The organism is Brachybacterium sp. P6-10-X1, from assembly GCF_001969445.1.
Lineage (GTDB): Bacteria > Actinomycetota > Actinomycetes > Actinomycetales > Dermabacteraceae > Brachybacterium.
Genome location: NZ_CP017297.1, coordinates 2,288,002 through 2,403,344, shown reverse-complemented (window position 1 = coordinate 2,403,344; position 115,343 = coordinate 2,288,002). Strand labels below are relative to the sequence as shown.

88 protein-coding genes (2 of these 88 only partly in view) are annotated in these 115,343 nt (G+C 69.1%); 51 read left to right on the top strand and 37 right to left on the bottom strand.

Features of this window, described 5'->3' with window-relative positions; genetic code table 11:
* The 4 genes from rfbB to BH708_RS10855 all read left to right on the top strand — a co-directional run.
* Positions 1-967 carry the 3' portion of a dTDP-glucose 4,6-dehydratase gene (gene rfbB / locus BH708_RS10870; protein ID WP_076808635.1) on the top strand. It extends 35 nt beyond the left edge of the window, so 967 of the gene's 1,002 nt are visible here — the last part of the coding sequence; the start codon falls outside the window, past its left edge; it ends in the stop codon at positions 965-967.
* 91 nt (positions 968-1,058) lie between these two features.
* The gene (locus BH708_RS10865) at positions 1,059-2,456 is read left to right on the top strand and encodes a bifunctional dTDP-4-dehydrorhamnose 3,5-epimerase family protein/NAD(P)-dependent oxidoreductase (RefSeq protein WP_076808633.1); all 1,398 of its coding nucleotides are present in this window, start codon (positions 1,059-1,061) and stop codon (positions 2,454-2,456) included.
* Positions 2,457-2,610: 154 nt separating this feature from the next.
* Complete coding sequence (locus BH708_RS10860; protein WP_076808631.1) at positions 2,611-3,885, top strand: Fic family protein; 1,275 nt, start codon at positions 2,611-2,613, stop codon at positions 3,883-3,885.
* 496 nt (positions 3,886-4,381) lie between these two features.
* Complete coding sequence (locus BH708_RS10855) at positions 4,382-5,893, top strand: sodium:solute symporter (protein ID WP_076808629.1); 1,512 nt, start codon at positions 4,382-4,384, stop codon at positions 5,891-5,893.
* Between the two features lie 39 nt (positions 5,894-5,932).
* On the opposite strand, the gene BH708_RS10850 is transcribed toward BH708_RS10855, so the two are convergent.
* From BH708_RS10850 to BH708_RS10825, 7 genes are all read right to left on the bottom strand, one after another.
* The gene (locus BH708_RS10850; RefSeq protein WP_172805755.1) at positions 5,933-6,964 is read right to left on the bottom strand and encodes a LacI family DNA-binding transcriptional regulator; all 1,032 of its coding nucleotides are present in this window, start codon (positions 6,962-6,964) and stop codon (positions 5,933-5,935) included.
* A 43-nt stretch (positions 6,965-7,007) separates the two neighbouring features.
* Positions 7,008-8,708 (bottom strand): arylsulfatase, encoded by a 1,701-nt coding sequence (locus tag BH708_RS10845; protein ID WP_076808625.1) that lies wholly within the window; start codon positions 8,706-8,708, stop codon positions 7,008-7,010.
* The gene (locus tag BH708_RS10840) at positions 8,705-10,336 is read right to left on the bottom strand and encodes an extracellular solute-binding protein (RefSeq protein WP_076808623.1); all 1,632 of its coding nucleotides are present in this window, start codon (positions 10,334-10,336) and stop codon (positions 8,705-8,707) included. Before BH708_RS10840 ends, BH708_RS10845 begins: the two co-directional genes overlap by 4 nt.
* Positions 10,337-10,427: 91 nt before the next feature.
* Positions 10,428-10,976, bottom strand: a complete 549-nt coding sequence (locus BH708_RS20360; protein ID WP_253705306.1) for a carbohydrate ABC transporter permease — start codon at positions 10,974-10,976, stop codon at positions 10,428-10,430.
* A 68-nt stretch (positions 10,977-11,044) separates the two neighbouring features.
* Positions 11,045-11,380 carry a hypothetical protein gene (locus BH708_RS20355; protein ID WP_253705305.1) on the bottom strand — a complete coding sequence of 112 codons (336 nt, stop codon included), beginning with the start codon at positions 11,378-11,380 and terminating at the stop codon, positions 11,045-11,047.
* Positions 11,377-12,390: a sugar ABC transporter permease gene (locus BH708_RS10830; RefSeq protein WP_216639463.1), complete on the bottom strand. Its 1,014-nt coding sequence runs from the start codon at positions 12,388-12,390 to the stop codon at positions 11,377-11,379. Before BH708_RS10830 ends, BH708_RS20355 begins: the two co-directional genes overlap by 4 nt.
* Positions 12,391-13,059: 669 nt before the next feature.
* Positions 13,060-14,499 (bottom strand): rhodanese-like domain-containing protein, encoded by a 1,440-nt coding sequence (locus tag BH708_RS10825; RefSeq protein WP_076808621.1) that lies wholly within the window; start codon positions 14,497-14,499, stop codon positions 13,060-13,062.
* Positions 14,500-14,639: 140 nt separating this feature from the next.
* Here BH708_RS10825 and BH708_RS10820 point away from each other — a divergent pair, with 140 nt between their 5' ends.
* Entirely contained in the window at positions 14,640-14,897 is a 258-nt protein-coding gene (locus BH708_RS10820) for a metal-sensitive transcriptional regulator (protein ID WP_076808618.1), read from the top strand.
* 113 nt (positions 14,898-15,010) lie between these two features.
* Here the strand turns inward: BH708_RS10820 and BH708_RS10815 are convergent, their stop codons facing one another.
* The gene (locus BH708_RS10815) at positions 15,011-15,526 is read right to left on the bottom strand and encodes a gamma carbonic anhydrase family protein (RefSeq protein WP_076808617.1); all 516 of its coding nucleotides are present in this window, start codon (positions 15,524-15,526) and stop codon (positions 15,011-15,013) included.
* Between the two features lie 33 nt (positions 15,527-15,559).
* Entirely contained in the window at positions 15,560-15,769 is a 210-nt protein-coding gene (locus BH708_RS10810) for an amidohydrolase family protein (protein WP_076808615.1), read from the bottom strand.
* 314 nt (positions 15,770-16,083) lie between these two features.
* On the opposite strand from BH708_RS10810, the gene BH708_RS10805 reads away from it, so the two are divergent.
* Together BH708_RS10805 and BH708_RS10800 are read left to right on the top strand one after the other, a co-directional pair.
* Positions 16,084-16,413: a nucleotidyltransferase family protein gene (locus tag BH708_RS10805; RefSeq protein ID WP_076808613.1), complete on the top strand. Its 330-nt coding sequence runs from the start codon at positions 16,084-16,086 to the stop codon at positions 16,411-16,413.
* The gene (locus BH708_RS10800) at positions 16,410-16,751 is read left to right on the top strand and encodes a DUF86 domain-containing protein (protein ID WP_076808612.1); all 342 of its coding nucleotides are present in this window, start codon (positions 16,410-16,412) and stop codon (positions 16,749-16,751) included. Before BH708_RS10805 ends, BH708_RS10800 begins: the two co-directional genes overlap by 4 nt.
* A 148-nt stretch (positions 16,752-16,899) precedes the next feature.
* On the opposite strand, the gene BH708_RS10795 is transcribed toward BH708_RS10800, so the two are convergent.
* The gene (locus BH708_RS10795) at positions 16,900-18,528 is read right to left on the bottom strand and encodes an amidohydrolase (protein ID WP_076808610.1); all 1,629 of its coding nucleotides are present in this window, start codon (positions 18,526-18,528) and stop codon (positions 16,900-16,902) included.
* 163 nt (positions 18,529-18,691) lie between these two features.
* Between BH708_RS10795 and BH708_RS10790 the strand changes: the two genes are divergently transcribed.
* Both BH708_RS10790 and BH708_RS10785 read left to right on the top strand, forming a co-directional pair.
* Positions 18,692-19,300 carry a TetR/AcrR family transcriptional regulator gene (locus tag BH708_RS10790; protein WP_076808607.1) on the top strand — a complete coding sequence of 203 codons (609 nt, stop codon included), beginning with the start codon at positions 18,692-18,694 and terminating at the stop codon, positions 19,298-19,300.
* Entirely contained in the window at positions 19,297-20,490 is a 1,194-nt protein-coding gene (locus tag BH708_RS10785) for an FAD-dependent monooxygenase (protein ID WP_076808605.1), read from the top strand. Before BH708_RS10790 ends, BH708_RS10785 begins: the two co-directional genes overlap by 4 nt.
* 112 nt (positions 20,491-20,602) lie before the next feature.
* Here the strand turns inward: BH708_RS10785 and BH708_RS10780 are convergent, their stop codons facing one another.
* Complete coding sequence (locus BH708_RS10780) at positions 20,603-21,247, bottom strand: TetR/AcrR family transcriptional regulator (protein WP_076808604.1); 645 nt, start codon at positions 21,245-21,247, stop codon at positions 20,603-20,605.
* 121 nt (positions 21,248-21,368) lie between these two features.
* On the opposite strand from BH708_RS10780, the gene BH708_RS10775 reads away from it, so the two are divergent.
* On the top strand, positions 21,369-22,652 hold the full coding sequence (locus tag BH708_RS10775) for an erythromycin esterase family protein (protein WP_076808602.1): 1,284 nt from the start codon (positions 21,369-21,371) through the stop codon (positions 22,650-22,652).
* A gap of 16 nt (positions 22,653-22,668) precedes the next feature.
* Here the strand turns inward: BH708_RS10775 and BH708_RS10770 are convergent, their stop codons facing one another.
* On the bottom strand, positions 22,669-24,093 hold the full coding sequence (locus BH708_RS10770; RefSeq protein ID WP_076808600.1) for a hypothetical protein: 1,425 nt from the start codon (positions 24,091-24,093) through the stop codon (positions 22,669-22,671).
* A gap of 286 nt (positions 24,094-24,379) precedes the next feature.
* On the opposite strand from BH708_RS10770, the gene BH708_RS10765 reads away from it, so the two are divergent.
* From BH708_RS10765 to BH708_RS10710, 12 genes are all read left to right on the top strand, one after another.
* Entirely contained in the window at positions 24,380-25,300 is a 921-nt protein-coding gene (locus BH708_RS10765) for an ABC transporter permease (protein ID WP_157235883.1), read from the top strand.
* Positions 25,301-25,305: 5 nt separating this feature from the next.
* Positions 25,306-26,400 (top strand): ABC transporter substrate-binding protein, encoded by a 1,095-nt coding sequence (locus BH708_RS10760; RefSeq protein ID WP_083713502.1) that lies wholly within the window; start codon positions 25,306-25,308, stop codon positions 26,398-26,400.
* A complete protein-coding gene (locus BH708_RS10755; RefSeq protein WP_083713501.1) occupies positions 26,397-27,284 on the top strand; it encodes an ABC transporter ATP-binding protein in 888 nt (295 codons plus the stop codon). Before BH708_RS10760 ends, BH708_RS10755 begins: the two co-directional genes overlap by 4 nt.
* A gap of 124 nt (positions 27,285-27,408) precedes the next feature.
* Positions 27,409-29,160 (top strand): hypothetical protein, encoded by a 1,752-nt coding sequence (locus BH708_RS10750; RefSeq protein ID WP_076808598.1) that lies wholly within the window; start codon positions 27,409-27,411, stop codon positions 29,158-29,160.
* Positions 29,161-29,290: 130 nt separating this feature from the next.
* Positions 29,291-31,159, top strand: a complete 1,869-nt coding sequence (locus tag BH708_RS10745; protein WP_157235880.1) for a glycosyltransferase family 4 protein — start codon at positions 29,291-29,293, stop codon at positions 31,157-31,159.
* Positions 31,149-32,042, top strand: a complete 894-nt coding sequence (locus BH708_RS10740) for an ABC transporter permease (protein ID WP_083713497.1) — start codon at positions 31,149-31,151, stop codon at positions 32,040-32,042. The genes BH708_RS10745 and BH708_RS10740 overlap by 11 nt, the downstream gene beginning before the upstream one ends.
* Positions 32,026-33,081: an ABC transporter ATP-binding protein gene (locus tag BH708_RS10735; protein WP_076808596.1), complete on the top strand. Its 1,056-nt coding sequence runs from the start codon at positions 32,026-32,028 to the stop codon at positions 33,079-33,081. The genes BH708_RS10740 and BH708_RS10735 overlap by 17 nt, the downstream gene beginning before the upstream one ends.
* A 31-nt stretch (positions 33,082-33,112) precedes the next feature.
* Positions 33,113-34,285, top strand: coding sequence for a non-hydrolyzing UDP-N-acetylglucosamine 2-epimerase (gene wecB / locus BH708_RS10730; RefSeq protein WP_076808594.1), 1,173 nt, complete (start codon positions 33,113-33,115; stop codon positions 34,283-34,285).
* A 59-nt stretch (positions 34,286-34,344) separates the two neighbouring features.
* On the top strand, positions 34,345-38,370 hold the full coding sequence (locus BH708_RS10725) for a glycosyltransferase (RefSeq protein WP_076808592.1): 4,026 nt from the start codon (positions 34,345-34,347) through the stop codon (positions 38,368-38,370).
* Between the two features lie 73 nt (positions 38,371-38,443).
* The gene (locus tag BH708_RS10720) at positions 38,444-40,177 is read left to right on the top strand and encodes a hypothetical protein (RefSeq protein ID WP_076808589.1); all 1,734 of its coding nucleotides are present in this window, start codon (positions 38,444-38,446) and stop codon (positions 40,175-40,177) included.
* On the top strand, positions 40,174-42,981 hold the full coding sequence (locus tag BH708_RS10715; RefSeq protein WP_076808587.1) for a hypothetical protein: 2,808 nt from the start codon (positions 40,174-40,176) through the stop codon (positions 42,979-42,981). Before BH708_RS10720 ends, BH708_RS10715 begins: the two co-directional genes overlap by 4 nt.
* Before the next feature lie 29 nt (positions 42,982-43,010).
* The gene (locus BH708_RS10710) at positions 43,011-43,859 is read left to right on the top strand and encodes a polysaccharide deacetylase family protein (RefSeq protein WP_076808586.1); all 849 of its coding nucleotides are present in this window, start codon (positions 43,011-43,013) and stop codon (positions 43,857-43,859) included.
* Positions 43,860-43,928: 69 nt separating this feature from the next.
* Here BH708_RS10710 and BH708_RS10705 read toward each other — a convergent pair whose 3' ends face one another.
* From BH708_RS10705 to BH708_RS10635, 15 genes are all read right to left on the bottom strand, one after another.
* Complete coding sequence (locus BH708_RS10705; protein ID WP_076808584.1) at positions 43,929-45,053, bottom strand: glycosyltransferase family 4 protein; 1,125 nt, start codon at positions 45,051-45,053, stop codon at positions 43,929-43,931.
* Between the two features lie 455 nt (positions 45,054-45,508).
* Positions 45,509-46,672, bottom strand: coding sequence for an ATP-grasp domain-containing protein (locus tag BH708_RS10700; protein WP_076808582.1), 1,164 nt, complete (start codon positions 46,670-46,672; stop codon positions 45,509-45,511).
* 170 nt (positions 46,673-46,842) lie between these two features.
* Positions 46,843-48,153 (bottom strand): ISL3 family transposase, encoded by a 1,311-nt coding sequence (locus BH708_RS10695; RefSeq protein ID WP_076806357.1) that lies wholly within the window; start codon positions 48,151-48,153, stop codon positions 46,843-46,845.
* A gap of 272 nt (positions 48,154-48,425) precedes the next feature.
* Positions 48,426-49,811 carry a hypothetical protein gene (locus BH708_RS10690; RefSeq protein WP_076808580.1) on the bottom strand — a complete coding sequence of 462 codons (1,386 nt, stop codon included), beginning with the start codon at positions 49,809-49,811 and terminating at the stop codon, positions 48,426-48,428.
* A gap of 777 nt (positions 49,812-50,588) precedes the next feature.
* The gene (locus BH708_RS10685) at positions 50,589-51,653 is read right to left on the bottom strand and encodes an ATP-grasp domain-containing protein (protein WP_157235877.1); all 1,065 of its coding nucleotides are present in this window, start codon (positions 51,651-51,653) and stop codon (positions 50,589-50,591) included.
* A gap of 283 nt (positions 51,654-51,936) precedes the next feature.
* A complete protein-coding gene (locus tag BH708_RS10680) occupies positions 51,937-53,505 on the bottom strand; it encodes a hypothetical protein (protein ID WP_157235875.1) in 1,569 nt (522 codons plus the stop codon).
* Between the two features lie 16 nt (positions 53,506-53,521).
* Positions 53,522-54,508, bottom strand: a complete 987-nt coding sequence (locus BH708_RS10675; protein ID WP_157235871.1) for a hypothetical protein — start codon at positions 54,506-54,508, stop codon at positions 53,522-53,524.
* Positions 54,509-54,619: 111 nt separating this feature from the next.
* A complete protein-coding gene (locus BH708_RS10670) occupies positions 54,620-56,746 on the bottom strand; it encodes a glycosyltransferase (protein WP_076808574.1) in 2,127 nt (708 codons plus the stop codon).
* Positions 56,743-57,996 (bottom strand): UDP-N-acetyl-D-mannosamine dehydrogenase, encoded by a 1,254-nt coding sequence (gene wecC / locus BH708_RS10665; protein ID WP_076808572.1) that lies wholly within the window; start codon positions 57,994-57,996, stop codon positions 56,743-56,745. The genes BH708_RS10670 and wecC overlap by 4 nt, the downstream gene beginning before the upstream one ends.
* A gap of 265 nt (positions 57,997-58,261) precedes the next feature.
* Complete coding sequence (locus BH708_RS10660) at positions 58,262-59,938, bottom strand: hypothetical protein (protein ID WP_253705304.1); 1,677 nt, start codon at positions 59,936-59,938, stop codon at positions 58,262-58,264.
* 129 nt (positions 59,939-60,067) lie between these two features.
* Complete coding sequence (locus tag BH708_RS10655) at positions 60,068-60,820, bottom strand: acyltransferase (RefSeq protein WP_076808567.1); 753 nt, start codon at positions 60,818-60,820, stop codon at positions 60,068-60,070.
* A 10-nt stretch (positions 60,821-60,830) separates the two neighbouring features.
* Positions 60,831-62,756 (bottom strand): hypothetical protein, encoded by a 1,926-nt coding sequence (locus tag BH708_RS10650; RefSeq protein WP_076808564.1) that lies wholly within the window; start codon positions 62,754-62,756, stop codon positions 60,831-60,833.
* Positions 62,753-64,768, bottom strand: coding sequence for a CDP-glycerol glycerophosphotransferase family protein (locus BH708_RS10645; RefSeq protein ID WP_076808562.1), 2,016 nt, complete (start codon positions 64,766-64,768; stop codon positions 62,753-62,755). The genes BH708_RS10650 and BH708_RS10645 overlap by 4 nt, the downstream gene beginning before the upstream one ends.
* Before the next feature lie 208 nt (positions 64,769-64,976).
* Positions 64,977-65,195: a hypothetical protein gene (locus tag BH708_RS10640; RefSeq protein WP_076808560.1), complete on the bottom strand. Its 219-nt coding sequence runs from the start codon at positions 65,193-65,195 to the stop codon at positions 64,977-64,979.
* A gap of 266 nt (positions 65,196-65,461) precedes the next feature.
* Positions 65,462-67,384, bottom strand: coding sequence for a glycosyltransferase (locus BH708_RS10635; RefSeq protein ID WP_076811133.1), 1,923 nt, complete (start codon positions 67,382-67,384; stop codon positions 65,462-65,464).
* Positions 67,385-67,615: 231 nt separating this feature from the next.
* Here BH708_RS10635 and BH708_RS10630 point away from each other — a divergent pair, with 231 nt between their 5' ends.
* The 3 genes from BH708_RS10630 to BH708_RS10620 all read left to right on the top strand — a co-directional run bounded on the left by BH708_RS10630 (position 67,616) and on the right by BH708_RS10620 (position 71,794).
* Positions 67,616-68,377, top strand: coding sequence for a DUF6270 domain-containing protein (locus BH708_RS10630; protein WP_076808558.1), 762 nt, complete (start codon positions 67,616-67,618; stop codon positions 68,375-68,377).
* 145 nt (positions 68,378-68,522) lie between these two features.
* The gene (locus BH708_RS10625; RefSeq protein WP_076808556.1) at positions 68,523-69,302 is read left to right on the top strand and encodes an ABC transporter ATP-binding protein; all 780 of its coding nucleotides are present in this window, start codon (positions 68,523-68,525) and stop codon (positions 69,300-69,302) included.
* Positions 69,303-69,313: 11 nt separating this feature from the next.
* Positions 69,314-71,794 (top strand): ABC transporter permease, encoded by a 2,481-nt coding sequence (locus BH708_RS10620; RefSeq protein WP_083713491.1) that lies wholly within the window; start codon positions 69,314-69,316, stop codon positions 71,792-71,794.
* A 15-nt stretch (positions 71,795-71,809) separates the two neighbouring features.
* Here BH708_RS10620 and BH708_RS10615 read toward each other — a convergent pair whose 3' ends face one another.
* On the bottom strand, positions 71,810-73,087 hold the full coding sequence (locus BH708_RS10615) for an ROK family transcriptional regulator (protein ID WP_076808551.1): 1,278 nt from the start codon (positions 73,085-73,087) through the stop codon (positions 71,810-71,812).
* Between the two features lie 91 nt (positions 73,088-73,178).
* On the opposite strand from BH708_RS10615, the gene BH708_RS10610 reads away from it, so the two are divergent.
* Genes BH708_RS10610 through BH708_RS10595 form a run of 4 tightly spaced genes read left to right on the top strand, consistent with a single transcriptional unit; the run spans position 73,179 to position 77,615 of the window.
* The gene (locus BH708_RS10610; protein WP_083713490.1) at positions 73,179-74,429 is read left to right on the top strand and encodes an ABC transporter substrate-binding protein; all 1,251 of its coding nucleotides are present in this window, start codon (positions 73,179-73,181) and stop codon (positions 74,427-74,429) included.
* A gap of 5 nt (positions 74,430-74,434) precedes the next feature.
* On the top strand, positions 74,435-75,337 hold the full coding sequence (locus BH708_RS10605; RefSeq protein ID WP_076808547.1) for a carbohydrate ABC transporter permease: 903 nt from the start codon (positions 74,435-74,437) through the stop codon (positions 75,335-75,337).
* The gene (locus BH708_RS10600) at positions 75,337-76,230 is read left to right on the top strand and encodes a carbohydrate ABC transporter permease (protein WP_083713488.1); all 894 of its coding nucleotides are present in this window, start codon (positions 75,337-75,339) and stop codon (positions 76,228-76,230) included. Before BH708_RS10605 ends, BH708_RS10600 begins: the two co-directional genes overlap by 1 nt.
* A 2-nt stretch (positions 76,231-76,232) precedes the next feature.
* The gene (locus BH708_RS10595; RefSeq protein ID WP_076808545.1) at positions 76,233-77,615 is read left to right on the top strand and encodes a sulfatase-like hydrolase/transferase; all 1,383 of its coding nucleotides are present in this window, start codon (positions 76,233-76,235) and stop codon (positions 77,613-77,615) included.
* Between the two features lie 67 nt (positions 77,616-77,682).
* Here the strand turns inward: BH708_RS10595 and BH708_RS10590 are convergent, their stop codons facing one another.
* Both BH708_RS10590 and BH708_RS10585 read right to left on the bottom strand, forming a co-directional pair.
* Positions 77,683-78,021 (bottom strand): hypothetical protein, encoded by a 339-nt coding sequence (locus BH708_RS10590; protein WP_076808543.1) that lies wholly within the window; start codon positions 78,019-78,021, stop codon positions 77,683-77,685.
* A complete protein-coding gene (locus BH708_RS10585; RefSeq protein WP_076808541.1) occupies positions 78,018-79,205 on the bottom strand; it encodes an ATP/GTP-binding protein in 1,188 nt (395 codons plus the stop codon). The genes BH708_RS10590 and BH708_RS10585 overlap by 4 nt, the downstream gene beginning before the upstream one ends.
* Positions 79,206-79,466: 261 nt before the next feature.
* Between BH708_RS10585 and BH708_RS10580 the strand changes: the two genes are divergently transcribed.
* Positions 79,467-79,904, top strand: a complete 438-nt coding sequence (locus BH708_RS10580; RefSeq protein ID WP_076808539.1) for a heme-binding protein — start codon at positions 79,467-79,469, stop codon at positions 79,902-79,904.
* A 54-nt stretch (positions 79,905-79,958) separates the two neighbouring features.
* Positions 79,959-81,098 (top strand): glutathione-independent formaldehyde dehydrogenase, encoded by a 1,140-nt coding sequence (locus tag BH708_RS10575; RefSeq protein WP_076808537.1) that lies wholly within the window; start codon positions 79,959-79,961, stop codon positions 81,096-81,098.
* Between the two features lie 374 nt (positions 81,099-81,472).
* On the opposite strand, the gene BH708_RS10565 is transcribed toward BH708_RS10575, so the two are convergent.
* From BH708_RS10565 to BH708_RS10555, 3 genes are all read right to left on the bottom strand, one after another.
* The gene (locus tag BH708_RS10565) at positions 81,473-82,750 is read right to left on the bottom strand and encodes a D-arabinono-1,4-lactone oxidase (RefSeq protein WP_076808536.1); all 1,278 of its coding nucleotides are present in this window, start codon (positions 82,748-82,750) and stop codon (positions 81,473-81,475) included.
* A gap of 38 nt (positions 82,751-82,788) precedes the next feature.
* Positions 82,789-84,150 (bottom strand): MFS transporter, encoded by a 1,362-nt coding sequence (locus tag BH708_RS10560; protein ID WP_076808534.1) that lies wholly within the window; start codon positions 84,148-84,150, stop codon positions 82,789-82,791.
* A gap of 174 nt (positions 84,151-84,324) precedes the next feature.
* The gene (locus BH708_RS10555; RefSeq protein WP_371329766.1) at positions 84,325-85,125 is read right to left on the bottom strand and encodes an SDR family NAD(P)-dependent oxidoreductase; all 801 of its coding nucleotides are present in this window, start codon (positions 85,123-85,125) and stop codon (positions 84,325-84,327) included.
* A gap of 153 nt (positions 85,126-85,278) precedes the next feature.
* Between BH708_RS10555 and BH708_RS10550 the strand changes: the two genes are divergently transcribed.
* Positions 85,279-86,007, top strand: coding sequence for an SDR family oxidoreductase (locus tag BH708_RS10550; protein WP_076808532.1), 729 nt, complete (start codon positions 85,279-85,281; stop codon positions 86,005-86,007).
* Positions 86,004-86,780: a FadR/GntR family transcriptional regulator gene (locus BH708_RS10545; RefSeq protein ID WP_076808530.1), complete on the top strand. Its 777-nt coding sequence runs from the start codon at positions 86,004-86,006 to the stop codon at positions 86,778-86,780. The genes BH708_RS10550 and BH708_RS10545 overlap by 4 nt, the downstream gene beginning before the upstream one ends.
* Here the strand turns inward: BH708_RS10545 and BH708_RS10540 are convergent, their stop codons facing one another.
* Entirely contained in the window at positions 86,781-87,776 is a 996-nt protein-coding gene (locus tag BH708_RS10540) for a sugar-binding transcriptional regulator (RefSeq protein WP_157235865.1), read from the bottom strand.
* 100 nt (positions 87,777-87,876) lie between these two features.
* Here BH708_RS10540 and BH708_RS10535 point away from each other — a divergent pair, with 100 nt between their 5' ends.
* From BH708_RS10535 to BH708_RS10510, 6 genes are all read left to right on the top strand, one after another.
* Complete coding sequence (locus tag BH708_RS10535) at positions 87,877-89,310, top strand: sulfatase (protein ID WP_076808526.1); 1,434 nt, start codon at positions 87,877-87,879, stop codon at positions 89,308-89,310.
* A 54-nt stretch (positions 89,311-89,364) separates the two neighbouring features.
* Complete coding sequence (locus BH708_RS10530; RefSeq protein WP_076808525.1) at positions 89,365-90,348, top strand: tripartite tricarboxylate transporter substrate binding protein; 984 nt, start codon at positions 89,365-89,367, stop codon at positions 90,346-90,348.
* A gap of 37 nt (positions 90,349-90,385) precedes the next feature.
* A complete protein-coding gene (locus tag BH708_RS10525) occupies positions 90,386-90,877 on the top strand; it encodes a tripartite tricarboxylate transporter TctB family protein (protein ID WP_076808524.1) in 492 nt (163 codons plus the stop codon).
* Between the two features lie 48 nt (positions 90,878-90,925).
* Positions 90,926-92,431, top strand: a complete 1,506-nt coding sequence (locus tag BH708_RS10520; protein ID WP_076808523.1) for a tripartite tricarboxylate transporter permease — start codon at positions 90,926-90,928, stop codon at positions 92,429-92,431.
* A gap of 200 nt (positions 92,432-92,631) precedes the next feature.
* Positions 92,632-94,527 carry a hypothetical protein gene (locus tag BH708_RS10515; RefSeq protein ID WP_076808522.1) on the top strand — a complete coding sequence of 632 codons (1,896 nt, stop codon included), beginning with the start codon at positions 92,632-92,634 and terminating at the stop codon, positions 94,525-94,527.
* 138 nt (positions 94,528-94,665) lie between these two features.
* Positions 94,666-95,499 carry a PEP/pyruvate-binding domain-containing protein gene (locus BH708_RS10510; protein ID WP_076808521.1) on the top strand — a complete coding sequence of 278 codons (834 nt, stop codon included), beginning with the start codon at positions 94,666-94,668 and terminating at the stop codon, positions 95,497-95,499.
* On the opposite strand, the gene BH708_RS10505 is transcribed toward BH708_RS10510, so the two are convergent.
* Complete coding sequence (locus BH708_RS10505) at positions 95,388-96,455, bottom strand: patatin-like phospholipase family protein (protein WP_083713484.1); 1,068 nt, start codon at positions 96,453-96,455, stop codon at positions 95,388-95,390. The two genes, BH708_RS10510 and BH708_RS10505, sit on opposite strands and share 112 nt — an antisense overlap.
* A gap of 834 nt (positions 96,456-97,289) precedes the next feature.
* On the opposite strand from BH708_RS10505, the gene BH708_RS10495 reads away from it, so the two are divergent.
* From BH708_RS10495 to BH708_RS10480, 4 genes are all read left to right on the top strand, one after another.
* Positions 97,290-101,447, top strand: coding sequence for a choice-of-anchor G family protein (locus BH708_RS10495; protein ID WP_076808519.1), 4,158 nt, complete (start codon positions 97,290-97,292; stop codon positions 101,445-101,447).
* Between the two features lie 135 nt (positions 101,448-101,582).
* A complete protein-coding gene (locus BH708_RS10490) occupies positions 101,583-102,335 on the top strand; it encodes a DUF5819 family protein (protein WP_076808518.1) in 753 nt (250 codons plus the stop codon).
* Positions 102,332-103,582: an HTTM domain-containing protein gene (locus BH708_RS10485; RefSeq protein WP_172805754.1), complete on the top strand. Its 1,251-nt coding sequence runs from the start codon at positions 102,332-102,334 to the stop codon at positions 103,580-103,582. The genes BH708_RS10490 and BH708_RS10485 overlap by 4 nt, the downstream gene beginning before the upstream one ends.
* A gap of 110 nt (positions 103,583-103,692) precedes the next feature.
* Positions 103,693-104,286, top strand: coding sequence for a hypothetical protein (locus BH708_RS10480; RefSeq protein WP_157235859.1), 594 nt, complete (start codon positions 103,693-103,695; stop codon positions 104,284-104,286).
* Between the two features lie 55 nt (positions 104,287-104,341).
* On the opposite strand, the gene BH708_RS10475 is transcribed toward BH708_RS10480, so the two are convergent.
* Positions 104,342-104,890 carry a YdeI/OmpD-associated family protein gene (locus BH708_RS10475; RefSeq protein ID WP_076808515.1) on the bottom strand — a complete coding sequence of 183 codons (549 nt, stop codon included), beginning with the start codon at positions 104,888-104,890 and terminating at the stop codon, positions 104,342-104,344.
* 201 nt (positions 104,891-105,091) lie between these two features.
* On the opposite strand from BH708_RS10475, the gene BH708_RS10470 reads away from it, so the two are divergent.
* The 5 genes from BH708_RS10470 to BH708_RS10450 all read left to right on the top strand — a co-directional run bounded on the left by BH708_RS10470 (position 105,092) and on the right by BH708_RS10450 (position 109,876).
* Positions 105,092-105,643, top strand: coding sequence for a SipW-dependent-type signal peptide-containing protein (locus BH708_RS10470; protein ID WP_083713481.1), 552 nt, complete (start codon positions 105,092-105,094; stop codon positions 105,641-105,643).
* Between the two features lie 159 nt (positions 105,644-105,802).
* Positions 105,803-106,423 carry a SipW-dependent-type signal peptide-containing protein gene (locus BH708_RS10465; protein WP_076808513.1) on the top strand — a complete coding sequence of 207 codons (621 nt, stop codon included), beginning with the start codon at positions 105,803-105,805 and terminating at the stop codon, positions 106,421-106,423.
* A gap of 15 nt (positions 106,424-106,438) precedes the next feature.
* A complete protein-coding gene (locus tag BH708_RS10460) occupies positions 106,439-107,086 on the top strand; it encodes a SipW-dependent-type signal peptide-containing protein (RefSeq protein WP_076808512.1) in 648 nt (215 codons plus the stop codon).
* A gap of 5 nt (positions 107,087-107,091) precedes the next feature.
* Entirely contained in the window at positions 107,092-108,447 is a 1,356-nt protein-coding gene (locus BH708_RS20135; RefSeq protein ID WP_253705303.1) for a signal peptidase I, read from the top strand.
* A gap of 178 nt (positions 108,448-108,625) precedes the next feature.
* Entirely contained in the window at positions 108,626-109,876 is a 1,251-nt protein-coding gene (locus BH708_RS10450) for an MFS transporter (protein ID WP_076808510.1), read from the top strand.
* 54 nt (positions 109,877-109,930) lie between these two features.
* On the opposite strand, the gene BH708_RS10445 is transcribed toward BH708_RS10450, so the two are convergent.
* Positions 109,931-111,325, bottom strand: coding sequence for a hypothetical protein (locus tag BH708_RS10445; RefSeq protein WP_076808509.1), 1,395 nt, complete (start codon positions 111,323-111,325; stop codon positions 109,931-109,933).
* A 138-nt stretch (positions 111,326-111,463) separates the two neighbouring features.
* Here BH708_RS10445 and BH708_RS10440 point away from each other — a divergent pair, with 138 nt between their 5' ends.
* The 3 genes in view from BH708_RS10440 to BH708_RS10430 are tightly spaced (each overlapping or abutting the next) and all read left to right on the top strand, a layout consistent with a single transcriptional unit that may run on beyond the window.
* On the top strand, positions 111,464-112,666 hold the full coding sequence (locus BH708_RS10440) for a MoxR family ATPase (protein ID WP_253705302.1): 1,203 nt from the start codon (positions 111,464-111,466) through the stop codon (positions 112,664-112,666).
* Positions 112,663-114,105 carry a DUF58 domain-containing protein gene (locus BH708_RS10435; protein ID WP_076808508.1) on the top strand — a complete coding sequence of 481 codons (1,443 nt, stop codon included), beginning with the start codon at positions 112,663-112,665 and terminating at the stop codon, positions 114,103-114,105. The genes BH708_RS10440 and BH708_RS10435 overlap by 4 nt, the downstream gene beginning before the upstream one ends.
* Positions 114,102-115,343: the 5' end (the start) of a DUF3488 and transglutaminase-like domain-containing protein gene (locus tag BH708_RS10430; RefSeq protein ID WP_076808507.1), read on the top strand. The gene runs 1,428 nt beyond the window's last position; the window shows 1,242 of its 2,670 coding nt (coding positions 1-1,242); the start codon lies at positions 114,102-114,104; the stop codon falls past the right edge of the window. Before BH708_RS10435 ends, BH708_RS10430 begins: the two co-directional genes overlap by 4 nt.

Below are 115,343 nucleotides of genomic sequence, written 5' to 3'. Positions count from 1 at the left end.
CTTCATCGGCTCCAACTTCGTCCACCACGTCCTGACCCATACCGACGACACCGTCACCGTGCTGGACAAGCTCACCTACGCCGGCAACGGCACCTCCCTGAAGGGCCTGCTCGAGGACCGCGTGCAGCTCGTGGTCGCGGACGTCGCCGATGCCGCCATGGTGGATCCGCTGGTCGCCGAGGCCGACGCGGTGATCCACTTCGCCGCCGAGTCCCACAACGACAACTCGCTGCACGACCCGACCCCGTTCCTGCAGGCCAACCTCGTCGGCACGTTCACGCTGCTGGAGGCCGCCCGCAAGCACGGCACGCGCTTCCACCACATCTCGACCGACGAGGTCTACGGCGACCTGCCGCTGGATGACCCGGTGCGCTTCACCGAGGCCACGCCGTACAACCCCTCCAGCCCGTACTCGGCGACCAAGGCGGGCTCGGATCTGCTGGTGCGCGCCTGGGTGCGCTCCTTCGGCGTGCAGGCCACGATCTCGAACTGCTCGAACAACTACGGGCCGCGCCAGCACGTGGAGAAGTTCATCCCCCGCCAGATCACCAACCTGATCGACGGGATCCGGCCCCGGCTGTACGGGGCGGGGCAGAACGTGCGCGACTGGATCCATGTCGATGACCACTCCAGCGCCGTGCTCGCGATCCTGGATCGCGGGACGATCGGGGAGACGTACCTGATCGGGGCCGACGGGGAGAGGTCCAATCAGCAGGTCGTCGAGCTGATCCTGACGATGATGGGCCGCGGGGCGACCGACTACGACCACGTCACCGATCGGGCCGGCCACGATCTGCGCTACGCGATCGATGCGACCCGTCTGCGCACCGAGCTGGGCTGGCAGCCCGTCTTTCGCGACTTCGGGGCGGGGCTGGGTGCGACGATCGACTGGTACCGCGATCATGAGTCCTGGTGGCGCCCGCAGAAGGCCGCCACGGAGGCGAAGTACGCCCGGGTCGGGCAGTGAGCGGCGCGCACCCCGGCATCGCAGGGAGCAGAGCGCACTCCGGACTCGCAAAGCGTCGGGCGGGGTCCGGCACCGCAGGGAGAGGACGGCCATGAACCAGCCCCTGGTCCACCCCACCGACATCCCGGGCCTGCTGGTCATCGACCTGCCCGTGCCCGGGGACGCCCGGGGATGGTTCAAGGAGAACTGGCAGCGGCAGAAGCTGCTCGCGGCCGGAGTGCCGGACTTCGCCCCGGTCCAGAACAACATCTCCTACAACCAGGCCGTCGGCGTCACCCGCGGCATCCACGCCGAGCCCTGGGACAAGTACATCTCGGTGGCCACCGGGCGCGTGTTCGGCGCCTGGGTGGACCTGCGCGAGGGCCCGACGTTCGGTGCCGCCTTCTGGCACGAGATCACGCCCGAGATCGCGATCTTCGTCCCCCGCGGCGTCGGCAACGCCTTCCAGACCCTGGAGGCGCCCGCCGCCTACACCTATCTGGTCAGCGACCACTGGTCCGAGGCCGCCCAGTCGCACTACACGTTCCTGAACCTGGCCGACGAGACCGCGGCCATCCCCTGGCCGATCCCGCTGGAGCAGGCGGAGCTGTCCGCCAAGGACCGGGCCCATCCTCGCCTGGCGGACGTCACCCCGGTGCCTCCGCGGCGCACCCTGGTCGTCGGCGGGGGCGGGCAGCTGGGCCGCGCGCTCGCGGCGCGCTGGTCCGAGCGGGCCGACGTCGACGTCGTCACCCGCGAGCGGCTCGACATCGCCGACCCCGGCTCCGTGGGAGCCTTCGACTTCTCGCCCTATGCCGTGATCGTCAACGCCGCCGCATACACGGCGGTCGATGCCGCCGAGACCGCGCCGGGCCGTCGTCAGGCGTGGGCCGCGAACGTCACCGGCGTCGGCCGCCTGGTCGAGGCCGCCCGCACCCACCGGGCCACGCTCGTGCACATCTCCAGCGACTACGTCTTCGACGGCACCCGCGCGCCGCACGACGAGGCCGAGCCGCCGAGCCCTCTGGGCGTGTACGGGCAGACCAAGGCGGCCGGCGACCAGCTGGTGGCCACCCTCGATGACCACTACATCCTGCGCACCTCCTGGGTGATCGGGGAGGGCGCGAACTTCGTGGCCACCATGGCCTCGCTCGCCGAGCGCGGCATCGACCCGAGAGTGGTCGACGACCAGATCGGTCGGCTCACCTTCACCGACGACCTCGCCGCCGCGATCGAGCACCTGCTCACCGTGCGGCCCGTCCCTGGCACCTACAACGTGACCAATGAGGGTGAGCCGGTCAGCTGGGCGCGCATCGCTGCCGAGGTGTTCGCCCGGGCCGGCCATGACCCGGCCCGGGTCGCCCCGGTCAGCACCGCGGCGTACTACGAGGGCAAGGACGGCATCGCCCCGCGCCCGGCCCGCTCGGCGCTGGACCTGGCGAAGCTGCACGGGACCGGCTTCGCCCCGCGCGAGCAGTTCGCGGCGCTGGGGGAGTGGCTGTCGGGGTGAGGTCCGTCTGAGCCGCGTCGACGGATAGCTGTTATCTGGCTTCAGCGCACCGTGATGTGTAAGGATAAGACTTATCCGAACGGGCACTTCTCTCGTCCGTTCGGGTATGGGCTGTCTGAACCAGAGAGGCCGTGCCGACGAGCGGAGCGATGGCATGAACGCCTGGGACGAGCAGGAGTGGCACAACGAGGCGCTGTCCGGTGTCCCGCGCCGCGACCGGCGATCCGGGACGTTCCGGTCGTACGTCACGGACCCACTTGTCGGACACCCGCTGGTGCTCGACATCGAGACCGAGAGACTCCTCGCCCAGGCAGAGCTCGCAGTGCGCGGGGCGGCGAACCTTGGTCGGGATCTGCCGGCCATCTCCCGCTTCCTGCTCCGGTCGGAGGCCATCGCATCGTCCCGCATCGAAGGGATCGCTCCGTCCGCCCGACAGGTCGCCCTGGCCGAACTGGGCCAGAGCGAGACCGTCCGCGGCATCAGCGCACCGGCGCAGCTCGTCGCCAACAACATGACGCTGGTGCGCGACGCCACCACGCGCCTCGCACGTGCCGAGTCGGTCAATGCCGAGGCCATCGTCGACCTCCATGCCGGTCTGCTTGCCGAGGAACCGCTGCATCACGGTCTCCGCACGGTGCAGAACTGGATCGGGGGCTCTGACCGGCACCCTCTGGACGCAGATTTCGTGCCCCCGGCACCGCAGCGCGTCCGTCCAGCCCTGCAGGATCTCGTCGGGTACATGAACGGCGCCTCGCACTCCGCCATCGTGCAGGCGGCGCTCGTCCATGCGCAGTTCGAGACCATCCACCCCTTCACCGACGGCAACGGTCGAGTGGGACGCGCGCTGATCCACACGGTTCTCACTCGCCGAGGGCTGACGCCGGATGCACTGCTCCCCATCAGCCTCGTCCTGTCGACCCTGCGCGAGAGCTACGTGGAGCATCTCCAGGGGTATCGCGAGCAGGCGGAGGACACCGCCGGACGCAACCGATGGGTCCGCTTCTTCGCCGACGTGGCGATACTGGCGAGCGAGCAGGCCGCGAAGCTCGCCGACGAGATCGCGGAGGTTCGTACCGCATGGGATGAGCGACTGACGGTGTCCCGTTCTCAGCGAGGCGCACAGCGCGCTCTGCGCAGCGACTCGGCGACGGCAGTGGTGCTCGCCGACCTCGTCGGCACGCCCGTGCTCACGACGGAGACGGTGCAGAGGATCCACGGGGTTTCGCGCATCGCGGCGCTTCGAGCACTTGAGGAGCTTCAGAGCGCGGACATCCTCTCCGTGCGCTCGATCGGCGCGGGCAAGCATGCCTTCGTCGCGGGAGATGTCCTGGATCTGATCACCTGGGCCGAGCGGCGGCTCGCCAGCACCAGGTTCGACACCAGGCAGTCCCCTCCTCGCGGTGGCTCACCGGCGAGACCGCAGAGCTGATAGGCCGCTGGCACCACCGCCACCGCCCGCGTTCGCGTCTGCACGCGCCCCTCTGGTCCCGTGACGCCGGGCGGCGTCCCCGCTTCGCGGCCGGCCTGCTTGATCCCACCCCGCTCCCGGCGCCGACGACGTCACAAACAAGGTTGAGCCGGCCGGGAGAAGTGGTCAGCCCCGGACGGGCGGCTTTCGTCGGCCACGCAGCGACGCGACGGCCGATGCTGCGTACAGCAGACCCGCGAGGGCGATCACTGCGCCGAACCAGGGGTTCTGCACAATGGTCACGGCACCGAACGGGGTCTCCGCGAGAGCGAGAGCCACGCCGGCAAGTCCGCCCGACGACGTCGGGCGACCGACCGCTGCGGATTGACCGGATCCGCCTTCTGTGAGCGAATGGGCGACTGCTCGCCGTCGTCGTGCACGCATCTCGCGCACCTCCCGGCGTACACACGGTACAGCGGCGCGCCAGAGCTGCCGATGACCTCGAAGGAGAGCGGACATGCAGACCATCGACCTGCTGGTGATCGCGGCCTACCTGGCCGCCACCGCCTGGCTGGGGCTGAAGCTCAGCGGCCGACAGACCGGGCTGAAGGGCTACTTCCTGGGCGGGCGCGACCTGCCGTGGTGGGCGGTGTGCCTGTCCGTGGTGGCCACCGAGACCAGCGCCCTGACCGTCATCGGCATCCCCGTGATGAGCTATCTGGGCAACATCGCCTATCTCCAGCTGGGGCTCGGGTACATCCTCGGCCGCATCGTCGTCGCCTTCTTGATGCTGCCGCGCTACTACGACGGCGAGATGGTCACCGCCTACGCCTACCTGGGCAAGCGCTTCGGCTCCAGCACCCAGACCACCGCGGGCGTCACCTTCCTCATCACCCGGCTGCTGGCCGACGGGATCCGCGTGCTCGCCGCCGCGATCCCGCTGAAGGTGATCCTCGAGGGCCTGGGTGTGGACCTCAGCTACTTCGCGATCACCGTGATCCTGTCCGTGGTGACGATCCTGTACACCTTCATCGGCGGCATCACCGCCGTGGTCTGGGTCGACGTGGTCCAGATGCTGCTCTATGTGCTCGGCGGCATCCTCGCGATCATCGTCGTGGTGACCACCGTCGGCACCGGCTGGCTGGGCGAGGCCGCGGAGGCCGGCAAGACGCAGATGTTCGTGTTCGCCGACAACCCGATCAGCGGCGAGAACTCCTTCATCGCCTCCCTGCTGGGCGGCGCGGTCTATGCGATGGCCTCCCACGGCTCCGACCAGATCGTCGTCCAGCGCCTGCTGGCGTGCCGCTCGAAGGCCGAGGCGCAGAAGGCGATCATCGTCTCCGGCGTGATCGTCACCGTGCAGTTCGCGATCTTCCTGGCCGTGGGCCTGGCCCTGTGGGGCTACTACCAGCAGGCCACCCCGGCCCAGCTCGGGCTGACCAGGGACGACGAGATCTTCCCGCTGTTCATCGTCGAGGCGCTGCCCCCGGGGCTGTCCGGCCTGCTGCTGGCCGGGATCCTCGCCGCCGCGATGTCCACGCTGTCCTCCTCGCTGTCGGCGCTGAGCTCCTCGACCGTCACCGATGTGGTCGCCAAGATCAGGAAGACCCCGATCACCGATGCGCAGGGCCTGCGGATCGGCCGCTGGGCGACGATCGGCTGGGGCCTGGCGTTCATCGCCCCGGCGACCGTCTTCCGCTCCGACGAGGGCAGCATCGTGGTGCTCGCCCTCGGCGTCGCCGGCATCACCTACGGCGGACTGCTGGGCGCCTTCGTCTTCGGCATCGTGAACAAGCGGGCGCGAGCGGTCGACGCCGACATCGCCTTCGTCCTCGCCGTCGCCGTGAACGCGTTCTTCTTCGTGATGGAGAAGTACGTGATCGGCGAGGTGTGGGTGGCCTGGCAGTGGTACCCGCTGCTGGGCGTGATCGTCACCTTCGCCGTGGGCGGGCTGCTGTCGCTGCGGCACCCGGGCCGGGCCGGTGGCGTGTCCGAGGCCCGCACCTCGGTCGACGCTTCCCCGCGCTGAGCAGCACCACGACGTTCGCGGGACGCACGCTCGGGTCATTCAGGACGGTGTCCGGGTGCTCTCGCGGACCAGGAGCCGCAGAGGTGCCCGGGCCTCGACGTCCTCGACCCGGTCGCTCGGGTGGCTGATCAGGCGATCCAGGACATCAAGGGCCCGCGCGGCGACCTGACGCCGGTCCGGAGCGATCGACGTGAGGGACGGGTAGTAGGTGCGGGCGTAGGGGATGTCGTCGAATCCGATGACGGCGACGTCCTGAGGAATCCGCACCTCGTGCCGGAGCAGGGCACGCATGACTCCCTGCGCGACCCAGTCCGTGATCGCGACGATCCCGTCCGGAAGCTCGTCGACGCACTCGAGCAGGTCCTCCGTGGCAGATTCGCCCGCATCCCCGGTGTTCTCCGGGATCTGTCGCAGGAGGTCGGGGCGCAGAGGCAGACCGTGCTCCTGCAGGGCCTCCAGGAATCCCTGGGTCCTCGGTGCCGGTGCGAGCAGCGAGCTGGCGCCGATCATGGCGATTCGCCGGCAGCCACCGGCGACGAGGTGCTGCACGGCCATCTTCCCGGCGCCGTGATTGTCGATGTCGACGTGCGGGGTCCCGGGATCGAAAGCGCGGTTCCCCAGCATCACCAGGGGCACGGTGGAGGCGCGGGCCGCGAGCTCCTCCGGTCCCGTCGTCTGGGAGCTGACGATGAGTCCGTCGATGCGTTGGGCGAAGTTCCCCTCGAGGGCGGCGCGCTCGGTCGCGGCATCGCCCCCGGTCTGATGGATGAGGACGAGCCAGCCGCGACGCTCCGCCGCCTCGACGACCTTGCCGGCGAGCGACGCGAAGTAGGGAAGCTCCAGTCCGGGGACCACGAGCGCGATGACACCGGCTCGACCGCGCGCCAGGTTCCGCGCCGACAGGTTGGGAAGGTAGCCGATCTCGTCGATCGCGGACAGGACGCGCTGCCTGGTCGGCGCGGACACCTTGTCGACCCCGTTGATCACGTTGGAGACCGTCTTCATCGAGACGCCGGCGACCGTCGCGACGTCCGCCATCCGTGGAGGGCCGGTGTGCGGTCTGTCAGTCACGATCTGCATCGTAGGGCCCGCCCGCTGCGGGGCCGGGATCGTCTCACAGGCCCCGGATGCGTCGCAGCTGTGCGGTGCTCTCGCAGCTTCCGTGCCGCGCCGTGCTCGGGCGTCGGAGGTGGGAGGTCGAGGAGACGTCCTGGATGAGACCCCCGGGCGATCCTGAGGGCGTCTGATCCATGATCGCCTGTCGCTCCCTGACCCCACACCGATCGGCCCACCGGTGCCAGCGCGCGCTCAGGGCCTCGACCAGGTCCGGTCGCCGCGCAGCCAGATCCACGGTCTCGGTGCGGTCGCCGCTCAGGTCGTACAGCTCCCAGGGGTGTCCGTGCCGGCGCACGCACTTCCACCGACCCGCCCGGACCGCTCCGTGGCCTTCGTGCTCGAAGTACAGGGTGTGGTCCGTGGAGGGGGCGTCGCCCCGCCATGCGGCGAGCATCGAGCGGCCCTCGGGGCCCGGCCCGACCGGGGAGGGCAGCCCGCTCGGCTCGGGGAGCCCGACGGCATCCAGCACGGTCGGGAGCACGTCGGTCAGCTGATACGGGGTGTGGTTCCATCCCGCCCGGAGCCCGCCGGCCGGCCAGCTGGCGATGAGGGGAGTCGCGATGCCGCCTTCGTGCACCCAGTGCTTGTACTCGCGGAACGGGGAGTTCGAGACGTTGGCCCACGGCCTGCCGTACGAGGCGAAGGAGTCCGGGAGGCCGGGCTCGACCCACGGGGCGTTGCCCTTCTTGACCCGTGCACCGTCGGGGGCGCGCGGGGGCAGGTTGTACGGCACCGGGACCATCTCGTCGGCCCAGCCTGCCGGGATCTCCTCCGCGCACCCGCCGTTGTCCGACAGGAACAGCACCAGCGTGTTCTCGCGGTTCCCGGTCCGCTCCACGGTGTCCAGGACCTGGCCGACAGCGTCGTCCATCGCGGTCACCTGAGCTGCATAGGTCTGCATCCGGCGCGCCTGCCACGCTTTGTCGGCCACGTCCTCCCAGGCGGGGACGTCGCTGTCACGGTCCGAGAGGGTGGGGCGCTGCCCCTCGAAGGCTCCTCGGCGCTCCTGCGAACGCAGGCGATCCCGGCGCACGGCGTCCCAGCCGCGATCATAGACGCCCCGGTAGGAGTCGATCGTCTCCGGGCGGGCGTGCAGCGGCCAGTGCGGCGCCGTGAACGGCAGGTAGAGGAAGAAGGGCCTCCCGTCGGCCCGTGCGTCGATCACCTCCCGCACGGCGCGGCGGGCCAGCTCCTCGGTGAGGTAGAAGTCGGGCTCGTCGATCTCGACGGGTGTCTCGTCCCAGGCCATGGTGGTCGGCGCGAAGTAGCTGCACGCTCCTCCGAGAGGGCCCCAGAAGCGCTCGAATCCGGACCGCGTCGGCCAGGCCTGGTTCGGCGTGCGGACGTCGCGCGCGAGGTGCCACTTCCCGACGGCGCTGGTGCGGTAGCCGTGTGCGCGCAACACCTCCGCCACGGTGAGGCACCGGCTGTCGAGGTCGCCGGGATACCCCGCCGGGAGGGTGTCGCCGGTGAGGATCCCGATCCCGGTCTGGTGGGGGTGCAGCCCGGTCAGCAGGGATGCCCGCGAGGGTGAGCAGCGTGCCGTGCTGTAGAAGCTGCTCATCGTGCAGCCGGTGCCGGCCAGCCGGTCCAGATGGGGCGTGCGGATCTCGCCGCCGTAGCAGCCGAGGTCGGAGAAACCCAGGTCGTCGGCGAGGATGAGGATGATGTTCGGTGCGGCGGGGACCTCGGTGCTCACGCGGACCGCCGATCGGCTCGTGCCTCTTCGAGCTCCTCCCGGATCCGGTCCCCGCCGTTCTGGCGCCAGCTCGCCACTCCGGCGTCCCACGCGGAGACCGGTTTGCGGCCTTGCAGGATGTCGTTGGTGAGGTCGTTGAGACGCCCGCCGATGCTTCCTCCGATCCGGGTGCTCGTCTCGGAGTAGAGCCCGAGGGTCGGGTCGCGCACCCCGTACTCCACGGCCGTCTTCTGCGCGTCGTACCAGTTCTGTGTCGAGTCGCGGTTGCCCGGTACGTAGATCGGCCAGGGGGCGTCGGTCAGGTAGCGGAAGCCGAGCGCCGTCTCGCTGGTTCCTCGGTCCGTGGGCATCGGGTCGCTCCCGTCCATGGTGTAGTGCACGCCTTCGATGCCGTAGACGCGGAAGAGGTACTCCGCGGTCCCGAAGGGAGCGGCGAGGTAGTTCAGAACTCGCAGAAAGGCCTGGACGCGGTCCGCGGCGTCCTTCCTGATCGCTGAGATGCCGTACGTCGGGTTCGCCAACCACGCGCACGCCCTGCCCGGGTCACCATCGAAGCCCGGGGTCCGCATCGCAGTCATGGCGAACTGGTCGCCGGAGGTCTGGGCCTGATGGAACTGGGGCCAGGCGGAGAAGGTGTCGAAGATGAAGTAGTTGCGCCCCGACCCGAACCAGCTCTTGCGGTCGCTGGACTGGGAGCCGAACGTCCCGGGGTTGAGCACCCCGGCGTCGACCAGCTTGCGTGCGGCGGACAGGGCCTCCTTCTGCTCCTCGGCTTCGAAGGAGCTGGTCAGCGCGCCGTCGACCTCGACCCATCCGTTCGGGATGCCGAGCATCTGGCGGATCAGGTCCAGCGGCACGGATCCGAGCGCGAAGACGTTCTCCTGCGGTTCCGTGAGCTCTTCGCACAGCGCGAGGAACTCGTCGAACGATCGCGGGTCCTGGTCGATGCCCTTCTTCTCGAGCAGGTCGGCGCGCTCGTAGAGGATGTTCGTGCTCATGACGCCGCGAGGGACGGGAACACCCATGATCTTGCCGTTGTAGGCCGTCTCCCGCCAGGTGTCGGTGGGGATGTTCGCGAGGAACGGGTAGTCCTCGGCGGCGCTGCCCGAGAGGTGCGAGGTGAGGTCCGCTGCGGAGGCGTCGAGGAACTGAGGAAGCAGCGGGGTGCCTCCGGCGACGGCGAACAGCTCGGGCAGGGAATCACCGGCGACGGTGGTCGCGAACTTCTGTCCCCAATCGGGGGCCGGGACGATGTTGAGCTCGAGCTCGGAGCCGAGGCGGGTGTTCAGCTCCTGCCAGAAGGCGTTGCGGGAGGCGTCCGGAGGGACGGGCTTGTCCGTGCGCACCAGGGCGGAGATCAGGTCTCCGTCGGCGGGCGGCTCGGAGATCGTCGTGACGGGATCGGCGGGATAGGAGAAGTATCCGTTCATCAGCCCGGTGTCCGGGTCCCCCCGGAGATCGGGGTCGACCCCCTGGTACGGGATGTGGGTGGGAAGCGGGACCGGGGCGTTCGCGAACTCAGCGGGGATGCCGCCTCGTCCCTCGTTGCTGCAGGACGCGGTCAGTGCGACGCCGGCGGCGGCCGCGCCCGTGAGCGCGGCGCGACGGGTGATGTCGTGCTTGGTCATGAGAGACCTCCGAGAGGTGGAAGGGGTGTCGCGGTGGGCTCCGGCCCCGTCATCGTGGGCGCGGGGCCGGTCATGGTGGGCGCGGAGCTCGTCATCCCTTCACGGCGCCGGTGAGGACGCCCTTGGTGAAGTGACGCTGGAGGAAGGGGTAGACGATGACGATGGGGACGATGGAGATGACGAGGATCGCCATCTGGATCGTGGTCTGGGGCGGCGCGGCTTCGACCGCCTGGCCCATCTCCGCCGTGCCCATCTCGGTCCCGTTGATGACGTAGGTGCGCAGCACCATCTGCAGGGGCCATTTCGAGGCGTCGTTGAGGTAGAGCAGGGCGTTGAAGAAGGCGTTCCAGTAGCCGACCCCGTAGAAGAGCCCGACCACGGCGAGCACGGCCTTCGACAGGGGCAGGGCGATGCGGCGGAAGATCTGCCACTCGGAGGCGCCGTCGATGCGGGCGGCATCGATCAGCTCCTCGGGCAGGTTCACGAAGAATGCGCGCACGACGATGACGTTGAAGGCGCTGACCGCGGTGGGGAGGATCAGGGCCCAGAGGCTGTCGATGAGGTTGAACTGTCGCACCACCAGATAGGTGGGGATCAGTCCGGGGGCGAACAGGAGGCTGACCAGCACGAGCAGCAGCATCTGCTTGTTGGCAACGGTGCCGCGGCGGGACAGTGCCCAGGCCAGGGTCGAGGTCAGGATGAGACTGATCAGCGTTCCGACCCCGGTGACGAAGATGCTGACCAGGAGTGCTCGGGTGACGACGCCGCCGGAGAGGATCGACTGGTAGGCGGTGAGGTCGATGTCCCGGGGAAGAGCACGAACCCTCCGGCCTCGGTGACCTGATCGGCCGGTGCGATGCTCGTGGAGATGATCCCGATGAAGGGGACGACCACCATGGCGCAGGCGATGAGGAGGATGATTGCTTTGAGCGTCTTCTCCACGGGACCGGCGCCGTCCCGGATCCCGGGGGAGCGGGACGCCTGTCGGCGGGGTCGGGGGTTTCCGGTGGGCTGTGCGGGGTCGTCGTCGATGCGGATGGTCATGCCTTGTACACCCCCTGCTCGCCGAAGGCATGGGCGAGCTTGTTCGCGGAGAGGACGAGGACGAGCCCCACGGCGCTCTTGACGAGGCCGACGGCGGCCGCCGTGCCCCATTGGCCACCGGCGATGCCCTCGTTGTAGACGTAGGTGTCCAGCACTTCGCTCGCGTCGATACCGACGGCCTGCTGCTGAAGGATGATCTGCTCGAATCCGACGCTCAGCGAATTACCGAGCTGCAGGATGAACAGCAGGATGATGATGGGCCGCATCCCCGGGAGGGTCACGTGCCACATCTGCCGGAATCGCGAGGCACCGTCGACCGCTGCGGCCTCGTAGAGGCTGCGATCGATCCCGGCCAGGACCGCGAGGAACAGGATCGTCGCCCATCCCGTGTCCTTCCAGATCACCTGGGAGGTCAGGAGCAGCTTGAAGATCTCGGCATTGCCGATGATGTGGAGGGTCTCCAGGCCGTTCGCGCGCAGGAAGTTGTTGATCATGCCCGATCCGCCGAGCACCTGCTGGAACACCGCGACGACGATCACCCACGACAGGAAGTGGGGCAAGTAGAGGATCGATTGGATGGTCTGCCGCAGCTTGTTGGAGAGGAGGCTGTTGAGGATCAGGGCGAGGACGATCGGGATGGGGAAGACGAAGACGGACTGGATGAGCGTCAGGATCAACGTGTTCCACAGAGCGTTCAGGAACGCGGGGTCGTTGCTGACCAGGATGCTGAAGTTCTGGAAGCCGACCCAGAGGCTCTCGCCGATGCCCAGGAAGGGACGGAAATCCTGGAAGGCGATGACGTTGCCGAGCAGCGGGTAGTACTGGAAGGCGAAGAGGATCACCATGCCGGGGACGGCAAGCAGTAGGACGGTCCGATCGCGGAGGATGCGCCGCCACAGCGATTGCGGTGCCCGGCGCTCCAGGGGACGCGGCGACGGGTCCTCCTCCGGGGGGGTGTCAGGGGGCTGGTCGGGGTCAGGGGGGATGCGACGGTCGAGGTCGACGGTCATGAGTACGGCTCCTCCTGTGCACCGCTCGACATCGTGCGGGGCATCGGTAGACGGAAGCTTTCCTGCCCGGTCGCCGACACGTGAGCGCGCGGCACCTGATCGCACGACGATGTCGATCAGCGGTACGGCCCGTCCGTTTCGTGGCCCGGCCCTCGAAATACTCATGGCTGGTACAGCGCTGTACCAGCGGTTGCCGTCTGTTGCTTCTCACGTTGTAGGTCTCCTGTCGCGCCCGAATGCTCCGGGTGCTCGAGAGCCGGCCCCGGCACAGCGCGGAGCGCGCGGCGGCGATGCGGGAGGGCTGCGCCGAGCTCCGGCGGGCCGGGGAGGACGGGATCACCGGCTGGTCCGCCCGGGACGACCCGGGGCACGATGTGCGGCTGCGGGGCTCAGCGCCGCAGCTGGGGCACCGTGAGCCTTCGCAGTCGTCCGGGGGCGTACCGGCCAGCGGGGCGGCGGCAATGCCGCCCGCCTCAGCGCCCCAGCAGTCGGGCGAAGAACCCCTTGGTGGGGGTGGCGTCGGCGTGACCGGGGCAGCGCTCGCCGGTCGGGACATCCTGCATCACCTGATCGACGTGACGGCCGCATCCGGCCCAGGTGGTCTTTCCGCAGGTGCGGCAAGTGGCGGCTCGGCACATCGGGGGATCCTTCCGGTGGGGTGGAGGGTGGTCAGCGGGCGTCGTCGGCGGTTGCGGCCCGCTCGTGCTGCTGGGCGGTCCATCGGGACCACGCGGTGTAGCTGCCGTCCAGCTCGGTGACCTCGTGGCCCGCACGGCGCAGCGCCGAAGCCGCCACGGAGTTGCGCACCCCGGACTGACAGAAGGTCACGAGGCGCCCCGTCTCCGGGGACGGCAGCTGGTCCTGGTGGAACAGGACCTTGCCGGCGGAGAGCTGACCGGCCCCGGGCACGGTGCCGGCGGCGTGCTCGCCCCGGGTGCGCACGTCCAGCGGGACCGCCTCGGACCTGCGTATCTGCTGGTGCAGCTCGTCGGGCGAGATGATCGACGGCACGGCGGACGGCAGCCCCTCGAGGGTCGGGGTGTATCCGATCAGCGCATCGACGCCGACGCGGACGAAGTGGTCGCCGTACTCGCGGGCCTGCTCGGTATCCCGGGCGAGGACCACCAGCTCCGCGTCGTCCGTGTCCGGGTCGACGGCCCAGGCGATGTGGGTGGCGGCCTTGCCGAGCGCCGGGAGGTTCAGCGCGCCCGGGACGGTGCCGCCGTGGACCTCGTCCACGGAGCGGGTGTCGATCAGGGCGAGGCTGCCGTCCTCGAGGCCGCGCGCCAGCTCGTCGATCGAGACCTCGCGCGGCGCGCCGCGCTCGCCGAGCAGGTCAGGACCTTGCTGGTTCAGGCGCTTCATCCGCGCGAAGTAGGCGTGCGCGTCGGGCTGACCGTCCAGCAGCTCGTCGACGAAGCCCTGCTCGTCGCCGGCCGCGAGGTGCGTGCCCCACCAGGCGAAGCGGCGTTCGTACCCCACGGTGGTCGAGGGGAGGGCACCGATCGCCTTGCCGCAGGCCGAGCCGGCGCCGTGGCCGGGGAGGACCTGCACGTGGTCGGGCAGGGCGAGGAACACGTCCCGCAGCGAGGCGAAGAGCTGCCTCGCCCCGGCGAAGCGGGTGTCCTGCATGCCCACGGCCTCGTCGAGCAGGTCGGGGCGACCTACGTCCCCGGAGAAGACGAAATCGCCGGTGAGGATGTACCCGGGTTCGTCGGCGAACGTCCCGTCGGTGACGAGATAGGAGAGGTGCTCGGGAGTGTGCCCGGGCGTGTGGCGGGCGGTGACGGTGATGTTGCCCAGCGTGATGGTGTCGCCCTCGTGCAGCCGCTCGGCCTCGAAGCCGTACTGCCAGTCCTCGCCGCCGGTGCCGGGCACGTACGCTCTCGCGCCGGTCGCGGCGGCGAGCTCGCGGGTGCCGGAGAGGAAGTCGGCGTGCAGGTGGGTCTCGGTCACCGCGGTGATCCGCAGGCCGTGCCTCGCGGCGAGGTCCAGGTACTCCTGGATGTCACGGCGGGGGTCGACCACCAGGGCGTCGCCGCTGGCCTGGCAGGCGATCAGGTAACTGGTCTGGGACAGGTCCTCGTCATGGATGCGTTCGAGAAGCACGGGTTCCTCCTCAGGGGCCTCTCGGGCCCGGATGGTGCGGATGCCCCGAGACTAGACGGTACCCCCCGGGGTATGCAAGACACCCCTGGGGGTATATCGTAGAAGCTCGCGACACCGGTCCATCATCACCAGGAGGTCCCATGGAGCTGGATGCCGACGCCATCACTCCGGCCATCAACCGTCTCAAGCGCGCCCAGGGGCAGCTCGCCGCGGTCACCCGCATGCTCGAGGACGGCCGCGACTGCAAGGACGTGGTCACCCAGCTCTCCGCGGTGTCCAAGGCGCTGGACCGCGCCGGCTTCGCGATCATCGCCACCGGCATGGAGCAGTGCCTGGCCGACGGCGAGCAGACGATGGATCGCAAGGAGCTCGAGAAGCTGTTCCTCACGCTGGCGTGATGCGGCCGGGTCCGGGGCTGCGACGGCTCGACGGCCTTCCGTCGTGCGGTCCCGGTGTGCCGTGAGCGGCGGTCGGCAGCGCTGCTCACGCCTGGTGGGCGACCTCGCCGTCCTCAGGCCGTGGCCTCCCGATGCCGGGCCGCCAGCTCCACATAGATCCGAGCGTTCTCCCGCAGCCCCTCCCGGGCCTCGTCGTCGAGCTCCCGCCGGATCCTGGCGGGGACCCCGACGACCAGGGAGCCGGGCGGGATCTGCATGCCCTCGGTGACCACGGCGCCGGCGGCCACCAGGGACCCGGCGCCGACGCGGGCGCCGTTGAGCACCACGGCCCCCATCCCGATCAGGGCGTCGTCCTCGATGGTGCAGCCGTGCAGCACGGCCCGGTGACCCACCGAGACCCCGGTGCCGACCACCACGGGGTAGCCGGCGTCGGTGTGGGCGACGCAGCCGTCCTGGAGGTTGCTGCCCTCGCCGATCGTGATCGCGTCGATGTCTCCGCGCAGCACGCTGGTGTAGAACACACTCGAGTCCCTGCTCAACGTCACCTTCCCGATCAGCGTGGCGGTCGGCGCCACCCAGGCGCTCTCGGGCACCTGAGGCGTCTCGCCCCCGAAGTCGATCGTGGTCACGGCCGTTCCTCCTTGATCAGCAGCTGACGAGCGTCACGCCCGACGGTACGCGACCTCCCCATCCTTGATCGTCGCCAGCACCTCGATGTCCCGCAGCTCCTGCGGCACGGTCGCCAGGGGGTCCGCTGACAGGATCACCAGATCGGCGCGCATGCCCTCGCGCAGCAGTCCCTTGGTGTCCTCCTCGCCGTGCTGGTAGGCGGCGTCGGTGGTGACGGCGCGCAGTGCCTCCCAGGTGGGGATGCGCTGTTCGAGGTCGACGGGGGTTCCCGGCGCGGCTGATGCGGTTCACGGCCGCCCAGGTCGTCAGCAGCCTGTCCGGGGGCGTGACGGGGGAGTCCTGGTGCAGCGTGACGCGCACACCGCGGTCCAGCGCGGAGCGGGCGGGGGAGACGCGGCGGGGAACCATAAAGAATAAAAGGGAAGCGACGGAGGAGAGGTGATGGGGTGCTGTCGCGCAGCTGATGTCGCACCGTGGTGAGTGGAGCGGCGGACGACGCCGCGTGCGCTCTCCTCCGCCGTGGACCGTCGCGACGCTGCGCCGGTATCCTGGAGGCATGACCGAGACCGCCGTGACGCCCGAGACGCTCGCCCTGCGCGAGCTCCTCGATGCGCGCCGCGACGAGTTCCATGCGCTTCTGGCCAAGTACGGGGCGACGGGCCCGAGGCTCTTCGGTTCCGTCGCGCGCGGCACCGCGAGGGCCGGCAGCGACATCGACATCCTCGTCGAGATGGACCCAGTCGACGGGAACCTGCTCATGCGGGCTTCCGGGCTCATGGAGGAGACCCGGGCCCTGTTCGGTCGTGACGACATCGACGTGTTCCCGGCGCAGTTGCTCAAGCGGCCGATCTCGGCCCGGGCCCTCGAGGACGCGGTCGCGCTGTGAGCCGCGGCCCCGACCAGAGGATCTCCGACATCCTGGAGGCGATCGACCGCTGCCGGCGGTATTCCGCCGCGCTCGACGATGATGACGCGGACCTCATCGAGATGGCCGAGGACGCCATCGAGCGCAATCTCCAGATCATCGGTGAGGCCGCGAACCACCTGCCGTCGGAGATCACCGACGCGCACCCTGAGATCGCCTGGCCGCAGATCCGAGGCTTCCGGAACATCCTCGTGCATCATTACTTCGGGGTCGATGTCGATGTCGTCCGCGACGTCATCGAGACCCATCTGCCGCCGCTGGCCGAGGCGCTGCGCGCCCCAGGTGCGCCCCGGCGTTGAGCCGGCCCGCCCCAGCTATCTCAGCACCGCCGTGGCCCATTCGGGGGCGAGACCTTGTGTGGCACGAGCGAGAGCAGGACAAGATGGTCAGTTCCCGCCCACTGAACCGGGTGTCTTCTGGGCGCCTGGAAGCCGGTGATGGCGCACCTCACGCCTCGTACGCGACCGCCCCGTCCTTGATCGTCGCCAGCACCTCGATGTCCCGCAGCTCCTGCGACACGGTCGCCAGAGGGTCAGCTGACAGGATCACCAGATCGGCGCGCATGCCCTCGCGCAGCAGTCCCTTGGTGTCCTCCTCGCCGTACTGATAGGCGGCGTCGGTGGTGACGGCGCGCAGTGCCTCCCAGGTGGAGATGCGCTGTTCGAGGCCGACAGGGCGGCCGGCGCGGCTGATGCGGTTCACGGCCGCCCAGACCGACAGCAGCATGTCCGGGGGCGTGACGGGGGAGTCCTGATGCAGCGTGACGCGCACACCGCGGTCCAGCGCGGAGCGGGCGGGGGAGACGCGGCGGCCGCGAACGGGTCCGAAGTTGCGCAGGTGAACATCTCCCCAGAACCAGGTGTGCACGGAGAAGATCGAGGCGATCATCCCCAGCGGGGCCATCCGGTCCAGCTGGTCATCGCGGACGGTCTGGGCGTGGATCATCACCGGGCGGGCCTGAAGCAGCCTCGGGTGCTCGGCGCCGACGCGCTCGACCGTGGAGACCCACAGCTCCGCGGCGGCGTCCCCGTTGCAGTGGACGATGAGCTGGCGGCCCTGCTCGGCGACCGCGCGCGTGAACTCCTCGACCTCGACGGGGGTGTGGATCGGGTAGGCACAGCCGGGATCCTCGTCGCCGGGCACGGGCTCGTAGGGCTCGCTCATCCAGGCCGATCGAGCCTGCGGAGAGCCGTCGAGGATCATCTTGTAGCCGCCGAGCCGCAGTCGGCCGACGTAGTCCCCGGCGAGCTCGGGGTGGGAGTCGTACACGGTGGTGCCGGTCTGGACGACGGGGTAGACGACCACGTCGAGCGCGACGTCTCCGGCACGGGCGGCGGCCACCAGGCCGTTCACGGTGGTGGGGTCGGCGGCGCCTTCCTGGGCGGTGGTGATGCCGTGGCGCAGGTAGTCCTCCGCCGCCAGCCGCACCGCCTGCGCGGGGTCCGATGCGCCGCCGGGCAGCAGGCCGCCGGTCCCATCGGGGTCCAGGACGGGCATGAACGCGGCCATGGCCGGGTGCTCCTCGACGTAGCCGTCGGGGGTGCCGTCGGCGGTGCGGCCGAAGCGTCCGCCCTCGGGATCGGGGGTGGAGGCGGTGAGCCCGGCCCCTTCGACCAGCGCGGAGTTGCCGACGGCGACGTGCATGCTGCGGTGGAGCGCGAACACCGGGATCTCGGTGGAGACCTCGTCGAGGTCGTACCGCGTGGGGTGGCGGCCCTCGGCCAGCAGGTTCGGGTCGTACTTCGCCCCGATCAGCGGGGAGCCGTCCGACGGGTCACGCTGGGCGAGACGCTCGCGGAAGGCGGCGATGATCTCGGCGAGGGACTCGGCATGCTCGAGATCCACCAGCGAGGACAGCGCCCCGTGCTGCAGCAGATGCCCGTGGGAGTCGATGAACGAGGGCATCAGCGTGCGCCCGTCCAGGTCCACCTCGGTGGCCCCGGCCCCGAGCGCCCCCCGCGCCTCCTCGAGGCCTCCGACGAAGGCGATCAGCCCGTCCCGGACCACCACCGCCTCGGGGGCGTCGTCCTGATCGATCATCGTCAGGATGCGGCCGGAATGGTAGAGCGTCTCCACGGTGAGGGTCCTTCGTCTGGTCGGGTGGGTGCCGTCGATCCTGTCATGCGGCCGACGACCCCCGGGCGTCGGGTCGAGGAGTGACCGGGGAAGGGCCACCCCGTGACACCGGGGAAGGGCCCGCCCCTTGACGAAAGCACCCTGGACGCCCACAGTTGGGCGTATGACCAAGGCGATTGACCAATCTGTCGATGCCCCGGCGCGCACCAGCAGCGAGCGCGGCCAGGCTGCACGTGCCCGGCTGCTGGATGCCGCTGCCGCGCTGATCGCGGAGATCGGCTGGACCGCCGTGACGACCCGGCGCGTCGCCGACCACGCCGGGATCCGCTCCGGACTGGTCCACTACCACTTCGAGTCCCTGCAGGCGCTGCTGCGGAAGGCGGCCATGGAGCGCGTGAGCGAGTACCTCGAGGGAGCCCGCGCCCAGCTCGACGACGGCACGGACCCGGCGGAGCTGCTCGCGCCCCTGCTCGAGCAGTTCGACGCCGCCGACCCCACCTCGCTGCTGGTGATCGAGACCTACCTCGCCGCCACCCGGGATCCCGTCCTCAGCGAGCAACTGGTCCAGCAGCTGACGCGCTTCCGCGGCGCGCTGGAATCCGCCCTGGCACGCGCCGAGAACCCGGCTCCCGGCGCCACGGCGCTCGTCGTCCTCGCCGCCCTGGACGGCATCGCCCTGCAGAAAGGCCTGGACCCGGATCTTCCGACCACCGACGCCGTCGCGCTGCTGCGCGAGCTCCTCCACCCCCACCAAGGCGGCACGCCCTCATGAAAGCGCTGATCTGCGGAGCCGGCATCGCCGGCCTGACCCTCGCCGGACGCCTGACCCACCACGGCTGGGACGTCACCCTCGTCGAGCGCGCGGCAGGCCCGCGCCGTCACGGGTACATGATCGACTTCTCCGGCCCCGGGTTCGACGCCGTCACCGCCATGGGCCTGGAGCCTCAGCTGCGGGACAAGGCCAGCGCGGTCCGCGAGTTCCGCTACATCGACGACCGGGGACGCACGACGGTCCGTCTCGACTATGGCGTGTTCGTCAAAGCCCTGGACGGACAGATCGTGTCCCTCATGCGACCGGCGCTGGAGGAGATGCTGCGCGAGGCGCTCCGGCCCGGCGTGGACCTGCGCTACGGCCTCACCGTCGAGGAGATCACCGAGGAGAGGGCCGTGCTCTCGGACGGGACCGTGATCGAGCCTGATCTGATCGTCGGCGCCGACGGCATCCACTCCCGCATCCGCTCGACGGTGTTCGGCCCCGAGTCGCAGTACCTGCGCGACCTCGGGATGCGCACCAGCGCGTTCGTGATCGAGGACGAGGGGGTCCTCGAGCAGGTCCGCGGACAGTTCGTGCTCACTGAGTCCCTCGATCGTCAGCTGGGCCTGTACGGGCTCGGCGACGGGCAGGTCGCCGCCTTCACCGTGCACCGCACCGACGCGGAGATCTCCCCGGATGCCGCCCGCGAGGAGATCCGCCGCGAGTTCTCCGGCCTGGGCGAGCTGGCCGATCGGGTGCTGGCCCGGTGCCCGCCCTCGCGGGAGATGTACTACGACCAGGTCGCCCAGACCATCCTGCCGCGCTGGACCGAGGCCCGGGTGGCCCTGGTGGGCGACGCCGCCTGTGCGGTGTCGCTGGTCGCCGGCCAGGGCGCCTCGCTGGGGATCGCCGGGGCCCACCTCCTGGCCGAGATGCTCGCGACGGAGGCCGCGGTGCCGGACGCCCTGGCGGAGTACGAGCGGCGCTGGCGCCCGGTGGCGACCGGGATCCAGGAGGCGGCGCGGGGCCGTGTCATCGAGGTGTTCCTGCCACGGTCGCGGAGGACCCTCCTGCTGCGACGCTGGGGCTTCCGCGCGATGACGCTGCCCGGCCTGCACCGCCTGATGACCGGGTCGCTCTTCCCGAAGGGATCGCGCTCGATCACCGAGCTGAGCGAGGCCGGCCGTGCCCAGCTGCACGGTGCCTGAGCGCGACGGGGCCACGGCGGTCGGTGGTGGCCCCGGCTCACCGTGCAGGCGCGCCCTGCCGCGGCAGGGAGCACGGGTGCTCGGCTCCTCGTCCGTCCGGTCTCGGACCTGTCTAGCACTCCGTGGCGTCGTGGCCCGGTGCCCCCTGCTCCTGGCGCAGCCCCTCCAGGAGGCTTCTCAGGCCTCGATGGAACTCCGCGTCCGGGTCCACGGCGCGGGCGATGCGCGCCGTCTCGGCCAGGTGCGGGAACTCCGCAGCGGGAAGGTCGGCCAACGACGCCGTCCCTGCGCCGGACAGCGAGCTCAGTCGTTGTGCCTGGATGGCTCCCACGACGTGATGCACGATCGCCCGCTGGGCCACGACGCGCCCGCTGCCGTGGAACCCGGCGTCGGCGAGGACGCCGAGCATCGTTTCGATCCACCGCACGGAGCTCGGAGCGTCGTGGCGGTGACGCAGCAGAAGGGGTATCGCTTCGGGGTGGGCGCCGGCCGCCGCGCGCAGTCGGTCGGCCAGCACCACGACCTGCTGCTGCCAGGGCGCCGCGTCCACCTCGAGCTCGAGGTCCGACAGGATCCGTTCGGCGACCAGCCGATCCAGCTCCTCGCGGTCGGCGACGTAGCGGTACAGCGCCATGGGGCTCACGCCGAGCCGCCGCGAGACGCGCCGTATCGAGAGCGCGTCGGAGCCCTCGCAGTCGAGCAGGGCCAGTGCCGCAGCGGCGATGTCGACGGAGGAGAGGGACTTCGGGCGAGGCATTGACGCTCCGTCCTGATCGGTCATATGGTGCCGTGAGTATACACCGTACACCTACGGATTCCCGAGGCTACGGTCCGTGACCTGGCCCTTGCGGTCGGGGTGGTCCCGAGAGGAGGGGCTGATGACGACGTCGGCCTTGATGACCCTGCCCGACTGGCTGGCCGAGCACGGTGCGCGCCAGGAGCAGCTCGATCCCGAGGCGCCGCTCGAGGAGCTCGACCCCGTCGCCGACCTCGTCGGGGACGCCCGCGTGGTGGCCCTGGGCGAGTGCTCCCATCACGTCTCGGAGTTCTATCGGGTCCGCCACCGCATGCTGCGCTACCTCGTCGAACGGCTCGGCTTCACGGTGGTCGCGCTCGAAGCACCGTTCACCGAGGCGCGGGTCGTGACCGAGTGGGTCGCCGGCGGACCTGGTGACGTCGACCGTGTCGCCTCGGAGGGGATCGCCATGTCCTTGGGTGATGCACCGGAGCTGCACGAGACGCTGCGCTGGATGCGGGCGTGGAACGCGCGGGGGACGCCGGCGCTGCGCTGTGTGGGAGTCGACCTGCCCGGCTCGATCGGGTCCCCGATGCCGGCCATCGCGAAGGTCACGCCCGCCCTGCGGGAGGCGGATCCTGGATCGGCGCCGGCACTCGATCGCGCGAGGGAGCTCATCGGGCGGTACGACCACCGCCTGTCGACCATGGCCCTGGCGGCCTACGCGACCCTCCCGGAGGGCGAACGAGACGCGCTGACCAGTGCTCTGAGCGAGCTCGTCGCCCGCGCCGACCGCATGACCAGTCAGCGCGGCGTCGACGGCGCCGGGGCGGAGCACGCGGAGATCAGGCACCATCTGCGCGGTGCATGGCTCCTCGACCAGGTCCACCGCTCGTTCCTCGGCGAGGACATGGGGATCGCCTCGACGTACCGCGACATCTACCTGGCCGAATCGGTCCTGCGTCATATCGGGTCGGATCCTTCGGCGAAAGTCGTCCTCGCCGCGCACAACTGGCACATCAAGAAGACGCCGGAGCGCGGGGAGGACGGTCAGACGCTCTATCCGGCCGGCTATCACCTGGCGGCCGCACTCGGAGACGAGTACCGCTCGATCGGGCTCACGGCCCGCGGCGGGCGGACGGCCGTCGCGGACGCCGCAGGGCTGGAGGGCTCAGGAGTGTTCCCGTTCCGGGAGACGGCGCAGCCCGTGCCGGAAGCGGATTGCGTGGAATCCGCCTTCGCCGGGGATGCCCCGTGGATTCTGGCTGACCTGCGGAGCGCAGTACCGGTCGTGACGGACGTGGAGCGCTACGGCCGCATGAGGATGGCCGACTACTTTCTCGAGCAGCCGGCGTTCGAGAGCTTCGACGGTCTGGGCTGCGTCACCGAGAGCTCGGGGACGCGTCACACCCGGCCGGCCGGCTGAGGCCGCAACAGATCGCTCACGAGGACGACACCTCGACCTCGGTGCGCTTCTCGCGCTCGTCGGCCTCCTCGACCGTGCCGCCCAGCGTCCAGGTGCGCCTCCCGAAGCAGCGGGTGAGCAGCATGATCAGGAAGTAGGCGGCCGTCAGCGCAGCCATGATGCCGAAGGCGCCGAGTACCCCGACCTGCCCGGCGAAGGCGGCGGAGATCGTGAGCATGGCGGGGATGTAGAGCATCTCGGGCAGGTTCATCAGCCCCATCTCCGCCATGGTGGTGGTGCGCATGCGCGGGTCCAGGATCCTCACCAGCGCCAGCCCCGTCGGCGTGGTGCCCGTCAGCGTGCCGTACATGCCCATGGTGCGCTCGAAGTCGTGATCGCTGCCGTATCGCTGACCGATCGCGAACACCAGCACCACGGTGACCGCGGTGACCAGCACGACGGTGACCAGGATCGGCACCAGCCAGGCGGCGACCACGGCGGCCTGGACGGCCATGAAGGAGGCGACCACCACGTAGTCGGTCGTGACGCCGGTGATCTTGGCCTGCATCTGGCGGTCCAGCAGGTGCTCGACCTGGAGCTTCCGCATCACCCAGCGGATGAAGTACGCGGCGAGCAGGCCGTTCATGAACATCATGCCGCTGATGGTGTCGCCGATGAACCCGGGGAGGTGCCCGAAGACCCAGGCCAGTCCGTGTGCGAGGACGTAGGCCGCGCCCATCATGGCGGCGTGGACGGTGAGGGTGTCGATGTTGCCCGAGAAGGTGGTCTCCGTGCCCATCGACTCCGTCTCCTCGTCCTGGCGGAAGTAGCCCTTGCTCACGGAGTCGGAGATGCCCATCGAATGGGTGGCCAGGCCCTTGCTCATGCCCCACTTGGCCAAGGGGATGCCCACCAGGAAGGCGGCGGCGAAGCCGGCGGAGGCGAAGGCGAGGCCGACGTCGACCGCGTTGTCCCAGCCCTGCTGCTCGAAGATCCCCGCGAAGGTGACGGCCTGCCCCGGGCCCTGGGCGAAGGCGAACGGGATCATGAAGCCGTAGATCGTGTCCATGCCCCCGAAGCGGCCGGTGGTGGCGACCACGGCCACCCCCACGAGCGCCTGCACGGCGAAGACGAAGGTCCACGTCAGCCCCATCGCCCAGGCGCCGCGCAGCAGCACCTTCTGGGTCCTGCCGCCGTCCGTCTTCGTCGACGCCGGCGGCGGGGTCAGGCCGATGGAGATGAACGACAGGGTGAACAGCACCGCGGTCAGCTGGGCGAACAGATCACTGTTCACGCCCTCGAGCACCCCGGAGAGGCCGACATTCATGGCGATCGCGCCGAGGAACCCGGCGATCACGAAGGCGGGGACCATGTTGCTGCGGAAGGCGGGGATCCACCGCCGCACCGCCATGCCGAGCAGGCAGAAGGCACCGATGAGGGACAGGCCGAACAGAGCGGACACGCGGGAACTCCTCGCCGCCCCTCCTGGACACCCGGGGTGCCGCGGCATGGAGCGCATGGTGGTCGTCGTCGAGGGGGACCGTACTCCGTCGCCGGTTCGTCGGCGCATCCTGCTCGCGTCCTGGGAGAGAACTATCAAGTAACGATCACCCCTCCCAGCGGGCGACAGCGCTGTCCGTCGGCGGATCCTCGGGGAGGCCCCGCCAGGGAATCCTGGGGTGGCCGGGACCGGTGCGGTACTGTCCACCCTGCGCACCAGCGAGAGCAATGAGGAACGGAAGCGGTCCATGAGCAACGACGCGACGGCGACCGAGCCTGCCTCGGCGCCGGCCGGTCCCGGGTCCGAGGACGACCGAGCGCATTCGCGCCGCGTGGCGAAGGCCGCCCGGCGCGGCCGCTCCCGCCGCAGGATGCGCGCCCGCCTGCTCCAGGCCGGGGTGCTGGTCGGCGTGATCGCCCTGTGGTGGCTGATCACCGCGATCAAGCTCGTCGACCCGCTCTACCTGCCCAGCCCCCAGGCCGTGCTCGGCGCGTTCATCGACGCGAACCGGTGCCAGGTCATCGACGAGAGCACCGGGCGCACCGTCTGCGGCGTGCAGAACTACTACCTGTGGGAGCACCTGGTCGCCTCCCTGCAGCGCATCGGCGTGGGCGTGGCCCTCGGCGCCGTCTGCGGCATCCTGCTGGGCTTCCTCATGAGCATGTGGGAGCCGGCGAACACGGCGCTGGCCCCGTACCTCAACTTCCTGCGCGCCCTGCCCCCGCTGGGCTACATCGGGCTGATCATCGTGTGGGTCGGGATCGGCGACACCTCCAAGTACCTGCTGCTGTTCCTGGCGGCGTTCCCGCCCATCGTCATCGCCACCATCGACGGGGTGCGCGGGGTGCGGGAGGACTACGTCCTGGCCGCCCGGTCCATGGGCGCCGGTCCGACGGGGATCGGCCGCTTCGTGGTGCTGCCGGCCGCGACCGCCTCGATCCTCTCCGGCGTGCGCCTGGCCATCGGCTTCGCCTGGACCACCGTGGTCGCCGCAGAGCTGAACAACGGCATCCCCGGCATCGGCGGCCTCGCCTACATCTCCGGCACCCGCTTGAACACGGACCTCACGATCGCGTGCATCATCGTCATCGGGTTGGTGGCGGTCGCCCTCGACGGCTGCATCCGGCTGGTCGGGAACCGCCTGACCCCCTGGTACGGAAAGGTCTGAGCGCCATGAGCCCCGCCACGAACCTCGGAGCACCCCGCCCCCGCAGCACGACGCTGCGCCTGGTCGCCGCCGCGCTCGGCCTGATGCTGGCCCTGAGCGGCTGCGTGCAGTCCGGCCGCACCAGCCACCCCGACAACTTCGAAGGCTCCGTCCCCTGCCCCGTCGAGCCGGACCCGTCGATCACCACCTCCGCCCGCATCGCCTGGCAGGCCATCCCCAACGGGGACCTGGTGGTCAAGGACCTCGAGCTGCTCGAGACCTGCATGCCCAACGCGGATATCACCTGGATGAAGATGAACTCCGGCGGCGACGTGATCCAGGCCTTCGGCTCGGACTCCGTGGACATCTCCCAGGTGGGCTCGAGCCCCGCGGTGAAGTCCGCCTCCCCGCCGCTGTCCAAGGACATCAAGGTGATCTGGATCAGCGACGTCATCGGCGCCGCGGAGTCCCTCATCGCCAAGGACCCCGACGTCGAGACCCTCGAGGACCTCAAGGGCAAGACCATCGCCGTGCCCTTCGGCTCCACCGCCCACTACTCCCTGCTGACGGCGCTGGGGGAGGCGGGACTCACCGGCGAGGTGCGCGTCATCAACCTGGCCACGGACGCGATCCTCGCCGCCTGGCAGCGCGACGAGATCGACGCCGCCTGGGTCTGGGAGCCCACCCTCACCCAGCTGGTCGAGACCGGCCACCCGATCCTCTCCAGCGAGGACAGCGCCGGCCTGGGCGCCCCCACCTTCGACCTGATCGCGGGCACCACCGCCTTCATCGAGGACAACCCCGACTTCCTGCGCATGTGGACCCTGGCGCAGGCCGAGGGAAATCGCATCATGAACGAGGAGCCGGAGGCCGCCGCCGTGTCCATCGGCGTCCAGCTCGGCATCACTCCCGAGGAGGCGAGCAAGCTCCTGGACGGCTACGAGTTCCCCACCCTCGAGGAGCTCGCCGGGGAGGAGTTCTTCGGCGGGGACGGGCTCTCGACCGCCTTCGCCGGCACCGCGGAGTTCCTCGAGCAGCAGCGCGAGATCGACGCGCTCGCCGAGGCCGAGGTGTACGAGCAGATGCCCTACGCCGATGCGATCGAGGAGGTCGCCCCGTGACCGACCGCCCCGCCCCGGAGAACCCGGCGTTTGACAGGTCGGCGACCGGCCCCGCCCAGGCCGGACCCGCGCCCGGCCCCGGCCAGACCGAGACCGCGACCGGCTCCGCCACCACCGAACCCGTCGTCTCCCTCGAGGCCATCTCCCAGCGCTACATCACCGACTCCGGGGACGTGGTCCACGCCCTGGCCGAGACCGACCTGCACATCCCCGAGGGGCAGTTCGTGTGCGTGGTGGGCCCCTCCGGCTGCGGCAAGACGACCCTGCTGAAGATCATCGCCGGCTTCCTCGACCCCACCGGCGGCACCGCCCGCTATCGCGACCAGAAGATCACGGGCCCCGGCTCCGAGCGCGGCGTGGTGTTCCAGCAGCCGAACCTCTACCCATGGTTCACGGTGCGCGAGAACGTGGCCCTGGGCATGCGGATCCGCAAGGTGGGCAAGAAGCAGCGCCGCGAGAAGGCGCAGGAGTACCTCGAGATGGTGGGGCTCGGTGACTTCGGCGACACCCGCCCCTACGAGCTCTCCGGCGGCATGCAGCAGCGCGCGCAGATCGCCCGCGTGCTGGCCAACGAGACCGACGTGATCCTCATGGACGAGCCCTTCGGGGCTCTCGATGCGATCACGCGTTCCCGCCTGCAGGCCGATGTGCTCGATCTGCAGCGTAAGGAGCATCGCACCGTCTTCTTCATCACCCACGACGTGGACGAGGCCGTGTTCCTCGGCGACCGGGTGCTGGTGATGAGCGCCCGTCCGGGCCGGGTGGTGCTCGACCAGGACGTCACGCTGTCCGCCCAGGCCGGCCGCACCCTCGGCGAGGAGATGCGCCGCCTGCCGGAGTTCATCGAGCTGCGGGAGCGGGTCGCCGGGGCGATCGAGCGGTGAGCGGTGCGGGCAACGGTGAGCACCTGCTCCACCGGGGCCCGACGGTGAGGCAGACTGTGTGCCGATTCTGACCGGAGCCTGTGAATGACGGGCCCCGACCCCGTGCGAAAGGCTTCGATCGACCGTGAACATCACCTTCGCTGCTGCTGCGATCTCGGACCGCGGCCGCAGACTCCTTCCGCAGATCTGGGAGGAGGCGCTGCGTCTCGGCGCCGAGGCGTACGGGCTGACGAATGCGACGACAGAGGTCACCGACCGCAGAGCGGTGCTCAACGCACGCTCCGTCGAGGGCACCTGGAACGCCCCGACCTGGCTCCAGGACGAGCACGGCGTGCTCTCGCTCTCCCAGCCCCCGGTCTCGTACACCGAGGAGATCCCGGGGGCGGGATGGGAGCAGTGGGCGCGGACGGCCCTGCGCGAGGACCGGGGGCGACGGACCGTGCAGCCGGGCTACTTCGGGAGCTCGCTGTGGAAGGACGGCGGCCTCGAGGTCTGGAACGACGTCTTCGGGTTCGGGCGCGCCTACGTCGTCCAGAATCAGGACTTCGTCGCCGCGGGGAACCACATCGGCATGGTCTCCTTGTTCTCCTCGCGCCCCCTGGAGGTCGACTCCTACGGCGCGGACCTGCTCGCCCAGGTCGGGTTCTGGCCCGAGGACCACTCGACGATCAGCGATGTCCGACGTCTCGGCCCGGCCGAGGTGGTCAGCGTCGGACGGCACGACGAGGTCTCGCGGCGCCGCTACGCCACGGACGCGGAGTTCTACGCCTACCGCGAGCAGGAACCGGACTTCGACGCCGTCGCGGCGTCGATGGCGGTCCTGACCTCCAACATCGGAGACCTCGCCGTGAAGGAGCCGACCGTCCACCTGTCCGGCGGGCAGGACTCCCGGGTGACGGCCGCGGCATGGCTGGCCGGCGGGAAGCCCGCGAAGCTCCAGACGATGGGGACGCTGCAGGGTGAGGTCGACGTCGCCGAGGCGCTGCTGGCGGCGATCGACCGGGACGGCTCCCTGGAGGCCACCGGCATCACGCACCGCGTCACGTACCCGAGCCCGGGGCGGATCTCGGACTTCTCGATCGAGGACCGGCTCGCGAGCGGTCTCCTGATGTGGGACGGGGACTTCGCCCCCGGGAACCTGAAGGCTCCGATCCGACGTCCGCCTGTTCGTTCCGGTCTCACGATCGGCGGCGCCAACGGCGAGGTCATGCACGGCATCTATTACTCGACCCCGAAGATGCTCGAGGCGGCACGCGCGATGGAGCATCCGCTGGACCGGGTGGGACGTGCCTTCCTCGGAAAGGTGAACACCCCGGAGTCCCGGGTCTCGACCCTGGAGTTCATCGAGAACCAGAAGGCGTTCACCCGCTCCCTCGGTCACGAGGACGCCACCGCGCTGAACGTGTTCCAGATGCACTCGAAGTTCCGTCGGTGGATCAACGCGCAGCTCACCTCCGCGTCCTTCGTCCTCCTGCTCAACCCGGTCTTCGTGCGTGCCGGCATCGACCTGGTCCCGGAGCAGCGGCTCGACAAGGTGATGCAGAAGGCGATGTCCCGGGCCCTCATCCCGGAATGGGAGAACATCCCGTACTACAAGGCGACCCCGGAGGACTCGAAGAAGTCGGTCCGGGTCCAGGGCGTGCGGACCTGGCAGACCTCCCCGGGGTCTATGGAGCACCTGATCCACGAGCGGTCCGCCTGGCAGCGCTGGTTCACGCCCGAAGCGATGGCCGACATCGAGACGGCGGTGCACGCCGGGGAGGGCAATGCGATGCACGAGTCCAACCTGAACAAGGCCTACGTGCTCGACGCGCTCCCGGACCACGTCAGTGCGCTCGAACGAGTCCGCTCCCGGCTGTGGGGCGCGGCTGCGTGACCGACCGCGTCCAGGACGCATCGGGACCGGCGGGAGCGGCGGCGTCGCGCCGGTCACGCTCGGGCGCGACGCGAGCAGGCTCACGGCCCGGCGGTGGGAAACGGTCAGCGCGACAGATACCCTCGGTCCGGTGAACAGGGACCATCGGCGACGTCAGGCTCCGCAGCTCTCCGGGGAGCGGCGCGGTGAGCTGACGCGGAACGCCCGACTCCTGCTGCAGGCGGGCGCACAGCACCTCGTCGACGACCCGGCCCTGTTCGCGATCCAGGTCAGCCGTCGGCTGCCCTTCTCCCTCCGGGTCCGGCTGGGACGTGCGCTCCAGCGGCTCTCGGGCCGTCTCCCCTCGGTCGGTTCCCTCGGGTCGCTGATGGCCGGTCGTCATGACATCGCGGAATCCCTCCTCGACACGGCCGACGGCGAGGACGCTCGTGGCCTTTCGCGGCTCTCGGGCGAGGTCGCGGTCCTGCTGGACCGGCCCGACCTGCTCTCGGCGGCCGCCCCGGCGACGACCAGGGCCCGCGCGGCCTGGTCCCGAGGTGACCTGCACCGGGCCGTCGACCTCCTCGAGACCTCCGGCGCCGGAGGATCGAGATACGCCCGGCGCCTGCGCAGCGAGCTGCAGCTGCTCGAGCCGGGCTTCCTGCTGTCGACGGGCCGCTCGCCCGCTCCGCAGGACCTGCCGGGGGAGCGCACGGACCGTCCCCTGCGAGCACTGCACCTGCTGACCAACTCGCTGCCCCACACCCAATCCGGGTACTCCCTGCGCAGTCACCGCATCCTGACCGCGCTGCGCGAGAACGACGTCGACTCGATCGCGCTCACCCGCACGGGCTACCCGGTGATGGTCGGGATGCTCATGGCGCGGGACGAGGACGTCGTCGACGGCATCCGCTACGTCCGTTCGTTGCCCGCCGCTCTGCCGCAGACCCAGACCGAGCGCCTGCAGCACGAGATCGACGAGGCGCTGCGCCTCGTGGACGAGTTCCGTCCCGATGTCCTCCACGCCACGACGAACTATCTCAATGCGCTGGTCGCACAGACCGTGGCGCGGGCGACAGGGCTGCCCTGGGTGCTCGAGGTCCGTGGGCTCATGGAGCAGACGTGGGTGGCCTCGCACAGCACCCCGGACGGCCGCCGCTCGGCCGCGGGATCCGAGAAGGCTGCCCTGATCGCCGCCCGCGAGGCCGAACTGGCGAGAGATGCCGACGCGGTCGTCACCCTCTCCCGCACCATGGCGGACGAACTCGTCGCGCGGGGTGTCGACGAACGCACGATCACCCTGGTCCCCAACGGGGTCGACGACTCCCTCTTCGAGGACGGCGTCGACCCTGCGACGGCCAGAGCGTCCGTCGGGCTGGACCGGAGCAGCGGCATCCCGGAGGACGCGTTCCTCGTCGGCGCGGCCAGCGCGCTCGTGGAGTACGAGGGCTTCGACGTCCTGCTGCGGGCTGTGGCGGTGCTCACGGGAGACGACACGGTGCCGTGGGAGATGCGCGACAGGGTGCATGTCGTCCTGGTCGGCGACGGCACGGCGCGTCCGGGTCTGGTCGCGCTGGCCGAGGAACTCGGGATCAGCGACCGGGTCCACCTCCCCGGCCGGGTGCCGCGAGACAGCGCGCGACGGTGGGTGGAAGCTCTCGACACCGTGATCATCCCACGACTGGACCTCGCGGTATCGCGGCTGGTCACGCCGCAGAAGCCGATCGAGGCGCTGGCCCTCGGGCGGCCCCTGGTCGTCTCGGACCTCCCGGCCCTGCGCGAGGTCCTGACGACGGACGAGGACGTGCCGTGCGCACAGTTCGTCGAACCGGGATCGCCGAGCGATCTGGCACGTGCGATCTCCCACGCCCTCATGGACGACGAGGGCGCCGTCGCGGAGAGTGCAGCGGGCCGAACGATGGCGCGGAAGCGCTCCTGGTCCGCACAGGTGAGACGATACCGCGTGGTGTACGAGCAGACCCTGAACAGTCGTGGAGGAGGTGACGCGGATGGCCGATGACGCCAAGTCCGCCCAGCAGGTCATGAGCCGGCTCGAGGCGCGAGGCCTCCACGCCGAAGGGCTCTCGCCCGTCGGCGTCCGTCCCGACCTCGGCGAGTACCTGGCGCAGCTGTGGCAGCGCCGACACTTCATCTGGGCCGACGCCCGCCACCGGGTGTCGACGCAGAACAGCCGGAACCATCTGGGCAGCGTGTGGCTCGTGCTGCGCCCGATGCTGGACGCCGCCCTGTACTTCGTCGTCTTCGGGCTGATCCTGAACATGTCCCGGGGCGTGGACAACTTCGCCGCGTACGTCGTGATCGGCATCCTCATGTTCCGCTCGACCATGCGCAGCATCAGCCAGGGCACCAGCACCTTGCAGGCAGGCAGGCCCATGATCCGGGCATTCTCCTTCCCCCGGGCGTCCCTGCCGCTCTCCGCGGAGCTGCGGGACATGCTGCAGATGCAGTACACGATCGGCGTCGTGCTGGTGATGATCATGCTGATCCCTCCCCACGAGCTGCCGCGGGTCAGCTGGCTGCTGATCATCCCCATCTATGCCCTCCAGTTCATCCTAAACCTGGGCATCAATCTCTTCGTCGCGCGCCTGGGGTTCCTGATCCCGGACGTCAGCCAGTTCATGACCGTCGTGGGGCGGTTCCTGATGTACGGATCCGGCGTGATCTTCCCGATCGAGCGATTCCTGGACAACCCGACGGTGAACGCCGTCGTGCAGACCAACCCGATCTACCAGATGATCAAGATGTACCGGCAGGTGCTCATGGACGGGGGGATGCCATCGCTGGAGTCCTGGCTGATCCTCGGCGGCTGGGCCTTCGGGTTCCTGCTCTTCGGCTTCCTCTTCTTCTGGCGGGGGGAGGCGAGCTATGGCGGCGGACAGTGACGCGACCGCATCGTCGGCCGGCGACGGCATCGAGGCCGACGATCAGCGATGGCAGGCCCCTGCGGAGTCGCCGGTGACCGTCGTGGCCGACAACGTCCGGATGAGGTACAAGGTCCTTCGCACGGACCGGACGCCGCGCCCCGGGCTCCGGGGCAAGCTCCAGCGCAAGCAGATGGTGAGCGTCGCGGCCCTGCGTGGCGTCTCCTTCGCGGCCCGCTCGGGGGAGTTCATCGGCATCATCGGCCGCAACGGCTCCGGGAAGTCGACCCTGCTGCGCGCGCTGGCAGGGCTGGAAGCACCCAGTTCGGGCACGATCCTGACCACGTCCCGTCCCGTGCTCCTGGGCGTCAGCGCCGCCCTGATCCCCGAACTCACCGGTGCGCAGAACGTCAAGCTCGGCGCGCTGGCCATGGGACTGACCCCGGACCAGGCGGAGGAGATCTTCGAGACCGTGGTCGAGCTCTCCGCCCTGGGCGAGGCGATCGACCTCCCCATGAAGACGTACTCCTCGGGCATGGGGTCCCGGCTTAAGTTCGCCATCTCCCTGGCGGCGGACCCCTCGATCCTCATGATCGACGAGGCACTCGCGACCGGTGATGCCACCTTCGCGGAGCGGTCGAAGAAGGCGATGGATCGATTGCTCGAGAAGGCCGGCACCGTCTTCCTGGTCAACCATGCGGCGCAGACGATCGAGAACATGTGCTCCCGTGCGGTCTGGATGGAGCGCGGCCAGGTGGTGCTCGACGGCGACGCGGTCGAGGTCGCCCGCAAGTACCGCTGGTTCGCCCACAACCTGGCCCAGGGCAAGGAGGAGAAGGCCGCTGGACTGCTCCGCGACGCCCTCCTCGAAGGAGAAGCGCAGCGGCGGGCGGAGAAGCTCTTCCCCGTCGCCCCCGAGGAGCCGGCGACCACGACCGGCGACGGATCCGCCGACGCCCCGGAGTTCGAGCCGGACCCCTTCACCCGGGTCTACGACCGCACGCATCTCTCACCGCGGAAGACCTTCCCCGCCACGGTCCTCCCGGACGACCTGACCTGAATTCCCCCGCCCCCTGAAGTTGGAGCTCACCATGACCAAGAACATCATGACGATCTACGGAACGCGTCCTGAGGCGATCAAGGTCGCCCCGATCATCAAGGCGATCGAGAAGGCCGACGGCCTCCGGAACATCATCGTCGTCACGGGTCAGCACCGCGAGATGCTCGACCAGGTCAACACCATGTTCGGCATCGTTCCCGACCACGACCTGAACATCATGAGCGCCGGCCAGAGCCTGAACGGGATCGTCGCCAAGGTGATCTCCGGGGTCGACGAGATCCTGGAGAAGGAGCAGCCGGACGCCGTGATCGTCCAGGGCGACACCTCCACCGTGATGGGTGCGGCCGTCGCATCGTTCAACCGTCAGATCCCTGTCGTGCATCTCGAAGCCGGGCTGCGCTCGGGTGACATCAACTCGCCCTTCCCGGAGGAGGCGAACCGCAAGCTCACCAGCCAGATCGCCGCCCTGCACCTGGCACCGACCTCGACCAGCAAGGCGAATCTGACCCGCGAGGACGTCAGCGAGAACGACATCGTCATCACCGGCAACAGCGTCATCGACACGCTGCTCTTCGCCACCCGGAACGTGGACGTGACCTTCGACGACCCGCGGCTCGAGGAGCTGCAGCAGAAGCGGGCCGCCGGGAGCACCGGGCCGATCCTGCTGGTCACGGCGCACCGGCGGGAGAACCTCGGCTCGGCGATGGAGGACATCGGCACGGCCGTGGCGGACCTCGCTGCGAAGTACCCGGCGCTGACCATCGTGTTCCCGATCCACAAGAACCCGAAGGTCCGCTCCGCGATCATGCCCGCGGTGGACCGCCTGGACAACGTCGTGCTCATCGAGCCCTTGGCCTATGCGCAGTTCACGCGTGCGCTCAGCCTCGCCGACATCGTGCTCACGGACTCCGGTGGCGTGCAGGAAGAGGCCCCCAGCCTCGGCAAGCCCGTTCTCGTCATGCGTGAGAACACCGAGCGGCCGGAGGCCGTGGTCGCCGGTACCGTCAAGCTGATCGGCACCCACCGCCAACGCCTGGTCGACGAGGTATCGCTCCTGCTCGATTCCCCGGAGGCGTACTCCGCGATGGCGAATGCGGTGAACCCCTACGGCGACGGAGACGCAGCGCGCCGCACCGTGGAGGCGATCCACTGGAAGTTCGGCGCGGACGCGCGGCCGAAGGACTTCAGCGGGCACACGGCCTGAGAGATCTGACCGGGAGGGGCGATCGTGACCACGGAGAAGCCGAATGCAGGAGGCGGGCGATGAGGTCGAAACTGCGCAATGCGACCATCCTCGGAGGCACGGGGGCGATCCTCGTCCTCGTGCTGAAGACGATCGCGGCCGGACTGGGGTCGTGGATCGTGGCGATCATCGCGGGCCTGCTGGGCATCGTGCTCGTGGTCGGCCTGTGCCTGGTCGTCCTGAAGGTCGTCGGCCACTTCTCGGCCACCAACGATCGGCTGGCGACCCGCGCGAAGAATCTTGAGACCCGGTCCGCGGCACTGGGCGACCGCACGGATGCACTCGATGACCGGATGGGGGTCGCGTCCGATCGGCTCGATGACCACACCGCGCAGGTCAGCGCGCACGAGGAGCGGATCGCCGGTCATGACGAGCGGATCGAGGACGGTTCGAACCGGCTCTACGGCCTCTCGCGCGGTGTCGACGGGATCCGCGCCGACCTCGTGGTCGCTGCCCAGGGGTTCGACGGGGTGGGAGCCCGCCTCGATCAGGGCGAGCAGGTCACCGGCGAGCTCCAGAAGGAGGTCCGTCGTCTCAGCAGCGGTCAGGAAGCCGGGAAGACACGCCTCGAAGCGATCCGCAAGGATCTGAGGACTCTCCGGGCTCGCGTGCCGGCAGGATTCCTGGACTCCGTCGAGGCCGACGTGAAGGAGGTGCGCCTGACCACGAGGACGGCACTGCGCACGTCCTTCGAATCGGCGATCCAGCTCGGCCGCGATCCCCGGACGCTCCTGACGAAGAGCCAGGCCGCACGCCTCTTCACCGATTACCTCAAGCGCGAGGAGTTCCTTCAGCTCCGCCCGCTGATCGAGCACTACGACGTGGCCGACACGCAGAGCCTGACCACCCTGCGAGCGCTCTACCGGTTCTACCGCGCCGCCGGCTACTGGGACCTGGCCTCGACCGTCGTGACCAAGGTGCACGAGAAGTCGCAGCGGGAGAACGACGCCAACGCCGTGGCCAAGATCCAGCACGAGATCGAGCTCTTCACCCAGCCCGCACTGGTCACCGCAGAACTGGCGGACGGGACGGCGTACGACCCGCAGGGGCCGATCCTCCACATGGTCGGCCGGGTGCTCCCGGAGACGCAGACCGGATACACGCTGCGCACCCAGTACACGGCTCTCGCCCAGGCACGTCAGGGCCTCCCGATCGCGATCGTCGGACAGGCCGGGATCACCGAGCGCACGGTCGAGGAGATCGAGCAGTACACCTACCAGGGCGTCGACTACTACCTGCTGCCCGGCCCGCAGCGCAACGAGATGCTCATCGACGAATGGCTGCGGACGAACATGATCGGGCTCGCCGAGCTCGTCCAGCGGGTGCGCCCGAGCATCCTCCACGCGCAGTCGGACTTCTTCAACGCGCTGATCGTCAGCGTGGTCGGCAGGAAGTACGGCATTCCCACGGTCTACGAGTCCCGCGGGTTCTGGGAGGAGTCGTGGCTCTCGCGCACGGTCACCGCGAACAGCTGGACCCAGGGCGCCGAGATGATGTTCAGCATCTACGGCATGCCGGCGGCCTACGAGCTGCGCAAGCATGCGGAGGAGATCGCGCGTCTCCTGCCCGACCACGTCTTCACCCTCGCCGAGGTGATGCGTGACCACATCCTCGAGTCGGCGGACGGCCGCATCGCCGACGACGAGGTGTCGATCGTCCCCAACGCCGTCGAAGCCGCGAACTTCCCCGTCCAGGACGCGGACCGGGAGCTGGCGGCGGAGATCGGGCTGCCCGAGGACGCCGTCGTCGTCGGGTACATCTCCTCGATCGTGGAGTACGAGGGCATCGACACCCTCATCGACGGCTACCACCTCGCCGCGGCGCAGTCGGTCGCTCCGATGTGCCTGCTGCTCGTCGGCGACGGCGACTATCTGGACACCCTCAAGGCCCACGTCGAGCGGAAGGGGATCGAGAACGTCTTCTTCACGGGGCGGGTCCCGCACGAGGACATCCTGCGGTACTACGGGCTGATCGATCTGTTCGTGGTTCCGAGGAAGGAGTCGAAGGTCGCGGATCTGGTGACTCCCCTGAAGCCGTTCGAAGCCTTCTCCACGGGGCGCTCCGTGATCCTCTCCGACGTCGGCGCCCTCCAGGAGATCGCCGATCAGTCCGGTGCGGTCGAGACGTTCCGCGCCGGTTCCGCGGACGATCTGGCCCTGAAGATCGCTGGGCTGATCGCCGATCCCGCACGACGCCGGGAGCTCGGCGCGAAGGCTTCGCGCTGGGTCCGGAACCATCGATCCTGGGACAGGAACGTGAACGAGTACTACCGCATCTACAAGAAGCTGGGCTACCAGGGCCCGGAGAACCTCACCCTGGAATCCGAGCTGGTCCTCGACCAGCGCGGCATCAACCCGGGCGAGCTCCTCGAGCAGCTCGCCGCCGCCGACCTGCCCGCGCTCAAGGGATGGTTCACCATCCAGGACATCCGGCAGAGTCCGGAATCGGTCCTGGAGACCGGCTGGCGTTTCGCGAAGTTCGAGCCGGTCCCGGTCGCGCGCATCGAGGACTGGGCGCACTACGGCAACGAGCATCGGTCCTGGGGTTTCCATCTCCACGCCTGGGAGTTCATGGATCCGCTGCTGCGGGCGTACGACGAGACCGGCGACCTCGACTGGCTCCGTGCGGCGGTGCGCATCGCGATCGGCTGGATCGAGATCCACCGGGTCGCCGAGGACGAGGACGACCCGATGGCGTGGTACGACATGTCGCAGTCCCTACGCACCCCGCGACTGCTCGCCCTCGCCCTGCGCGCCGCGCGCGTCGCGGAGCTGCACGACGACGCGGTCGTCCTGGCCGAGGCGGTCGCCTGGCACCTGGACGAGCTGCACCAGGACCGCGCCTTCAACCCCAACAACAATCACGGCTTCTACACGGCGGTCTCCCAGGTCCACGCCGCCAAGTACGCGTGGATGTTCCCCGACGCGGGGGCGACCGGCGTCGAGGGGAGAGCCCGACTCGCCCAGATGGCCGAGTCGCAGTTCGCGCCGGACGGGGTCCACCTGGAGCACTCTCCCGATTACCACCGGATGCTGCTGAACTCCTTCGAGCTCGCGGTCAACGATGGTCTCATCGAGGACGAGGAGGTCAAGGCGCGCGTCGAGCGCGCGGCGCACGTGCTCGGGTGGATGATCCAGCCCGACGGCACGCTCGTCCAGTTCGGGGACTCCCCGGAGACCCGGATCGTCAAGGACGATTCGCAGTCGATCGACCCGCAGACGCAGTACCTTCTCTCCGACGGTGCCTCGGGGGAGCGACCCACCCAGGAGCTGGCGGCCTACGGCGACGGCGGGTACGCCTTCGTGCGGTCCCCGCAGCCGGACGGTCCCGGGACCTTGGCGAACAGCGGGTATCTCGCGTTCAGCGCCGCCTTCCACTCGCGGGCGCACAAGCACGCCGACGACCTCAACGTCGTGTGGTACGACAGGGGCCAGCAGATCCTCACCGATGGAGGTCGTTTCGGATACGGGGACCTGCTGCCGCCCGATTCCCCGCTGCGCCGTGAGGGCTTCTACTACGCAGCTCCCGAGCGGCAGTACGTCGAGGGCACGATGGCCCACAACACGTTGATGATGGACGGGCAGAACCAGGATCGCAGGACCCGCAAGCCCTACGGGAGCGGCCTGGGCGAGTGCCTCCGGACCGAGGACGGCGTGTTCGACCTCTCCGGCCGCGTCCACCACGCGGACTACATCCATCGTCGCCGGGTGGTCTACACGCCGGGGGAGGAGCTCCTGATCAAGGACTCCGTCTTCGCGCAGTCCCCGGAGACGCGCGAGGGAACCCTCTGGTTCAACGTGGCGGGCCATTTCCAGCTCGACTCCACCAGCGATGACGTCGTCTTCGTCTCGACGGCGGGAGGCAGGACCGTCCGGCTCTCGATCACCGGCCCGGGCACTCTGGTCGAACCGGTGCGCGGACAGGACGATCCGATGCGGGGATGGCGCTCCCGCCAGGACCGCTCCATGGAGCCGACCTGGTCGGTGGGCTTCACCTTCCCGATCGACACTCGCGCCTCCGTCGATACCCGCCTGCGCCTCGACTGAGGCCGGTGCACCCTCCCACGCCTCGATCGAGGCCGACGCTTCCCCGCTCCAAGCGACGAAAGGACCCTTCGCCGTGAACATCAACTTCGTCTGCGCCGCCCGGAACTCGGCGGCGCGCGAGCGTCTTCCCCACCTCTTCCGCGCGGTCGTCGAGGACGCTCGCACCGTCTTCGGCGAGGCCGTGGACCACCAGTTCTCCGACGGTCGTGTCGCCCTTTTCAACGCGGACCGGATGGAGGGCGCCTGGAAGCCCGCGACCTGGCACAAGGACGGCTCGGAGATCATCGCGGTCTCCCAGCCGCCCATCCCCGTCGACCGCGACACCTCCCCGGAGACCTATTGGGACGAGCTCGCCCCGATGGTCCGACGGGGTGAGATGGTCCGGCTCCTGCCCAACCACTTCGGCATCCATCGCAGCTCCGACGGCTCGGTGCGCGTCTGGGCCGACACCCTCGGGCTGGGCCGCTGCTACTACGTCATCACCGACGACTTCGTGGCCGCCTCCAACCACATCGGGATCCTCACGCACTTCCTGGACGGCCCGGCCGAGGTCGATCGGGAGGCGGTGGGCCGGTACGTGCTCGCGGGCTGGTTCATGCTCGACGACTCGCCGATCCGCGGCATCCGCCGCTTGCGCGAGTCCACCTGTCTCGACATCAGCCCGAGCGGTGACGTCAGCTTCCCCGAGCACACCGACCTCACCGAGCTGGTCGGACAGCGCCCCGACCGGCCGGACTACGACGGCGTCATCGACCAGACCCGCATCATCGCCCGCAACCTCGATGCGCTGAGCGTCAAGACCCCCACGCTGTATCTCAGCGGCGGCCGGGACTCGCGGATGACGTCCTCGATCTGGCTGAGCGGCGGCAGCAGCGCGCGGGTCATGACTCTCGGAACGCTCGAGGCGGAGGCCGAGATCGCCCAGGAGCTGATGGCGACCTTCGCGGGCTCCGAGAACTCCGACCAGGAGATCCGGCACGACGTGACGGTCCCGACCCCCGGCGGGATCACCATGTCTCTCGAGGAGCGCTTCGCCAACGCCTTCGCCATGTGGGACGGCGACGCAGCGCCCACGAACATCAAGTCGAACACGCGGATCCCGGGCCGGTCCGCGGCCCTGAGCATCGGCGGTGTCGGCGGCGAGATCATGCACGGGTACTACTACCACCGCCCGGGTGACTACGAGCGCCTCGCCAAGCTCCCGCACCCGGTCGCCTATGCGTCGAGAGCCTTCCGGGGAAAGCTGGCCACCGACACCTCCCACGGTGCTCTCGAGGGCGTCTTCGACCAGTATTACGAGCGGGCGAAGGCCCATGGGCGTCCCGACATCGCCTCGCTGGACTACCTCTATCTGACCGAGAAGTTCCGTCGGTGGGGCAATCAGGCGCTCGGCTCCATGGCCGCGATCATGCTCTCGGGACCGGCCTACGTCCGGGCCTGCTTCGACCTCGAGCCCGACGACAAGGTGAACAAGGTCTTCCCGGACGAGATCGTCCAGCGGGCGATGCCGCAGTGGTCCGACATCCGCTATTACAAGGCGGAGGTCGCCGACTCCAAGCGGAGCGTGAAGCGCAAGCTCGCGACGTACGACACGGACCCGGAGTACTTCCACGAGGTGTTCCGCTCTCCGCGGCTGTGGCCCGAGTTCCTCGAGCAGGACCAGGTCGAGGAGTTCCTGGGGATCATCCAGACCGACGATGCGCTGCCGGTGCACGAGTCCTGGTTGAACAGAGCTCTGTGGATCGATCGCCTCGACTCCCATGTCGACGACCTCAATCAGCGAGCCCAGGAGGTCCGCGCGCGATGAGCCCGATCGACCGGACGCACCTCACCTCGCGGCTGATGACGAGTTTCTTCTCCCCGCGCTCGACGGACGCCACCCGAGCCGAGGCGCTGCGCAAGGGGCGGCTGAAGCTCGGCGACGACGTCGTGCCCGTCGCCGGCTCTAACGCCTTCGATGACACCGCGGGGCTGGCGCGCAATCACGTCCTCATGCTGCAGTCCCTGCGCTGGCTCGATGTCCTGCGTCGTGTGCGCGGCGAGGTCCCCGGCGCGGAGGACACCTGGTCGACGCTCTTCGAGGCCTGGGCCCGCTCGAGCGCGGCGGCGAACCCGGAATCCGCGGCCTGGGGGATCAACCCCCTCGAGCAGCGGTCGGTCGCGATCGCCCTTGGCGCCCCCGCGGGGAGCTCGGCCGTCGCGGCGATCCCCCGGCATCTCGAGATGCTCGAGAAATCCGAGCAGGAGGCGGCTCCGGCGGCGCGCCGGCTGCGCGTGCTGCAGGTGCGCCTTGCGCTGCAGCATCGCCGTGGGGATTCGGACGAGCAGCTGCAGGAGACTGCGGTTCGCGCAGCGACCCAGACGTTCGGCGAGGACGGCTACGCCATCGCCGAGGACCTCGCGAGCATCGTGGACACGGCCCGGGAATGGGAGCAGGAGCTGCTCTCGCTCGAGATCCCGAGGGATCACCCGATCTTCGACCGCCTGCGCAGCGAGGACTTCTGGATCCAGGCCATGAGCCCGGACGGGACCCTGGTCCCCATGGGCGGCGCGTTCCCGGACCCGGTCCCCGGGGCGCAGAGTTCGCAGATGCGCTACGTCGTCACCGGAGGAGAGGAGGGCTCCCCGCCGGTGTCGATCCGCCACATCGACGCCGAGGGACTCGTCTCGCTGCGCAGCGGATGGGGCGAGACCGAACGCGACGCGCGCGAGGAGACGCACGTCAGCATGATCCTGGGGCCGGTGCGCGGCCGGGAGGCCCATCGAGACCCCTCGCGGATCACCTACCACTCCCAGGGTCGCGACTGGCTCATCGATCCTCCGTCCCCCGAAGCAGCCGGCGAGGACGCCCACTCGATCATCCACGTCGAGGGCGTGCGCTATCGCGCGATCGGAGGGGCCGAGCTGGTGCGGCACTATGCCGATGACAGGCTCGACGGCTTCGTCGTGAAGAACACTCTGCACCGAGCCGTGCAATGGCAGCGCCACGCGATCTTCGCCCGGACCGGCAGTTACATGGTCGTCGACGACATGGTCCGCGCGTCCCAGGAGTTCCAGGCCCACCAGCAGTGGATCGCCGCCCCGGATGTGCAGGTCGAGCAGGTCGAGGGAGGATTCCGCCTGCACGCCGAGGGCAAGACGATCTCGCTGCTCGCCTCGACCGGCTCCGTCCATGAGTCGACGGTCGAGGAGCTCTCCGATGCCGACGGCGAGCGCATCGCCTGGCGTCTTCGAGTGCCTCTCGGCGGGACGAGCGCACGGGTCGTCACGATCATCTCCGACGTGGTGGACCCCGAGCGGTTCAGCGCACGGCGGGTGCCCCACGCGGGCAAGGAGTTCACGGTCGATATGGTCGACAAGCAGTTGGACGAGACCTTGGTGGTCACTCCCGAGCTGTCGGCGATCGTCCCCTCCGGCCTCGTCCCGGACGAGGCGATCGCGCGGACGATCGCGCTCGCGGCCGCCGGTGGACTCACCGAGGCCGAGGCGCTGGAGCAACGTGTGGAGACCAGGCGCGCCATCGAACGTGTCAAAGAACAGATCCGTGCCGCCGGCGGAGGACTCGACGCGCGCGAGAAGGGCCTCGACGATCTGATGGCTGCCGGCGAGGATCTGCGCATCACCGGACTGCGGGACCACGCCTTCGCCTCCGCCCTGATCGATATCGCAGGCATCGAGCTCGCCGATCGGATCGCCGAGAACCCTGCCGTGGGCAACGTTCGGAGGTCAGCGCTGATCCGGTGGGCCGAGGAGGACCTGGTGCAGCCGGGTTACTCGGTCCCCGTCCACACCACCCTGGACGCCGGGGAGTACCCCGAGGAGCTCGAGGAGCCTGCGGTCTGGAGCGTCGACTGCGGACAGCTCGTCCCGTCGGCCTACGTCGTCGACGCCCCCGGGGACGTCCTGACCGTGTATTTCCATGGGGCGACGGACCGGTCCCGCTTCAGCATGCCCCGCTACGAGCGGCTGCGCACGATGCCGACGCTCGGTCTCGGCCCGGTCATGTTCCTGTCGGACCCCTGCCTCGACCTGGACTCCCGGATGATGCTCTCCTGGTACGTCGGGAACGAGGAGCTCGACCTCCACCGGACCCTCGCTCGGATGGTCGAGTCCTATGCCCACCAGAAGGGGATCGAGAAGGTGCTTCTGGTCGGGAACTCCGGCGGTGGTTTCGCCGCCTTGCAGCTGGCGGCGTACCTCGAGGGAACGCGGGTGGTGTCGTTCAACCCGCAGATCCAGATCGACCGATACGTCCCGCGGATCGCCACGACGGCGCACTGGGCACTGTTCGGACGCGACACCGTCTCCGACGATCCGGTGCAGGCTCCGCGCATGGACCTCATCGAACGGTATCGACGGATCGGTTTCGACCAGGACGTGGTCCTGATCCAGAACCCCGGCGACGACATGCACCACACCAACCACTTCCTGCCGTTCCAGGAAGCGTTCCACGCCTCCGCGAACGCACGGAGGCTGACGTCCCATACGCCGTACCTCGGACCGGGCCATCGCGTCCCGCCGCCGAACGAGTACCTCGACTACGTGCGCGAGGCGGCACAGGACCCGACTCCGGACTGGAGGCTGCGAGGGCTGCGCAGCGAATTCCGCTGAACGCTCCGGACCCGACCGAAGAGGGACTGATGACGACGGACGCCAGAACGCTCTCCGCAGGCGAGGCCTGGATCCAGCACGAGATCCGACGGACCTCGTTCGAGCACGCCTTCGGTGGGCCGATCGACACCGGCGGTCGTGCGGCGGTCGCGCTCCGCTTCGACCATGGACTCGCGAACTTCGCGCGCTTCGTGCTTCCACTGGTCATCGAGCGCGGTCTCACCGTCTCCCAGGCCCACAATCCGAGGAATTGGGAGCTGCGGGAGAACGAGGGCGTCACGGCCGAGGAGATGAACGACTGGATCCGAGCGGGCCACGTCGAGGTGTGGAACCACTCGGCATCGCACCGCGGCATCTCGACACCCGAGGACGTCCACGACGAGATCGTCTCCTCCATCTCCGAGATCGAGGAGCAGCTGCCGGCCGCCGCAGGCAAGGTCTGGGGATTCAACCCACCCGGCATCCCGGGGGAGGACTACGCCGGGTTCGGGAAGGGGACCACCCCCGCGAACTGGGTGACTCCCTCAGGGCTCGCGATCCTTGCTCATCACGCGGTGGCCTCCGGCCACGTCTCCGGGACCACCCAGCGGCTGCTCGACGGACGGGTCCGGAACGGCCTCGCCCACGTGACGCTCGACGCGCGGTCGGTCGAGGAGACCACCAGAAGGATCGACGCCGTGGTGCGCAAGGGGCGTGGACTCCAGCTGATGCTGCATCCCTCGCGGCTGGGACGGGACGGGAAGCTGAGCGTCGAGGAATTCACCGCCGTGCTGGACCACATCGTAGAGCTCCGGCGCCAGGGGTCGTTGGTGACCCTGTCGCCGTATCAGCTGCTTCTGGCCGATTCGAGCGGCGAAGCCGTCACCGCTCGCGCGTGATGGTCGTCGCGGGAAGCGCACGGACTCCACCGTGGGCCCGGCCATAGGCCGACGGGGCGGGGACGCGGATCAGCGGCGCTGTCGGAGCCTCGCGACCGTGGTCTCCAAGGCATCGATGCGGGCGTAAGCCTTCTCCAGGCGCCGCGGCGACGGATCGCTCGCCCACTCCGGATGCGGCCGCGCAGGCCGGGGCGATGCAAAGGAGTAGATCTCCTCCAGGAGCCGGCCGGTGGATTCGGCGGAATGCTCGCCTTCCACGTAGGCGCGCCCCGCTTCGCCGAGCTCGGCGCGACGTCCGGGCGAGGCCAGGAGGTCCGCCATGACCTCGCCGAAGGTCTCGGGGTCGGCGTTCGCGATCGGCATCGACGGATGTCGCTCGAGGACCTCGTCCCGGATCCGGGCGACCGCAACTTTCCCGAGGGCCATCGCTTCCAGGGAGAGGACACCGGCGTCTCCGCCGAGGAGCTTCTCGACGACGATGTCCGCCTGGGCCATCTCCTGCAGCAGCTCGTCGTGCCCGGCCCCTTCGAGGATCCGCACCTCCACGTCGAACCGGCGGCTCAGGCGCTCCAGCTCCTGCTCGATGATGTCGGTGCCCTTGGTGGCGCGCCGTCGTGTGGCATGGAGGACGACCGGGCGGCGCCCGTTCGGCGGCGCTGTCATCGGGTAGGCCGTGAGGTCGAGGCTCTTGGGCAGATAGGTGGCCTCGGGGACGTAGACCTGATCGAGGACGGAGGACACCGTCATCGCCTGGGCGTAGGTGCGGATGATCGCGAGCCGGGTGTCGATCTTCTCCTCGTCGCAGGGGATGTCGGCGAAGCGGTAGAAGCTCCAGGGGTCGTCATCGACGTGGTGGCTCGCCTTGCGGACGTCGGACCCGTGGAAGGAGACGATGATCCGCTTGCCCAGTGCCCGGAGCAGAGGGAGGTCCCACATCTGCGGGAGGCCACCTCGCGCGGGGAACAGGGAGCGCGCCGTATGGAAGTGGTAGACGTCGAAGGACTCCTCGATGCTGGCCTCCAGCACGCGGAAGTAGTCCTCGGCCGTCTCGGGATTGAACTCGCGATCGACGCGGAAGCCGTTCGGGCTGGGCCCGTAGTTCCAGATCTGCGCGTCGTGACCGAGTCCCCGCAGGCCCGCCGCGATCGACGTCGACTGGTCGGCCACGTTGCTCGGCGCGAGAAGGATTTTCATGCGGTACGCCCATCGAGGTCGGAGAGTGGCCGTGGATGCTGGCTGAGCATCGTCGTCCCAGAGTACGGCGTGCACCATGCACGAGTACGTCGTGCAGGGGAGGGCGCGGTGAGCCACCGACAGTACCCGGCGAGGGGGCCTGAGATGTACTCGTCGTCGACCACGTGCAGGTCGAGACCTCCGTCAAAGGGGTCCAGCGGGAGAATCAGGTGTGTCTCATCCTCACGGACTGAGCGGGCTCCCCCTTTGTCGAGGGTGCTGCTGTCACTGGCCCCGCTCCTCGTCGAACCGGGGTCAGGAGTTTTCATACAACTAGCGTAAATTCGCAGTTTGCGAGGGCACAGAGCGGCCTCGGAGTCGATGCGAAGCTGTGATCAGATCTGCCTCGCTCAGGCCCGGTGAGCTGACTGCTCGATCTGGCTGAACCGGTGATCAGCACCGATTCGGGCGTGCGCTCAGGCCGTGACCGCCGCTGCCTCCAACGCGTGTTTCAGGTCATAGAAGCGCTGATAGGCGGCGAGGAAATGCTGATCCTCGGAGGGAATCTCATCGATGGCTCCGCGGAGTTTCGCGTCCTCCGCGTAGAAGGCGCGGAGGAACCGGGTGAGAGGGTTGGTGCCGGCACCGAAGTAGGGGTAGATCGACAGGTGGGCGTGGGGGAACGAGTTGAGCTCGAGCACCACGGGCGACGCGGAGTCGAAGCTCTCCGCCATGATGTCCACGCCGGCCGTCCGGAGCCCGGGGACCGCAGCCACTGCTCGGACGGCGGTGTCCTTGATCTGATCGGACACGAGATCGGTCACGATCGCCGTCTCACCGCCGTAGGACGCGTTGGAGATCGACGAGAGCAGCACCCGTTCGCCGTCCTTCGGGATCTGGGACCCGTCGAGGCCGTAGGCCTGCATGTAGGAGCGCAGGTTGTGGTCTCTCGCGATCAGCTTGGTACCGAAGTACGCGCATCGTGAGCGCCGCTCGTTCTTGGCGTCGATGAGCCGGTCGATGGTGGACCTTCCGTCTCCGACCACGTACGCCGGGATGCGCACCAGAACGTTGTCGAGCTCCCCTTCGACGACGGTGGCCCGCATCTCGAATCCTGGCACCATCTCCTGGACCAGGAGATCCGGGCGGCGGCTTCCTTTCTGCTTCTCGACACAGGCCCAGAAGTGCTCGCGGAAATTCTCCTTCGTGACGTTGAGGAACACGCCGCGGCCCAGGGTGAGCGATCGTGCCTTGATGACCACCTGCGTCGCGGTGCGGAACGCATCCTCGTAGGCGCGGTCGACGTCGTCCGGGCCGTGGATCGCGGTGAAGGGCGTGCGGACTCCCCGGCCCGAGAGGACCGACGCCGTGGTGATCTTGTTGTTGCAGATGGCTCTGGTCGCCGTGGAGCAGCCGGGGAGGAGGACGGGCTCGATGTCGCCCAGGTGCGAGCCGTCGTGGCGCAGGAGCTGGAGATACCGGCGGCCGCGGTCGTCCTCGGCGACTCGGTACGGACGACCGAGCTCCCGGGCGGCTTGGATGTAGCTGCCCATCACGGTGCGCTGCGTGCCCTTGCCGTAGACGTTCACCGAGGTGTCCGGAAGCCGGTCGAGGATGTGATCCAGATGCGAGGCGTCCACGGGGTGAATCCTTCGGGAAGTGGTGGGCAGACCAGGCCGATCGGCGTTGGTGCTCAATGGTCGCACGTCGTGTGGTCCGGGTGAGGTGGAGCCCGCCGGTGGCGCTGCTGGCAGTCCGAAGAGTCCGCATCCGCTGTGAGTAGTCGAGTCACTCGTGCAGAGAAACGGGCTCATCGCATTTGAGGGTGTAGCAGGGGTCTGAAGCCTCCTGCTTCGAGGAGGCCGCGGGCGATGTAGTGGGTGAGGTTGCGGAACCCGAGGGCGGAGCCGCGGAGGTGTTCGAGTCGGCCGTTGATGGCCTCGGTCGGGCCGTTGCTGGTGCCGGGCCGATCGAAGAACGCCAGCACGTCCGCGGCCCTTTTCGTCAGGGTTCGGCCGAGCTTGGCCAGCTCGGGCAGGGCGTCGGGGACCTTCTTGCCAAGCGCCCCGATCAACTTCTCCATCATCACTCTGGCCTTCGCTCGGTCGGGCTCTCGATAGGCGGCGACCATGGCCTGGTAGATCTCCCAGGTCACCTCGACCGCGACGTGCTTCTCGCGCTCGAACAGCGCGCTGAGGCGCTCGCATTGGCGATCGGTGAGCAGCTTGGTGCCGGTGTGGAGGGTGCGGCGGGACTTGTAGAGGGGGTCGTGCTTGCGGCCTCGGCGCTGGTGGAGCTGCTGCTGGACGCGTCGCCGGCAGTCATCCAGCGCGTCCCCGGCGAGGCGGACGACGTGGAAGGGATCCATGACCGCGACCGCGCCCGGGAGCGCCTCGCCGGTCGCGGTCTTGAAGCCGGTGAAACCGTCCATCGCGACCACCTCGATCCGGTCCTTCCACTCTTCGGGGCGCGCCTGGAGCCAGGCCTTGAACGCGGCTTTGGAGCGGCCGGGGATCATGTCCAGGAGCCTGGCCGGCCCGGTCTTGTCCCTGGCGGGGGTGAGATCGATGATCACGGTGACGTACTTGTCGCCGCGCCGGGTATGACGCCAGACGTGCTCGTCGACCCCGATCACGCGGACGGCGTCGAAGCGGGTCGGGTCATCGATCAGCAGCCGCTGGCCCTCGGCCAGGACGGCGTCGTTGGCGGTGTGCCAGGCCACCCCGAGCCCGGCGGCGATCCGCGCGATCGTGAGGTGATCGACGACCAGGGCTTCCAGCGCCCAGCGCATCCCGCCGCGAGAGAGTTTCGCCCGCTCGGGTGCCGCAGCGGTGGTGTCCTCGCGCCACCGGTTCCCGCAGTGATCACACCGGTACCGGCGGATCCGCAGCAGCAGCGTGGTGGGCCGGTGACCGAACGGCTCGTGAGCGAGGGACCGGGTGATCGAGCCCCGCGAGGTCGCTCGTGCCCCGCAGGCGCGGCACCACGGATCCTCCTCAGCGAGCCGGCACTCGAGCACCGCCCGTGAGGCCGTGATCCGCTGCCCCACGGCGACCAGGCCAAGCTCCGCCAGGCGCGTGAAGGTCGTCAGATCGGGGTCGTCAAAGGTAGCGTTGAGCATGTCGAGGTCTTCCAGATGGCGAGCGTCAGAACTTCCATCATCGGGAGACCTCGACGTCTATCCCGGCAATGACGCGCCCACCCCACGCCCCGCGACTACCCCCTCAACTGCGATGAGCCGAGAAACGGGGAAGTCTCGGTGACCCTCGCCCGGGCAGGGCAGACGTGGATCGTCCGCGTCGGCGCCGCCACAACACCGGTGATTGCACTGTGATCATCAGGATGCTTGCCGGGGTGGCTGCCTTGGAGTGCTTCCGGGGTCGGGCAAGAGGCTCAGAGTTCGGCCAGGACTGGGTCGTAGTGACGCATGACGTCCTTGTTGAGCTCCTTCGTGCTCCTCGCTTCCCCAGGGATTCCCCAGAAGGTCGAGAAAAGTCGGCGACTGTTCAGTGCGGCATGAGACTGCATCGTGACCGAGAAGGTCGCGATCTGCAATGCGGCCCAATTCGCCATGCGCTGCTCCCAGTAGAAGAGGTCACCGATGTCTGCCCCGTGAAGCTCGGAGCCATAATTTGCGCGGTTCAGGAAATTCCTCAGCGCCTCGAGGGTGAACGTTTCATACGCTCGCGATGCGTCTTTGCGGTTCGGGCCAGCGTATAGTGCGTAATGGCGTTTCAGTGGATCTTCAGGGAGCCAGGGCTTGAAAAGTCGACTATAGGAGCCGCGCATGACGCCACTTCCGTGCCCATAGAGGAAGACGTCGCGGGCTCCCGCCCTGTCGTCCATCAACGCCGGAAGCAATGGGGTCCCGCGGGTGAAACCCGCGGCCTTCTTGGCTGCTGAGCGCAGCTCGTGGAAGCGGGTGGAGTCGACGCGATGGCTGAGGTCCAGCCATCTGTGATTGACGCGGAGGTGCGCGACCATCGGGTCGATGCGCTCCCGTTCCTGGATAGGCATCGAGTCCCATGTTTCGCAGCGGAGCTCGATCCCCTTGCTGTGCAAAGATGCAATCACCGACCGGGAATCGGTTCCACCGGTAAGTCCGAGGACAGGGCTATATCGAGGAGCCAAAAATCTGGCGTAGTTTGTGAAATATTCGTCCCAGATTGCGAAAGCCTCCTCGCGCGAGGAGTCCTTGACGGGATGGATAGGCCAATAGCGAGAGGTTCTGGCGCCGCGAAGGTGAAGCTCATTGTTGGGTGGCAGAAGGGCGACTTCGTCGAATAAGGTGAGGTCACCCGGGAGAAATCGAGTCTTCCGCGCCTTGTATTCGGGGAGTGCCATGTACTGCCGCACCCGGCGTGACTGCGCGACGCCGAGCGTCTCTGCGACGAGGGCGGCATGGGAGCCGGCGATGCCGCCTGACCTGGCATAGAAGAGTGCTTGTGATCCAAGCGGGTCGTGTAGGACGACTATCTCCCCAGCGGTCACCACGAACAGAGCGAATCGGCCGCTGAGATCCTCGAGTGGACGGCGGTCCCCATCTGCGATGCTGAGCAGCAGTTCGTCCAGCGGACTTACGCCGTGGGCAACGAATATGTCGCCGACGACTATGGCTGTGTCACCGCGCTCAGTCGCAACGGACTGGACGGTCGACTCGGGGTGGACGAAGAGGTCCTGGCCCACCAGGTCGAGCCGGTGCCACTGTGTGACCGCCTCCGGGGCTCTCCCCCTGGTCACGCAAAGGAAGCCAAATCGGTATGCGAGGTCGTCGCTCACGTGGTGCCTCCGTGCTGTGCTGTGCGTCGCTCCCTGCCAGCGTCCGCCCTACCGCACGGCAGGATACGCATGCCGAGGTGTTGCTGTCGCGTACCTGGCGACAGAGCCTCTCGAGCGGCGCTATTATCGTGCGATGCGAGAACGCACGATCAACTCAGACGCGCATCACGTATATCCTTCCCTGAGATCTTTCCTCGATGGTGTGACGCTAAGGGTAAAGTGGTGTTGTGCGCGTGAGGACGTGCAACTGCGTGGTTCGGGCGCAGAAGGTCGGCATATTCTATCGGATGTGACGCTATCGAGGGAGGCGATTGTTAGCTCTGCCGAGGTTCAGCCTGATCTCACTGGTGGCACCAGTTGTCTGGTTCGAGCACGCGGCATTCGAGGATCGCGCGGTCAGCGTCGTCCGACCGTCAGGTCGCGCCCAGATCGAGCCGGTCGAGCTGGCAGAACATATCGAGATCGGGCGCGGTGAAGGTAGCGTTTGGGCACGTAGAGGTCTTCCAGATGGTGAGTGTAGGAACGTCCATCCTCGGGAGACCCCCGACGTCTATCCCCGGACCGACGCGCCCACACCACCATCGATCGCTGCACCCGCATCTGAAGAGCCACATCAGTGACCCATTCTCATGAACGGAAATGCGCTGACCAGCACTAATGACCCCTCGGGGCGGCTACGAACCGCGCTCACCTGTGCACGACAGGCCAGAATCATCCCATCAACACCGGCAACAACGCCGACCAACCCTGCTCACCTTCCCCATGAAATGCCGAGCCTCATCTGCGAAGAGCCTCTCTCAGACGCTCGTGGTATTCGGCGTCATAGAAATCCGCGACATACTTCTCGACAGGCCGAGCCGCTCCATATGTTGGATAGCGATGTAGGTCTGTTGCCGGAGTAGTGTTTACCTCAATCACATTCACAGTCTGCGGATTGTCGACACTATCCACGAGCAAATCCACTCCAGAAATTTCAAGGTGAGGTATTGCGTCAGTGGCGCGCACCGCGATGTCTTCGATCCTCTCGTGGAGCCTGTCAGTCACATCAAAAAAGAGCCCGCCAGACGCCGTTGTCTTAAAGTACCCGACGATCACTATGTCGCCTTCACTTGGGACCGAGGCAGAAGTATAGCCGGCATACTTGATCGCTGGCCAATCAACAGCGAATTTTGACCTGATTTTGCGATGGACGTCTCGAGCCTTTTGGTCGAGCTCGATAAGTTGGCTGACATTGCTTTTCCCGTCACCCACGATGAATGGGGGGAGGCGCACTACTGTCGCGACAACACGCTTGTTAACCACAAAAGCACGCACTTCAAGCCCTTCAACGAATTGCTCAATCAAAACGCGCGTATGCTTGTTGCCCGCTTCTACTGCTCCGTCCCAAGCTGCCGCAAACTGCTTATCGGAAACCACTCCAACCGTAACCCCGTCAGAGGAGGCCGCATTCGTGGGCTTTACCACTGCAGGTTTGGGCAGCTTCGCAAAGTACTCCGCTCCGATCGCCTTCTCGGTCGGCAGAAACTCAGTTCCGGCAGGATTGACGACACCAGCGAGGTCTAACATCTTCTTCGTAAAGTGTTTGAATCGACAAATTCGAGTCGTGGTAGCCGGGTGTCGAGTAGCGGAAAGGCCTTTTAGGGTCACCACTTCGTGTCCGCTCGGATCAAAGAGCCGAAAGTGCGTCGGCCGATCGGGAACAGGCTCTTTCGTCCAGCCATAGTTTTCAAAGTACTCGAGGTAACTCAGGTGGATCGGCTTCGTTACAGGAACTGAAGCATACTGCAAATTCGCATCGATAATCTCATTTTTGATGAAGGCTCGCTCGTACTCGAAAAGCACTGACAAAACGCACTCCCTTTACGTGTAATGCGATGAAACTGCCGCAAGACTTATAGGTTAAAACTGAAGCGTGATGTAGTTTCGGTCGGCGATCCTTTGGGGTGCTCGTAGCTCCCCCGAATCGCCGACCGCCGACTATGTGTCAGTACTGGCATTCATTAGAATGCCAAGAGAGTTGGGCGGCGTCGATCTGGGTTGTGTGTCGGACATGATGGCCTCCATGATCTGAATGATCTAAACTAGCGGATCGCGTTCACCTCGTTGGCTCTTTTGTCCCGGAGGTCTATGCTTGGAGATCTTCGTCGGCGGCGAACGCCGCCGTGATCACGTACGAGGCGTCTTGATGGCCGGTAGCGTTCGCGCGGGGACGGCCGCTCTGCTCCTGGACCTCGCGAAGGAACTGTCGCGTCCGCGTAAGTACTCGCGGATCACCAATGATCTCCTGGACCGTCGAACTGCTCACTGCCCGCGCGGCCATGGAGTAGAAGAGGGAGAAGGCTCGGCGCTGGTCGCGCTTGTCCGCCTGGCCTTCGCGCAGGTCGGCGAACATGCGTCCAGGCGCCCCGTGAATCTGTGCCATACGCCGTGCGGTATCGCTCGGCGTATGGCGCTTCGGTGCCTTGGACGGGTCGTCGTAAGGCAGGCTCTTGAGGCCAGGGACGAGGCTGTCCATGAGGTCGAAGTAGGTTCGCCGGTCATCGGCATCCGGGCGATCTGCGATGGCGTCGACCAGAATGGAGTTGAGGGGCGAGAACGTAGTGCGCGTCTGCGGGGCATGGCCGAAATGGAAGCGGTTCCTGAACTCGCGATAGTGGAGCTTCTGCGGGTCGACATCCGGACGGAGCGCGCTCAGGGCCTCGAGGTCGCCGAGGACGATGGAGGAGTATTCCTCGAACGTCGCATCCTCGAAATTCTTCTTTGTGGACGTCAGGCGATGTTTCAACGAAGTACCCGTAAAGATGTTGCGGAAGGTGCCGCCACCGGCGCCGTGGCAGCGGACGCTAAGCGGATCGAACACGTGGGGGCTCAGGTAGACCGGCATATAGACTCCAAGGCTGTGGTGCTTCCAGTTCTCGACTGCGCGTTCAGGACTCGTCGGCGTCCTCATCGGTTTCGCCGCGCCATTGAGGTTCACGCCGTGTTCGCTGGCGATCCTCGTCGCTGCGGCGAAGTCCTCGGGCATCCGCTCCTGGGAGGCAACCTGGACACGAGCGCTGCCGTCGTCGAGGACTCCTGACGCGAGGGCGAAGGCGAAAACGACGCGGGAGTCGAGCCCTCCGCTGAGATCCGTGACGAAAGTCGTGCGTGGATCGGAGGTGAGAGTGGCGAACCGCGAACGCCACATGAACAGATGCTGGGCAAGGGCTTCCTCGTAGCCGGAAGAGGCGTATCGAGGGGAGAAGGGGATGACCTGAGGCCCGGTCTCGTCGATGTGCACGGCGCAGAACGATGGGACTAGTTCGATCTCGTGAAAGATCGTGTGGGTGGAGTTCAGCTGCGCGGTGAGAGCCTGCCGGACCCCCAGTGCACGGAGGACGGCTAAGTTTGGCGTCAGTGCCGCGTGGTGGACGCGCAGATGCGATACCAGGTCATGGAGCGAGGATCCCAAAGCCCACGAGCCGCCTTTGCGATACAGGAAGAGCTTGCGCAGACCTCGAGCGTCCGTACCCGCTTCCCAACCTGAAGCTGTTCGGCGGAGAACCGCGTAGCACCCATCGGATCCGGGACCTAGTGTCCCTCCGCATTCTCGGAACCGGGAGAAGCCGTCAGAACCTGAGATGAAATCCGCGCCCACGAACGCGTAACCTTCGAAGGACTCCTCGCGCGGAGGAGAGAAGCTCGAGATCATCACGGCGGATCCTTTGTGCTCAGTGGGCAATGGCTACGGCCTTGGTCGAGGCGCGGTGTACGACGAGCGCGGCGGGTCCGTCATTCGCGATCTCATGGGTCACTCTGAGGCGATCCCCGCAAGGATCCGACAAGAAGCCGTCGATCCTCGTCCGGGAATCCAGAAGGCGATGGTGGACGAGGTGATCGATGGAATCAAGACTTCGATCCGCGGTCACCGTGCGGCACACTGTATCGCCGTCGAGCTGCTGCACGACCGTCTTCGTCGACATCGTGCTGCCCTCGCGGTCCAGCCGGGGTTCTGTGCACAAGTTGGCTTCTGTCTGGTCCCGTGAACCGTTGGTGATCGTGCACGTCGTGACGTGGGTGCCGGACAAGACACTGAGGTCACCGGTTGGCCCGGCCTCCAGGGGGAAGCTCTCCTCGACTGCTGCGACCTCTTCGCCCGGATCCAGGACGATCGGGTGCTCGGAGTCGGTCGCTGCATAGTAGATCCCCGACGCTTCGGGTGCGACGAGGCGAATCTCTGCCTCGATCGACAGTTCCGCGTCTCCGTACTCAGGATCCCAGTTCGGAGCATTGACCGTCGCATTGCACCGGTGCTTCCCCGGCGTTTCGACGTCATACGAGAGCAGCTGCGTCATCTGTCGGGTGGTCTGGTGAGTGAGGTTTTCGGTCCCGTTCACCGATTGTGTATTCGTCGGCCCTTCCATACTCCCGCAGGACATGCCCATGATCGTGTAGAGGGCGCGCCGTTCCCCGGTGCTCGCCGTGAAGGTTGCAGTCACCGAGAGTGCGACGAGGACCGGTCCCTTCTCGGCTGTGTCGAACTCGAGGGAGACCGCATCGGCGTCGTCTGGGAGCGTGAGCGTAGACCGGTCAGAGGCGCTGGGAGTGGCCGATGGCGGTGACGTCGCCGACGGCGGCCCGGGTGCTTCGTCCTCTCCGGAGAGGACGAAGCAGCCCAGAATCACCAGTGACGTGATGACAACCAGCGAGATCGCCACGAACAACAGACGTCGCGGACGTGGTGGCGAAGAGGCACGGTTCATCAGTTCTCGCGGCCCCACGAATCAGTGAACGAGACGGTCGGACTCGAGGTCGAACGCGTCGGTCGTTCACCGGGCGAGTTCGTCATACGTCTCCGCGATCAGCGTTGCGAGCCGCCTCCAGTCGCGGTTCTCCACGACCCAGTCGCGAGCCTGGGCACCGATCTGTCGGGTGTGCTCGGGATCGTCGAGCAGTCGCGTGAGCTGCTCGATGAGCGACTCGGCGCTGCCCTTCTCGTGAAGATACCCGTTCACGCCGGGCGTGACGATCTCCTTCAGAGCGGCGACGTCGGAGGAGACCACGGCCTTGCCCATCGCCATGGCCTCGAACGGCTTCAGCGGCGACACCATCTCGCACACCGGCAGCGGGAGGCGGGGGAACGGGGTGATGTCGATGAGCGAGTAGTAGCGCTCGACGTCCTCGTGAGGCACGCGCCCCGTGAAGGTGACGACGTGCTCGAGCTCGTGCTCCTCGACGTGCTTCTGGAAGCGCTCGAGTTCGGCGCCGTCCCCGACGATGAGGACATGGAAATCCGCGCGGGTGCGGTTCATGACCTCGGCCGCCTCGAGCATCAGCTCGATGCCCTCGTAGTCCAGCACCGAGCCGACGTAACCGATCACGGTCTTGCCGGCCACGCCCAGCTGCGAGGCGAGCTCATCGTCCTTCGGGGTCGGCGTGAAACGCGAGGTGTCCACGCCGTTCGGGACGATCTGGATCTTGTCGCCGTCCACGCCCCGGCTGATCATCTCGTCGCGCAGGGCCTCGGTGATCGCGAAGACACGGGTCGCACCCTTGGCGGCGTCGGCCTCCATGCGCGCGATGTACTGGAACATGTTGCTCTGAGCCCACTCGGGATTGCGGGAGCCCCGCGTGACCTCCCAGAGCCCGCGGACCTCGTAGATCGACGGGATCCCGAGCCGGCGAGCGGTCTTGACCGCCGTCAGACCGTTCCAGTGGTTCGACGCGGCGTGGATGATCGCGGGCCGCTCCTGCTTGGCGAGCTCGAGCAGAGCCTTCGAGTAGCGCTCGGTGTAGAAGAACAGCGGGTTCTTCTTCTCGATCTGACGCCCGGTGAGCAGGCGGCGGTAGTCGACGTTCCCGACCACGTCGTGCAGCGGGACGTCGGGGATCTCTGCCATGCCCGGCATGTCATAGGGGTAGCCGAGTCGGGTCACCCCGTCGACGTTCCAGCCGATGCGGTTCAGCTCCGAGAGCAGCCCGTGGGTACGGGTCGCGTAACCGGCGGAGTTGTGCGGCAGCGAGTTGTGCAGCAGGTAGAAGACATGGTCCCTCTGCGCCTGGTACGCCGGCTCGGGACGCATCGTCGGGAACGGGAACCCGGTCCGGCCCAGCTGGTAGTTGCTGACGGCATTGCGCTGGTACTCGTCCTGGAGCCGCTTCGCCCACCCGTCGTTCGGCAGCAGCTTGCGGTACGCCTCGACGTACTGGATGACCTGCGTGTCCTTGCCCGCACCTCGCGCGCGACGGATCGCCCGGCGCAGAGCGTTCTGCGGGACAGCGCGGGGATCCGCGCTCTTGAGCAGGTCGGTGGCCACCGTGCGGTTGCCGCGGCCGAGAGCGACCGTCAAGTGTGCACGGACGACGTCGTTCGCGCCGAGGCCCTCGCCTGCTGCGTCGAGAGTCTGTTCGGAGAAGGAGTCGTCCTTGTACGCCTGATTGATCAGGACGATCGCCTTGTTGACGCGATCGGGGCCGGCGCCGATCGTGCCGAGCACGTCGTCCATCTGGTGCGGGATCGCGTAATCGAGCGCGGCCCGGTGCGAGCCGGGGTGCGCGGCGATATCGGCACGGAGCTGGTTCAGGGCCCACGTCGCACGGGGGGCGGGGAGATCGAGCTCCCGGACGAGATCGAGATACATCTCGAGGGCATCGACGAGGGCGCCGTGGCGTGCGAGAGCGAGGGCGAGCACCTCCTCGGCCGTGCTGCCGCGCGAGTTCCGGATCAGGAACCGGGCATAGTCGAGCATCACCGACGCGTCGAAGCCCGAGGCCTCCACGGCGTCGCGGTAGACGCCGAGAGCCAGCTCGAACGATGAGGGATCCTTCGAGAGGGCACGGGCCCGCTCCAGGAGCTCCTCGGCGGCCGCGGAACGGGTGACCCCGGAGCCGCTGTCCGTCGACGAGGCGGCTCGTCCGCGGGACGGCCGGGACCCCCCACTGCGAGATTCGCTCACCGCCAGAGCCCCTTGGTGTCGATGACGATCTTCTCCTGCAGCAGGTCGCGATCGATCTCCTTGAAGGGATCGTGGTCCACCATCAGCAGCACGATGTCCGCGCGCTCGAGAGCGGAGTCCAGCTCGGCGAGCTCCACATTGTCACGTGCGGCGAGCTCCTGCGGGAGCTCGTCGACGTTGGGCTCCACGACGAGCACCTTTCCATCGGTGAGCTTCTCGGCGAGGGAGCCGGCGATGGTGCGGCTGGGGGACTCGCGCAGGTCATCGATGTTCGCCTTGAAGGCGATGCCGAGCGCCGCGACGGTCGGGTCCTTGAACCGCTCCGCCTTCTGCATGACCTTCTCGATCACGAGCTCGGGCTTGGAGTCGTTGACCTCGCGAGCGGTGCGGATCAGGTTCGAGAACTGGCGGTCGGCGGAGACGATGAACCAGGGGTCCACGGCGATGCAGTGGCCGCCCACGCCCGGACCGGGCTGGAGGATGTTCACGCGCGGGTGATGGTTGGCGAGCTCGATGAGCTCCCACACGTCGATGCCCTGACGGTCGGCGATGATCGAGAGCTCATTGGCGAAGGCGATGTTCACGTCGCGGAAGGCGTTCTCGGTCAGCTTCGCCATCTCGGCGGTCCGGGCCGTGGTCAGCAGCAGCTCGCCCTTGCAGAAACTCGCGTAGAGGTCGCGGTTCAGCTTCGCCGCCTCCGGCGTCATGCCTCCGATGATGCGGTCGTTGTCGACCATCTCGATCATGATGCGGCCGGGGAGCACGCGCTCGGGGGCGTGCGAGAAGTACAGGGAGTTGGGGAGGTTCGCCTCGCCGGTGAACTCGGGGCGCGCTTCGAGGATGACCTGCGCCATGCGCTCGGTCGCTCCCGGAGGGGCGGTGGACTCGAGCACGATCAGCTCCCCGCCGGAGAGCTTCGGGGCGATCCCCCGAGCAGCAGCCTCGATGAAGGAGAGGTCCGCGTCGTGGTCGCCCTGGAAGGGGGTCGGGACCGAGACGATGTAGGCGTCGGCCTCGGGGGTCTCGAGCTGTGCGGAGAGCTTGCCCTGGGCGACGCAGCCGGCGACGACGGCTTCGAGCCCTTCCTCGACGAACGGCACGGTGCCGGCGTTGATCGCATCGACGTTGGTCTGCTTGACGTCGACGCCGATGACGGTCTTGCCGGCCTGGGCGAGGACGGCGGCCGTCGGCAGACCGATGTAGCCGAGGCCGATCACGCTGACGGTATCGAGGGGAACGTTCGGGCTCATCGAGCACTCCTGGCGGGGTCGGGGGTGAGGAGGACGGAAGTCTGGGCCACACGGTATCGCCTCGCCCCTCCGGGGAGCGCTGGCGTGTCTTCAGTTGTCATGCAGGCAACAAGGGGGGGGCGAGCGACTCAAAAGTGACTGTCGAGTACGACGAAAAAGTTCACTCCGGAGCCATCACGCGGTCACTCGGTGTTCAACGCGGCGTCCGAGGGCGTGTCGAATGCCACCGAGGTGGCACGGGCCGTCGCAACGGCTGTCAGCGGACTCACACCGCGGGATCGGCGTCACCGCCGCCGTCCGACGCGTCGCCTCCGGAGGCGGTCGAGAAGCGCAGCATCGTGACGGAGCCCGGCTCGCTGGTCACGGTCAGCGGCTCTGCTCGGTCCAGTCGAGCTCCGGCGAACTCGCCCGAAACAGGCACGAGGTCGTCGAAGGTGCTCTCGGAGGCATCGAGCGACGTTCCGGCCATCCGTGACCCGTGAGTCAGCTCCCAACCGTCGGGAGCGACGGAACTGCCGCCCTCCGGTGCGCTGATCTCGACCGGTCGGTCCTTGTACAGCTCGTTCGACGGGTCGCGCATGTCGACCAACACCAAGGTCAGCTCGCCGCCATCGCCGAGCACCGTATGAGCGGAGACCTTCCCGTCGCCGCTCACCGTCGGCGTGAGCACTCTTCCGTTCGGGAGATTCCCCAGCATCATCAGAGCGAGGTAGCTCGTGCGGCCCTCGACGATCTGGCCGGGCTCCTCGTAGGGGCCCCGGGCACAGATCGGACTCATCGGGGCTCCGCCCTCGCAGGCCTGCAGCGTCGAGTGGAACGCCGTGCGCTCCACGCCGAGCTCGGCGAGGGTCATCGCGTAGTCCACGGTCCACAGCGCCTGCGCGTGGGTGCGCGAGGTGTCGTTGGTGCCGGGGCAGGACGTGGGGCCGGTCTCTTCCATCCACAGCGGCAGATCGTGCTCCTCGGCGACGTCGGCGCCCATCCCGACGATGGTGCGGGCGCGCTCGCGCAGCACAGGATCGGTGAGGTCCTCGACCGTGGGATTCGCGATGGAGGAGGCGGGGCCCTCGCAGTCCCACAGCGGGTACCAGTGCAGGCTCAGCGCCCGCTGGTTCGGGATGCCGGATTCCGCGAAGGCGCGCCACCACTCCGCGTCGTAGGCCCCGGGGCCCGAGACGGGCAGGCCAGGGGTCGCGCTCTCCAGCGCGGCGGAGTACTCCGTCAGGGCCTGCTGGTACGCCTCGGTGTCCCAGGTCGTGTCGCGCACCGCGAGGTCCGGCTGGTTCTCGTGGGAGAAGCCGTTGGGCTCGTTGCCGATCGCGACCGCGAGCAGCCGGTCCCCGAAGGCCTGCTTCGCGTGCGCGGCCATGTCGGCGGCGCGCGCCGGGTCGTCGTGGCCGAGGTCGAGGTCGATCGTCACGCTCGCGTCGACCTCCTCGGCGACCGCGGCGACGCGCTCGAGATCCTCGGGAGTGACGGTCGCCGTGGCCCATTCGGGGGCGGGCTCGTCGGACGAGGTCCACCACACGTGGCGATCGATGCCGTTGCCGCCGAACCGCAGCGCGGGCTCCTCGAGCTCCCCGAGGGTCAGCGCCAGGTTCGAGTCCTCGGAGTCCCACATCGGGTTCGCGAGCTCGCGGGCGTCGAAGCTGAGTCCCAGCTGGTGGTCGGTGCGTTGGGCGTCCCCCTCCAGGGCGAGACGCACCGAGGTGGTCTTGCCGGGAGCATCCGCCGGATCGGTCATCGTGAAGCCGCCGGGCGAACCGTCGTAGCCGGGCAGGAACAGACGCTCGGAGTCGGGCGGCTGGGTGGGGGCGGCGGTGCCGTCCGGACCGTTCTCGGTCCCGGTGCCGAACGGCCGGAAGGCCAGCACACCGATCACCAGCAGCAGAACGACCGCCAGGGCCGCGGCCCCCACCATCAGCCATCGGCGTCGTGTCACCTGGTCTCCTGCCGAACGTCGGGTCGCAGCCTCGGCGGAGGCCGCACTCCAGGATGTCAGAGCCGGGCACCCGGCGAGCCTCCGGGGGAGCGTGAGCGACGCGCGATGCGGCCTCGGGGATCTCGTGCGCTAGGGTGCGCCGGCCTCCTCGCCGACCGTCGGATCATCCTCGGTGAGCTGCGACTCGTCCGCCGTGGGGTTCCAGTACGGAGATTTCTCGACCGTCGAGGCATCGGGCTTGTAGTACGGAGGCGTGACGGACAGATGGGGTCGCTCCCAGGCCACATCGCGCCGGATCACCTTGGCGGGAACCCCCGCGACGATGCAATTGTTCGGGAACCGTTTTGTGACCAGGGCGCGAGCGCCGACGACGGATCCGTCGCCGATGCCGGCGCCACCCAGGAGGAAGGAGTCGATCGAGAGCCAGACGTGATCGCCGACCTCGATGGATCGCGAGGGGTTGACGCGCTGACCGTCGGAGACGGTGAAGATCGGGTGGCCGTCGTCGGTCCGCAATCGCACGCCCGTGGCGATCATGACATCGTCCCCGATGGTGACGGACGTGCCCTCCACGGCGGAGATGTCGACATGTGCGGTGGTCGAGACGTCGTCACCGATCTCGACGCTGGAGTCCTGCCCCACCCGGATGCCGGCCTTCAAGGGGGCGACGGCGGTGTTCCCACCGATCCGGCACCGACCGTTGTGGGAGTCGAAGCGGAGGTACAGCTTGTGGATCCTGGCCGCCGGGTCGACGGTCAGGACGTTGTTGGACCCTCGGAACAGGACCGTGATGCCGGACAGGAGAGGGGCGGGACCGGTGAACTCGATGCGATTGCCGTTCGCGTCCTGGTAGGCGGCGATCTGATGGATGGTGACGGCCACGGCTGCGCCCTCAGCGGCTCTCGGCCAGGGCCGCCACGGGGACCGACGCAGCAGGTCGCCGGTCGTGCCAGATGATGTCGGGGCCGTAGAGCCGTCTCAGGGCCGTGAGCTCGGCATCGGAGAGCGCGGCGGTGGTCGCGATGACGTGGAGCCGCTCGACCCCTGCGGTGATCGCGATGCGGTGGGCGAGCAAGGCGGCCCCTCGCGCGTCGGCCGGCGGAGCCACGGTGACGATCAGCCGGGCGCCGTCGGTCTCCGGACTCTCCTCGGGCCCCCATCGATCGGAGCTGGACCCCGTGAACACGAGGACGACGGCGTCCCCGTCGGGCCGGCCGGCGTCGACCTCGTAGACGAAGGTGCTCACCGGCGCGTTCGGCGCGGCCAGGAGCGAGTACGTCCTGGGCTCCGGGCCCGGGCTCAGGTCGAGCTCGGTGCACAGCGCATCCGGGCAGGCGGGCTCATCCGGCGCGATCCGCGGTTCGATGGCAGGGAGCACGGCGCGCTCCACCTCGGCGTGGGACGTCGTCAGCAGCAGCGAGTGGATGCTCGCGGGGGAGTGCAGGCCCGGGAGGAGGCGCTCGAGGGGCGCTGTGTACTTGATGAACGGGTACGTGTGATGGGAGATCACCTGGTAGAACGCCGTTCGTCCCAGCGCGCCGGCGAGGAGCGCGTTCTGGGTCGCGCCGGAGGCCGGCGGCGTGTCGTTGCCCAGTCGCAGCTGGAACCCGGTGCCGGCGTCGTCCGGGAACGCTGTCACCTGGTCGCACTCCACCGTCTGCGGGACGGCGTCGGCGGACGTCCCCCGCAGGAAGCGTTTGAGCACCGTGAGGATGGTCGGCAGGGCCTTCTTGGCGACGTCGGCATGCTTCCCGTCGACGCGGTATTTGGTGAGGCCGGGGACGTCCTGGGCGAACTCGATCAGCGAATAGTTCGACTGCTCGTCCCGGTCCGTGTAGAAGTAGTCGATTCGGCGGCCCTCGGAGAAGTACTGGCGCATGAGGTCGACGGGCTGGGGATCCGAGCGGAGGGCGGGCAGTCGGTAGAGGTTGTCCCGGAAGAAGGGTTTGTCGAGGTAGTACGGCAGGTTCATCTGCGGCACGACCACGAGCAGCCGCGCCTCGGGGAACCCTTGGGCGCAGGAGGTGGCGATGCTGCCGCCCTTGGACGCCCCGAAGAGCATCAGCTCCCGCTCGGGGATGCCGTGCTCCTGAAGGATGTGTGCGATCGCGGCATGGACGCGGGCCCGCAGCGGCTGCCCGGCGTTGTCCACGAGCATGTAGGTGCCGGCGACCATGTATCGGTCCTGGAAGCAGATCATGAGGGTGTCGGAGAGGTCCGCGTCGGTGATCGCCTTCAGGTAGCTCACGGCGTAGGAGACGCGTGAGGTCGACGGGCCGAAGCCGGGGAACGTCACCAGGACGCGCCGGGGACTCTTCAGGTTCCCGCGCAGGGAGTAGTGGAGGTCGCCGTGCTGCTGGACGCCGTACTTCTCGTCGTACCGGACCTGCTGAGCGGTCGTGAAGGCCCCGCGCCCGATCATCACGCTGTACTCGGCATCGATGTCGAGCCGGAAGTCCGAGGGATCGTCGGAGGTCACGATGATGTTCCGGTACTCGAGGTCGAACCCGCGGGCAGGCGGCTCGATCCTGTTCCCGTAGACGACGCGGTCCCCTTCGAGGAGTCGGAAGCTGCTGTTCTGATGCTTCTTCCAGTGATGGATGGTGAGTTTCGCGAAGTAGGTCCCATCGGGCAGCTGCTGGGATGCCAGCCGGTGAAGCTTGGCTCCGTGGCCCGTGTTCTCGATCATCGTGCGGATGCGGTGCGCGGCGGGGTCCTCGACCAGTCTCCGCGCGATGTCGCGGGACCTGCTCGAGTAGGCGATCGCGCGGGCTCGGGTCCGCAGGCCCCGGCGGAGGTAGGTGGTGACCGTGTTCACAGGCTGAGCATCCTTTCCACGATGGTCTCGCAGATGCGGGTCGGGTCCACGCCCTCGAAGAAGGTCTCTCGTCGGGCATCGCTCGTCGGGTCCGGTTCGAGGTAACGGCCGCTGACGATGTGGTCGATGATCTCCGAGTGCTCGAAGAACGTCGGTCCCAGCCCCTGCGTGCGGTAGTCCAGCCGGCTCTCGTACGGCTGGTCCTCGAAGAACTCGGCGGCATCCCACTGGTAGTAGGCGATGGGCGTGTTGACGAACGCGGCATCGAGGACGGCGGAGCTGTAGTCCGTGAACACGAACTCGGCTAATTGAAATGCTTCGCGATAGCTCATCGAGGAATGCACGACCCGATCCGAGAAGTGGAAGAGGTGCGCTCTCTTCTCCACGTTGGGGTGGAGCTTCACCTCCAGGGTCACGTCCTGCTCCTCGAGGAAGGCGAGCAGGGAGCGATCGGTGAGCACGGCGTCGATCGCATGGTGATAAGCCGACTTGGTGAAGGTCCCGTCGGCGTGCTGATGGAGGTTGAAGCGCCAGGTCGGCATGAAGAGCATCCGGCGCTCCCCGGAGTCGGTCCGCCGCAGGGTCTCGAGCCGAGGGAGCCCGGAGTTGAGCGTTTCGACCGGGGCCAGCGCCCCGAGATAATCTGCCTCGAGCTTCCCGGTGGCGACGAAGACGTCGAAGTGCTTGGAGAGCACCCAGTCACTCATGTCATTGAGCTGGATGCCATGCTGCAGGTACACGAATCTCGAGTTGACCAGGGACTTCCCCTGGTGCTGAAGATTGTAGATCTGGGAGGACACCACGAGGTCCGAGGCGACGAAGAGCTGTCGGAACGCCTCGCTGAAGATCGGGATGAGTCGGAATCCCTCCTGCTCCAGGCGTGGCCAGTCGGGTGACTTCCGGTTCAGAGCGAAGTAGACGTCGGAGTATTCGGGGTAGTGCTCCCTGACGTACCGGTACAGATGCTCGGCGTTGTCATCGGCCTGCATCGGCCGGTCGAAGAAGAGGATGGTCGATCGCGGCGTGATCGGCCTGCGGTAGAAGTCGACGACCTTGGGGCTCGAGCTCCCCGGGCGCAGGCTCGTCGAGAGGTACGACTTCCCGATCTGCACGACGTCCTCCCCGAATCGGCACCGGTACAGGGGGATGTCCGCCTCGATCGGGTTGTCCCCGAGCCCGAAGACGAGGTAGTTGTCCGCAGCGGTGAGCCGTTTGTACAGGTGCAGACTGTGGGAGCCGTCGTCGATCCACTGGATCCATGCGGTCTCGAAGGGCTGGAGCGTCCTGGACCGGTCCAGGATGCCGGTCAACCCGAACATCCGGATCAGCTCTCGCACATGGGTGAGGGGGACGTCCGAGTCCTGCGATTCGCGCATCCCGCGGAGGTAGAGGACGAGGAGGCGCAGGATGTAGATCCGAAGCGTCGGGACCGTGCTGGAGATGAGGGGGAGGAGCCTCGAGACGCCCTGTTCCAGCTGGAGGCCGACGGCGGCCTTGGTGTCGGAGGCGAGCGAGTACCCGACCTCCAGCGGCGTGATCTTGTTGATCGCCCAGTAGAGGCGGTATGCGATGTACAGAGCCGACCGGTCGAGGTCGTGCTCGGCGTCCAGGAAATCACGCAGGCGGGAGGTGTTGTAGGCGATCCCGTAGACGTCGGTGTCCCGTGCGTACGGCGAGACGGCGGTCTTCGCGATGCTCTTCGGGAGAGCCCCGGTGTAGATGGTGGGCTCGGCGAGGTAGACCATCCGAGTCCGCAGGTGCTGCAGCAGGGTCGAGAGGTACGTCGCGGAGACCTCGTGCGTCGTGCGGACGAAGACGACGTACGTGCTGTCGATCTCGCGGCACAGTGCACGGATCGTGCGGGTGTCCAGCTCGTCGGGGTGGATGCGGAGGGCGTACTGCTCCTCGAACTTCAGGCGAGCACTGAGCAGCCGACGGTACGTCACCCCCTCGCGGTCCAGCTCTCCGGCGCATTCGAGGACGACGGTGAGCAGAGGAGGGTCGGCAGACATGGGGCACCTCGGGGATCGCCGCGCCGCGGAGGCGGTCCGATGCCGTGGGGAGTCCATGGCGCGGTTGTGTTCACCGCCAGGGATCAGACGGCCGTGAGGAGCTTAACGACTGCAGAAGGTGCCCGCCAGTACTGTCTCCTGTTGCGAGACTGCAGGTGAGCGCGTTTTAGACCGATTCAGGTGGTTCCGTCCGAGTTCTCGGCGGCGATCACGGCGAGCTGGGGGATCCCGCCCAGCGGTGCTCGGGATCGTCGTCGACGAGCTCCATGACCGTCGAGGCGTCCTCGCCGTCCGAGGCGCCCGGACCGCTCGCACGGACAGCCGGGTCGGGCTCGGGTCCGACCTCGTACGCGAGCGGGTCGACGGATGCCGCAGAGGTCTCGGTGAACACCGGGTCGGCAGGGCCGGACGCGGCGGGGCGTGCCATCGGCCGCTCCTCGCGCCGGGAACCTCCGAGCAGAGCCCGGAGACGCCCCGTCCGGGAACCGTGCGCATGCAGATCGTGGAGGACGCTCGTGCCCCACGCCGCGGTGAGAGTCATGCAGGGTCTCGCTTCCGTCGTGGTCGTGCGGAAGTCCCTGTCTACGGTGCGAGGATGAACAGGAGGTGGCGCTGTGGTGACCGCCGGGGCAATGGTGCGCCACGGGTGAGGCGGCGAGACGGAGGGGGTCGTGTCGGCGACCGGCGTCGACGTCAGATCATCACGTGCTGCTCGTTCAGCCCGAACCAGGCCACGTCACCGGTCGCCAGGATCTCCCGGTCGCTCGCGGACCAGGCGTGCCCGCCCGCCTCCCCGCGGCGCATCTGGGTGAAGTTGAAGCGGTCGGCGGAGTAGATGCGGCCGCCGGCCCCGGCGACGGCGTCGAGGAAGCCGGTGTCCTCCCCGCGGGAGACGTCGGCGAAGGGGTGGGCGGTGAACACCTCGCGGCCGGCCGTGATCGTCGGGCCCATCACGCGATCGGTGAAGCGGTGCTCCATCCAGGGGAAGCGCAGCAGCGTCGCGTCGGATCCGGCCACATGCATGTAGTGGGCGTGCTTGCCGACCACGTCGGCCGCCGCGAACTCGCGGGCCCGCAGCAGATCGTGGAGGTAGAAGGCGCCGTAGAGATCGTCGTCGTCCATCTTCGACAGCACCTGCCCGTCGGCCCGATCGACCGCGGCGTTCAAACAGGTCCCGAGGCTCCACGTGCCGGGCGCCTCGAGCACCACCACGTTCTCCACCCCGAGCTCGCGGGCCCGCTCGGCCGTCGCGGTGGGGGAGGTGAAGCCGTGGGTGATCAGCAGCAGCTGGCGCTCCACGCCGGTCTGGCGGGCCACCTGGGAGACCAGGTGATCGAGCTGCTCGGGGCGGTTGGTCGCCGCCATGATGCTGACACTGGGCAGGCCCGCCCCGCCGGGAAGCCCCGCCGTCCCGGCCCTCTCGCCGAGACCCACGGTGTCCAGCACCTGACGGGCGCGGTGGGTGTAGGTGTGCTCGTGCCAGATGCGGCGCTGGGCGAGGTGCACGGTGCGGTCACGCAGCTCGGGGGAGCGGGCCAGCGCCCGCACCACGTGGGCGGCATCCTCGCGCTCGGCGACCACGGGCACCTCCTCGTCGGTGAAGAACTCGCCGATGGCGGGGGAGGGGGCCGTGACCACGGGGGTGCCGGAGGCGGTGATCTCGAAGATGCGCCGGGCGCACATCGAGGGACTGGTGACCACGGAGTTCACGTTGAGGAACACCTTGTACGCCTTGTACGCGGTGAGCATCCGGTCATAGCTCAGCGCGCCGACGACGCGATCGGCCAGGGCGCCGGGGAACTGGTAGCGCTCGTCATCGCCGAGGAAGCGGGAGAAGATCTCCAGGCCCGTGTCCATCCTCGCGGAGGCGTCCAGCGCTCCGCCGAGGAGCATGTCCATCTGCTCGCGGCGCTCGGGGAACTTGTGCGCGAAGTACATGCCGGCGAAGGCGACATCGCGTACCTGGTGGCCGTGCTTCGGGCGGATCGGGTTGTGCACCGCGGACTGCGCCGCGAAGGGGAGGACGGCGATGTTCTCGTGCCCCAGCTCCTCGCGGTAGCGCGGCAGGAGCGTCACGTCCGTGGTGAACACCTGGTCGAACAGGCGGGCGGTCTCCAGGAAGTCCTCGAAGTGCGGCGGATCCTCCTTGTTCCAGAACACCGAGGGGATCCCCTGCTCCCGGCAGTGGGCAACCAGCTCGCGCAACGGCGCCGTCGGCGCCTTCGAACCGGTCAGCTGATACTGCCAGGCGTCCTTGTTCCCGTGCCAGGCCGACTCCACCAGCAGCAGATCCACGGGGTCCTCGGCGAGCTGCTCGCGCCACGTCGTCGGCGTGACCGCGACCGTCTCGAACTCGTAGCTCCAGGCCAGCATCGAGAAGTCATCGAGGATCACCGCGACCCGCAGACCCTCCAGATGCGGGGTGCGCTCGCGCAGGGCCGCAGGCGGGAAGGAGAGCTGACCTTCGGCGTTCTTGCTGCCCAGACCGTCGCCGACCCCGTAGGAGACGGTGCGGCGGCGTCGATTCCACGTGCGCAGCTGCGAGACCCCGCCGGTGCGCAGGTGCCACAGTCCGGTGCGGAGGGTCTGCAGGCGGGACGAGGACTGCGCAGGCATGGGCACCTCTCGGTCGGGGAGCGTGGCAGGGGGTCGGGCCATCGGACGCCTCATGATCCCACGGCGACCGGCCCCGCCCCAGGCCGGCCTCCGGGAGGACTCAGGGCTCCGGCGCTGTCGGGAGCGCCACAGCCTGTGGCGAACACCAGGGACGATAGGCCGGCGATGGGTATTCTGACGCCCAGCCCGCACAGCTCGGACCGCCGAGCCATCCCGCGACGAAGGATCACCGTGAACGATCAGCCTGCCGAGGAGGCGCCCGCCCGCGTCGTCATCTACGGCAGCTGCGTCGCGCGGGACACCGTCGACCTGGCCGGCGGCGCCCGCCTCGACGTCGTCGCCTACATCGCCCGCCAGTCCCTGCTGTCCGAGGACCACGACGCCTCCGCGTGGTTCCCCACGGAGACGTCGATCGACTCCGACTTCCAGCGCCGCATGATGACCGGCGACTTCGCCGGCAACCTGACCGAGCGCCTCACCGAGGTGGCGGACCGGACCGACGTCCTGCTGTGGGACCTCGTCGACGAGCGCCACGGGGTGCACGAGTTCGCCGACGGAGGGGTCGTCACCCGCAGCATCGACCTGGTGCGCGTGCCCGAGGTGCTCTCCGTCGTCGAGGGTGCCCGCCACATCGAGTTCGGCACCGACGAGCACTTCGCCCTGTGGTCCCCGCGCGCCGAGCGGCTGCGCGGGACCCTCGAGGGCCTGGGCCTGTTCGAGAAGACCGTGGTGCTGCAGGTGCCGTGGGCGCTGGTCACCGTCGACGGCCGCCACACCCCGCGCAGCATGGGCACTTCCGCCGTCGAGGCCAACGAGGCCTACCTGCGCTACTACGAGCGCCTGCGCGAGCTCGGGTTCACCCTGCTGGAGCTGCAGCCGCTCGGCGTGCTGGCCGACCCGGAGCACCGCTGGGGCCTGGCGCCATTCCACTACACACAGGACGTGTACGAGGAGATCGTCCAGCGGGTGCTGGCGCAGCTCCCGACCCGGTGAGGCGCACGTCACACCGAGAAGGTGGACATACGGAGCAGACCGGTCGACCTCGCGTCACAAACCTTTCCCGTCGTGCGCTCCATGGCTGTTGTGGGGCAGGCTGTGGCCGCCCGCTGAGCCTGACATCGAACGGAATCCAGAACCCGTGGCAAGCCCCCGATCCAGCTCTGGCCTCCGCCGCGACCCCGCCCGTCAGGCCGATACCGCCGCGACCCCGGTGGTCCGCGCACGCGGCGCCTCCCGCGGGTACGCGTCCGATGCCGGGACCGTCGTCGCCCTCGACGCGGTCGACGTCGACATCGCCCGGGGGGACTTCACGGCGGTGATGGGCCCGTCGGGATCGGGGAAGTCCACCCTCCTGCACGTGCTCGCCGGGCTGGACGACCTGGACGCCGGCACGGTGAGCGTCGACGACATCGAGCTGACCGCACTGCGCGACGCGGCCCTGACCCGCACGCGCCGCGACCGCATCGGGTTCATCTTCCAGTCCTTCAACCTGCTGCCGATGCTCACCGCCGAGCAGAACATCCTCCTCCCGCTCCAGCTCGCCGGCCGACGGGCCGACCCGGACTGGTGGGCGACGGTGGTCGGCGGGCTCGCTCTGGAGGACCGGCTGCATCATCGCCCCTCCCAGCTCTCCGGCGGGCAGGTGCAGCGGGTCGCCATCGCTCGCGCGCTCGTCGGGTCCCCGGCGGTGATCTTCGCCGACGAGCCGACGGGCAACCTCGACTCCCGCACCACCGGCGAGGTCCTCGACCTGCTGCGCCGGTGCGTCGACGAGTACGGGCAGACCATCGTCATGGTCACCCACGAGCGGGACGCCGCCGAGCGCGCCGACCGCATCATCACGCTGACCGACGGAAGGATCTCCCGGGACGAGAGCGGCCCGTTCGGGGCAGCAGGCGACGCAGAGGTTCCGGCGTGAGGATGCGGACTTTGCGTCTGACCCCCTTGAGGCGGCACCTCGCCGCGGTGCTCACGATCCTGCTGTCCACCTCGTTCGTCGCCGCCATGGTCCTCGGGGCCACCCTCCTGCGCGAGTCCGCGGCGGCCGACGCCGACACCCGCCTGCTGGGCACGGACCTCGTGGCGACCTCGACCTCGGACGGGGAGGACGGCACCCCGCGGATCGAGGGCGCCCAGGAGATCTGGCCCGTCCTCGACGCGACCTTCGTCCCGGTCAGCGACGGGGAGGGAAGCGGTGCGCGCTCGACGCAGGTGTACACCCCGCCGCCGTCCGAGGTGGCCGAGCTGCCCCTGCTCCACGGACGCAGCGCGCAGGACGCCGACGAGATCGTCATCGAGCAGGGCACTGCCAGGCTCTTCGACGTGGAGACCGGGGACACGATCACCGTCGCGTCACCGCGGGGTCGGGGCAGCGAGGACGTCGCCCTCGAGGTCGTGGGGATCGCGGCACCGCTGGACTCCGCGCTCGTCTCCACAGGACCCTCGCGGATCGTCGTCACGGAGGAGAACGCGACGTCCGTCCTCGGCGTCGAGCTGACGGAGGTGGCCACCGCCTGGCACGCGACCGTCCCCGGGGACGGCGATCCCGAAGCCATCGCGGACCGGGCGAGCACGGACGAGCTCGACGTGCTCGCCGCGGAGGACGCGCGCGAGGGCCTCGAACGCAGCGCGGCCGGCGGTTTCCGGGCCTTCGGGCCGGTCGTGGCCGCGTTCATCGCCATCGCCCTGTTGACCAGCGTGCTCGTCGTCGCCAATACCCTCTCGGTGACGGTCGCCCAGCGCACCCGTGATCTGGCACTGCTGCGCACCCTCGGGGCGACTCGGCGCCAGGTGGCCGCGGTGGTGCGACGGGAGTCCCTCGTGGTGGCCCTGCTCGGGTCCGTGCTGGGGACGGCCGTCGGGCATCTGGTGGTCCAGGGCGTCCTGCTGCTCGCTCCGCGACTCGGATGGACCCCTCGCGTCGCGGCGGCCCCGGTCGGGATCCTCTCCGTCGCGCTGCCGCTGGTCGCCGGCCTGGTCGTGGTGATGTGCGCCGGGATCCTGCCGCTGCGCCGCGCCACCCGGGTGGCTCCGCTCGAGGCGCTTCGCACCGCCGCGCCGGGACCGAACGGTCCCCGTCGGTGGCGAGTCCTCGCGGTGCTCCTCGCGGCGCTCAGCGGGGGCGGGCTCATGGCCGCCGCCGTGACCGTCTCCGCCCGCGGGACGGCCGGGCCCGCCATCGCCCTCGGCGTGGCCGGCGGTGCCCTGACCGTGCTCGGCGCCCTGCTGGCCATGCGGATCGTCGTGGTCCCGGTGGTGCGACTGATCGGTGCGACCGTCGGTCGGCTCGGCGGGGTCCCGGCCCGCGTGGCCGTCGCGAACGTGCGCAGGTACCCCGGGCGCAGTGCGTCCACCGCCGCCGCGCTGCTGATCGGCACCACCTTGATGTCGATGCTGGCCGTCGGGGCGCAGACCGCGGACACGTCGCTGTCCCGTGCGCTCGCCGAACGCGCCCCGGTGGACGCCGTGATCCGCGCCTCCGAGCTGCCCGGACAGGCAGTCGCGGAGGTGTCCGCCCTCCAGGGCGTCGAGCGCGCCGAAGCCGTCGCGGCCGGGGAGATCGACGTCGGCGCGAGCCGCATGCTGACCGTCTACGGCCCGGAGCAGAGCCAGCTCGAGGGAACCGTCGCGCGGCCCGATCTGGCGCCCTCCGTCGCGGACGGCGAGGTCGTCATCGGCAACGATCGCGCGCACGGTCTCGGCCTGCACGACGGCGAGACGATCGACGTGCCCCGTGCGGCCGGCGGCAGCGAACAGCTCACGGTCCGGATCGAGGGGAACGTCAAGCTGACGCTGGTCAGCGCCGCCACCTTCGAGAGCATCTTCGAGGACGTGAGCCCCCACGCGATCTTCGTCGACTTCGCCGACCCCGGCTCTCCCGCACGTGCAGGGACGGACGTGTTCACCATCGTCGGCGACCTGAACGGGCTGCTCGGCACCGCCCTCCCGGACGCGAGGATGGACTCCGAGGGCGCGACGCGCGAGGTCGCACAGCAGATCATCGCCCTGATGCTGGGAATCACCTCGGGGCTCCTGGCCGTCGCGGTGGTCGTCTCGATCGTCGGGGTCGCCAACACGCTGACGCTCGGGGTCCTCGAGCGCACGGGCGAGAACGCGCTCCTGCGCGCCCTGGGCACGACGCGGCATCAGATGCGCACGATGCTCGCCTGGGAGGGCTTCCTGCTCTCGGTGGTCGGGGCCCTGTCCGGAGTGGTGCTCGGAACGGTGTGCGGTCTCCTCGGGGCGATGGTCGTGCTCGCCGCGCAGTTCCCTGTGGTCATCACCATCCCGTGGCCGCTGCTGGGCGCCGTCCTCGCGCTCACCGTGCTCGCCGGGATCCTCGCCTCGGTGCTCCCTGGGCGGCAGGCCGCGCGGACGGCGCCGGCGAGAGCTGTCGCCGAGAAGCTGTGAGGCGCGTCGGGCGACTCACCGCAGATACAGCTGACCAGGCGCATCGAACATCGTGACCGACATCGCCAGGGAGGCCGCGCCCACTGCTCCGACGTGCCCTCCGACGGCGGTCCCGCGCACCTCGACCCGATGGTCCGCGGTCGCCACGTAGTGCTCATTGAGCAGCTCAGGCACGATGCGCAGGCACGCCGAGGCGAAGGCCGGCCACTGCGGTCCACCGAACACCACGCTGTCCAGGTCGAGCAGGTTCGCCAGCTGCATGCCCACCCGCGCGAATCCGCGGGCGGCGTTGTCGAGGATCTGCGCTGCGACGGGGTCGCCATCGCCCTCCGCGCGGCGGTGGAGTTCGGTGAGCGCGGCGTCGACGGTGCGAGCATCCGTCGCAACCGTCTCCTCGGGGAGAGCGCCCCGGGCGATGGCCCGCTCCACGATTCCTGCTGGCAGCGACGCGACAGCCACGCAGCCCCGTCCTCCGCAGGGACAGCGTTCCCCGTCGGGATCCGCTGTCAGGTGCCCGATATTGCCCAGATGTGACAGTCCGGCGGTGCTTCCCGAGCCGCGCAGCGCCTGCCCTTCCAGGACGAGGCCGGCGGAGACCCCGGTGCCCAGGTAGAGGAAGGCGAGATTCTCCGCCTCACGCGGACTCCTCCAGATCTCACCGATCGCCGCGGCCGTGCTGTCCTTCTCCACGACCACCGTCAGGCCGAGACGCCGCTCGAGCTCCTCGCGCAGGTGGACGTGGCCCCAGCCGGGCAGCAGGGGAGGGCCGACGACCGATCCGCGTTCGACGTCGAGCGGACCGGGTGTCGCGGCCCCGAGCGCGGTGACCAGCTCGGCGGAGACGTCGGCCTCCGCGAGGAGGATGCCGATCTGCTCCTCGATGAGATCGAAGATGTGCGAGGGTCCCGGCACCTCGGGGGTCGGGGTCATGGCGCTGTGCACGCTGTCCCCGGCCAGGTCGAGCAGCACGATGCTGAGCCGTGCCGGATCGATGTGCAGGCCGAGCGAGTAGCCGCCCGTCGGCTCCACCTCGTACACGATCCGCGGCGGCCCCATCCCGGCCTGGACCCGCCCGGACTCGCGGATCAGCCCGGCGCCGAGGAGGCGCTGGCAGATGTTGGACAGCGTCTGCATCGTCAGGCCCGTGCGCGCGACGAGTTCGCTGCGGCTCGTGCCGGGGGACCTCCGGATCAGGTCCAGGACCAGGACCTGGTTGTATTCGGCGACGCGAGGAAGGTTCGTCCCGCGCCGCGCGGATCGATCGGTCGTCGACTCGGGGGAGAGCAGTGCCATGACCCGATGCTACGGCCACCACCCTCTATTGACACTGTCAAATTGATCATGTCTACTGTCCAGCGCTGAGGCTCGAGGAGGAGGCCTGCTCATGAGACGACGAACGGTGCTGGCAGCGGGGCTTCTGGCCGCCCCGATGGCGGGCTGTGCCGGCCGGGGGAACGAGGGCGATCGCGTCTTCCGGCAGTTCGACCCGGCGAATCAGGTGGGCGGACTCGCCGAGACGATCGAGTCCTGGAACGCAGAGCATCCCGATTACCGCATCTCGATGGAGACGCTGTCGCCGAACAACCCGCAGCAGTTCGCCCGCGAGGCCAATGCCGGCTCCGGTCCGGACATCGCGCAGCTCGCCTTCACCGACGTCTCCTTCATGGCCGAGCCCCGCATCCTGACTCCGCTGGATGACCTCATGGCGTCCTCGCCTGCCGAGGGCGGTGACGATCTGCTGGCCACGGACATGACCACGTATGACGGATCGATGTGGGCGGTCCCGTGGACTGCGGACACGATGGCCCTGGTCTACCGCCCGGACGTCCTCGAGCAGGCCGGCATCTCCGAGACGCCGCAGGACTGGGAGGAGCTCGCCGAGGTCGCCGCGAAGATCACCCAGGATGCCGGCGGCGAGGTCAGCGGGTTCGTCTTTCCCGCGGGCGCCCAGTTCTCCAGCGCCCAGTGGTTCCCCATCAACTACTACCTCTGGGCGCACGACTCCCAGCTGATCCGGGCCGACGGGGAGACCTGGAGCGTCGGCGTCAGCGAACAGCAGCTCGCGGACACGATGGAGTACTTCACGAGCTTCTTCACCGAGGGCATCACCCCGGTGTCCATGCAGGCCACCACCGACTACGGCGACCCCAGCATCATCGGTTCCCTGGACGACGGCACCTGTGCCATGACCTTCATGCCCCCGGCGGCCTTCCGCACCGCCCGCGAGAGCGTCGGCGCCGAGCTGATGACCGCCCCGATGCCCGGCGGACTCGAGGACGGCGCCACCCACCTCGGAGGACGAGCGCTGGGGATCAACGCGAACTGCGAGGAGCCCGAGGCCGCGTGGGAGTTCGTGAAGTTCCTGATGAGCCCGGAGACCTTCGAGAACTACCCCCAGTACCCGGCCTCGGCCACGACCCTCGACCAGATCGATGTCGACCCCTCGGAGCAGGGGTACATCGACCAGCTCCCGCACGCCGAATCCTTCGCGCGCTACGCCGATGCACCGATCACCATCGCCTCGCTCCAGGCGCTGGTGAACCAGCAGTTCTCCGCCGTCTACTCCGGCCAGTCCGAGCCGCCGGACGCAGCGCGGAAGATCATCAGCACCATCACCACCGGACTCGAGGAGTGAGGGGCATGGGCACCATCCGACTCCGGTCGCTGCAGCCGTACCTGCTCAGCGCCCCGGCACTGCTCGTGATCGGGCTGCTGTTCCTCGTCCCGTCGATCTACAACGTGATCCTGGCGTTCCAGAACTTGACGCCCTACCAGTCTCCCGGAGATGCGGAATCGGTAGGATTCGAGAACTTCAGCGACCTGTGGAGCAGCGGCGAGCTGCCCAACGCCGCGTTCAACACCGTCTTCTGGCTCACCGCGATGAGCGTCGTGCTGCGGCTCCTGGCCGGCCTCGGCCTCGCCCTCGCCCTGCAGTCCCCGATCCTGCGGCGGTGGAAGCTGCGTGGGCTCTCGCGCACCCTCATCCTCATCCCCTGGATGGTTCCCCAGGTGGTGGCGATCGCGGCGTGGCGATGGATCCTCGACGGCAATTCCGGGGTGCTGAACCAGGCGCTGAATGCCCTCGGGATCATCGACGGCGCGATCCCCTTCCTCGCGCAGACCAGCACGGTCTGGTGGTCGATCATCGCGATCATCGTCTGGCGCGAGCTCCCGTTCGTGGTCATGGTCCTCGTCGCCGGCCTCCAGTCGATCCCGTCGGAGCAGTACGAGGCGGCGTCGGTCGACGGAGCCGGCCGATGGACCTCTCTGCGCAGCGTCACTCTTCCGAACCTCCGGCCGGTGCTGACCATCGTGGTCCTGGTGACCGTCATCCAGACGTTCAACAACTTCGTCTACGTCTGGCTCACCACCGGGGGAGGCCCGGGCAACTACACGGCGGTACTGGCCACCGAGCTGTACTCCGCGGCGTTCTTCGACAACGAGCTCGGCACCGGAGCGGCGATCGGCCTGCTGATGACCGTGATCATGGCGATCTTCGCCGTGCTCTACCTGCGTGTGACCGCGACCAAGGAGGACGCGTGATGACGATGACCCAGCAGGTCGACACGAACTCGGCGATCACGACCCGACGTCGCCGCTCGTCGGAGCGCCGCCGACCCAAGGATCTGCTGTTCCTGATCCCCTTCGGGCTCGTGCTGGTCGTGATCGTCTTCCCCGTCGTGTGGATGTTCTACAGCTCCTTGCGACCCGCCCAGGAGATCTCGCAGGGCATCACGGCGCAGACCGTGTTCTCGGGTCTCAGCCTGGACTCCTATGCCCGCTTGTTCGACGAGACGAACTTCGGGCGCTACCTGCCCAACAGCATCATCGTCTGCGGGATCGGCACCGTGATCACCGTCGTCGTCGCCACGCTGGCCGGCTTCGCCCTCTCCCGCTTCTCGTTCCGAGCCAAGCCCCTGGTGATGATCACGCTGGTCGCGACCCAGCTGCTGCCGTTCGTCGTGCTGATCACCCCGGTCTACCTGTTCTTCGCCGAGCTGCGGCTGCTGAACTCCTTCGCGGGGCTGATCATCGTGTACGTGGCGATCACGACCCCGCTGGCCACCCTGCTCATGACCGGATTCCTGAACTCCGTGCCGAAGACGCTCGACGAGGCCGCCCGGATCGACGGAGCTTCCACCCTCACCGTCATCACCCGCGTGATCGCACCGTTGGTGTGGCCCGGCATCGTGACCGTCGCCGTCACCGCGTTCATCGCCATGTGGGACGAGTTCCTCTTCGCCCAGGTGTTCCTCACCAGCGAATCCCTCAAGACGGTGCAAGTCGGCATCGCCGGTCTCTTCGGCGAGTACGGCACCGATTGGGGCGTCGTCATGGCCGCCTCCGTCCTCGCCGCCCTGCCGACCATCCTGTTGTTCTCCCTGCTGCAGCGCCGGCTCGTGGCCGGCATGACCGCAGGAGCCGTGAAGGAGTGACCATGGCCCCGACCGCGCACGAACCCCCGAACGTCGTGATCCTCTATGCCGACGACCTCGGCTGGGGCGACCTGGGATGCTTCGGCGCCGAGGACATCCCCACCCCGCATCTCGATGCCCTGTGCCAGGACGGCATGAAGCTCTCCCGCTGGTACTCCAATTCTCCGGTGTGCTCTCCGTCGCGCGCCTCCCTGCTGACCGGCAAGTACCCCGGCCACGCCGGGGTGGAATCGATCCTCGGCGGCAGCCGCGACACCCCCGGCCTGCCCGCCCAGTCGACCCTCGCCTCCCAGCTGCAAGAGCGCGGCTATCGCACCGGTCTCTTCGGCAAGTGGCACCTCGGAGCAGACGCGGCCTACGCACCGGAGCACTACGGCTTCGAGGAGACCTTCGGGTTCCGCGCCGGCTGTGTGGACTACTACTCCCACATCTTCTACTGGGGCCAGGGCAACCCTCTCCACGACCTGTGGGAGGGCGGCGACGAGGTCTGGCGCAACGGCGAATACCTCACCACGCTGATCGGGCAGCGCGCCGCGGACTTCATCACCCGCAGCGCCGAGAGCGGCCCTTTCTTCTGCTACGTCCCGTTCAACGCCCCGCACTACCCGATGCACGCCCCCGCCGAGCACATGGCCCGCGTCGCACACCTGCCCGAGGGTCGACGGGAGACCGCCGCGATGATCGCCGCGATGGACGACGCGATCGGCGAGATCCTGGCGGCGCTCGATGCCAGCGGCGTACGGGAGGACACTCTCGTGCTGTTCTCCTCCGACAACGGCCCCTCCCGCGAGAGCCGCAACTGGTTGGACGGGGAGGAGATCTCCTACACCGGCGGCTCCTCCGGCGGGCTGCGCGGCTCCAAGGGCTCCGTGTTCGAGGGCGGCATCCGCGTGCCCGGCATCCTCTCCTGGCCCGCCCAGCTGCCCGCCGGTGCCGAGTTCGACCAGCCGGGACTGATGATGGACGTGCTGCCCACCGTGCTGCACGCGGTCGACGGCACTGCCGCCGAGCTGCCGGAGGTCGACGGGATCTCGTTGCTGGACGTGCTGCAGGACGCGTCGGCCGACGGAGCGAGCGCGCGGATCGACGCCGACGCCGCCGCGCACGGCGCTGCAGCCGCCGAGAGCGTGGACCCGCCGGCCACCGCGCCGCGCAGCCTCGTGTGGAGCTACCAGGGTCAGTGGGCCGTGAGCCGCGGCCGGTACAAGCTCGTCCTCGACGCCCGCGAGGGCATGGACCCACCCGCGACGGTGCACAAGGCGCTGTACGACCTGGAGGCGGATCCGGCCGAGACCGTCGACCTCGCTGCGGAGGCGCCGGAGGCACTCGCCGAACTGGAGCGGGAGCTGTCAGCTCACCAGGAGCGTGCCGCCACCTGGCGGTGAGAGCCTCGCGGTCCCGCCGGCGCCTCGGAGTTCGGAATGAGCGCACCTCCACGGTGAACCTGTTACTTCACCGCCGCGGTGGTTCCGGACTGTCCCAGATGCTCGCGTACTCCCTGGAGACCAAGGGCCAGACCACGTCGAGTCCGTCCGCGACCGAGTTCACGCGAGCGGCGAGTTCGCCGTTGAGCACGAACTCATGAGAGATCGGCCGGCCCGACTCGTCCTTCCTGTCGTCGGGGTCATCGAAGCGAAGCGCTGTCCTGTCGCCGATGCGCCTGCAGGTCTGCGGATTGTCGTCCAGCCCGGTGAACGCCTTGTCGTACTCGAGAAGAGCGTCGGAGAAGCCTCCATCTCTCAGGAACCGGAACCCCCAGTGCAGACCCCGGCACGCCCAGATGAAACTCATTTCTGGCTCCGGACGAGGATCCCGTCGTCCTCACCCTTCTCCAGGTCCAGGAGGAATCCGGTCATGGCTGCCGTCAGCACTTGGTTCTCCGCTTCAGCCTCAGCGTGAGCGGCGGCGAGCTTCTCGCCGGCGAGATCCGCCACCTTGGTCAACTGGCCACCCGCGATGATGGGTGCCGCAACGCCTGCGACGAGACCGAAGGGTCCCGGAAGCTTGACCTTCTTGAAGAGCCTTGCGAGGGGCGCCAAGACCGCTAGTGAAGCAATCACCTTGTCTGCGTTGCCCAGCAGAGCGGCCGCGACCTTGGCGGAGACCTCCTTCTTCTGCGCCCAGCGGATGTGACGTTGGAAAGGAAGCATCGACGCGAGGGGAAGGATGAGGTTCACGCCGATGCGATCGCTCACATCGATCACCCCGGGCTTGAACTTCGCAGAGGAGAGCACGACGAAGTCTTCCCCCACGGACAGTGCGGTGTCGCTGTCGACCATCAGGGAGATCGTTCGGCGCAGTTCTCCCATGTGGGCTCCCGCGTTCTCGATGAGGAGCGCGCTGAAGTCGTGGGCAGTCAGATGAGGCAGAAGATCCGCCTTGGACAACGCGATCGCCCAGATCCTCGGGAAATTGATCAGCGGCTTCCCGTCGTCCAGTAGGTCATCACGCAGATTGAGCAGGCCCGTGTTGAAGGTCGCGAAAAGAGCTTGCAGGTAGCGCTCTTCTTGTCCGGCGTTGTCTAACAGTTTCTGGCCGTCGACCAGCAGGAGCGCGACGTCGGAGGACAGCAGGGATCGGAACGTCTCGATCCGGCGGCGCGCCTCTTCGGGGCCGCTGGGGTCCTGTTCGAACCACTCCCCGGGATAGTCGTGCCACACGACGCGCAGCGCATCGAGCGGAGTCTTCTTCTGCGTCGCGACGCCAGAGCCCTTCTTCACCTTCACCGAGAACGAGTACGGGACGGCCTTGAAGCGATTGGCCCGGGGGAGTTCCGCTGAGTTGCGCATCTTGAAGTAATTCTGGAGGAGCTGGTGCCCCTGGCCGGTGTCATCGGCGACGACATTGAAACCGTTGTTCTTGATGAACTTGGGATCCTGGGTCGCTCCGTAAAACGACGAGAGAAGCACGGTCTTTCCGCTCCCGGACTCGCCGAACACAGCGATGTGCTGCTCCAGCTCATTCTTCTTTGGCATGGCCGAAGCATACGGGAGATGACAGACGACCGATGCCTGACGCCCCCGAACGCCGCTGCAGAGCTCAGCTCAGAACTGGTGCCCGCGGACCTACCGTCCGGCAGATTCCCGCATCAGCTTTGTATATCGGTCCTCCACGGGCGCAGGGTGGGGAGCATGAGGGTGCCCCGCCTGGCGCCCGCCCGTTGCAGAACCTCCAGCGGACGCCCGGTCGGGATGCACCGCGAGCGCGCAGAGCGCAGCGCTCGGGAAGGAGGAACGATGAAGGGCATCGTCCGGAAGGCCGACATCACCCTCGACCTCGCCCAGTCCGTGCTCGAGGCGGGACTGCGCCACGCGAGGGACTCGGACCTGCTGATGAACATCGCCGTCGTCGACGCGGGCAGCAACCTCACGACCTTCGCCCGCATGGATGGCGCATGGCTGGGCAGCATCGACATCGCGATCACGAAGGCCCGCACCGCCCGGTACTTTGACATGGAGACCGCGCAGCTGAGCCCCATGGCCCAGCCCGGCGCCCCGCTGCACCACATCGAGTTCTCCAACGGCGGGCTGATCACCTTCCCCGGCGGCATCCCGCTGCAGCTCGAGGACGGCGCCGTGGCCGGTGCCATCGGGGTCAGCGGCGGCAGCGTCGAGGAGGACCAGGCCGTCGCAGAGGCCGGGACCCGCGCGTTCCAGGAGGCGATCGCCGGCTGAGAGCTCGGGCCCGCCCACCGTCATGACTCACCGCCCGGAACAAGGAGGAACACCATGCGAGCCGTCGTCTACGAAGGCCCCTACGAGGTCACCGTCAAGGACGTCGAGGACCCGACGATCCAGGATCCCACCGACGTCATCGTCCGCATCACCACCACCGCCATCTGTGGCTCCGACCTGCACATGTACGAAGGGCGCACCGCCGCGGAGGCGGGCATCACCTTCGGTCACGAGAACATGGGCATCGTCGAGGAGGTCGGCCCCGGCGTCGCCACGGTGACCAAGGGCGACCGCGTGGTGCTGCCCTTCAACGTCGCCTGCGGGTTCTGCAAGAACTGCCGCGCCGGCAAGAGCGCGTTCTGCCTCACCGTGAACCCGCCCGGGGCCGGCGGCGCCTACGGCTACGTCGGCATGGGCCGCTACATGGGTGGCCAGGCCGAGTACCTGCGCGTCCCCTTCGCCGACTACAACTGCGTGCCCCTGCCGGAGGGCGAGGAGCACGAGTCCGACTTCGCGCTGCTGGCCGACATCTTCCCCACCGGCTACCACGGCGTGGAGCTCTCGGGCATGCGCCCCGGAGAGAGTGTCGCCGTCTATGGTGCCGGGCCCGTCGGCCTGATGGCCGCGTACTCGGCGCTGCTGCGCGGCGCCAGCCGCGTCTTCGTCGTCGACCACATCGGCCACCGCCTGGACATCGCGAAGGACATCGGCGCCGAGCCGATCAACTTCGATGACGGCGACCCGGCCGAGCAGATCACCGACGCCCTGGGCGGCGAGGGCACCGACCGCGGTGTCGACGCCGTCGGCTACCAGGCGACGGCCAAGGGCGGCGAGGAGCAGCCCGCGATCGTGCTCAACCAGCTCGTCGACACCGTCCGACACACCGGAGGCATCGGCGTGATCGGCCTGTACCTCCCCTCGGACCCGGGTGCCCCCAACGAGCACGCCGCCAAGGGGGAGCTGCTGTACCGGATCGGTCGGTTCTTCGAGAAGGGCCAGACCATGGGCACCGGGCAGGCCGATGCGAAGCGGTACGCCCACCAGCTGCGCGACATGATCACCGAGGGTCGGGCGACGCCCAGCTTCGTCGTGTCCCAGAACCTGCCGCTGTCCCAGGCGCCCGATGCCTACGACCGCTTCGACAAGCGCGAGAAGGGGTACTCGAAGGTGCTGCTACACCCGGGCATGGACTGAGCCGCGGGACAGGTCAGGTACCGCGCTGGGTACCCGGGCCGGGACGGAACGGCAGGTCTCGCCCGGTGTCGACGAGGAGACGGGCCCGCCGGGGCGCTGGCTCGAGCTCAGGCCCCGGCGCGCAGACGTCCCTCCTGCTCGCCGACGCACCGGCGTTCGGGGGCGGCCCGGCGAGGGCGTCTTCCGCACGTTCCATGCCGACGACGTCGCCGCGACCCGCGACGAACTGCGCGCACGCGGTGCCACGACCTCCGACGTGATCCGGGCGCCCTGGGGGACGTATGCGACCGTCGACGTCCACGACGGCCATACCCTGCAGTGCACCGAGCGGCCGCGCTCGTGATGGTCGGCTGGGTCGGACAGCTCCGGGCGCATCAGACCTGTGCGGTTGCGAGCCCGAGGGTGCGCTGCAGGAAGTCATTCCGGAACACGCGGTGCGGGTCCTGCTCCTCGGCGAGCTCCTGGAATTCCCGGAGGCGTGGATAGCGGGCCCGCACCTGCTCGCCGGGGAGAGTGAACCACTTCCCCCAGTGCGGCCGAGGGTCGTACGGGGCGAGCGCGTCCTCGATGACCGGCAGCACGGCGAGCACCGCATCGGCATCGTTCCGCCAGGTGAGGTGGATGCCCAGGGAGTCCCGGCCGTACGCGGGGCTGAGCCACAGCTCGTCGGCCGCGACCGAGCGCAGCTCGGAGACCAGCACCAGATCGGCGAAACGGTCCGCGATCGCCTGCAGTGCGCGCAGGGCTTCCGGGGCGCGGGATCGGTCGACGAAGTACTCGGTCTGGATCTCGTCACCGCGGCTCGGGCTCGCATCGGGCCGGAAGTGGGGGAGACGCTGCCACCACGGCCCCGGCACTCCGCCCTGCACCGTCTGGTTCGGGGTCTGCCCCTCCGGCGGCTCCCCGCCGGCCGTGCGCGCCCAGCGGGCGCCCCAGCGGGACGGATCCAGAGCCGGATCCCAGGCGTCGGTGCGCGACTTCAGCCAGACCTTCCCGGCGATCTCCGGATCGTGCCAGGAAGGCATCACCGAGACGCTGTAGGCGCAGGACAGGATCTCCTCGAGATTCTCGATCAGCGAGGACCAGGGCAGGTCGAACCAGACGTCCTGGCGCACCTCGAAGTCCGGGACCAGATCGAGCGTCACGGCGGTGACGATGCCGAGCGCGCCGAGGGCGAGCACCCGGCCGCCGAAATCGGTGCAGTTCTCGCGCGTCCAGTGCTGCAGTTCGCCGTCCGCGGTCACCACCTCGACCCCGGCCACGGCCGAGGAGAGGCTGCGGTGGCTCACCCCGGAGCCATGGGTGCCGGTGGCGCAGGCCCCGGCCACCGAGATGTGCGGCAGCGAGCCCATGTTCCCCAGCGCCCAGTCGGTCTCGCCGAGCCGTGAGGCGACCTGGCCGTAGGTGCTTCCGCCGGAGACGGTGACCGTGCCCGCGGCCTCATCGAGCTGGAAGCGCTCCGGCAGCGACTGCACATTCACGAGCGTGCCTGCGGTGTCGGCGATGTCGTGGAAAGAGTGCCGAGTGCCCAGAGCGCGTACGTGCGGCGAGGCCGCGACGACCTCCTGCACCTGCTCGACGGTGCGCGGGGCGCTCAGACCTCGCGCTGCGAACGTGTAGCAGCCCGACCACGTCGATCCGACCTCGCTCATCGGTAGCCTCTCCTGATCCGTCGTCGCCATCATGTCGCTCATGCCTGCACGCCCTCTCCGTCGGGAGCGGTGAGCCTCCCGCGGGCCGGCGCCGTCTCCGCGAGGTCGGTGCGGAAGGTCTCGCCGGCCCGCCAGATGCACAGCGCGCTGATCACGCAGGCGAGCAAGAGATAGGCGCCGGCCGGCCACCAGGATCCCGCCAGTGCGGTCAGGAAGACAGCGATGGCCGGCGTGGGGCCGCCGCCGATCAGGGCAGAGCCCTGGTAGACGATGCCGAGGCCGGTATAGCGCACGCGGGTGCCGAACAGCTCCGCGAACAGGGCGCTCTGGATGCTGAACATCAGGCCGGTGCCGATGGCGTGGACCACGACGATGATCGCCCAGGTGGACAGGGCATTGCCCAGCGAGATGATCGGGAAGTACAGCAGACCGCCGCCGACCGCGCAGACCGCGACGCCCGTGAGATAGACCGGCCGCCGTCCGACCCGGTCGGAGACACTCCCGGCCAGCGGCAGCACGAACAGCTGGACCGCGGAGGAGATCACGAACCCGGCGAGGATCAGATCGCTGGTCATGCCCAGGGTCGAGGTCACCCAGGAGATCGCGAACACGTTGATGATGTTGAAGGTGACGGCGTCGGTCATGCGCGCCCCGATGCCCAGCAGCACGGCACGGGGCTGCTCGCGGAGCAGCGCGAGCAGGGGCGCGGAGCGTTCCTCGGTGGCGTCCTTCTCGAAGGCGGCGGTCTCCGGCAGGTGGCGGCGGATGTAGAAGCCGAGCGCGAGGAACGGTCCGCTGAGGAGGAAGGGGATGCGCCAGCCCCAGCTGAGCAGCTGATCATCGGGCAGCTGCTCGACCAGGGCGAAGATCCCGCTGGAGGCGAGCAGTGCCGCCGGTGTGCCCAGCTGGTGGAAGCTGCCGGCCAGGCCGCGCTTGGCCCGTGGGGCGTTCTCCAGCGCCAGCAGCGAGCCGCCGCCGTACTCGCCGCCGATCCCGATGCCCTGGATCAGGCGCAGCAGCACCAGCAGGATCGCACCCAGGCCGCCGGCCACGGCGTAGGAGGGCAGCAGTCCCATGAGGAAGGTGCCGCCGCCGATGAGGAACACGGTGATCAGCAGCACCGGCTTCCGGCCGATCCTGTCCCCGAAATGGCCGAAGATGATGGCACCGAGCGGGCGGGTCAGGAACGCGACGGCGAAGGTGGCGAAGGACTGCAGCAGGGCGACGGTGGGGGAGGCCTCGGGGAAGAAGACCTGCGGGAGGATCAGCGCGGCGGCGGTGCCGTAGATCCAGAAGTCGTACCACTCCAGGAAGGCGCCGGTGAAAGCCGCGAAGGTGGCGCGGCGCGAGGTCGCCGCGGTGGGATCTGATCCCGGTGCGCGGGAAGGGGCGGACGTCATCGTCGACCTGCTTTCGTCTCGGGCGCCGTCACGCTGCGTGACGGCCGTCGCGCCGCCTGTGGCGACCGCGACCCCAGGGACGCTAGAAGTGCCAAATTTTTCCGTCAATGTTTCGACAGAAAACACCTGGATCCGACTCCCCGCGCGCCCTCGGGGCCGGCACGCCCGGCGTCGTCACCGCCCGTACGCCCGCGCCGGGATCTGCGTGGCGAGCTTCCCGCCGGAGACGTCCAGGAGAGCTCCCGTGATGTAGGATGCCTCGTCGCTGGCCAGGAAGATCAGCAGGTTCGCGACGTCGTCGGGCGTCTCCCAGCGGCGCAGGGAGAGCGTGTCCAGCAGGCGGTCCTGCGCCTCTTGGGGCATCTCGGCGAAGCCGTTCATCACCGTGGGCACCATGCCCGGGGCGTAGGCGTTCACGGTGATGTCCCAGGGCCCGAGCTCGGAGGCGAGCACGCGGGTCAGCTGCACGACCGCGGACTTCGAGGCCGCGTAGGCGGCGCTTGCCACGCTCGGCACGATCGCGGCGAACGACGCGGCATTGATGATCCGGCCGCCGCCTGCGGCCTGCATCACCGGGGCGACGGCCTGGCTCATGAGGAACACGCCGCCCACGTTCACGTCGAAGCATGCCTTCCAGCGACTCCACTCGATCTCGGACACCGGGCCCTCGACGTTGATGCCGGCGTTGTTGACCAGCACGTCGATGGTGCCGTGGCGTCGGGCGACCTCGTCGACCGCTGCCTGGACCGAGTCAGGATCGGCGACGTTGCAGACGACCTGCTCGACACCGCCGTCCTCGCCCGCGTCGGCATCAGGGAACGCGAGATCGAACGCCACGACCCGTGCCCCTTCGGCCGCGAAGCGCTGCGCGATCACCGCTCCGATGCCGCGCGCGGCACCGGTCACCACGACCACCTTGTTCCTCAGGTCCAGCTCCATCGCGTCGTCCTCTCCTGCGGCGCCGTCGGCCGCCATGGCTCGTCGGCGTGCCCGCTCGACACGCCGGAAAAAGCATACTATTGGGGTGCACAATAAAGCATACTATTGCGGACGGGGCGGTCGGGCTCGCGGAGAAGAGTGCCGCCGGCCGCGCCGCGAACGCGGTGACCGGACGACGAAGGAGACCTCATGACGGGTACGACGAAGCGCACGCTGTGGATCACCGGAGGCGGCACCGGCATGGGGCGCGCCGTGGCTCTCGTCGCAGCCGGACTCGGCTGGTCCGTCGCCGTCAGCGGGCGCCGGCGCGACGCGCTCGAAGCCGTCGTCGCCGAGATCGCCGCCGAGGGCGGCGAGGCGATCGCCGTGCCGCTGGACGTGCGCAACCGCCGCGCGGTGGCCGACGCGGTCCGGGACGTCGTGGCGACCTTCGGAAGCCTGGACGGTCTCGTGCTCGCCGCCGGGCAGAACGCCCCCCAGCGGCGGTGGGACGACCAGGAGCTCGACGAGTTCGACAGCATCGTCAGCACGAACCTCACGGCGGTCGCGACCACCGTCGACGCCGCTCTGCCCCACCTGAGGGATGGCGGCGGGACGGTCGTGGCCATCTCCTCCTACGCCGGATGGAGCTTCCAGCCGGGCGCCGGCGTCGCCTACTCGGCGAGCAAGACCGCCGTCTCCTCCCTCGTGCGCACTCTGAACCAGCAGGAGGCGCGGCACGGCGTGCGCGCCTGCCACCTGTGCCCCGGTGATGTCGCCACGGACTTCCTCGAGCAGCGGCCCCAGGTGCCCGACGCCGCCGCCCGCGAGGTCATGCTCAGCCCCGAGGACATCGGACGCGCCGTGGGCTTCGTGATCATGTCCCCGGCGCACGTCCGGGTCGACGAGCTCGTGATCTCGCCCGTCTCCCAGGCATGACCGCAGCGCTCCCGGGCACCGGCGCGGGGACGAGCGCCTTCTCCCGCGCCCTCGACCACCTGGGACGAGCGATCGTCGACGGCGAGCTGCCCACGGACCACACCGACACCATCGAGGGGCTCGTCGAGCGCACCGGCGCCTCCCGCAGCGTGGTGCGCGAGGCGAGCCGGGTGCTCGGAGCCCTGGGCATGCTCAGCGCCGGGCGGCGCGTGGGCCTGCGGGTCCTCGCGCCCGAGCACTGGGACGTGCTGGACCCCCTGGTCATCCGGTGGCGCCTGGGCGGCCCGGGCGCCCGGACCCAGATCGACGAGCTGCGGGCCCTGCGCCACGCGATCGAGCCGGCCGCCGCTGCCGCCGCGGCAGAGAACGTCCGGCGGGACGCGGTGGACGCCCCGCGCGACCCAGAGGACGACCGGGAAGGCGAGGAGCATGGCCTGGGCGGCGAGGTGTCGACGCGGTCGCTGTCCGTCGCGGTCGCGGCGCTGCGCAGCGCCGCCGACGAGCCCGAGACCGCCGCCTATCTCCAGGCGGACCGGGCTCTGCACGCCGCCGTGCTCGACCTGTCCGCCAACACCATGTTCGCCAGGCTCCGCGCCGTCATCGACGAGGGTCTGCGGGAGCGAGCGCAGCGGGAGCGGGTCGACCTCCTGCCCCATCCCTACGATCTGACCCTCCACGTGCGCGTGGCCGAGGCCATCCTCGCAGGAGATGCCGGCACCGCGGCGTCGGTGATGCGCGAGATCGTCGAGCGGACCACGCCGGCGCCGTCCTGATCAGGAATCGAGCAGGGCTTCCGCGAGGGGCTCGTCAACGATGAGGACGTCGATGAGGCCTCCTCGGACCGCCGCTCGCACGGCGTCGGCGCGATGAGCCCCGGCGCAGGCCCCGATCACGTTGGGGATCGCGCGGAGTTGGTCGAGGGTGAGGCCTACGATCAGCTCTCCGACCCCCACGTCGATCGGATCGCCGGAAGCGTCGATGACCCGTCCGGAGATGACCGCGCTCGCCCCAGCCTCCGCCGTGCTCGTCACGAGGTCCCTGGGCAGCAGCGGAAGGATCGAGGATCCCTCGCGGGTCCAGGTGCCGATGCCCACCACAGCGTGGTCCACGCGGTCCGCGCGCGCCATCACCCCTGCGATCTCGGGCGCCCGCAGGAGGGCGGTGGCGATATCTCCCGAGGGGGCCACCAGCGGGGCGTAGATCGGGTGTGCGGTCCCCTCGGCGATTCGCGCGACCTGCCGGATCACCTCGACCGAACCGACGCGGTCCCCCGGGAACGTCAGGGCCCCGGCCAGCTGCACGACGTCGCAGGGCGCCAGCTGCTGGAGCTTCTCGGGCAGCGTCTCGACGATGCGGGACCAGACGATCCCCAGTGCCTGACCGGGTCGGACGGTCTCGGAGAGGTAGTCGGCCAGCCCTTGCGCCACGGCATCGATCCCCGGGAACGGAGGGACTCCCCGGCCTCGGGGGATCACTATCGCCCGGCGCAGGTCGAGGGTCTCCTCGACCCGCGTGGCGAGGCCGCGGCCGGTGGGCTCCGTGTCCTCGACGCGAATGGTCACGATGCCTGACTCACGCGCTTCGGTGAGCACGCGTGCCACCTGCCATCTGCTCAGGCCGGTCTCCCGCGCTATGTCGACCTTCGAGCGGTCGTGCAGATAGTAAGCCCGGGCCACCTCGAGGACGAGGGGCCTGTCGATCGCCTCAGTTCGTCGTCTCGCGTCCACCACACCGTCACTATTGCACATCTGAGCGTTCCAGAAGCTCACTCTTGCGCGACAAGATGTGACGTCCTACACTCACATGAACATTCGAGCGGTATGGCTAATGCTCAAATGTGCATCACAGTCCAGGGTTCAGAGAGGCACCATGTCCGAAGTACGTCCGAACATCGTCTTCATCATCACCGACCAGCAGCGCTTCGACACGATCGCCGCTCTCGGCCACGAGCATGCGATCACCCCGAATCTCGACCGGTTGGTCCATGCGGGGACGGCGTTCACCCGCACGTACGTCACGTCCCCCTCGTGCGCCCCGTCCCGGGCGAGCCTCTTCACGGGCATGTACCCGCACACCACCGGGGTGCTGAAGAACAACGATCCGTGGAGCCATTCGTGGGTCGAGAAGCTCGCCGACACCGGGTACCGCTGCGTGAACGTCGGCAAGATGCACACCTACCCGTACACCACGAGCGTCGGCTTTCATGAACGCCATGTGGTGGAGAACAAGGACCGGTCGAACCCGACTCTGCCCTTCTTCCTCGATGAGTGGGACAAAGCCTTCCGCGCTCGGGGCCTCGTCAAGCCCGACAGAGCCACGAAGTACCGCGCCATGGAGGACTACGGCGAGCGGCTCGGTGCCTTCGAATGGGATGCCCCCGATGATCTCCACGTGGACAACTTCGTCGGAGGCCTGGCCACACACTGGCTCGATGTGTACCCGGGTGAGGAGCCGTTCTTCCTGCAGGTCGGCTTCCCCGGCCCGCATCCGCCGTACGACCCGACTTCGTCGGCTCTTGCGCAGTACGACGATACGACGATGCCGGTCCCGTACGACTCGGCGGAGGACCGGGCGAGCCAGCCCTTCGCCGTCAAGGACCTGATCCGGGACAATCTCGAGGTCGACCACGACGGCATCGTGCACCTCGAGCATCCCACCGCCGAGCAGGTCTCCCGCCAGCGTCGCCACTACATGGCCAACGTGACGATGATCGACGAGCAGATCGGCGGCATTGTCGACGCGCTCGAGCGGCGGGGGGTGCTCGAGGAGACCGTCATCATCTTCACCTCCGATCACGGGGACTGCCTCAATGACCACGGGCACATCCAGAAGTGGTCGATGTACGAACCGAGTGCGCGCGTGCCCGCCGTGATCGCCGGCCCAGGAGTGGCGGCCGACCGTCAACTCGACGGACTCACCTCCCTGTTCGACCTGGGTCCGACGATCCTCGAACTCGCCGGGATCACCCCGCCGGCGTGGATGGAGGCGAGGTCGCTCGTGCCCGCGCTGCGCGGCGAGGAGTACGCGGGTCGGGAGTTCGTCTTCTCCGAGCACGCGCGGGACATGGTCCTGCAGAAGACCGAGCTCATGACGATGGTGCGCGACGAGCGCTTCAAGCTCGTCGAATTCATCGACCACGAGGACGGCCAGCTCTTCGACCTTCGAGCGGACCCGAACGAGTTGGACAACCTCTGGGACGATCCGTCGTCCCGTGGCCGGCGGGAACACCTGTCCAGGGCGATCTCCCGATGGAGGGCGCAGAGCGAACTCCACACGGCCGACTGGTCAGCCTCCTTCCGGTGACACGGTCGGACCCTGCCTGCACGGACGACACCTCAGCGACATAGGAGTAGCGACATGCGCATCAACTCATCTCGAAGCTTGGCCTTTCTGGCCGCCGCCGTGATGGCCGCAGGAGCCGTCTCCGGCTGCGAGGCCGGTGGCGCCGGCAGCCAGGAGGGCGCTGCCTGCGACACGATCTCGCTGGTCGTGCCGTATGCACCCGGAGGGAGCTCGGACACCGTCGGTCGGGCTCTCGCCGATGCCGTGAGCAAGAACGAGGGCACCCGCGTCGAGGTCACGAACCCCACCGGTGCGAACGGCACGGTCGCGGCGACCGAGCTGGCCACGCAGCGGCCCGACCCCTGCCAGGTGATCTACCTTCCCAACGGCCCGTTCGCATCCATGCCGTACTTCCAGGACGTCCAGTTCGAGCCTGCCGACTTCCGGGGTATTGCTGCGGTGAACGAGGAACCGATCCTCCTGGTGGTCAATGCCGAGAGCTCGTGGCAGAGCGTCGACGATCTGCGCGAAGCGGCAGATCATCGGTTCACGTACGCCAACTCGGGGACGGGCAGCTACACGCAGCTCGCGATGGCGCAGACCTTCGCCGATCTGCATCAGGAGGCGGAAGGGATTCCGTTCGACGGTTCCGCCCCTGCGATCACCGCGCTTCTCGGCGACCAGGTGGATGCCGTCGCGGTCCACCCGGGCGAGGCGATGCAGTACCTCGAGTCCGGTGACCTCAGGGCGCTCGCCGTCTTCGGCCCGGAGCGGCTGGAGTCGCTGCCCGAGGTCCCGACCGCTGCGGAGCAGGACGTCGACGTCGAACGCTCCGTGTGGAAGGCGATCTACGCGAATGCCGAGATCCCTGACGACGCGGCAGCCGAACTGCAGGATTCCTTTGAGGAGGCTCGGGCCTCGGATTCCGTCGTCTCCACCCTCTCGACCCTGTACTCGGAGCCGTCCGAGGTCCCCGCCGATGAGCTGGTCGGGAAGCTCGAGGCCGAGTACGAGAAGAATGCTACGACCTTCGCCGAGCTCGGGATCATCGATGGGTGAGCGGACCCCGGAGACTGCTGTGCCAGGAGGGCACCTCATGGATATGGAACATCCTCCGCAGGAGCCGCTCGGGCCGACGTCGGCCGAGGTGCCCCCGACAGTGAGGCAGAGGGCGCTCAAACCTCTGGGCGCCGGTGTGCTGGCCCTCGTCGGGATCGGCGCGATCGTCTGGGCGATCACTTTCGACGTCGGCTCCCTCGACCGGCCGGGAGCCGGCCTGTGGCCGGTGGCGCTGGGAGGCGCGCTCACCCTCGGCGCCGCGGTGTTCCTCGTCGTCAACCGGGACGGGAAGGAGGGCGCCTTCGGCCGCGAACAGGTCGATGCGGTGATCGCGGTCGCCTCGATCATTGCGTTCATCCTGCTCTTCCAGCACGTGCACTTCGTCCCGGCCGCTCTCGTGCTGATGGCCGGCTGTCAGTTCGCCGCCGGTGCCCGGAGACCTGTGCCGATCGCCGTGACGTGCGTGCTCGCCACCGCGGCCGCGTGGGTGCTGTTCTTCGTCGTCCTCGGCGTCTCGACCCCGCTGTGAGGACCACCCGAGTCCCGTCATGAACATCAAGAATTCGAGGTCACACTGATGGAAGAGTTCCTGCTGGGGCTGTCGACGGCCTTCACGTTCCAGAACCTGCTGATCGTCTTCGTAGGGGTGCTGGTCGGGAATCTGATCGGCGTGCTGCCCGGGCTCGGGTCGGCCGGGACGATCGCCCTGCTGCTGCCCATCACCTTCGCGATGCCGCCGGAATCAGCGATCATCATGCTCGCCGGGATCTTCTACGGTTCTGCGTACGGTGGAACGATCACGTCGGTGCTGTTGAAGATCCCCGGCGAGGCGACGACCATCGTCACCACTTTCGACGGCTACCAGATGGCGCGAAAGGGCCAGGGAGGCGTGGCCCTCGGGGTCTCGGCCATCGGGTCCTTCGTCGGCGGGACGGTCGCGATCGCGGGACTGCTCTTCCTCGCCGCACCGATCGCGCGGCTGGCTCTCGGGTTCGGTCCGGCGGAGTACGCGCTCCTCGCCCTGGTCGGGATCGTCCTGGTCGCCTACCTGGCGAACGGCGGGATGCTTCGCGGGGTCGTCGTGGCCTGCGTCGGGCTCCTGCTGGCCACCGTGGGGACCGACCCGATCGACGGGACGAGCCGATTCACGCTGGGGGTTCCCGCGCTCGCGGGCGGGATCGAGTTCACGGCGGTCGCCATGGGCCTGTTCGGGATCGGCGAGCTGCTGCATACGATCGAGGAGTCGAAGCGCCATCCGCCGCAGTCGCTGGGATATGGGCGCGTGCTCCCGAACCGACGGGAGATGAGGACCTCCACGGGCCCGTTCGCGCGGGGCTCGGTCCTCGGGTTCCTCCTCGGCATCCTTCCGGGTGGCGGCGCGACGATCGCGTCGATGGCGTCCTACGGCGTCGAGAAGCGCGTCTCGAAGCACCCGGAGAAGTTCGGGACCGGCGTGATCGAGGGCGTCGCGGGGCCGGAGACCGCGAACAACGCGGCGGCGAACGCGTCCTTCATCCCGCTGCTCAGCCTCGGCATCCCGGCCAACACGACGATGGCGGTCATCTTCGGCGCGCTCATGATCCAGGGGATCACTCCGGGGCCTCAGCTCATCCAGACCCATCCGGAGGTCTTCTGGGGGGTGATCGTCTCGATGTTCATCGGCAACCTCATGCTCCTGGTGCTGAACATTCCTCTGATCCATCTCTTCACCCGGTTGCTGAGCGCGCCGATGCGATTCCTCGGTCCCCTCACTCTGCTCGTGACGGTCGTCGGGGTGTACAGCGTGAACTACTCGGTGTTCGACATCTGGGTCGCTCTCGTCTTCGGCATCCTGGGCTACGTGATGAAGAAGTTCGGCTTCGAGGTCGCACCGCTGGCGCTCGCCTTCGTGCTCGGGCCTCTGCTCGAAGCCAATGTGCGCAGGAGCCTCCTCCAGTCCGACGGCTCGTTCGGGGTCTTCGCCAGCAGTCCGATCTTCGCCGTTCTGGTCGGCGGGGCTTTGCTGTGGGCCGTGTCCGGCTGGGTCGGCCGGCGTCGTGCGGCGGCCTCCGAGCCGGAGAAGGCGACGAGTGCACGGCACTGATCGACCTCTCGAGCCGTGTGCTCGGTCCGCTCCAGCGATCCCGCGCCCGAGGGAACGTGCCGTGGTGAGAGACCTTGTCCGGATGGGTCGTCGCCGAGGGTTCCGTGCCACGAAGGTGCGGCCCCCGTCCTGAGTCCGCTCGACGGCCTCGCCGTCGCCGGATCGTTATGATGCATCGGTCGTCGAGAGGACCGATCTGCATGCCACCTCGTGCCGCCGCCCTGCGCGCCCGCGCCCGCACCGCCGCCCGGGACGCCCTGTACAGCCCGCCTTCCCGCGCGCTCGCCCGGGCCCTCGCCCACGACCGCCGCGCGGACCGGGTGCGCACGGCGCTGGAGGACCGCGGGCACGGGCCGCTGCTGCGCCGCCTGGCCTCCGAGCCCCTGCCTCGAGGCATGTTCTACCTGCGCCTGACCATCACGAACGGGCGAAAGTTCGACGGACAGGTGTTCCGGCTGTTCCAGGGTGACCGCGTCGTCTACGGCGACAAGATCTCGGCGCCGCCGGCAGGACAGCACCTGGAGTACAGCAACATCATCGTCACCTCGGACGACCCGTCGGACTTCACCGTGGACCTACCGGTGAAGCACCGGATCCACGTCGGCCGCGGAGCGTTCACCACCGAGGAGCAGGACAGCTACGACCAGCGGTACCAGGTCGAGCAGCACGGCGACGTGCGGTACTCGCTGCGCGGCAACACCGTCGACCCCTCGCGGATCCTGATCACCTTCCCCGGGTTCCCGCCGGCCACCTCACGGGTCTCCTACGCGGTCAGCTACCTCAAGGCCCTCTCCGCCGCGGACCTCGCCGACACCCTCATGGTCTGCTTCCAGGACCGCTACGGCGTGGACGGGACCTACATGCTCTTCGACAACGCCGGCCGGCCCCTGCACGACCGGGTCACGGCCGCGATCACCGACCTGCTCCGCACGCACGGACTCGACCCGCAGGACGTGCTGCTGTTCGGGGCATCCAAGGGCGCCTCGATCGCGGCGATGATCGCCCGGGACCTGCCCGGCGCACGTCAGGTGCTGGTGGTACCGCAGATGAACCTGCCCTACTACTTCTCCAAGCCCGTGCTGCGCGACGGCCTGTACCGCGACCGCCGGGTGTGGGACATCGAGCAGCCCTCCGCGCTGCTGCGGCGCTACCTCGCCGAGGGCCGACGGATCGACTGGTTCTACTCCGACGCCGACCAGGGCTCGAACTATTCGCTGGTCGAGTACGCCTGCGACGCGCCGGGCCTGACCAAGCACCGCATCGACGCCCCGCACGCGAAGGTCGCCAAGAAGTCCCTGCCCACCGTGCTCACGCTGCTGCGCGCCTTCGCCGCCGGGGCCGACGAGGACGAGGCCCCGCAGCCGCTGACGTGCCGCGCGCTCGAGGCCGCCGTGCACGAGGACGGCGTGGAGTTCACAGCCCACCTCGAGGGCGTCGCGGAGCTCAAGGACGCCGCGAACGTCTACCTCGAGGGCACTCTCGGGGCCACCCGGTTCCGGCAGCTGCTGACCACGAGCGAGGAGGACCCCGCGGTGCGCACGACGACGGTGAAGCAGCGGCTGGACCCCGCGCTGCATCCGGTCGATGCCCTGACCCGCGTGGTGGCCTTCGACGGGACCGCCCGGACCTGGTCCGGCCCGGTGCCCGAGGTGACGACGGGAGTCGGCGCGCCGGCGCCGGCCGCGGCGGAGCCGATCCCGATGCCGCAGGAGCTGACCTGCCATGCCACGGCGCCGCGCGCGTATGCGGTGCTCGGGGCGAGCAATCGTCCCTCCACGCAGGTTCGGTATGTCTCGGCCATGATCGACTCGCAGGCCGCGACGGCCGAGCTCGTCGTCGTCCCGTCGGACCGACTCCCGCAGGAGCCCGCGGTGTCGGGGGAGGGGGTGCGGGCCCGCTTCGTGATGGCCGCCCTGGATGGCTGGCGGGACGTGGATCTGCTCGCCCGCCGCGCCGCGCTGACCGCACGGGTCGACGCGATCCGCGTGGTGATCGAGGACCCTGACGTCGCGGACGCCCAGCTGCGCGCGGTGCGCACGCTCTACGGAATCGACGTGACGGTCACCGACCACCGCGCCGAGGAAACGACCGCCTGACGCGGGTCCGCCCGGATCGGTCGTCCGGGGGCTGTACAGAACGTCACGCGGGGCGATCCTGTTCGGGCCCGGCATCGCTCCCGACACGCCCGCGACGGTATGGGAGGATCCCCGCACGCGATCGGGAGGCAGAGTGACGTGAGCAGCACCGCACCGCGGAACGGGACCGCAGCGACCGTGATCCCCCTGGATCGGATCGACGCGCAGATGCTGGACCTCGTCGGCGGGAAGGCCCTCGGGCTCGCACGCATGATGGCCGCGGGGGAGCGGGTCCCGCCCGGCTTCTGCGTGACCACGCGTGCCCATCGCTCCGGGCGCGTGCCGCGCGAGGAGGTGCTGGCGGCCTACCGGGAGCTCGGCGAGGGACCGGTCGCGGTGCGCTCCAGCGCCACGGCGGAGGACCGTCCCGAGGCGAGCTTCGCCGGCCTGCAGGACACCTTCCTCGACGTCGAGGGAGAGGAAGCCCTTCTCGAGGCGATCGAACGGTGCTGGACCTCCCTGCACAGCGACCGGGCCACCGCCTATCGCGCCGACCTGGATTGGGAGGGCGAGACGCAGATGGCGGTGGTGGTCCAGCGGGTGATCGCGCCGCGCGCCGCCGGGGTGATGTTCACCGCGAACCCGGTCACAGGCACCCGCGGCGAGATCGTCATCGACGCCACCGCGGGACTGGGGGACGGCATCGTCGACGGCTCCGTCGAGGGCGACCACTACGTGCTGACCGACGCGGCGCCACCGAGCGCTTGCGCACCAGGCAGATCGTCACGATCGACGGTTCCACCGGGACGGTCGAGCTCGACCAGGAGTGACCTCCCACCGTCCCGGCGGTCGTGCGTCGCTCCGGCGCGTCCGCGGAGAGGTCAGGTCCGTGACGCCGAACGGTGCTCCGCGATGTACCGCTGGAAGTCCCATCCCGGGCGATCCCCGTCGCCGTCGAGGAACTCGGTCGCGGCCTCGCGGCCCTTGCGGTAGAGCATCTCCTGGTCCGCGTCGGAGAGGTCGAACTCCGTCGGGCGGACCGCCTCCGTGTCGACGAAGATCGTCCGCGCCCGGGCATGCGAGGACTCGATGTGCATCCGGTCGTAGAACCCGGTGACAGTGTCCACCACCGCCTTGGCGAAGGACAGCGGGCCGGTGATCGTGTTGACCACGCCGAGGTTCTTCTCCGGGCGCGAGGAGAGCTTGATGCCGACGGTGGGCCAGCGCGGCACCTGCCCCTCGGGGCGGTCGAACACCGAGACGGGGAAGTTCGACAGCAGCCCGCCGTCGACCAGCCACGCCGGCCTTCCCTTCTCCGTCCTCCACCTCACGGGACGGAAGAAGACCGGGATCGAGACCGAGGCCCGCACCGCGTCGAGCACCCGCAGCTGCGCCGGGGCGGTGCCGTATTCAGAGGCGTCCTCCGGCAGGAACCGCAACCGCCCGGCAGAGAGGTCGGAAGCGGTCAGCACGAGCCGGTACTGCGTGCCGTCCTGCAGGTCCAGCTCCGGATCCGGGTCGCGGTACAGCAGGTCGGCGAAGGTACCGGTGCCGCCGGGATGGCCGTAGGTGGTCAGCTGCTCCTGCAACCACTGCGTGAGGTAGTCCCCGCGGTAGATGCCGTTGTGCAGCAGGATGCTCAGCGCCTTGCCGAGCAGGAACCGGGTGTAGAAGGGCCCGTCCTGGAAGCGCTCGTAGTCGGTGGCCCGCAGGATCTCCACCATCGTCTTCCCGGAGATCCCGGCGGTGCTCAGCGCTCCCGCGATCGCCCCGGCGGACGAGCCGGCGATCCGATTGATCCGGTATCCGCGCTCCTCGAGCACCTCGATGGCCCCGGCCAGGGCGATGCCCTTGACCCCACCGCCCTCGAGCACCAGATCGATGCGCTGGGTGCCGGGGGTCTCGGAGGCGGGGGAATCGGCCGCGGGGGAGGAGTCGGCGGGAAGCATGTGATCAGCCTAGATCGCGGGGGGCGACAGGACGTTGAGGGTGGTCGTCGCCGACAGCGTCTCCGGCGGCGCCATCCCGGCGCTGGCCGCGGCGCTGTTCGCCGACGCCGCGCGGGCCGTCGCCGACGTGTGGGACCGGGCCGGGACGCGCTGCTCGGCACGCCCTTCCGCGGAGAATTCAAGGCAGGCTGCCGGGGGCGTCCCCGTTCCCGTGCTCAGATCTCCGAAAGCGGATTAAAGCACATAGAACGGACATATCGGAAGTGCTAGCTGTTGGAGAATGCGGACAGCGTTGGGCATTGCGAGGAGCTCCCTCTGCGGTGTTTCGGCCCCTGCCGAGTGTGCAGGCGCCGAGGGTGCTCGGGTGGCGGATGGGCTACGTGCCCTGGGATCGTGGTGATGCGCGGGTGGCCTGCGGTGATGTCGAGCGGAGTCGCACCCTCGCCTGCCTCCGAACCCTGGGGTGCTGCATGTTCGGAGGGTCGCGGCGGGGCGGGGGTCGAGCGCCCAGAATGCCGCGAGAATGTTACCAATCGGTCATAAAAACAACGCGGCCCATCGTGTGTCACGAGCTGTCCGATACGTAACGGTTCGACAACGAAAGGCCCTTTTGGAGGGGAAGTCCAACTTTCCTTCGTGCTGCCTGAAAGAGTTGGGCAGTCACTTCTATGACACCCGTCCGCCGCGTTGGCCCTTCCCCCCGTGCGCCCCGCGACGATCCTCCCCACCCCTACAGATGGAGCGAACGTGGAACGTTTGAACGCACCACCGCCCACGGCCAGGCGGCGATCACCCTTGCTCAAGGGTGTCGTCGCGTCGGTTGCCACGGCGAGTTTGGCCCTGCTGTCCGCGCCGCCGGCTCTGGCGGCCGAGTCCGACCAGTCCGAGGCGCTCGGGCGCGTCATCAACGCCGATGTGCTCAGCCTCGATCTCGCCAACGCCGGGACCAGCCAGTCCGGGTTCCCCAGTGATCCGGGCGAGAACACCAACCCGCTCGATGTGGGCGTCATCGACGACTCGGTGGCCCTGGATCTCGGCACCACCACCCTTCCGCTCATCGGCGACGAGAACAACGTCGGTCTGCTCCACCTCGGTGAGGTCGGGGCGGTCTCGAGCTTCGCGTCCTCACCCGATGGCACGAACTCCACGGCCAGCGCAGGCGCGGTCGGCGAGGGCGGCGCCCTCGACATCGACGGCATCAACAGCGGCATGTACGGCTCCGCCAGCGTCGATCTCACGAACCTTCTCGACCAGGCCGGGGTGGACGGGCTGACCGACCAGGTCATCGACGAGCTGCGGCTCGAGCTCGGCGCGCTCGGCTCGACCGCGAGCGAATCGGCCGGGGACGTCAGCTCGGAGTACGTGGTCGCGGACGGTCAGCTGGTCATCAGCTCCCCGCTGGTCTCGGACCTGTCGACCGACCTCCAGACGGCGCTGACCGACGTCGGCACCACGGTGAATGGCGCCCTGGCCACCGACGGCGCGCTCGGCGAAGTCGCCGACGCCGTGGACATCGACGCCAACATCCTGGGCCTCGTGCAGCTTCAGGCCGGCGGCGGCACCATCGGTGTCGACGGTCTGGACGCGGCGCTCCAGGACGCGAGCGCCACGCTGCTCGAGGAGCCGCTGCAGGATGCCAACGGGCTCGTCTCCATCGATCTGAACAACGGCACCATCGCCGTGGATCTCCAGCAGCTGGGCGGGGCCGACGGCCTCAACGGGCTGCCCGCCAATACCGAGCTGCTGGACGCCGAGACCATCGGCCTCATCACCGGCGCGATCAACGAGGCGCTCGGCACGGTGACCACCAAGGCCGGCGAGGCCGTGACCGACGTCCTGAACAACACGGGCGTCACCGTCGAGATCCCCGCCGAGATCACCGCGCTGCTGGGGGCTCCGCTCGCCAGCGTGAACATCGTCGTGGATACCACGCTCGGTGAGCTCGCGGGCACCGTCGAGGGCGAACCGACGATCACGATCGAGGGCGAGCTGGCCGGCATCTCGCTCGACCAGCTGCTGGGCGCGCTCACGCCGTTGCTGCAGGACGCGCTGCTCACGCCGCTCGAGGGCGCCGTCGGAGGCGTGTTCGACACCGCCACGACCGGGCTGACCGACACGCTCAACGGTGTCATCGACCCGACGCTGGCGACTCTGGACCCGGTGCTGGACGGCGTGCTCTCCGAGGTCGTCTCCGTGACGATCAACGAGCAGCCCGCTCCGGGCTACCTCGGCGAGGAGTCCTTCACGGTCAACGCGCTCAGCCTCGAGCTGCTGCCCAATCTCGCAGCGGTGAACGTCGATCTCGCGTCCTCCACGGTGCGTGCGGCCGACGTCATCTACGAGCCCACGCTCGCAGCCGATCCGGGATCGGTCGAGGACGGTGGCACCACCACCGTCACCGGCGCGGACTACCCGCCGAACACCGACGTCGAGGTGCAGCTGACCGACACCGAGGGCAACCCCGTCGGTGACCCGGTCACGGTCACCACCGACGAGAACGGCGCATTCGCGACGGATCTCGTGGTCCCCGAGGGCACCACCGCAGGTGACTTCGAGGTCGTCGGCACGGCGACCACCGGAGAGGTCGCCACGGCGCCCCTGGCCGTCACCAACGCCGCACCGACCCTCGTGGCCGATCCCGGTACCGTCCCCGCCGGTGGCACCACCACCGTCACGGGCAGCGACTACCCGGCGGACACCGACGTCGAGGTTCAGCTGACCGATTCCGAGGGCGCTCCCGTGGGTGACCCGGTCACGGTGACCACCGATGAGAACGGTGCGTTCACGACCGATCTCACCGTCCCCGAGGGCGCGACTCCCGGTGACCACGTCGTCACCGGCACCGCCACCAGCGGTGAGACGGCCGACGCGCCGCTCGCCGTCACAGAAGCCCCGACGGCGGACAACACCGCGGACAACACCGACGTGAACACGGAGGTGAACACCACCGACAACACCGGTGACAACACTGAGGTGAACACGGCTGACAACACCGAGGTCAACACGACCGACAATGTTGCCGACAACACGGAGGTGAACACCACCGACAACACCGGTGACAACACGGACGTGAACACCGAGGTGAACACGGCTGACAACACTGAGGTGAACGAGGCTGACAACACCGAGGTCAACACGACCGACAATGTTGCCGACAACACGGAGGTGAACACCACCGACAACACCGGTGACAACACGGACGTGAACACCGAGGTGAACACGGCTGACAATACTGAGGTGAACGAGGCTGACAACACCGAAGTCAACACGACCGACAATGTTGCCGACAACACGGAGGTGAACACCACCGACAACACCGGTGACAACACGGACGTGAACACCGAGGTGAACACGGCTGACAATACTGAGGTGAACGAGGCTGACAACACCGAGGTCAACACGACCGACAATGTTGCCGACAACACGGAGGTGAACACCACCGACAACACCGGTGACAACACGGACGTGAACACCGAGGTGAACACGGCTGACAATACTGAGGTGAACGAGGCTGACAACACCGAGGTCAACACGACCGACAATGTTGCCGACAACACGGAGGCGAACACCACCGACAACACCTCGGACAACACAGCCGATAACACAGCCGATAACACCGCTCGTGCGGAGATCGACCTGACGCCGGACCGTGCTGTCCAAGGAGTCGACGACGTTCTGGTCAGCGGCACCGGCTACACGCCCAGCGGGTCCGCGGAGGCTTACCTGAAGGCGGTCGACGGTGACGTGCTCGGTTCCGGCGAGGCCACGGAGCAGCTCGCTTCGGCCGTGAATACTCTCGCTGCGATCGTCGACCCCGGTGAGCGCATCGGGACGGTCGCGGTGGACGAGAACGGTGAAGTCACCTTCCGGGTGAACTCCTCGGAACTCGATCTGGGCGACTACACCGTGACCGTGATCGACAACGAGGACCCGTCCCTCGGGGACTCCGAGTTGTTCACAGTCGTCCCGCAGGACGACAGCTCGGCTGACAACACTGCCGACAACACGGCGGACAACACGGACGCGAACACCGAGGTGAACACGGCCGATAACGCTGACGTGAACACCGAGGTGAACACGGCCGAGAACACCGAGGTGAACACGGCGGACAACACCTCGGACAACACCGGCGATGCCACCGAGGACCCGGCTGTCACGGTCGATCCGGACAGCGTCGAGGACGGCGACACCACCACGGTGACCGGCGAGGACTTCCCGCCGAACACCGACGTGGAGGTGCAGCTGACCGATCCCGAGGGCAACCCCGTCGGCGATCCGGTGACCGTCACCACCGATGACGAGGGCAACTTCGTCACCGACATCACCGTTCCCGAGGGCACCGATGCCGGTGACTACACGGTCGATGCGACCGCCGAGACCGGGGAGAGCGCTTCTGCGGACCTCACCGTGACCGACGGCTCCGGTGGCGACACCGGCGACGACGCGACCGAGGCCCCGACCGTCACGGTCGATCCGGACAGCGTCGACGATGGGGACACCACCACGGTGACCGGCGAGGACTTCCCGCCGAACACCGAGGTGGAGGTGCAGCTGACCGATCCCGAGGGCAACGCCGTCGGCGATCCGGTGACCGTCACGACCGATGACGACGGGGCATTCACCGCCGACATCACGGTCCCCGAGGGCTCGACCCCCGGTGACTACACGGTCGATGCGACCGCCGAGACCGGGGAGACCGCTTCTGCGGACCTCGCCGTGACCGACGGATCCGGTGCCGGTGACGGCTCCGGCACCGGCGACGACACGGACGCCGCCGACAACGGTGCGGACAACACGTCCGACAACACCGGTGCGGGCGACTCCGATGACGCCACCGGCGGCAATGGCTGGACCGACAGCAGCGATGGCAACGGTTCGGGCTTCCTCGCCCAGACCGGTGCTGCGGGTACCGCTGCGATCATCGGCCTGGCCGCACTGCTGCTCCTCGCGGGAGGCGCCGGCGTGGTCGTCGCACGCCGCTCCGTTCGCTGAGCGATCGCGAACCATCTCTGATGGCCGCCGGGCCGACACCTCGATGTCGGCCCGGCGGCCATCAGGCCGTCCGACATCGGCTCCTCTCCACCCTCGTCACCTGCACATAGTTCTTCCCAGAACGGACTCCCCCGCATGGCCAAGCACCGCATCCGCCGATTCCCCGCGGTGGTCCTCGCGACCGTCGGCCTCCTCGCCGCCGGCCATATCGGCGCGACCCTCGCCTATACCGGCCCCGACACCGCCGTGAAGGCTTCCCTCCAGCCCGCGCTGGACCGCTACTTCCTCGGACCCCTCGACCAGGGCTGGAACCTCTTCGCCCCCGGCCCCTACTCGCAGGACGAGTACATGCTGGTGCGTGCCTGCGTCAGCGAGTTCGACGTCTGCGCCGGCGGCAGCGACGCCGGTGCCGAGTTCACCGAGTGGCGCAACATCACCGCCGAGGAACAGGAAGCGGTCGCCTACAACGTCTTCGCCGACCGCGAGACCCGCCAGTCGAAGGTGGTCCACGGCCGGTTCTGGTCGGTCGCCTCCGATCTCAGCGACGACCAGCGCGCGATGGCCGAGGCCAACCACATCGACGGCGACCCCGTCTTCGGCGTCGACCTCTACTCCGCCGAGGCCTCCCAGGTGTATCCCGCGGGCCAGCTGAACACCCTGCGCACCTATCAGCGTCTCGAGGACGCGGCCGTCGGGCTCGCCACCCTGGTCATGCAGCAGGAGTATGGGGATTCCGTGACCCTGGTCGAGGTGCGCATGCTCCGTGAGCCCGTGCCCGACTTCGACCAGCGCCATGACCCGCCCGAGGAGCAGACCCAGTACTGGCGGACCATCGGCTGGCGCCCCGCCATGGAGTTCGACGACGAGGTGACGGCGGCATGGACATGAGCACCCCGAGAACTCGCGTGGGCACCTCAGGCTCTTCGGCGAGCACATCGACCACCCCGATCAGGACCTGGCTGCGCGGCCGGCGCGACCTCCCGGCCCGGCTCCTCGACCGCGTGGTCACCTGGTTCATCGCGGACCGTCACGCCGACTACGGCTTCGCCGTCATGCGCATCGCCTCCGGTCTCTTCCTGCTGGGCTGGCTGTTGATCAACCTGCCCATCGCCTCCCGCATCTGGGGGCCTGGCTCCGGGTACTGGCAGCCCTATCGCGAGATCCTCGGTTACGACGCCCCGTTCAACCTGCTCCAGCACGCCGGTCCGGGCGTGTTCTGGCTCTGGTACCTCGTCACGATCGCGCTGGTCGTCGCCTTCACCCTCGGCTGGCGCACCCGGATCATCACCCCGTTGCTGTTCCTCGCCTACACGACGCTGAACGGCCAGAACACACCGATCTCCGACGGTGGCAACTACTTCATCCGGATCATGCTCATCTACCTGATCCTCGTGGATGTCTCGCGCCGCTGGTCCCTCGACGCCCGACGTCGGGCGACAGCGGCGAGCCCCGAGACGCAGACCGGCTCTGTGCTGCACAACATCGGGCTGTGCCTGGTGGTGGCGCAGGTGTGCACCGTCTACCTCGAGGCCGGGCTCTACAAGGTCCAGGGCACCCTCTGGCAGAACGGCACCGCCGTCTACTACCCGCTGCAGTCCGTGGCCTACGGGGTGTTCCCGCCGCTGGCCGACCTGCTGACCTACTTCGCCCTGCCGGTGTTCATCGCGACCTACGTGACCGTGCTCGCGCAGATCGCCTTCCCGTTCCTGCTGTTCAACACCATCACCCGGCGCCTCGTGCTGCTCGCCCTGCTGGGCATGCACCTCAGCATCGCGGTGCTGATGGGGCTGCCGTTCTTCTCCGGCATCATGGCCTCCGCTGACGCGGTGCTCGTCTCCGGCACCACCTGGGTCGCCATCGTGACCTGGCTGCGCACCACCCTGACCGGCAATCGAGTCTCGCGGGCGGTCCTCAGCCGGGTCCGCGGAGCGCGCGGCGCGCACCGGTCGGCCACCACGGAGGCGGCGGCGGAGCAGGCGGCATCCGGACGGGTGGAGACCGAGGGTTCGCAGCGCGAGGGGGCCCAGGGCGAGGTCTCGCAGAGCGAGGGCGCACAGAGCGAGCAGGTGGAGCCCGAGCGGGCGGAGGTCGATCCCCCGCGGCGTCGTGCCGGGCGAGCACGATCGACGCGGTGACGCCCTGCGGTCACGACGCCGCCGTCCTCGATGTTCCGAGAGCACTTGCGCCCGCAGCGCTCGCGTCCCGACCATGGATGGTGCCCTGGATCACTTCGAAGGGAATCATCGTGACCATCGCACGCACCGCCGCAGCACGGCGGATCCTGACCACGTCCCTCGCCGCAGCGGGCATCGCCGCTCTGGCGCTCGCCCCGACGGCTGCCGAGGGCCTCACCGCCGTCGACGGGGGCTCCTCCGCCTCCGCGGCGGAGAGCACACTGGGACCGGACGGCTACTCATCGCTCGAGCTCGGCATGTCGGAGGAGGAGGCCGTGGACACCGGCCTGCTCACCGACCGCCAGGAGATCGGCGCATGCACCTGGTTCTACCTCGACCCCGCCGAGGGCGAGCAGAACCCGGGAGCGGGCGTCGTCGTCTCTCCCACGCACGGCGTCGTGTCCATCCCGGGGACCCAGAGCACTCGGACCCCGGAGGGCATCACGATGGGGTCCGTCGCAGAGGCGACGGGCTCCACGACCGAGCAGATCGAGAACGGCTACGACCGGTACACGGTCGACAAGACGGGACTGCTGCCGCTCTACACCGCACCGGCGCCCGGGAACTCCCAGGCGCACTACATCTTCGCCATCGGCGACGACGACCGCGTCAAGGACATGGCCCTGACGGCCGACGACGACGGCGGGTGCGGCCTGAACGACTGATCGTCGCGGGTGCGCCCGGAACGGGTGACCCGCGGCGGGCGGGGCCGCGCCGCTCTCACTCCAGCCCGATCAGCTTTCCGCTCTTGGCCAGCTCCGGGTCGGTGCAGGAGGCCAGGTCGAAGCAGCACGGCCGGCGACTGCCCTTGCGGAGCTTGTCGATCGAGACGTCCACGCGCTTGGCGCGGGTGCTCGCGTTCTTCGTGGCGCCGACCCAGCGCACCCATTCCCAGCGGGCCATCGGGGTGATGGAGTCCCACTGGTGCTCGACGTCGCCCGCCTCGCCGAGCGCGGATCCCAGGTCATCGGGGACCTCGGGCTCGGGCCACGTGGCCGCGGTGGTCAGGGTGAAGGAGACGCTCGCCCCCTCGGTCGCCCCGAGGGCCCCGACGCGCTGAGCGTCCAGGGAGATCCAATGGCCCTTGCGGCCGTCGGGCTCCAGCACCGTCTCGATCTCGTGATCCTCCAGCGACCCGACCACGGCCACCTGACCCCGGGAGGGCAGCTGCGCGCTGGCCTCGTCGGGCAGCGGCAGGATCAGGCGATCGCCGACCGCGCGAGCCGTCGCCCTGCCCGTGATCGTCGTCGGGGTCTTCGTCGTCGCCATGATGTCTGCTCCTCCAGGTCGTGCCGGATGGGATGAGGGGACCAGTTTACGAGGGGCGCCCGGGGGAGGCTTCTCGATTCCTGATCGACCGACCACCACGGCGGACGGCCCGTCCGCGGCCCGCATGCTTGCGCCCGCGTGCGCTTCGTGGTGATCTTGGGTGGACCCGTACCGCGGCCACCAGGGAGGCTCGATCGGCAGATGACCGACACCTCTGCTCGGCCGCGATCCCGAGGGCGCTCCTGGTGGATCCGCCTCCGAGTGGCCCTCGCCGCCGCACTGGTGCTGGGAGCCGGCGCCACCACGAGCCTCGCCGCCTGGACCGACCAGGACGAGACCACGGCGAGCTTCGCAGCCGGGGCCATCCCGGCACCGACGCTGACCCAGCAGTGCACCTTCAATCCGGGCGTGCTCGGAATCGGTGCCGAGGTGCAGATCTTCTGGGCGCTGCCCGCCGGGTACACGCTCGATGACGTCACCGTCGAGGCCTCGACCAGCGGGCTCGGCTCGGCGCTGGCGCCCCTGACAGGGTTCACCGTGGAGGGGAACACCGAGCAGCGCGGCGATGGCACCTACCGCACCGACGTGCCGACCAACCTGCTGGGCGGGCTGCTCGGCCTCGGCACCGAGCTCGAGCTCGCGATCGTCCTCGCCCCCGACGGCGCCGGCGGCTGGGAATCAGAACCCGCCTCGGTGGCGAGCAATGCCGGCCTGATCGGTGGGCTCGGGGGAAATTGCCGCAACCTGACGTGATCCCGGGCGAAGGCAAAGTTCTCCAGGCCCGATCGGCCGCACACCAGAACGGCAAATAGCGGACAATTCGCGCGGTTTTCGGCGGGACGGTGCTTCCTGATACCCGGGCCGATAGCCTGCAAGGACCACAGCAGCAATCGGTTCGACAGGGGAGCGACAATGACTGCAGATACGAGAACCAGCAATCGCGGGCGCAAGATCAAAGCCGTGCTCGCCGGCGGGGTCGTCCTCGGCGTCGGTGCGGCCGTCACCCTCGCCGCGTGGACGGACCAGGAATGGGCCGAAGGAATCTTCGGAGCCGGTGACTTCAATATCGAGGGCAGCACGGACGGCGCGACCTGGACCGACCACGCCTCCGAGGGCGGCGCCGCAGAGCTCGGCTTCGACCTGGACGCCGCCTCGAACCTCTCCCCGGGGGACACGGTCGCCGCCCCGTTCATCCTCCGCACGGACGCGGCCACCACCTACGCCGCCACCGTGTCCCTGGACAGCGTCACCGCAGAAGGGCCCAACGCCGCGAACCTGACCTACGGCATCGTCCAGGTGGACTCGGCCGCGTCCTGCACCGAGGACGCCACCGGCACGGAGATCGTCCCTTCCGGCACCGCCCTGAGCGCCGCCCCGACAGCGGCCACCTTCGACCTGGCCGAGGCCCCGTCGGGCACGGCCGGCGCCCCCACCACGCTGTGCTTCGTCGTCAGCGCGGGGAACGATCTCGTCGAGGGCGGTGCTGCCACCGCCCACTGGGGCTTCGTCGCAGAATCGGTCGAGGCCGCGTAAGCAGGATCCTCGAGCGTGAGCCCGCAGGAACAGGTGCCGATCGCGCACGGGTCGACGGGGCGCCGACGCTCCCGACGACTCAGGGCGCTGCTGGCCGGCGGCCTGGTCCTCGGGGTCGGAGCCTCGGCGACCATCGCCGCATGGACCGACACCGAGCAGACCAGCGGCGTGTTCGAAGCCGGCGAGTTCGCGATCGAGGTGAGCGTGGACGGCGCATGGAACGACACCCGGCAGATGACCTTCGACGCCTCCGGGATGCTTCCCGGCACCGTCGTCCACGCCCCGGTGCAGATCCGCACCACGGCGAACACCTCGGTCGGCGGAGTCCTGACGCTGACCGGGGAGGGCGCGACCGGTGACGCGGACCTGGTGGGCGCGCTGGAGCATCGCGTCGTGACGGTGGATCCCGTCGCCGGAGGGCGACCCGGCTGCGAGGCGGCGGACTTCGTGGACCCGTCGGCCTTCGTCGTCGGCTCCCCGGAGACCTGGGAGCCGCTGGCCGGCGCCACGGAGCCGATCGCCACCCAGCCGATCGGCGCCGCGGGAGGCATGGTCGCGTACTGCTTCGAGGTCCGACTGGCCGATGACGCCCCGAACTCCGCGCAGGGCTCCTCCGCCGAACAGACCTGGACGTGGGACGCCGCGTCCGTCACGCCCGGGTGATGCCGATGGGCAAGAGCACGCGTCGCAGCGACTCCGGCGGTCGGCGCCTCGTCAGCCGATCGGCAGATCTCGCGCTCACCGTCCTCGCGGTCGCCGGGGCGGTGTGCATCGTGCTCGTGATCCTCAGCTGGACGTTCAACGTCTCCCTGATGATGTTCCGCACCGGGTCGATGAGCCCCACCATCCCGGCGGGAGCGGTCGCACTGGTCCGGGAGATCCCCGCGACCGAGATGGAGGTCGGCGACGTGGTCACCGTGGATCGCGGAGCGGACCTGCTCCCGGTGACCCACCGCGTGGTGGAGATCCACGACGTCGACACCTCCTCCGGGACGGTGACGTTCGAGATGCGCGGTGACGCCAACGACGTCGCTGATCCCGAGCCCTACACGACACAGCAGGTGCAGCGGGTGATGTTCTCGGTGCCCCGCGCGGCCCGGGTCATCCAAGGGCTCGGCGACCCCTACGTGCTGGGAGGCCTCACGATCGGCGCGAGCCTGCTGGTCGTCTGGGCCTTCTGGCCCCGCGACGACGAGGAGCCCGAGCCGGACGACACGGACGACGACGGCCCTGCCCCAGGGCACGAGGACCCGGGTCGGACCGTGCTGCGCATCGCCGTCCTCCCGCTCGCGGCTGCCCTGATGCTCGTCGCGCCCGGCCCCGGTCATGCGGAGTCGAGGCTCATCAGCGGCGAGCACCTGCGGATGCAGACCGAGGGCGACACCGAGCAGATGCGGAACCTCGCCCCCGGGCAGAGCGTCGTCTGGACCGTCGGCGTCTGGGCGGAGGCCCCCGATCCCGGGCGGATCCGGCTCGGGATCACCGGCGGCGGCGATCTCGCAGGCGTCGACGATGCCCTGACGGTCTCGGTCACCGCGTGCTCCACGCGGTGGGTCGGTGATCGGTGCCCGTCGCAGGCTCACGAGCTCCTGGCGGCGGAGAGCCTCGACAGTCTCGCCGAGACCGACGGGACCCGGGCGCTCACGACGATGCCGAGCGACGAGGAGCGGTGGCTCAGGGTGCAGGTCACCCTCACCGCGGCGGCGGGCGAGGCGGACCTCTCCGGAGCGGACGGCCGCGTGCTGATCCACGCGGTCGGGGCCGGGGACGAGCTCTCCACCGGGCCCGAGGGCGCCCCGGACCGTCCGGGGCCCGGCCAAGGGGGTCCTGCGGAGAGTGCGGGTCGCGACGGCTCGGGCGAGCATTCCCCGGGCAGCGGGTCCCTCGAGCGTCCCGGGGAGCTCGCTCGCACCGGTGTCACGGCCGTCGCAGCGGTCGCGGTCGCCGCCGCCGGGTTCCTGCTGGCCGGTGCCGTGCTGCGGCGCACACGGCGCGGGGACGGTGCGACGACGCGGCGGCGGTGACCGCAGCCCCGTGTCGTCCGCGGAAGGCTCTCATCCAGGAGTGCGGTGAGGGCGCTGCGCTCTCGCCAGGTGGCCACGACGTGCCGAGGCCCCTCCGGCGGACTACCGTAGGAGGCCGGGACGGCGCTTACCGGCCCACGGGCCCGGAGCGGCTCGCACGAGCCGAGGACGGGGGCGGATGACCACCACGCTGCGCCCCCGCCGCTTCGGCCCCCTGCGCGACAAGCATTCCCGCCCGTACCTGATGACCGCGGGGCTGTCGATGATGGGCGACAACATCGAGCACGTCATCACCTACTGGGTGCTGTGGCAGACGTTCCAGTCCCCCTGGCTGGTCGGCTTCCAGGTGATCAGCCACTGGCTGCCGTTCCTGCTGCTGTCGGTGCTGTTCGGAGGTCTCGCCGAGAAGTACGACTGCCGACGCATCATCCAGATCGCCCAGGGCCTGTTCGCATTCGTGTCCCTGGCCTGGGGCGCCCTGTTCCTGACGGGCACGCTGGAGATGTGGAGCGCGTGCGTGCTGCTGGTGCTGCACGGCTGCGCCGGTGCCCTGTGGGGGCCGGCCGAGCAGCTCATGCTCCACGACTTCGCCGAACCCCGCGAACTGCCCAGCGCCGTCCGGCTGAACGCGACCTTCAAGAGCCTCGGGGTGCTGGCCGGCCCCGTCGTCGGTTCCGCGCTGATGCTGCTGCTGGGGACCACCTGGGGCATCTTCGCCAACGTGCTGTTCTACCTGCCGATGACCCTGCTCATGATCCGCACGCCGTTCACCGGGCACACCCGCAGCGGCTCCACGCTGCGCGAGCGCGTCTCGATCCTGGACACCGGCACGGTGCTGCGCACCGTCGGCGGCGACAAGGTGCTGGTGGGGATGATCGCGCTGGCCGGGCTGATCGCTGTCTGCGTCGGCTCGTCGCTGACGGTGTCGATGCCGAACTTCGCCGACACCCTCGGGGCGGGGGAGGAGGGCGGCCTGGGGTACGGACTGCTGCTGTTCGCCAACGGCATCGGCGGCGTGCTCGGCGGATTCCTGCTCGAGGCCACGGGAGTCATCAAGGCCGACGTGCGCGCCGCCGTGGTCGCCGCCGTGATGTTCGGACTGACCAGCCTGACCGTCGCCACCACCACGCACTACGCGATCGCTGTGGCGGCGCTGGTGATCGGCGGTGTCGCGAACCTCGCGGCCACCTCCGTGGGCCAGGCCATCGTCCAGCTGCGCGCCCCGGAGCACCAGCGCGGACGCGTGGTCGGGGTCTACGGCATGATCGCCAGCGGCATGCGCACCGGCAACGGCATCACCCTGGCCGGGCTCGGCGCCCTGGTCGGGGTCAGCGGTGCCGTGGCGGTGGGCGGCCTCGGCCTGGTCATCGGGGCGCTGGTGATCGCCCTGCTCCTCGCGATGCAGGGAGCACGGATCCGACGGGCCTGAGGGTCGGCCGGGCCGGCGGCCGACGGCCGGGGGGTCCGACGTTCGGCCTGCGGCTCAGCGGCCGAGGCGGCGGCTCAGCCCGATCCCGAGGGCACCCACGCCGAGGGCGAGGACGGTCAGGGCCGCCGGGAGGCTGATCTCACTGCCGGTCTCGGCGAGCCCGTCCTCGCCGTCGTCGGAGGGATGATCGGCGCTGCTGTCCGACGAGCCGCCGGCGCCGGCCGTGCCGGCCCCGCTCAGAGCGTGGCCCATGCGGAGCATCGCGGCGATGGTGCGCTGCTGCTGAGCGGTCAGATCCGTCGGGGAGTCCGCGGGCGCAGGGGGGGAGCTTCCGGGCTGCTCGCCGCCGGCCGTCGGGGCGGGGTCGTCGTGGCCCGGGGCGTCCTGGGTCGGCGTCGGGGAGGAGGAGTCGTCCTGGTTCGTGCTCTCCCCGCCGCTGCCGTCGGTTCCGTCGCCTCCCGAGGCATCGCCGGCATCGTGACCGTCCGACCCGTCGTGACTGGTCGACCCGTCCTGACCGTCCGACCCGTCCGAGCCGTTCGCGTCGGTCGTGCCGGAACCACCGGTGGTGTCGTCGGCACTCTGGCCGTTCGACCCGTCTCCGCCGTTCCCCTCGCCGCCGGTGGTGTCGTCCCCGCCGGACGAGGTGTCGTCGCCGGTCTCGCCGCCAAGAGCGTCATCACCGGTCGGGGGGTCCTCACCGCCGGTCTGATCGCCGGAGGAGTCGTCCCCGCTGCCCGTCGAATCATCCCCGGCGCCCCCCGGGGCGTCGCCGCCCGACCCGTCCTCGGAGCCGTCGCTGGGGTCCGGGTCCTCGGCGGGCGGTTCGCTCTGACCGGGATCCTCCTCGCCGCCCGCAGACGGGTCGGGCTCCTGCGAGTCGTCGCCTCCGGTGTCGTCCCCGGAGCCGCCCTGATCCGGGCTCTCGGGATCCTGGGACGGCTCCTCCGTTGGTTCCTCGGTGGGCGGCTCGGTCGGCTCCTCGGTGGGCGGTTCCGTCGGTTCCTCGGGGGCGGGCTCGCCGTCCTGGCCGTCTCCGGTGTCGGTGGCGGCGAAGTGGGCCGTGGCCTGCGAGGCCCCGCCGCTGACGGCGACGTTGTAGGTGCCCGCCGCGTCCGGGGTGTAGGACTGCGCGGGAATGCTGCCGTCCTTGTTGGTCTGGACGGTCACCCTCTCCGATCCGTCCTGGCCCGACGGCGGGATGATCTGTACGGTGACGTCGGTATGGGGCTCGAAGCAGTCCGCCTCGATCGTCACGGTCTGACCCACGTCCACCTCCGCGGGCGAGGCGCTCGCGCTCGCCGCCTGGCACACCGCCGGCGGTGACGCCGGCCCCATCCCTGAGCCGGGAGGCGCCGCGAGGGCCGAGGACCCTCCGAGCGTGCAGGAGGCGACCAGCACCAGACCAGCACCGATACCGGTGAGGGTCGAAAGGGCACTGCGGGTCACAGGAACTCTCCTCGGAAGACAGGGACAACCCGTCATACTCTAGAGGGAGGCCCCATAACAGTGCGCCCAAATGGATCACATGGCCGGGCAAATTCTTGGTGATTCCTCCTCACCGGCGTCGACGCGAAGGAGCACCCCATGAGCAAGGACGAGGCACCGGTCGCCGCCGACTACGACGAACGGAGGCCTGACCAGGACCTCCGCCCCATCGAGGGTGCCCCGGACGGGACGGCGACGGTGCCGGGTGCCGCCGCGACGAGAGCAGACGGCGCCGAGGACTCCTCGGAGAAGGCGCGGAACTCCTCAGGCAGCGCCCGGAACGCGTCCGGCAGCGCCGCGACGTCGTCGGGCACCGTCGCCCCCGCACCGCCCACGCTCACCGAGGCCGAGGCAAAGGAGATCGCCACCGAGGCGCAGGAGGTCATCGACGAGATCGCCACCGTGGTCGAGGGCAAGAGCGAGGTCGCCCAGATCTCCCTGCTGGTGCTGCTGGCCGGCGGCCACCTGCTCATCGAGGACATCCCCGGCGTCGGCAAGACCATGCTGGCCAAGTCCCTGGCCGCGACCCTCGGGGCCGATCGCCACCGCATCCAGTTCACCCCGGACCTGCTGCCCGGCGACGTCACGGGCGCGAGCGTCTTCAACCAGGCCACCAGCGAGTTCGAGTTCCGGCGCGGAGCGGTGTTCACCCAGATCCTGCTGGCCGACGAGATCAACCGCGCCTCGCCGAAGACCCAGTCCGCCCTGCTCGAGGCCATGGAGGAGCGGCAGGTCAGTGTCGACGGCGCCACCTACGAGCTGGCCGAGCCGTTCATGGTCGTCGCCACCTCCAACCCTGTCGAGATGGAGGGCACCTACCGTCTGCCCGAAGCGCAGCGGGACCGCTTCCTCGCGCAGACCTCCATGGGCTATCCCGTGGCCCCGGCCGAGGCCCGGATGCTCGCCGCCCAGGCCGGCCCCGTCCCCGCCGGCGATCGCGAGATCCTCGACGCCGTCTCCACCCGCACCACGCCCGAACGGATCGCCGCCCACGTGCGCGCCGTCCGCCGGGTGTACGCCTCGCCGCTGATCCTCGACTACGTGGTCCGCCTGGCCGACGCCACCCGCACCCATCCGCAGGTCACCCTCGGCGCCTCGCCCCGCGCCGCGGTGCACCTGGTGCGAGCCGCCAAGGCGCACGCCGCCCTCGTCGGCCGCACCTTCGTCGAACCCGAGGACATCAGCGCCGTGATCATGCCGGTGTGGCGCCACCGCATGCACCTGACGCCTCAAGCCCTCTCGCGGGGGGCCAGCTCGGGGGAACTCGTCGACCAGGTGCTGCGGAGCACCTCGCAGACGTGACGCCGCCCGCCGGGACGGTCCTGCGGCCCACCGCGCGCGGCATCGTCGTGCTCGTCCTGGCCCTGCTGTGCTGGGTCGCCGCGGACCTCACCCGGGTGCTGCCCGCCCGCTACCTCGCCGCCGGACTGCTGCTGGCCCTGCTGGTCGGCGCGCTCGGGATCGGCCTGGCGGGCATCGGGCTGCGCGCCCGCCGCCAGGTGATCGACGACGCCGTGCCCGTCGGCACCGTCGCCCGGATCCAGCTCGAGCTGGTGGGCACCCCGTGGCTGACCATCCTGCCGCTGGCCCGCGGTGCCGTGCGCGAGCACCTGCCCGAGCCCCTCGGCGGCCAGGGCGACCTGCCGCTGTCGCGGCGCATGCCGCACGTGCTGCGGGTCCGCCGCCGCGGAGGGCACCGCCTCGGCTCCTACAGCCTCATCGTGCGGGACGTGTTCGGCCTGTTCCACCTGCGCCGCACGGTCGACGACGGCCTGCGCCTGACCGGACTTCCCGTGATCGCCGAGCTCGCGCCCGCCTCCGAGCGCGCCACCGGCATCACCCGGGACGGCGTGCTCGGTGCCGCGGCCGGCACCGGGGTCGGTGAGATCGGGCCCATCGCCCGCCCCTACGCCGCCGGCGACGACATCCGCCGCATCAACTGGCGCGCCAGCGCCCGCACCGGTCAGCTGATGACCCGCGAGGACGAGCCCAGCGCCGGGCACAGCGCCGTGATCGTCCTGGACACCACCCGCCGCGGCGAGGTCGACGAGGAGCCCGGCGCGGCCGACGGAGAGGTCGAGGACCGTCTGGTCTCCCATGCCGCCACCGTGCTCGAGAGCCTCGGCCTGAACGGCTGGGACGTGCGCATCGTGGACGCCGGCGGCGACGAGATCACCCGCAGCGGCCGTCGCCGCGGCATCCCCGGCCGCTCCCCGCTGGGCAGAGAGGCCGACGCCGTCGAGCAGCGCGCCTCCCTGCTCGCGCTCGCCGACGTGGACTTCGACGACGACGCCGCGACCGGCATCGGCATCGACCACGCCGCCGGGCAGACCGCGCTCGCGATCGCCCTGGGCCCCGACCACGGCGAGCCCTTCGCCGGGCTCGAGCTGGACCGCTTCGCCGGCCGTGCCGCCCACCGCACCGCCATCGCCCTGCGCCCCGTCGGCGCGGACGAGGACACGCGCCGTCCCCGGCGGGCGCGACGCATCGGCCCTGCTGATGGCGACCACGTCGGCCACGCCCACGACGAGCACGCCGGCCACCTCGCCGGGCACGAGGGGTACGCCGCGCGCCGCGCCGCCCAGCCCGCCTCGCAACCCGCCGCCCAGGAGGAGAACTCCGACGACGAGCCCGTCGGCCCGACCCGCTCGCGACGGGGCAGCTGGACCCTCGTGCGCGGCACCACCGCCGACACCCTGGACGAGCTGCTCTCCGCCGCCGACGTGGAGGAGTGGACATGAGCCCCCTGATGGGTCGGCCCGCCCTGGAGGGCACTGCGCTCATCGGACGCTCCCTGGTGCTGCTGCTGGCGATCCTGCTGGCCTCCGCACCGCTGTCGATCCTGCTGGCCGGCTCCTCCTGGTTCGTCCTCACCCTCACCGCCACGACCCCGGTGGTCGTCGGCGGACTGGTGCTGCGCCATCTCGTCGACCGTCAGATGCTGGTGCCGCTGCTGCAGCTGCTGGTGGTGGCGGTCCTGGTGCTCGTGGTCGAGACCGCCCAGGGCCTGCTCAGCGTCGGTGACGGACCGATCGCGATGATCACCCAGCAGTCGGTGATCTTCCCCGGCGCGATCAGCGAGCTGGCCTCCGGGATGGCGCCGCTGACCCTCGGCTCCCGCGGGACCGTGCTCGTCGTCGCGCTGCTCGCGCTCGGCGCCCTGGTGCTCGACCTGGTGTTCGTCGACCTCGGCTGGCACACCCCGACCGGCCTCGCCCTGATGGGGACGATCCTGATCCCCGCCCTGCAACAGCCCTCCGGCGGCCCCTGGTGGACGGTGGCCGGACCGCTGGCGGCGGGGCTGATGATCCTGGCCACCCGCACCGTGCACGCCGATCCCGTCTACATCGCGGGAGACCGTCGACCGCAGGCGGGCCCTCTGCCCCGGCCGCTGCGCACCGCGGGCGGGGCCGTCGCCTCCCTGCTGCTGGTGGCGGTGCTCGCGATGCCGCTGGGGCTGGCGCTGCCGCAGTTCGCCCCCACCCAGGTCGCCCTGGACATGGACGTGGTCAACCGCTGGCAGAACCGTGACATGCCGCAGCTGGGTCCGGTCATGATCGACGACGACGTCTCCGTGCGCCGCTCCCTGCTGCAGCAGGACGACATCGAGGTGCTCCGCTACACGACCACCGCCACGAAGCCTTCCTACCTGCGCCTGCGCACCCTGAACACCTTCGACGGCGAGACCTATCGCAACGACACCGCCGGTGAGGACCTGCCGGTGGGAGAGGCCTCCTTCTCCGACGCCCGCGCCGACGGCCAGGCGGTCGACCCCTCCTCGGGGGGCCTCGTCCGCACCGAGTTCTCCGTCGAGAACCTCGGCGGGGACCGCCTGCCCGCGCCCGACAACATCCGCGCCATCGACACCTCCGAACCGCGCATCAGCCGCGCGCTGACCCTGCAGCCCTCCAACGGCGCGATCGCCGTCGGCCGCACGAACGTGCCGCTGACCGGCCTGGACTACACGATCCTGTCTGAG

Excerpts from the sequence above, each read along its gene's own strand:
- BH708_RS20360 (WP_253705306.1), bottom strand. The coding sequence starts at position 10,976 with ATGCTGCTGCTCGTGCTGGTCAGCCTCCTGTTCGCCCCCGGACTGATC.
- BH708_RS10610 (WP_083713490.1), top strand. The coding sequence starts at position 73,179 with ATGAGACGACGAACGGTGCTGGCAGCGGGGCTTCTGGCCGCCCCGATG.
- BH708_RS10615 (WP_076808551.1), bottom strand. The coding sequence starts at position 73,087 with ATGGCACTGCTCTCCCCCGAGTCGACGACCGATCGATCCGCGCGGCGC.
- BH708_RS10715 (WP_076808587.1), top strand. The coding sequence starts at position 40,174 with ATGAGCCCGATCGACCGGACGCACCTCACCTCGCGGCTGATGACGAGT.
- BH708_RS10485 (WP_172805754.1), top strand. The coding sequence starts at position 102,332 with ATGAGCACCCCGAGAACTCGCGTGGGCACCTCAGGCTCTTCGGCGAGC.
- BH708_RS10785 (WP_076808605.1), top strand. The coding sequence starts at position 19,297 with ATGAAAGCGCTGATCTGCGGAGCCGGCATCGCCGGCCTGACCCTCGCC.
- BH708_RS10470 (WP_083713481.1), top strand. The coding sequence starts at position 105,092 with ATGACCGACACCTCTGCTCGGCCGCGATCCCGAGGGCGCTCCTGGTGG.
- BH708_RS10520 (WP_076808523.1), top strand. The coding sequence starts at position 90,926 with ATGGAAGAGTTCCTGCTGGGGCTGTCGACGGCCTTCACGTTCCAGAAC.
- BH708_RS10860 (WP_076808631.1), top strand. The coding sequence starts at position 2,611 with ATGAACGCCTGGGACGAGCAGGAGTGGCACAACGAGGCGCTGTCCGGT.
- BH708_RS10840 (WP_076808623.1), bottom strand. The coding sequence starts at position 10,336 with ATGACCAAGCACGACATCACCCGTCGCGCCGCGCTCACGGGCGCGGCC.
- BH708_RS10695 (WP_076806357.1), bottom strand. The coding sequence starts at position 48,153 with ATGCTCAACGCTACCTTTGACGACCCCGATCTGACGACCTTCACGCGC.
- BH708_RS10530 (WP_076808525.1), top strand. The coding sequence starts at position 89,365 with ATGCGCATCAACTCATCTCGAAGCTTGGCCTTTCTGGCCGCCGCCGTG.
- BH708_RS10440 (WP_253705302.1), top strand. The coding sequence starts at position 111,464 with ATGAGCAAGGACGAGGCACCGGTCGCCGCCGACTACGACGAACGGAGG.
- BH708_RS10600 (WP_083713488.1), top strand. The coding sequence starts at position 75,337 with ATGACGATGACCCAGCAGGTCGACACGAACTCGGCGATCACGACCCGA.
- BH708_RS10780 (WP_076808604.1), bottom strand. The coding sequence starts at position 21,247 with ATGCCTCGCCCGAAGTCCCTCTCCTCCGTCGACATCGCCGCTGCGGCA.
- BH708_RS10590 (WP_076808543.1), bottom strand. The coding sequence starts at position 78,021 with ATGAGTTTCATCTGGGCGTGCCGGGGTCTGCACTGGGGGTTCCGGTTC.
- BH708_RS20355 (WP_253705305.1), bottom strand. The coding sequence starts at position 11,380 with ATGACCATCCGCATCGACGACGACCCCGCACAGCCCACCGGAAACCCC.
- BH708_RS10475 (WP_076808515.1), bottom strand. The coding sequence starts at position 104,890 with ATGGCGACGACGAAGACCCCGACGACGATCACGGGCAGGGCGACGGCT.
- BH708_RS10865 (WP_076808633.1), top strand. The coding sequence starts at position 1,059 with ATGAACCAGCCCCTGGTCCACCCCACCGACATCCCGGGCCTGCTGGTC.
- BH708_RS10855 (WP_076808629.1), top strand. The coding sequence starts at position 4,382 with ATGCAGACCATCGACCTGCTGGTGATCGCGGCCTACCTGGCCGCCACC.
- BH708_RS10725 (WP_076808592.1), top strand. The coding sequence starts at position 34,345 with ATGAGGTCGAAACTGCGCAATGCGACCATCCTCGGAGGCACGGGGGCG.
- BH708_RS10575 (WP_076808537.1), top strand. The coding sequence starts at position 79,959 with ATGCGAGCCGTCGTCTACGAAGGCCCCTACGAGGTCACCGTCAAGGAC.
- BH708_RS10765 (WP_157235883.1), top strand. The coding sequence starts at position 24,380 with ATGAGCAACGACGCGACGGCGACCGAGCCTGCCTCGGCGCCGGCCGGT.
- wecC (WP_076808572.1), bottom strand. The coding sequence starts at position 57,996 with ATGAGCCCGAACGTTCCCCTCGATACCGTCAGCGTGATCGGCCTCGGC.
- BH708_RS10585 (WP_076808541.1), bottom strand. The coding sequence starts at position 79,205 with ATGCCAAAGAAGAATGAGCTGGAGCAGCACATCGCTGTGTTCGGCGAG.
- BH708_RS10710 (WP_076808586.1), top strand. The coding sequence starts at position 43,011 with ATGACGACGGACGCCAGAACGCTCTCCGCAGGCGAGGCCTGGATCCAG.
- BH708_RS10735 (WP_076808596.1), top strand. The coding sequence starts at position 32,026 with ATGGCGGCGGACAGTGACGCGACCGCATCGTCGGCCGGCGACGGCATC.
- BH708_RS10635 (WP_076811133.1), bottom strand. The coding sequence starts at position 67,384 with ATGCCTGCGCAGTCCTCGTCCCGCCTGCAGACCCTCCGCACCGGACTG.
- BH708_RS10525 (WP_076808524.1), top strand. The coding sequence starts at position 90,386 with ATGGATATGGAACATCCTCCGCAGGAGCCGCTCGGGCCGACGTCGGCC.
- BH708_RS10550 (WP_076808532.1), top strand. The coding sequence starts at position 85,279 with ATGACGGGTACGACGAAGCGCACGCTGTGGATCACCGGAGGCGGCACC.
- BH708_RS10605 (WP_076808547.1), top strand. The coding sequence starts at position 74,435 with ATGGGCACCATCCGACTCCGGTCGCTGCAGCCGTACCTGCTCAGCGCC.
- BH708_RS10535 (WP_076808526.1), top strand. The coding sequence starts at position 87,877 with ATGTCCGAAGTACGTCCGAACATCGTCTTCATCATCACCGACCAGCAG.
- BH708_RS10580 (WP_076808539.1), top strand. The coding sequence starts at position 79,467 with ATGAAGGGCATCGTCCGGAAGGCCGACATCACCCTCGACCTCGCCCAG.
- BH708_RS10640 (WP_076808560.1), bottom strand. The coding sequence starts at position 65,195 with ATGGCACGCCCCGCCGCGTCCGGCCCTGCCGACCCGGTGTTCACCGAG.
- BH708_RS10515 (WP_076808522.1), top strand. The coding sequence starts at position 92,632 with ATGCCACCTCGTGCCGCCGCCCTGCGCGCCCGCGCCCGCACCGCCGCC.
- BH708_RS10775 (WP_076808602.1), top strand. The coding sequence starts at position 21,369 with ATGACGACGTCGGCCTTGATGACCCTGCCCGACTGGCTGGCCGAGCAC.
- BH708_RS10505 (WP_083713484.1), bottom strand. The coding sequence starts at position 96,455 with ATGCTTCCCGCCGACTCCTCCCCCGCGGCCGATTCCCCCGCCTCCGAG.
- BH708_RS10805 (WP_076808613.1), top strand. The coding sequence starts at position 16,084 with ATGACCGAGACCGCCGTGACGCCCGAGACGCTCGCCCTGCGCGAGCTC.
- BH708_RS10760 (WP_083713502.1), top strand. The coding sequence starts at position 25,306 with ATGAGCCCCGCCACGAACCTCGGAGCACCCCGCCCCCGCAGCACGACG.
- BH708_RS10740 (WP_083713497.1), top strand. The coding sequence starts at position 31,149 with ATGGCCGATGACGCCAAGTCCGCCCAGCAGGTCATGAGCCGGCTCGAG.
- BH708_RS10555 (WP_371329766.1), bottom strand. The coding sequence starts at position 85,125 with ATGGCGGCCGACGGCGCCGCAGGAGAGGACGACGCGATGGAGCTGGAC.
- BH708_RS10560 (WP_076808534.1), bottom strand. The coding sequence starts at position 84,150 with ATGACGTCCGCCCCTTCCCGCGCACCGGGATCAGATCCCACCGCGGCG.
- BH708_RS10790 (WP_076808607.1), top strand. The coding sequence starts at position 18,692 with ATGACCAAGGCGATTGACCAATCTGTCGATGCCCCGGCGCGCACCAGC.
- BH708_RS10595 (WP_076808545.1), top strand. The coding sequence starts at position 76,233 with ATGGCCCCGACCGCGCACGAACCCCCGAACGTCGTGATCCTCTATGCC.
- BH708_RS10645 (WP_076808562.1), bottom strand. The coding sequence starts at position 64,768 with ATGTCTGCCGACCCTCCTCTGCTCACCGTCGTCCTCGAATGCGCCGGA.
- BH708_RS10545 (WP_076808530.1), top strand. The coding sequence starts at position 86,004 with ATGACCGCAGCGCTCCCGGGCACCGGCGCGGGGACGAGCGCCTTCTCC.
- BH708_RS20135 (WP_253705303.1), top strand. The coding sequence starts at position 107,092 with ATGGGCAAGAGCACGCGTCGCAGCGACTCCGGCGGTCGGCGCCTCGTC.
- BH708_RS10820 (WP_076808618.1), top strand. The coding sequence starts at position 14,640 with ATGGAGCTGGATGCCGACGCCATCACTCCGGCCATCAACCGTCTCAAG.
- wecB (WP_076808594.1), top strand. The coding sequence starts at position 33,113 with ATGACCAAGAACATCATGACGATCTACGGAACGCGTCCTGAGGCGATC.
- BH708_RS10490 (WP_076808518.1), top strand. The coding sequence starts at position 101,583 with ATGGCCAAGCACCGCATCCGCCGATTCCCCGCGGTGGTCCTCGCGACC.
- BH708_RS10465 (WP_076808513.1), top strand. The coding sequence starts at position 105,803 with ATGACTGCAGATACGAGAACCAGCAATCGCGGGCGCAAGATCAAAGCC.
- BH708_RS10450 (WP_076808510.1), top strand. The coding sequence starts at position 108,626 with ATGACCACCACGCTGCGCCCCCGCCGCTTCGGCCCCCTGCGCGACAAG.
- BH708_RS10565 (WP_076808536.1), bottom strand. The coding sequence starts at position 82,750 with ATGAGCGAGGTCGGATCGACGTGGTCGGGCTGCTACACGTTCGCAGCG.
- BH708_RS10830 (WP_216639463.1), bottom strand. The coding sequence starts at position 12,390 with ATGACCGTCGACCTCGACCGTCGCATCCCCCCTGACCCCGACCAGCCC.
- BH708_RS10705 (WP_076808584.1), bottom strand. The coding sequence starts at position 45,053 with ATGAAAATCCTTCTCGCGCCGAGCAACGTGGCCGACCAGTCGACGTCG.